General features: G+C 45.3%; 81 protein-coding genes, 8 tRNA genes and 2 pseudogenes (2 of these 91 running past the window's edge). 50 read left to right on the top strand and 41 right to left on the bottom strand.

The genetic code is table 11. From position 1 onward, the window contains the following. A pseudogene (locus MADE_RS06785) lies at window positions 1–960 on the bottom strand (calcium/sodium antiporter) (it extends 8 nt beyond the left edge of the window). Between the two features lie 251 nt (window positions 961–1211). Between MADE_RS06785 and MADE_RS06790 the strand changes: the two are divergent. Together MADE_RS06790 and MADE_RS06795 are read left to right on the top strand one after the other, a co-directional pair. Beyond that, window positions 1212–2699, top strand: coding sequence for a RimK family protein (locus MADE_RS06790; RefSeq protein WP_012517930.1), 1488 nt, complete (start codon window positions 1212–1214; stop codon window positions 2697–2699). Beyond that, window positions 2696–3985, top strand: a complete 1290-nt coding sequence (locus tag MADE_RS06795) for a GNAT family N-acetyltransferase/peptidase C39 family protein (RefSeq protein ID WP_012517931.1) — start codon at window positions 2696–2698, stop codon at window positions 3983–3985. The genes MADE_RS06790 and MADE_RS06795 overlap by 4 nt, the downstream gene beginning before the upstream one ends. Before the next feature lie 43 nt (window positions 3986–4028). On the opposite strand, the gene MADE_RS06800 is transcribed toward MADE_RS06795, so the two are convergent. The 3 genes from MADE_RS06800 to bioA form a co-directional block, all read right to left on the bottom strand. Further along, entirely contained in the window at window positions 4029–4310 is a 282-nt protein-coding gene (locus tag MADE_RS06800) for a hypothetical protein (RefSeq protein ID WP_012517932.1), read from the bottom strand. A gap of 370 nt (window positions 4311–4680) precedes the next feature. Continuing rightward, window positions 4681–5202, bottom strand: a complete 522-nt coding sequence (locus MADE_RS06805; protein WP_012517933.1) for a DUF2937 family protein — start codon at window positions 5200–5202, stop codon at window positions 4681–4683. A 118-nt stretch (window positions 5203–5320) separates the two neighbouring features. Beyond that, window positions 5321–6586: an adenosylmethionine--8-amino-7-oxononanoate transaminase gene (gene bioA, locus MADE_RS06810; protein ID WP_041912854.1), complete on the bottom strand. Its 1266-nt coding sequence runs from the start codon at window positions 6584–6586 to the stop codon at window positions 5321–5323. Between the two features lie 98 nt (window positions 6587–6684). Between bioA and bioB the strand changes: the two genes are divergently transcribed. Genes bioB through bioD form a run of 4 tightly spaced genes read left to right on the top strand, consistent with a single transcriptional unit; the run spans window position 6685 to window position 10884 of the window. Further along, the gene (gene bioB / locus MADE_RS06815) at window positions 6685–7809 is read left to right on the top strand and encodes a biotin synthase BioB (RefSeq protein WP_012517935.1); all 1125 of its coding nucleotides are present in this window, start codon (window positions 6685–6687) and stop codon (window positions 7807–7809) included. Next, the gene (locus tag MADE_RS06820; RefSeq protein ID WP_012517936.1) at window positions 7809–9209 is read left to right on the top strand and encodes an aminotransferase class I/II-fold pyridoxal phosphate-dependent enzyme; all 1401 of its coding nucleotides are present in this window, start codon (window positions 7809–7811) and stop codon (window positions 9207–9209) included. Before bioB ends, MADE_RS06820 begins: the two co-directional genes overlap by 1 nt. After that, window positions 9209–10186 carry a methyltransferase gene (locus MADE_RS06825; protein ID WP_012517937.1) on the top strand — a complete coding sequence of 326 codons (978 nt, stop codon included), beginning with the start codon at window positions 9209–9211 and terminating at the stop codon, window positions 10184–10186. Before MADE_RS06820 ends, MADE_RS06825 begins: the two co-directional genes overlap by 1 nt. After that, entirely contained in the window at window positions 10183–10884 is a 702-nt protein-coding gene (gene bioD, locus MADE_RS06830) for a dethiobiotin synthase (RefSeq protein ID WP_012517938.1), read from the top strand. Before MADE_RS06825 ends, bioD begins: the two co-directional genes overlap by 4 nt. Here the strand turns inward: bioD and pepE are convergent. Then, on the bottom strand, window positions 10855–11577 hold the full coding sequence (pepE, locus tag MADE_RS06835) for a dipeptidase PepE (protein WP_012517939.1): 723 nt from the start codon (window positions 11575–11577) through the stop codon (window positions 10855–10857). The two genes, bioD and pepE, sit on opposite strands and share 30 nt — an antisense overlap. Before the next feature lie 93 nt (window positions 11578–11670). Here pepE and MADE_RS06840 point away from each other — a divergent pair, with 93 nt between their 5' ends. The 4 genes from MADE_RS06840 to MADE_RS06855 all read left to right on the top strand — a co-directional run bounded on the left by MADE_RS06840 (window position 11671) and on the right by MADE_RS06855 (window position 15586). Further along, window positions 11671–12144: a low molecular weight protein-tyrosine-phosphatase gene (locus tag MADE_RS06840; protein ID WP_012517940.1), complete on the top strand. Its 474-nt coding sequence runs from the start codon at window positions 11671–11673 to the stop codon at window positions 12142–12144. Between the two features lie 15 nt (window positions 12145–12159). Then, window positions 12160–13131, top strand: coding sequence for a FecCD family ABC transporter permease (locus tag MADE_RS06845; protein ID WP_012517941.1), 972 nt, complete (start codon window positions 12160–12162; stop codon window positions 13129–13131). A 4-nt stretch (window positions 13132–13135) separates the two neighbouring features. Next, window positions 13136–14071: an ABC transporter ATP-binding protein gene (locus MADE_RS06850; RefSeq protein WP_012517942.1), complete on the top strand. Its 936-nt coding sequence runs from the start codon at window positions 13136–13138 to the stop codon at window positions 14069–14071. A gap of 171 nt (window positions 14072–14242) precedes the next feature. Beyond that, complete coding sequence (locus tag MADE_RS06855; protein ID WP_012517943.1) at window positions 14243–15586, top strand: class II 3-deoxy-7-phosphoheptulonate synthase; 1344 nt, start codon at window positions 14243–14245, stop codon at window positions 15584–15586. A 123-nt stretch (window positions 15587–15709) separates the two neighbouring features. On the opposite strand, the gene MADE_RS06860 is transcribed toward MADE_RS06855, so the two are convergent. The 3 genes from MADE_RS06860 to MADE_RS06870 all read right to left on the bottom strand — a co-directional run bounded on the left by MADE_RS06860 (window position 15710) and on the right by MADE_RS06870 (window position 18141). Next, window positions 15710–16033, bottom strand: coding sequence for an O-fucosyltransferase family protein (locus tag MADE_RS06860; RefSeq protein ID WP_012517944.1), 324 nt, complete (start codon window positions 16031–16033; stop codon window positions 15710–15712). A gap of 67 nt (window positions 16034–16100) precedes the next feature. Continuing rightward, window positions 16101–16316 (bottom strand): DUF3820 family protein, encoded by a 216-nt coding sequence (locus tag MADE_RS06865; protein WP_012517945.1) that lies wholly within the window; start codon window positions 16314–16316, stop codon window positions 16101–16103. Between the two features lie 16 nt (window positions 16317–16332). After that, window positions 16333–18141 carry an ABCB family ABC transporter ATP-binding protein/permease gene (locus MADE_RS06870; protein WP_012517946.1) on the bottom strand — a complete coding sequence of 603 codons (1809 nt, stop codon included), beginning with the start codon at window positions 18139–18141 and terminating at the stop codon, window positions 16333–16335. A gap of 381 nt (window positions 18142–18522) precedes the next feature. Here MADE_RS06870 and moaA point away from each other — a divergent pair, with 381 nt between their 5' ends. Continuing rightward, window positions 18523–19491: a GTP 3',8-cyclase MoaA gene (gene moaA / locus MADE_RS06875; RefSeq protein WP_012517947.1), complete on the top strand. Its 969-nt coding sequence runs from the start codon at window positions 18523–18525 to the stop codon at window positions 19489–19491. A 130-nt stretch (window positions 19492–19621) separates the two neighbouring features. Further along, entirely contained in the window at window positions 19622–20149 is a 528-nt protein-coding gene (locus tag MADE_RS06880) for a GNAT family N-acetyltransferase (RefSeq protein ID WP_020744717.1), read from the top strand. Between the two features lie 45 nt (window positions 20150–20194). Here the strand turns inward: MADE_RS06880 and MADE_RS06885 are convergent, their stop codons facing one another. From MADE_RS06885 to MADE_RS06900, 4 genes are all read right to left on the bottom strand, one after another. Next, window positions 20195–21817 carry a response regulator gene (locus MADE_RS06885; protein WP_012517949.1) on the bottom strand — a complete coding sequence of 541 codons (1623 nt, stop codon included), beginning with the start codon at window positions 21815–21817 and terminating at the stop codon, window positions 20195–20197. A gap of 259 nt (window positions 21818–22076) precedes the next feature. Further along, a tRNA-Val gene (locus MADE_RS06890) sits at window positions 22077–22152 on the bottom strand. 36 nt (window positions 22153–22188) lie between these two features. Further along, a tRNA-Val gene (locus tag MADE_RS06895) sits at window positions 22189–22264 on the bottom strand. 36 nt (window positions 22265–22300) lie between these two features. Further along, window positions 22301–22376, bottom strand: a tRNA-Val gene (locus MADE_RS06900). A gap of 736 nt (window positions 22377–23112) precedes the next feature. Between MADE_RS06900 and gltX the strand changes: the two are divergent. The 10 genes and pseudogenes from gltX to dusC all read left to right on the top strand — a co-directional run bounded on the left by gltX (window position 23113) and on the right by dusC (window position 28359). Continuing rightward, window positions 23113–24521 (top strand): annotated as a pseudogene (gene gltX / locus MADE_RS06905) (glutamate--tRNA ligase). Between the two features lie 85 nt (window positions 24522–24606). Next, window positions 24607–24682, top strand: a tRNA-Ala gene (locus tag MADE_RS06910). A 146-nt stretch (window positions 24683–24828) separates the two neighbouring features. Continuing rightward, window positions 24829–24904, top strand: a tRNA-Glu gene (locus tag MADE_RS06915). A gap of 141 nt (window positions 24905–25045) precedes the next feature. Continuing rightward, window positions 25046–25121, top strand: a tRNA-Glu gene (locus tag MADE_RS06920). A gap of 141 nt (window positions 25122–25262) precedes the next feature. Further along, window positions 25263–25338: transfer RNA gene (locus MADE_RS06925), tRNA-Glu, on the top strand. A 146-nt stretch (window positions 25339–25484) separates the two neighbouring features. Then, window positions 25485–25560, top strand: a tRNA-Glu gene (locus MADE_RS06930). Between the two features lie 210 nt (window positions 25561–25770). Then, complete coding sequence (locus MADE_RS06935) at window positions 25771–26679, top strand: M14 family metallopeptidase (RefSeq protein ID WP_023559607.1); 909 nt, start codon at window positions 25771–25773, stop codon at window positions 26677–26679. A 59-nt stretch (window positions 26680–26738) separates the two neighbouring features. Further along, window positions 26739–26960, top strand: coding sequence for a hypothetical protein (locus MADE_RS06940; RefSeq protein ID WP_015066752.1), 222 nt, complete (start codon window positions 26739–26741; stop codon window positions 26958–26960). Further along, the gene (locus MADE_RS20180; protein WP_015066753.1) at window positions 26957–27145 is read left to right on the top strand and encodes a DUF1289 domain-containing protein; all 189 of its coding nucleotides are present in this window, start codon (window positions 26957–26959) and stop codon (window positions 27143–27145) included. The genes MADE_RS06940 and MADE_RS20180 overlap by 4 nt, the downstream gene beginning before the upstream one ends. Before the next feature lie 275 nt (window positions 27146–27420). Further along, the gene (gene dusC / locus MADE_RS06945) at window positions 27421–28359 is read left to right on the top strand and encodes a tRNA dihydrouridine(16) synthase DusC (RefSeq protein WP_015066754.1); all 939 of its coding nucleotides are present in this window, start codon (window positions 27421–27423) and stop codon (window positions 28357–28359) included. A gap of 17 nt (window positions 28360–28376) precedes the next feature. On the opposite strand, the gene MADE_RS06950 is transcribed toward dusC, so the two are convergent. The 3 genes from MADE_RS06950 to MADE_RS06960 form a co-directional block, all read right to left on the bottom strand. Next, complete coding sequence (locus MADE_RS06950; RefSeq protein WP_023559608.1) at window positions 28377–29351, bottom strand: transposase; 975 nt, start codon at window positions 29349–29351, stop codon at window positions 28377–28379. A 242-nt stretch (window positions 29352–29593) separates the two neighbouring features. After that, window positions 29594–29776, bottom strand: coding sequence for a hypothetical protein (locus MADE_RS06955; RefSeq protein WP_012517847.1), 183 nt, complete (start codon window positions 29774–29776; stop codon window positions 29594–29596). Between the two features lie 46 nt (window positions 29777–29822). After that, window positions 29823–30479 (bottom strand): arylesterase, encoded by a 657-nt coding sequence (locus MADE_RS06960; RefSeq protein WP_012517848.1) that lies wholly within the window; start codon window positions 30477–30479, stop codon window positions 29823–29825. Window positions 30480–30495: 16 nt separating this feature from the next. Between MADE_RS06960 and MADE_RS06965 the strand changes: the two genes are divergently transcribed. Together MADE_RS06965 and MADE_RS06970 are read left to right on the top strand one after the other, a co-directional pair. Beyond that, window positions 30496–31194, top strand: coding sequence for an ABC transporter ATP-binding protein (locus MADE_RS06965; RefSeq protein WP_012517849.1), 699 nt, complete (start codon window positions 30496–30498; stop codon window positions 31192–31194). Next, a complete protein-coding gene (locus MADE_RS06970) occupies window positions 31195–33717 on the top strand; it encodes an ABC transporter permease (RefSeq protein ID WP_012517850.1) in 2523 nt (840 codons plus the stop codon). A 330-nt stretch (window positions 33718–34047) separates the two neighbouring features. On the opposite strand, the gene MADE_RS06975 is transcribed toward MADE_RS06970, so the two are convergent. After that, window positions 34048–34944 carry a TIGR01777 family oxidoreductase gene (locus MADE_RS06975; protein WP_023559609.1) on the bottom strand — a complete coding sequence of 299 codons (897 nt, stop codon included), beginning with the start codon at window positions 34942–34944 and terminating at the stop codon, window positions 34048–34050. Window positions 34945–34967: 23 nt separating this feature from the next. Continuing rightward, a complete protein-coding gene (gene folX / locus MADE_RS06980) occupies window positions 34968–35336 on the bottom strand; it encodes a dihydroneopterin triphosphate 2'-epimerase (RefSeq protein WP_012517852.1) in 369 nt (122 codons plus the stop codon). Window positions 35337–35409: 73 nt separating this feature from the next. Here folX and MADE_RS06985 point away from each other — a divergent pair, with 73 nt between their 5' ends. Next, on the top strand, window positions 35410–36453 hold the full coding sequence (locus MADE_RS06985; RefSeq protein ID WP_012517853.1) for an AI-2E family transporter: 1044 nt from the start codon (window positions 35410–35412) through the stop codon (window positions 36451–36453). A gap of 350 nt (window positions 36454–36803) precedes the next feature. On the opposite strand, the gene MADE_RS06990 is transcribed toward MADE_RS06985, so the two are convergent. The 3 genes from MADE_RS06990 to MADE_RS07000 are packed head-to-tail and all read right to left on the bottom strand — an operon-like array spanning window position 36804 to window position 39077. Next, window positions 36804–38135, bottom strand: coding sequence for an ATP-binding protein (locus tag MADE_RS06990; RefSeq protein WP_012517854.1), 1332 nt, complete (start codon window positions 38133–38135; stop codon window positions 36804–36806). Further along, on the bottom strand, window positions 38132–38806 hold the full coding sequence (locus MADE_RS06995; RefSeq protein WP_012517855.1) for a response regulator transcription factor: 675 nt from the start codon (window positions 38804–38806) through the stop codon (window positions 38132–38134). Before MADE_RS06995 ends, MADE_RS06990 begins: the two co-directional genes overlap by 4 nt. 1 nt (window position 38807) lies before the next feature. Continuing rightward, the gene (locus tag MADE_RS07000; RefSeq protein ID WP_012517856.1) at window positions 38808–39077 is read right to left on the bottom strand and encodes a PepSY domain-containing protein; all 270 of its coding nucleotides are present in this window, start codon (window positions 39075–39077) and stop codon (window positions 38808–38810) included. Between the two features lie 844 nt (window positions 39078–39921). On the opposite strand from MADE_RS07000, the gene MADE_RS07005 reads away from it, so the two are divergent. Next, the gene (locus tag MADE_RS07005; protein ID WP_012517857.1) at window positions 39922–40386 is read left to right on the top strand and encodes a pyridoxamine 5'-phosphate oxidase family protein; all 465 of its coding nucleotides are present in this window, start codon (window positions 39922–39924) and stop codon (window positions 40384–40386) included. Between the two features lie 276 nt (window positions 40387–40662). On the opposite strand, the gene MADE_RS07010 is transcribed toward MADE_RS07005, so the two are convergent. From MADE_RS07010 to MADE_RS07040, 7 genes are read right to left on the bottom strand one after another with little or no spacing between them, the layout of a single operon-like run. Beyond that, window positions 40663–40962, bottom strand: coding sequence for a YciI family protein (locus tag MADE_RS07010; protein ID WP_012517858.1), 300 nt, complete (start codon window positions 40960–40962; stop codon window positions 40663–40665). Between the two features lie 5 nt (window positions 40963–40967). Beyond that, window positions 40968–41777 carry a tryptophan synthase subunit alpha gene (gene trpA / locus MADE_RS07015; RefSeq protein ID WP_012517859.1) on the bottom strand — a complete coding sequence of 270 codons (810 nt, stop codon included), beginning with the start codon at window positions 41775–41777 and terminating at the stop codon, window positions 40968–40970. Next, complete coding sequence (trpB, locus tag MADE_RS07020; RefSeq protein WP_012517860.1) at window positions 41777–42958, bottom strand: tryptophan synthase subunit beta; 1182 nt, start codon at window positions 42956–42958, stop codon at window positions 41777–41779. Before trpB ends, trpA begins: the two co-directional genes overlap by 1 nt. A 21-nt stretch (window positions 42959–42979) precedes the next feature. Further along, window positions 42980–44389: a bifunctional indole-3-glycerol-phosphate synthase TrpC/phosphoribosylanthranilate isomerase TrpF gene (gene trpCF / locus MADE_RS07025; protein ID WP_012517861.1), complete on the bottom strand. Its 1410-nt coding sequence runs from the start codon at window positions 44387–44389 to the stop codon at window positions 42980–42982. Further along, window positions 44382–45413, bottom strand: coding sequence for an anthranilate phosphoribosyltransferase (gene trpD, locus MADE_RS07030; protein WP_012517862.1), 1032 nt, complete (start codon window positions 45411–45413; stop codon window positions 44382–44384). Before trpD ends, trpCF begins: the two co-directional genes overlap by 8 nt. Further along, window positions 45406–46038 (bottom strand): aminodeoxychorismate/anthranilate synthase component II, encoded by a 633-nt coding sequence (locus MADE_RS07035; protein WP_012517863.1) that lies wholly within the window; start codon window positions 46036–46038, stop codon window positions 45406–45408. Before MADE_RS07035 ends, trpD begins: the two co-directional genes overlap by 8 nt. After that, entirely contained in the window at window positions 46035–47723 is a 1689-nt protein-coding gene (locus MADE_RS07040; protein ID WP_012517864.1) for an anthranilate synthase component 1, read from the bottom strand. The genes MADE_RS07035 and MADE_RS07040 overlap by 4 nt, the downstream gene beginning before the upstream one ends. Before the next feature lie 279 nt (window positions 47724–48002). Between MADE_RS07040 and MADE_RS07045 the strand changes: the two genes are divergently transcribed. The 6 genes from MADE_RS07045 (at window position 48003) to dkgB (ending at window position 53193) form a co-directional block, all read left to right on the top strand. Beyond that, window positions 48003–48896 (top strand): PHP domain-containing protein, encoded by an 894-nt coding sequence (locus tag MADE_RS07045; protein ID WP_051343491.1) that lies wholly within the window; start codon window positions 48003–48005, stop codon window positions 48894–48896. A gap of 151 nt (window positions 48897–49047) precedes the next feature. Beyond that, window positions 49048–49668, top strand: a complete 621-nt coding sequence (locus MADE_RS07050) for an L-threonylcarbamoyladenylate synthase (protein WP_012517866.1) — start codon at window positions 49048–49050, stop codon at window positions 49666–49668. Between the two features lie 109 nt (window positions 49669–49777). Beyond that, the gene (locus tag MADE_RS07055) at window positions 49778–50641 is read left to right on the top strand and encodes a segregation and condensation protein A (protein ID WP_012517867.1); all 864 of its coding nucleotides are present in this window, start codon (window positions 49778–49780) and stop codon (window positions 50639–50641) included. Further along, on the top strand, window positions 50628–51221 hold the full coding sequence (scpB, locus tag MADE_RS07060; protein WP_012517868.1) for an SMC-Scp complex subunit ScpB: 594 nt from the start codon (window positions 50628–50630) through the stop codon (window positions 51219–51221). The genes MADE_RS07055 and scpB overlap by 14 nt, the downstream gene beginning before the upstream one ends. Before the next feature lie 40 nt (window positions 51222–51261). Then, window positions 51262–52158, top strand: coding sequence for a 23S rRNA pseudouridine(2605) synthase RluB (rluB, locus tag MADE_RS07065; RefSeq protein WP_012517869.1), 897 nt, complete (start codon window positions 51262–51264; stop codon window positions 52156–52158). Window positions 52159–52389: 231 nt separating this feature from the next. Continuing rightward, the gene (dkgB, locus tag MADE_RS07070; protein ID WP_012517870.1) at window positions 52390–53193 is read left to right on the top strand and encodes a 2,5-didehydrogluconate reductase DkgB; all 804 of its coding nucleotides are present in this window, start codon (window positions 52390–52392) and stop codon (window positions 53191–53193) included. A gap of 186 nt (window positions 53194–53379) precedes the next feature. Here the strand turns inward: dkgB and MADE_RS07075 are convergent, their stop codons facing one another. Both MADE_RS07075 and MADE_RS07080 read right to left on the bottom strand, forming a co-directional pair. Beyond that, a complete protein-coding gene (locus tag MADE_RS07075) occupies window positions 53380–53952 on the bottom strand; it encodes a sugar O-acetyltransferase (RefSeq protein WP_012517871.1) in 573 nt (190 codons plus the stop codon). A gap of 36 nt (window positions 53953–53988) precedes the next feature. After that, window positions 53989–54660, bottom strand: a complete 672-nt coding sequence (locus MADE_RS07080) for a DUF4097 family beta strand repeat-containing protein (RefSeq protein WP_012517872.1) — start codon at window positions 54658–54660, stop codon at window positions 53989–53991. Window positions 54661–55354: 694 nt separating this feature from the next. Here MADE_RS07080 and MADE_RS07085 point away from each other — a divergent pair. From MADE_RS07085 to MADE_RS07105, 5 genes are all read left to right on the top strand, one after another. After that, window positions 55355–56641: a DUF445 domain-containing protein gene (locus MADE_RS07085; RefSeq protein ID WP_012517873.1), complete on the top strand. Its 1287-nt coding sequence runs from the start codon at window positions 55355–55357 to the stop codon at window positions 56639–56641. Between the two features lie 506 nt (window positions 56642–57147). Further along, window positions 57148–76866, top strand: a complete 19719-nt coding sequence (locus MADE_RS07090; protein ID WP_023559610.1) for a beta strand repeat-containing protein — start codon at window positions 57148–57150, stop codon at window positions 76864–76866. A gap of 215 nt (window positions 76867–77081) precedes the next feature. Next, window positions 77082–77783 (top strand): hypothetical protein, encoded by a 702-nt coding sequence (locus tag MADE_RS07095; RefSeq protein WP_012517875.1) that lies wholly within the window; start codon window positions 77082–77084, stop codon window positions 77781–77783. Window positions 77784–77826: 43 nt separating this feature from the next. After that, window positions 77827–79509 (top strand): type I secretion system permease/ATPase, encoded by a 1683-nt coding sequence (locus tag MADE_RS07100; RefSeq protein ID WP_232363107.1) that lies wholly within the window; start codon window positions 77827–77829, stop codon window positions 79507–79509. 2 nt (window positions 79510–79511) lie between these two features. Further along, entirely contained in the window at window positions 79512–80822 is a 1311-nt protein-coding gene (locus MADE_RS07105; RefSeq protein ID WP_012517877.1) for an HlyD family type I secretion periplasmic adaptor subunit, read from the top strand. Window positions 80823–80987: 165 nt separating this feature from the next. Here the strand turns inward: MADE_RS07105 and tmpT are convergent, their stop codons facing one another. The 5 genes from tmpT to nadK all read right to left on the bottom strand — a co-directional run bounded on the left by tmpT (window position 80988) and on the right by nadK (window position 85866). Then, window positions 80988–81641 carry a thiopurine S-methyltransferase gene (gene tmpT, locus MADE_RS07110; RefSeq protein WP_012517878.1) on the bottom strand — a complete coding sequence of 218 codons (654 nt, stop codon included), beginning with the start codon at window positions 81639–81641 and terminating at the stop codon, window positions 80988–80990. Between the two features lie 109 nt (window positions 81642–81750). Further along, a complete protein-coding gene (locus MADE_RS07115; RefSeq protein WP_012517879.1) occupies window positions 81751–82107 on the bottom strand; it encodes an outer membrane protein assembly factor BamE in 357 nt (118 codons plus the stop codon). A 124-nt stretch (window positions 82108–82231) separates the two neighbouring features. Next, window positions 82232–83917: a DNA repair protein RecN gene (gene recN, locus MADE_RS07120; protein WP_012517880.1), complete on the bottom strand. Its 1686-nt coding sequence runs from the start codon at window positions 83915–83917 to the stop codon at window positions 82232–82234. 308 nt (window positions 83918–84225) lie between these two features. Beyond that, window positions 84226–84735: a DNA starvation/stationary phase protection protein Dps gene (gene dps, locus MADE_RS07125; protein ID WP_012517881.1), complete on the bottom strand. Its 510-nt coding sequence runs from the start codon at window positions 84733–84735 to the stop codon at window positions 84226–84228. Between the two features lie 255 nt (window positions 84736–84990). Further along, a complete protein-coding gene (gene nadK, locus MADE_RS07130) occupies window positions 84991–85866 on the bottom strand; it encodes an NAD(+) kinase (RefSeq protein ID WP_012517882.1) in 876 nt (291 codons plus the stop codon). Window positions 85867–86202: 336 nt separating this feature from the next. On the opposite strand from nadK, the gene MADE_RS07135 reads away from it, so the two are divergent. Continuing rightward, window positions 86203–87363, top strand: coding sequence for an iron-containing alcohol dehydrogenase (locus MADE_RS07135; protein ID WP_012517883.1), 1161 nt, complete (start codon window positions 86203–86205; stop codon window positions 87361–87363). Window positions 87364–87483: 120 nt separating this feature from the next. Here the strand turns inward: MADE_RS07135 and MADE_RS07140 are convergent, their stop codons facing one another. From MADE_RS07140 to MADE_RS07155, 4 genes are all read right to left on the bottom strand, one after another. Next, window positions 87484–88251 carry a 3-hydroxybutyrate dehydrogenase gene (locus tag MADE_RS07140; RefSeq protein ID WP_012517884.1) on the bottom strand — a complete coding sequence of 256 codons (768 nt, stop codon included), beginning with the start codon at window positions 88249–88251 and terminating at the stop codon, window positions 87484–87486. Beyond that, window positions 88244–89305, bottom strand: coding sequence for an extracellular catalytic domain type 2 short-chain-length polyhydroxyalkanoate depolymerase (locus MADE_RS07145; RefSeq protein ID WP_012517885.1), 1062 nt, complete (start codon window positions 89303–89305; stop codon window positions 88244–88246). The genes MADE_RS07140 and MADE_RS07145 overlap by 8 nt, the downstream gene beginning before the upstream one ends. Continuing rightward, the gene (locus MADE_RS07150; RefSeq protein ID WP_012517886.1) at window positions 89302–90735 is read right to left on the bottom strand and encodes an E22 family MetX-like putative esterase; all 1434 of its coding nucleotides are present in this window, start codon (window positions 90733–90735) and stop codon (window positions 89302–89304) included. Before MADE_RS07150 ends, MADE_RS07145 begins: the two co-directional genes overlap by 4 nt. Before the next feature lie 64 nt (window positions 90736–90799). Next, window positions 90800–92095, bottom strand: coding sequence for a GntP family permease (locus MADE_RS07155; RefSeq protein ID WP_012517887.1), 1296 nt, complete (start codon window positions 92093–92095; stop codon window positions 90800–90802). Between the two features lie 314 nt (window positions 92096–92409). Between MADE_RS07155 and MADE_RS07160 the strand changes: the two genes are divergently transcribed. Both MADE_RS07160 and MADE_RS07165 read left to right on the top strand, forming a co-directional pair. Then, window positions 92410–94788, top strand: coding sequence for a TonB-dependent receptor (locus tag MADE_RS07160; protein ID WP_012517888.1), 2379 nt, complete (start codon window positions 92410–92412; stop codon window positions 94786–94788). Between the two features lie 200 nt (window positions 94789–94988). After that, on the top strand, window positions 94989–95657 hold the full coding sequence (locus tag MADE_RS07165) for a response regulator transcription factor (protein WP_012517889.1): 669 nt from the start codon (window positions 94989–94991) through the stop codon (window positions 95655–95657). A 40-nt stretch (window positions 95658–95697) separates the two neighbouring features. Here MADE_RS07165 and MADE_RS07170 read toward each other — a convergent pair whose 3' ends face one another. Beyond that, window positions 95698–96069, bottom strand: coding sequence for a response regulator (locus MADE_RS07170; protein WP_012517890.1), 372 nt, complete (start codon window positions 96067–96069; stop codon window positions 95698–95700). A gap of 84 nt (window positions 96070–96153) precedes the next feature. Between MADE_RS07170 and MADE_RS20185 the strand changes: the two genes are divergently transcribed. Beyond that, a protein-coding gene (locus MADE_RS20185) for an IS3 family transposase (RefSeq protein WP_414631214.1) occupies window positions 96154–97685 on the top strand; the annotation gives its coding sequence in 2 pieces (ribosomal slippage) (window positions 96154–96616 and window positions 96616–97685; 1533 coding nt in all). On the opposite strand, the gene MADE_RS07185 is transcribed toward MADE_RS20185, so the two are convergent. After that, window positions 97682–100702: a sodium:solute symporter family transporter gene (locus MADE_RS07185; protein WP_012517893.1), complete on the bottom strand. Its 3021-nt coding sequence runs from the start codon at window positions 100700–100702 to the stop codon at window positions 97682–97684. The two genes, MADE_RS20185 and MADE_RS07185, sit on opposite strands and share 4 nt — an antisense overlap. 260 nt (window positions 100703–100962) lie before the next feature. Here MADE_RS07185 and grpE point away from each other — a divergent pair, with 260 nt between their 5' ends. The 6 genes from grpE to MADE_RS07215 all read left to right on the top strand — a co-directional run bounded on the left by grpE (window position 100963) and on the right by MADE_RS07215 (window position 111014). After that, window positions 100963–101586 (top strand): nucleotide exchange factor GrpE, encoded by a 624-nt coding sequence (gene grpE, locus MADE_RS07190; protein WP_012517894.1) that lies wholly within the window; start codon window positions 100963–100965, stop codon window positions 101584–101586. Between the two features lie 117 nt (window positions 101587–101703). Next, window positions 101704–103632, top strand: coding sequence for a molecular chaperone DnaK (gene dnaK, locus MADE_RS07195; protein ID WP_012517895.1), 1929 nt, complete (start codon window positions 101704–101706; stop codon window positions 103630–103632). A 230-nt stretch (window positions 103633–103862) separates the two neighbouring features. Then, window positions 103863–104996 carry a molecular chaperone DnaJ gene (dnaJ, locus tag MADE_RS07200; protein ID WP_015066791.1) on the top strand — a complete coding sequence of 378 codons (1134 nt, stop codon included), beginning with the start codon at window positions 103863–103865 and terminating at the stop codon, window positions 104994–104996. A 458-nt stretch (window positions 104997–105454) separates the two neighbouring features. Next, on the top strand, window positions 105455–105937 hold the full coding sequence (locus MADE_RS07205) for a c-type cytochrome (RefSeq protein WP_012517897.1): 483 nt from the start codon (window positions 105455–105457) through the stop codon (window positions 105935–105937). A gap of 447 nt (window positions 105938–106384) precedes the next feature. Next, complete coding sequence (locus MADE_RS07210; RefSeq protein ID WP_012517898.1) at window positions 106385–108961, top strand: bifunctional diguanylate cyclase/phosphodiesterase; 2577 nt, start codon at window positions 106385–106387, stop codon at window positions 108959–108961. A 148-nt stretch (window positions 108962–109109) separates the two neighbouring features. Further along, entirely contained in the window at window positions 109110–111014 is a 1905-nt protein-coding gene (locus MADE_RS07215) for a propionyl-CoA synthetase (RefSeq protein ID WP_012517899.1), read from the top strand. 248 nt (window positions 111015–111262) lie between these two features. Here the strand turns inward: MADE_RS07215 and MADE_RS07220 are convergent, their stop codons facing one another. Then, complete coding sequence (locus tag MADE_RS07220; RefSeq protein ID WP_012517900.1) at window positions 111263–111946, bottom strand: cytochrome b/b6 domain-containing protein; 684 nt, start codon at window positions 111944–111946, stop codon at window positions 111263–111265. 421 nt (window positions 111947–112367) lie between these two features. Between MADE_RS07220 and dapB the strand changes: the two genes are divergently transcribed. The 3 genes from dapB to carB form a co-directional block, all read left to right on the top strand. Continuing rightward, a complete protein-coding gene (gene dapB / locus MADE_RS07225) occupies window positions 112368–113171 on the top strand; it encodes a 4-hydroxy-tetrahydrodipicolinate reductase (protein ID WP_012517901.1) in 804 nt (267 codons plus the stop codon). A gap of 352 nt (window positions 113172–113523) precedes the next feature. Continuing rightward, a complete protein-coding gene (gene carA, locus MADE_RS07230; protein ID WP_012517902.1) occupies window positions 113524–114654 on the top strand; it encodes a glutamine-hydrolyzing carbamoyl-phosphate synthase small subunit in 1131 nt (376 codons plus the stop codon). 13 nt (window positions 114655–114667) lie between these two features. Beyond that, on the top strand, window positions 114668–115343 hold the start of the coding sequence (gene carB / locus MADE_RS07235; protein WP_012517903.1) for a carbamoyl-phosphate synthase large subunit. It continues 2546 nt past the right edge of the window; the window shows 676 of its 3222 coding nt (coding positions 1–676); the start codon lies at window positions 114668–114670; its stop codon lies off the right edge, out of view.

A 115343-nucleotide genomic window follows, 5' to 3' on the forward strand; every position in this document is an offset into this window, starting at 1 on the left:
ACGCGGCCTGCACTAGCCAGTAGGTATAGGCAACATAAGCGAGCACAAATGCGCCCCCTTCAAAGCGATTCAAGCGGCCTTGACGTTTAATTCCGATACAGAAAATAAACAGCGCCACCGTTGATGCAAACATCACCATAGCGTCGCGATAAAGAAATTCCGCGCCCACTGTCATAGGCTGAATAGTACCTGCAATACCTACAACGGTAAGAGTATTAAACATATTAGAGCCAATAACATTACCGATGGCTAAATCGTGTTCGCCTTTTTTAACTGCCATGAGGGAAGACGCTAGTTCTGGTAGCGAGGTACCGATAGCAATAACGGTAAGCCCGATAATGGTGTCACTTACGCCGAAAAAGGTGGCGACTTCAACTGCACCCCATACCAGCATACGAGAACTGGCCACAAGCAAAAGTAAGCCTGCTATTAACCACATTACGTGTGTCTTGACCGTACCTTCATTGCTGTTAATTTCTTCATCGTACTCGTCGGCGAGCGCATCTTTACCACCCTTCATGCCGTGGTAAATGCTCCACGACAGCAACAAAACGAACAGGCCTAAAAGAGAAAATGCATCATCTTTAGAAACCTGTAAATCCCACACTTGCCATACGGCGAAAAACGTAATGCCTAACAATACGGGCAGTTCTTTTTTAATAATCTCTGATTTCACCGCAATAGGACTTATAACGGCAGTTAAGCCGAGTATTAGGAGAATATTGGCAATATTCGAACCATAGGCATTACTAAGGCAATACGTGAATTACCTTGAATGGCAGCAAAAATTGAAACAATGATTTCAGGGGCAGACGTACCAAAACCAATAATGAGCATACCGATTAAAAGGGGAGAAACGCCGAAATGGTTAGCAACAGATGCGGCACCACCTACAAATTTTCCTGCACTCCAAAGTAGAACCGGTAATCCGATCAAAATAGCCAGGCTGGCTAATAACATACGTACTCCTCAAACCATTTGTGTCTTCTTGCCTACCTTTATGTATAGGCAAAATTAATAAACAAAAGCCTTATCAATAGATTTAATTGTACATCAATTTTTGTTGTCTTAACGACGAAAAAAAGCCGTGCTGAATATGCTATGCAAAACAGAAGTTAAGCGTAAACTCAGCGCCACGTAAACGGTGTATGTTAATTGAACAAACACACATCTAATTGTAACTAACCCCACTCTATTTAGAAGCGATATAAATGCACAATACATTGATTGTTACCGATGATGTTACGTCTTTTGGTAACACCGCTTTAACCGTGCTGACTTTCCAAGATTACCTTGCTGAGTTTCCAAAGCTAAACGAACCGAAAATCCGTGTCATCAATATTTGCGACACCACTCGCTATCTAAGCGAGGGCTACTACTGCTCACTTTTAGCACAGGCACGTAATCACTCTGTGCTGCCGTCGGTAAATACCATTAACGATTTGCGCATGGCCGAAGAGAACAGCATTGATAGGATCGTTTTTTCACTGTCGGTGCAGCAAGATGCGGCTGAAATTAGCCACGACCCCTTATTTGTACTATTTGGTGAAGTGGAGGATCAGCGTTTTAAACGTTTATCTCGTCAAGCGTTTGAAAAGTATCCGTACCCAGCTTTGGTTTTAACTCCGACGGTTACTGATATCAAAGTATCGCCTAAAGCGACGGGTAAAGTGCAAATTGAAGGTTTTGCAAGCGTCCAAGCTAAAGCGTTTAAAGACTTAAGCATAACGCAACAGACCCGCTTCATTACACAATTAAAAGCGCACACCCAAATTCAGTGGAGAACGGGTAAAACAAGTAAACGAACCCGTTGGGACATGGCCATTCTTGTCAACCCTGAAGAAACCACACCTCCTAGTGATGAACGTGCCATAAAAAACTTCGTAAAAGCCGCTGAAAAAGCAGGGTTTCGCGCTGATGTGGTAAGTCGGTTATCGCAAGAAGAGTTAGGCCACTACGATGCACTTTTTATCCGCGAAACGACAGCGATTGATCATCACACATATCGTCTAGCGCGGGCCGCTGAACGCGAAGGCATTGTAGTAATGGATGACACGCAATCTATTTTGCGCTGCTGTAACAAAGTATATTTACAAGATGCCTTTGCGTACCAAAAGGTACCGGCACCAAAAGCAACCTTTGTAGCAAGCGCCAACGATGACGTATGTGACGAGCTCATTGCTGACTTTGGTTTGCCTTTGGTATTAAAGCTACCGGAAAGCTCGTTTTCACGAGGCGTTCATAAGGCAGAAACTAAAGACGCGTTAAAAACACGGCTTAAGCAAATGTTGGCTGGGTCTGCATTGGTTTTGGTTCAGGAATACATTTTTACAGAGTTTGATTGGCGAATAGGCGTGTTGGGTGGAAAGCCTATTTATGCCTGCCAGTATTTTATGGTACGCAATCATTGGCAAATTTATAACCACCACGGGGATAGATTTTCTTCTGGCGGTTTTACCACTATGCCTACTTTCGAAGTGCCTAAACCTGTATTGCAAGCCGCGATAAAAGCAGCGAAAGCAGTAGGTGACGGCTTGTATGGCGTAGACATAAAACAGGTAGGTAATGCCGTTTACGTTATTGAAGTGAATGATAACCCCAGCATTGACGCAGGCGTTGAAGATAAATATTTAGGCAAAGCGCTGTATGAACTTATTATGCAGGAATTTGCAAAAAGGTTGGAGCAAAGAGGGCGATGAGTACACCGGCTGAGCGGGTGAATGAGACGAAAAAGGACAATGCGTTTAGTCGTGAGGGTGGGATGTTGGTAACACAATCAGTTCATGAGCTTATAGCGGGGCACGAAAATACAAACTTGCTTGATTTGCAGGCCGACATAACGCTGCGAATAGCCACGGTACAGGATATCGACTGCTTACAATATATTGAGAAAACGTGCTTCACGACCGATAGGTTAAGCAAAAGTCGCTTTAAATTTTATATTAATGCACCGCATGCTGAGCTTATCGTGGCGCAGCGGTCAACTGAAGAAAAGGCCAATAATAAGCGAAACGAAGGTGAACGGGGAAGCAGTTTGCCTATTTCCAGCATCTTAGGGTACGGGTTATTGCTGCTACGCAGAGGAACACAGCTTACGCGTTTGTACTCTATAGCAGTGCTTCCACAAGCAAGAGGATTGGGCATTGCTGAAAAGTTAATAAATGGCTTGGGGGAGCGGGCGCTACAGCGGGGAAAGCGATTTATGCGTCTGGAAGTGGCAGTGAGTAATACTGGCGCTATTGCTCTTTATAACAAATTAGGGTTTAGCCAGTTCGGCATGTATACCGATTACTACCAAGATCACAGCGATGCGATACGTATGCAAAAACTATTGGCGTCGAGTAAATCAACACAAACGGATATTTACCCTTGGTATCAGCAAACCACTGATTTTACTTGCGGCCCGTCGGCGCTAATGATGGCAATGTGTGCGTTAGATAATCGCTTCAACATGACGCAGGAGAAAGAACTGTCGCTGTGGCGCACTGCGACTACCATTTTTATGATGGCAGGTCATGGCGGTTGCCACCCCATTGGTTTGGCGTTAGCCGCTGTTAGCGAGGGGTTCACTGCTCAAGTAATCATTAATCAAAATATACCGTTATTCGTTGACGGTGTTCGCGATACAAATAAAAAAGCCATTGTCGAAAAAGTGGAGTCTCAATTCCTAACGCAAGCGCAGGAAAAGGGTATCCCTGTTGAGATATCAGACTGGCATACAAATATTGTTGACCAAGCACTGCAAGCTGGCGGCGCAGTGTTGTGTTTAATCAGTACCTATGCATTTGATAAAAAGAAGGTCCCTCACTGGGTCGCGATCACGAGTTGTGATGGGCACTGCTATTATCTGCACGACCCTGATACAAGTGAGGGCCAGCCAATTGAGTATCAGCACATTCCGGTTGCTCGCGAAGATTTTCTAAGGCTTTCCAGCTATGGCACGCGTAAAGTAAGAACATTAGTACTCCTTAATAATAAAAAATAATTTGTTTCCAGTAAGGCTGCTAGGTGGTTGTCACTAGCTAGCCTTAGTGTTGAATTTGTGTGACATTGACTTTTTTGTTAAGCGTCTTTAGCTTAGTGACCAGCTGCGACAATTCTTTTACAGAGCCTGAATAATCAATGCGCTTATTCATTTCCTTTCCTTTAATTGCGCTTTGATACAGTGCCTCGCTTTCAAAACAGGCTGTCTGTGCGTTTAGTTCATTCCATTCAGCTTTAAGATCACTCGGTATACAGTGGCGTTTTGCGGTAATTTTGTCTTTTATTTGCAACACTTTCCCGATTAATAATTGAGCATCTGTTGGCATGATAACTTCTCCTAAATAACAGTTTTTCTGTAAGTGTCTGTTATAGTTTAAGTAATTAGCAATTCGCTATATAAGAAATTAAACTTAACCACTTACATATCTTTCTCTTGTGTTTAGTATTGCAGCAACAGTGCCAACTCTTAGGTATTTCGCTTATTCGTAGGGTATAAGAAGTTAGCTGTGACGTTGAAATTGGACGTTAAAAAAGAGGGAAGGCCGCAAGCGCAGAGTTGTAGCAACGCTCACTCATTGGCTTATATAAAGTAAAGGTGCGATATCAAGCCAGTAGGTAAAAAAGTGATACTAGAACGCAGGTTTTTAAGCGCTTGGGGGGAGATAGTTAAACGTATCTAGAGTAAGTGTTATAGGCTTATTTATAGGCGTAACGTTTTGGCTTGTTTTTAACTTTCTTAACTTGGCAATAGCAAAAGTGCGGTGTCCAAATCAATAAATTTAAGAAAATAGCAGTGACCAAGCTAAACACAATAGATGAAGGGGTTAACGGTACCGAGGGTCTAAAGTTATCTAAAACGCGGTTAAGAGTGCCATACTGAGAAGGCGAGGCCATAAACACAAGCTGTTCAAAGTAGTGACCGTGCTCTAACTTTCTCATGCCCTGTTCAAGGGTGGTGATTTGCGCAAAGCGCGAGGCTTTCATTGAGGCGTTTTCACGCACTACGGGTTCGCTGTTTTTCTGAAGGCTATCAAGCATTGCTTCTACTGAAGAGAAGCCATGCTGCTTTGCAAGCTCAGAAGAGCTTGCAACTTCGTCTCTCAATGCGTCGTAATAACCGTTTAAGTACTGGCGGTAGTGGTCTGCTAATATGGGCACTTGCAGCGTAATAATAAATAAAACTGCAAAAACTACCTTATCAAGAACACGTACTACCATTAAAAACTCGCTATGTTATTTAAATTAACCCACTCGTTTCGCCTAATATAAAAACAAGTGCTACTAGAGCCGCCTCTTAGCCACGATAAGCACGTGCCTAGCCTAGCAAACTGTTTCACTATTTCAAGGCAGTGTAGATAGCATGCGTTAACTTGCTTAACTGCTCCGCGGATATAACGTAGGGAGGCATAATGTATACCAATTTACCAAACGGCCTTATCCAAACACCCTGCTTCACGAAGTGACGTTGAATTTCGGCAACGTTAACGGGATTTACCGTTTCAACAACGCCAATGGCACCCAATACTCTTACATCAGCAACTCGCGGCAAGTCTGCACATTTTTCCAACTCGCTTTGTAATTGTTTCTCAATAGCGGGAATTTGTTGCTGCCAATGGTTTTCATTAATAAGTGAAAGACTAGCATTGGCTACTGCACAGGCTAGTGGGTTACCCATATACGTAGGGCCGTGCATAAATACGCCGGGCTCGCCTTGGCAAACGCCTAACGCAACATCTTCTGTGCACAATGTCGCGGCTAACGTCATATACCCGCCGGTAATCGCTTTACCTAAACACAAAATATCCGGCGAGATACCGGCATGCTCACAAGCGAATAGCTTGCCGGTACGGCCGAAGCCGGTAGCAATTTCATCACAAATTAACAGTACATCATACGTATCGCAAAGCTGCCTACAGCGCTTTAAATACTCAGGGTGGTAAATACGCATGCCGCCTGCACCTTGCACAACAGGTTCTAGTATCAAGGCTGCCATGGTGTGATGATGCTTTTCAAAAATATCCTCTAAAGGCAAAATGTCATCTTCGCTAAAGGTTTGCTCGAAACGCGTTTGTGGGGCAGGCGCAAATATTTGTTTATTCAGCACGCCTTCAAACAAGCTGTGCATGCCATTCACGGGGTCGCAAACGCTCATGGCGGCAAAGGTATCGCCGTGATAGCCATTGCGCGGCGATACAATGCGCGATTTTTCAGGTCGCCCTTGGCATGCCCAATACTGAATAGCCATTTTAATGGCAACTTCTACCGACACTGAGCCCGAGTCGGCTAAGAACACGCGCTCTAGGCCAGCTGGCACCATGTTGAGTAAGGTTTTACAGAGATCTACCGCCGGCTGGTGGGTAATGCCGCCGAACATAACGTGAGAAAACGCCTCTATTTGTTTATGCGCCGCGTCGTTTAATACGGGGTGATTGTAACCGTGAATAGCCGCCCACCAGCTAGACATGCCGTCAATCAGTACTTCAGAGCTCGCTAAAGTAAGTTCAACGCCTTCTGCACCAACTACTTCATAGCAGGGAAGGGGGTTAACTGCACTGGTGTAAGGGTGCCAAATGTGTTGTTTATCAAATTCTATATTGTTCACAAAATAACCATTGGTAAAGGTTTGCAATTGGTCAGAGTTGACAACTCGATATTGGGGCATAGACTAAGCCAGCAATAATCATTAGTAAAGGACAGTCAATGACACTGGCTTATGCGCCTACAGCGCAAACGATAACTATTCGAAACGATTGGACCAAAGCCGAAGTAGAGGCTTTGTTTGCTATGCCATTTAATGACTTGCTGTTTAATGCCCAAGTAGTACATAGACAACATTTTAACCCGAATGAAGTTCAGGTAAGTACGCTTTTATCGATTAAGACAGGCGCATGCCCAGAAGACTGTAAATATTGCCCGCAAAGTGCGCGTTACGATACGGGCCTTGAAAAAGAGCGCTTGCTGGAAATTGAAAAAGTTATTCAGCGCGCAAAAGAAGCAAAGCAAGTTGGCTCAACCCGCTTTTGCATGGGCGCGGCGTGGCGAAACCCTCGCGATAGAGACATGCCTTATATTTTAAAAATGGTGGAAGAGGTGAAAAGCTTAGGCCTAGAAACCTGTATGACGCTAGGTATGTTAACCCGAGATCAAGCCGTGGCACTAAAGCAGGCAGGGCTTGATTATTATAATCATAACCTTGATACCTCGCCTGAATACTATGGCGACATTATCACAACCCGCACCTATGAAGACCGCTTAAATACCTTAGAAAACGTGCGCGCCGCTGGCATGAATGTATGTTCAGGGGGCATTGTGGGTATGGGGGAAACGGTCAGTGATCGCGCCAGTATGTTAGTACAGCTAGCAAACCTTCCCGAGCAGCCACAAAGCGTACCCATTAATATGCTGGTGAAGGTAAAAGGGACACCGTTAGACAGCGTTGAAGATCTCGATTATTTTGAGTTTATTCGCACGATTGCGGTTGCCCGCATAATGATGCCTAAGTCCCATGTTCGATTATCAGCAGGGCGCGAGGCGATGAATGAGCAAATGCAGGCAATGTGTTTTATGGCGGGGGCAAACTCGATTTTCTATGGTTGTAAGCTGTTAACCACCTCTAACCCCGACACTCATGAAGATGTAATGCTGTTTAAAAAACTTGGTATCAACACAGAGCGCACCCGCGATTATTCTGATGAAGCGCACCAGCAAGTGCTTGAGGAAGAAATTGCTCAACAGCAAGAGCAGGCCGAAGGCAGTAACGACTTGTTTATTGATGCAACCAAGCCTAAGGTAGCGGCAAAGCAACAACACGCTACGGAGGCTTAATGGCCTTTAATTGGTTAGAAGATTCACTGAGCGCGCGGGCCCAACAAGGCTTGCTGCGCCAGCGCCATTGCCAGCAATACGAAAAAGACAGCATCATTTGTATTAACAATGAGCACTACCTGAATTTTTCCAGCAACGACTACTTGGGCATGCGCCAGCACGAAGGCGTATTGCAAAGTTGGGTTGAGGGTTTGGCGCAGTTTGGCGGCGGAAGCGGTGCCTCGCCTCTAGTTACGGGGCATACGCAGGCCCATTTAGCGCTCGAAGCTTATATTGCCGATGGTTTGAAGCGGGAAGCGGCGTTGTTGTTCAACTCTGGATTTGCAGCAAACCAAGCTTTGTGTATGGCACTTTTTCCACACCTCTCACCTTCACCTAAGGCCGCAACAAATGGGCATATCGTTGCTGATAAGCTAATGCATGCGTCGTTTTTAGAAGGGGCGCAGTGTATATCTGAAAGGGCTAAGCTTCGCCGTTTTAAGCATAATGATCTTAGTCATTTAGAGAGTGTGCTATCGACAGTTTGCCATAAACCAGGCCCCATTGAGAGTAAGAACGAAGGGGCTGATTCTGCTGCGGGTGCCAATATCTCATCAACTCAGCAAGATATTCTTATCGCTAGCGAAGGTGTGTTTAGCATGGACGGTGACGTTGCGCCTTGCAAAGACATGGCTGAAATCGCCGCTAAATATAACGCGTGGTTTATGCTAGATGATGCACACGGTATGGGTGTATTGGGCGATAACGGATTTGGTACTGTGGAAGCACTTAACTTAAGCCAACAACAGGTTCCTGTCGTTATGGGAACATTCGGTAAAGCGGTGGGTACGGCTGGTGCATTTATTGCGGGAAGCCAAACCTTGATTGATTATCTGGTAAACTTTTCCAAGCACTATGTGTATTCCACTGCAATGCCGCCAGCACAAGCTGTGGCAACCTTATATTCACTCACTCATATTGCCAGCGATACCGCTCGTCGACAAACGCTAAATAATAATATTGCCTACTTCAGAGAATCGTTCCACAAACGTTTTGGACAGACACTTAAAGTAGGCGCGAAAAACGCCTCATCAAGTGAAATTGCTTTGGGCTCGTCGCAAAGCGCAATTCAGCCAATCATGGTAGGCAGCTCACAACGCGCAGTTGCGCTAAGTGAAGGGTTAAAACAACGGGGTATTTGGGCGACGGCTATCAGGCAGCCTACCGTACCGAAAAACCAAGACAGACTGCGGATTACCTTAACGGCCAATCACACGACCCAAGATATTAATGTATTGCTTGATGCCTTTGAACTTTCAGTGAATAGTCTGGCGTTAAGTGGGCTAGCTGCAAAGAGAACAGAGGAAAGCGCAGTGAGTGCCGTAAGCGACCCAGATTCCGTCAACAAGAGCGAGATGTAATGATGCCAGCAATTCCCGCTGAAAAATCGCCTGTGTTGGCAGAGCCATTCAAAGCACCTGAAAGTAAAGCATTAAGTACTACAGCAGGAGTACATTTAAATAATGAAGGCGCTTTTGTAGCTGACAGGACTTCCGACGCTGGCGTTGCAGTTCAAGCTGAGGGTTCTGTTAACGCTAAAGGCACTTTCAAAGCCGAAGAGGCTAGTACTACTCCCGCAATTAATGAGCAGAACGTTGCACATCGCTTCTCAAAAGCAGCAGTCAAGTACAACAGCATTGCATCTATTCAGCGTGTTATTGCCGAGCAAGCGTTAGCAAACTTGCCAAAGGCCTTGCAGGGCGAGGCCCTCGATATAGGCTGTGGGACGGGCATTCATACACAAGCGTTGGTGAAAAAAGGTGCAACGGCAACCGGTGTAGACATCGCCAAAGGCATGTTAGCGCAGGCTCGAAAAATGTACTCTGACCCCATTTTTGTTCAGGGGAGTGCCGTTGATTTACCGTTTGTTGATAGTGCGTTTTCAACGGTGTTTTCGTCTATGGCGCTTCAGTGGGTGAGCGATACACATCTTGTAGCCAACGAGATCGCGCGAGTGCTTAAAAGAGGCGGTGTTGCTGAGCTTGCCATTATGGTGGCTGGCTCGTTTAATGAACTGAGAACCGCGCGTAAAGTGGCGCAACTCTCGCAAGCAGACACCTTTATGCCAACAACATCCCATTGGTTAAACGGGTTCAAGCAGTCAGGCCTTGATTTGCAGCGGGTAATTACCAAGGATTATATCGATAGTCATAGCGACATAATGGCTTTACTGCATTCGGTAAAAGGCGTAGGCGCGGGTGAAACCGGGCAAAAGCAGCCCCCGTTAACTCGCCGAGACATTAAGAAGCTGGCCATGGCCTATAGCAATATTACTGGGGTAGGCAGTAAGTTACCGCTTACCTACCGTGTTAGTCATTTCAGATTGGAAAAACGATGAAGCAATATTTCGTTACCGGGACAGACACTGAAGTGGGAAAAACCTACGTTACCTGTCAATTACTACGCGCTGCAAATAACGCGTCGCTTACCGCCATAGGGTACAAGCCCATTGCCGCAGGCTGCGAGTTGGTGAATGGCGAGTGGGTAAATGAAGACGCGCTCAATATTCAACAGGCGAGTGCATGCGCTAATGGACAGACACTTCCAATTAATGAAATAAACCCTATTGCATTAACACCGCCTATTGCACCGCATATCGCAGCTAATGAAGAAGGGGTTGCTTTAACCCATGAAAAGATAGCTGAAGGGCTTAATGCATTGGCAGCATACCGGCCTGACATTCTTCTGATGGAAGGCGCAGGAGGCTGGCGATTGCCACTTACAATAGGAAGCGATAACACGCCAACGCATTACCTTTCTGATGTAGTAAAAGCGCTAAAAATGGACGTGATACTGGTAGTAGGTATGCGTTTAGGGTGTTTGAACCACGCGCTTTTGACTGCCGAGGCCATTCGTGCCGACGGCTTAATCATTAAAGGCTGGGTAGCAAACGATATCACAGGCAACATGACACGATACCAAGAAAACTTGCGTTCACTTAAAGCCATGTTACCTGAACCGCTATTGGCGGAAATTCCCTATCAAACTGGCATTGAAGCCGGTACGTTACTCAGCGCTATTGAGCAGCTTAGTTAAGTCATCGCCCGCGTGAATAGGCTTTTTCTCCTTGCCAACAAAGACAAAGCCGTCTTTTTCGCCAACTAAGGTAAGTTGGTTGTCGGTAAGACGTAACGCTGTCCCTTCGCGAATGGCAACAACCGGGGTCGTTGGGTTTAGCGTGGTAAATTCAGCTAAGCGCTGATCGCGAGTTTCACCGTTGTGGCCCGGAGGTTGATAATCAGTGTAGTGAGGGTTTAATTGAAACGGCACAATATCCAGTGCATCAAAACTCGGTGGTTCGATAATCGGCATATCGTTGGTGGTTCTAATTGATTGGCCACAAATATTAGAGCCTGCGCTCCAACCAATATAAGGCGTGCAGTCTGCTATGGCGTGCTTTAACGGCACTATCAGAGCGTTGGCATAAAGCGTCGACAACAGATGAAAGGTATTGCCCCCACCCACCACAATGGCCTGGCCGTTTTTCTTCGCATTATTAACAGCCGTGGCAGGGTCTTCTAATGTGTGCAACCCAGTAACATTGCATTCTGGCAGCGCTTTAGACACAGCATCTAAATATTCATCGTAAGATTGTGTTACAGCGGCATAAGGAACAAATAGAAGGTCGCGTACATCGCCTAAGTGTGCAAAAATAAGCGCTCTAGCGTGTTCTAGATAGGCCTCGTCACCTTGACGAGAACTACTTAACATAAGTACATGTGCGGTCATACTAACTCCACAATTTTTCTGACGGCGTATCATACGTGAAACTAACCATAAAGTTTAGTCGCGCCCCGTCACTGCGTTAAAATAGGACATTGAATGAAACAAACTACATCGGTGTTATTCGTATGCTTAGGGAATATATGCCGTTCACCCTCAGCTGAAGCGGTGTTTAGAAAAAAAGCTGCCGAGTCGGGTTTAAATATTTACATCGACTCAGCGGGGACCCACGGATATCATATCGGTAAGCCAGCAGATAAACGCTCTCAAGCTGCGGGTGTTGAGCGGGGCTACAGCTTTAAAGGTTTAAAATGCCGCCGCGTGGACGAAAGCGATTTCGAACGGTTCGACTATATTTTAGCGATGGACAACAGCAATCTTTCCAATTTACACGGTATGTCGCCAAGCCAGTATCACCATAAAATAAAACTCTTTCTAGACTTTGCCGATGTAGAAGAGCAAGAAGTGCCTGACCCTTATTACGGCGGGAAAAGGGGCTTTGAATTGGTGCTAGATCTTATTGAAGAAGCGTCGGATGGGTTAATTGCCCATTTAAAACAAACGCAATCTTAACGGGCGGGAAATACGTTGAATAGACGCACCGCCGTCACATTAGTACTTAGCACGGTACTTATTGCCCTCGTGATTAGTGTAGCGGGTATTATTGGCGTGCCGGGCTTGTCTGATACTACTGTTGAACTTAAACGTCATATCATCATACAGCTGCAAATACCGCTTATCTTAACTGCGGGCTTAGTTGGGGCGGCGCTTTCAGTAAGTGGCGCCACGCTACAAGTCGTGCTTCGAAACCCTCTTGCCGATCCAGGCATCATTGGTATCACAAGCGGCGCCAGTTTAGTCGCGGCACTTTTGCTGTTGTTAACACCCGCGTGGGCAGCATCCTACCTACACTACCTTTTACCTTTGGGGTGTTTTGTTGGTGCGCTGTTCACTACCTTTATCATCTATCGGTTAGCCAGAAAACTACTAGGGTCTTCCACAGCAGTTATTCTGGCTGGTATCGCTATATCTACCTTAAGCGGCGCTATTATTGCCTGGCTCTACATGTTTAGCGATGCGAATGCGCTGCGCAATTTGACCTTTTGGCTGATGGGCAGTTTGTATCAAACCAATTGGCTAATACTCTGCGTAGGCGGCCCGTTAATTGTTGTTTCCGTTGGGCTACAGCTTTATTTCGCGGGCGACCTTAATAAACTCTACGCAGGTGAGCTTGCGGCGAAAAGCAGTGGCGTAGATGTAGCAAAGCTTACCGAGCGCGCCCTAATAGCGTGCGCTATTGCAGTGGGCAGTGCTGTTTCAATGGCAGGTTCGATAGCGTTTGTTGGCTTACTAATACCTCATATTCTGCGCTTAGTTATAGGGCACAATAATCGTTACCTCCTTCCACTTAGTGCACTAAGTGGCGCAAGTCTTCTTATGCTGGTTGCATTTAGCTCTGAAGTGACACGGGCGATTACATTGCCAGTGTCGATGGTAACCGCGTCACTAGGAGGCCCTTTACTCATTTGGGCGTTGGCAAAAGGTCAAATTAAAGGGTGAGAGGATGACAACACGAAATACGCCATCAAAAAAACTGCTGCCCAAAGGCCAACATGATCGAAAAAGCGCGCAAGTCAGCGCTTACGACGATAACGCTAGTGAAGCTAGTGGCCCTAATGCTAGTGGTTTTAGTTACCTTTCAGAAAATGGGTTGAAAAATAGCACCGAAGAACGATGTGAACACGTGTTAAGTGTTACCAATGTAAATGTGGCTGCACGTCTTTTCGTCAAGAAGCTTGAAGCCCGTAAAGGCGAATGCATTCATATTATAGGTCCTAACGGGGCGGGTAAGTCTACGCTTCTACTTACACTGGCAGGTTTAATCAACCCCGATGCTGGTGAGGTTTCCCTTTACAACAAGCCAATGAGCCATTGGACGCTAGCGAGCCTTTCTAGTGTGCGCACGGTATTGGCACAGCACAGTGAAAGCAGCTTTCATTTAACGGTAAAAGAGTATTTGAGCTTTTATACTGTTATTCAGCAACGCCCATTCGTTCCTGCGCTTTTAGAGAAAGCGCTAGAGGTATCAGGGTTTCTCGATAAGATACTCACCCGGCTATCTGGGGGCGAGCGTCAGCGCGTAGAGATTTGTCGTGCATTACTACAAATTTGGCCGCAGCTAGAGCGCGGTGAGGGAATAGTACTGCTAGATGAGCCCTTACAAGGGCTTGATATTCGACACCAGTACGCACTTGCTAGCCTTGTAAAAGCACTGTGCGTTAAAGGAAACACAATATTAATGACATCCCATGATATCGCATTGAGTGCTAATTATAGCGATAGCTTATGGATTATGCGCAAAGGTGAGGTGTTCGCTGCAGGTGAGCCCCGAGCGGTAGCCACACAAAACATTCTGGAAAAAGTCTTTGAATGTCATTTTGCTATAAGCAAGCACGATAACTTTCTAGAAATTCAAGTTTGCGCACCTATTTCCCTTTAGTAAATGTGATAAAGTGCTGTCAGCATTTATTTAGCTCCATTTTTTCATTAGGCTGAAGAATAAAGCGCGCTGTAGAACTTTTAGTTCAGTGCGTTACAGTCTATTTTTATTATAGATAAACCTTTTTTAGTAAAACGTTTGCCCTACGTTATTTTAATCAGGAGAACACCGTTGAGTAATTGGCAAGTAGACAGTTGGAGAAATAAACCTATTCTTCAACAACCAGAGTACGAAGACAAAGTACGTTTAAAAGAAGTAGAGCAAACACTCAGTTCATATCCTCCGCTGGTATTCGCTGCCGAAGCCCGTGAGCTTAGACGTCAGCTTGGTGAAGTCAGCTTAGGTAAAGGGTTTCTTTTGCAAGGCGGTGATTGCGCCGAGTCGTTTGACGAGTTTAACGCACCAAAAATTCGCGATACCTTCAAAGTAATTCTGCAAATGGCGATTGTGCTTACGTTTGCAGGCCGCTGTCCGGTTACTAAAGTTGCGCGTATGGCGGGTCAATATGCCAAACCTCGCTCATCGGATTTTGAAACCCGTGGTGGTGTTAAGTTGCCAAGCTACCGGGGCGATATCATTAATAATTTTGAGTTCACCGAAGCGGCTCGCCGTCCAGACCCCGAGCGTTTGTTAGAAGCGTACCACCGCAGCGCATCTACCTTGAACTTGCTGCGTGCGTTTGCGCAGGGCGGTTTGGCAGACCTTCACGAAGTGAATCGCTGGAACATGGCGTTTGTAGAAAACAATCCGCTTAAAGATCGCTATTCAGATATGGCTAACCGCATTCAAGATACCCTTGAGTTTATGGATGTGATTGGCATTAATGCGCAGACAAGCTCGACGCTACATGAAACATCGCTATTTACATCGCATGAAGCTTTGCTGCTTAACTACGAGCAAGCGTTAACGCGTGTAGACACGCTAACGGGTAAGCCTTACGACTGCTCGGCTCACATGGTGTGGATTGGTGAACGTACCCGTCAACTAGACCATGCACACGTTGAATTTTTCCGTGGGATCCATAACCCTATTGGCGTGAAAGTGGGTCCTAGCATGCAAGAAGACGAACTGATTCGTTTGATTGATGCGCTAAACCCATTAAACGACCCAGGTCGCTTAACGCTTATCACGCGTATGGGGGCTGATAACTTGGCAGACAACCTGCCGCGCTTATTGCGCAAAGTGAAAGCGGAAAGACGCCATGTTGTATGGAGCTCTGATCCAATGCACGGTAATACCTTCTCGGCTTCTAGCGGCTATAAAACGCGTAACTTCGATTCGATTCTGCGCGAAATAAAACAGTTCTTCCAAGCTCATGAAGCGGAAGGCACGCATGCCGGTGGTATTCACCTTGAAATGACCGGTCAACACGTTACAGAATGTACCGGTGGCGCATATCAAATCAGTGACGACGATTTAGCGCAAGCGTACAAAACACAATGTGACCCGCGCTTAAATGCCGATCAGGTGCTTGAAATGGCATTCTTGGTTGCTGATCATTTGCGCAACGCATAGCACGAATATCAGTAAATAAGACATGGCAAAAAGCGGCATCAATGCGGTGCCGCTTAGTTAAAGAATAGCAAAGCTGTATGGCGTTTAAGCCTACATATAGCGGAGCACCAGTAATATACTGAACTATTTCTTCATTACGTGACTTCTTTCTTCTTCACTTAAAATACCGGTGAAGATAGTTTCCCTTCTTAAATTGGCGGTTCGTTCGTCGTCAGCCAATAATAGCGTTTTAAATACCGCAGGCTCATCGCGAGCTTCAAGAATCCCTTTCCACAATAGGTAGCTGCCGTAACGCATCATTTTACTTTGATAGCGCTGCTCTAAGGTTTGTTCAGCCAGGTCAAAAAGCTCAGGGTGTGACAACAGCTTGTCAGCAATGGCGCTGTGAATGTTCTTGATACGTTCGTTTACTTCACTTCGACGCTGTTTTCTTGGTCTTGCAAACATAACTCTTCTTATATTTAACGGTGTTTGTACATAGAGTGTTTAATGCTTTTCGTTTTCAGGATGGTTTTTAATCATCATCTAACAGTGGCGCTACAACCGACTCTAATCCGTTCAGCTTTATTTCGTACATTAAAGCGAGCTGCTCGCCAAGTTTATTGTTTGGAAAACCTTGTTTGTGAAACCACACCAAGTATGGCTCAGGTAAGTGAAATAAACGTCTGCCTGCATATTTTCCGAAAGGCATAACTTGGTTAACGGCTGCTTTTATAAGCGCTGGGTCCATCTACTGTTGGCCTCTACTACGTTGTTCTTTCATTGACTTTGTCTTCACTATCGCGCTGTTGAGTTTGCCATAGCGTCGCGTATTCACCTTGTCGTTCCAGTAAGGAAGTGTGTGTCCCTTCCTCTACTATTGTACCGTTTTTTAGTACTAATATTTTATCGGCATCCACAATGGTTGATAGTCTATGAGCTATGACTAAGCTTGTGTGGCCCTTCGCAGCGTCACACAGCGCAGAAAGGATGGCTTGTTCTGAGGTACTATCGAGTGAGCTTGTGGCTTCATCAAAAATCATAATAGGTGCGCCTTTAAGCAATGCGCGAGCAATCGCTACCCGCTGTTTTTCACCTCCCGATAATTTTAGCCCGCGCTCACCAACGGTTGTGTCTAACTTTTCAGGTAAACTTTCTACGAAGGCCTGCAGGTGGGCGAGTTTTAGCACACTGTTTATATCATCATCGGTAGCGTCTGGGTTCCCATAACGAATATTTTCAAGCAAGGTGGTGTTAAACAGCACCGTGTCTTGGGGCACTATACCTATGTGGCCGCGCAGGCTTTGTTGGGTTAGCGATGTGATATCTTTGCCGTCGATAGTTATCTTACCTTTATTAGTCTCATAAAATCGGAACAGAAGTTTCATCAACGTTGATTTGCCTGCGCCGCTTTCTCCTACCACGGCTACTTTGGCACCTGGCGGCACATCAAAACTCAATCCTTTCAGTATTGGGCGGTTTTCGGTGTAAGCAAAATGTACATCGTTAAAACGCAGTGCGGGGTTGGCGCACTTTAACTCGATAGCATTTTCATCGTCGCTAATTGCAGGTGTTTGAGCGAGTAGGTCAAATAACTTATCGATATTAGCAAGGCTTCCGCGAATTTCTCGATACACAAACCCTAAGAAATTCAGCGGCATAAATATTTGCATAGTAAATGCGTTTATTAGCACGAAATCGCCTATCGTCATTTCGCCGTCCATTACGCCAAAGGCGGCGTTTGCCATCATAGACGTCATGGCTATTGCTATGATCGCCGCTTGGCCGCCATTAAGCGCAAACAACGATAAACGATTTTTTCTTCGCGCCTTTTCCCATTTAGCGAGGTCGGTGTCGTAGCGGTTAGCTTCAAAACGCTCGTTGTTAAAATACTTAACGGTTTCAAAGTTAAGCAGGCTGTCGACTGCCCGTGAGTTGGTGGTTGAGTCGGCTTCATTCATTTGAGTAACAAACCGAGTTCGCCAGTCGGTGGCTTTCATGGAAAAGCCAATGTAAGCAATGACACTGCATACGATAATGAGCGCAAATGACACACCGAATTGGAATAGAAGCAGCCCTACAACCAGTGCAATTTCTAGAAGGGTAGGCACGATATTGAACACCATAAACCGCATAAGGAAGCTAACCCCATTAGTTCCTCTTTCTATATCACGAGAAAGACCTCCAGTTCGCCGGTTTAAGTGAAAGCCCAAATCTAGGTTATGCAAGTGCTTGAATACTTTCAAGCCAAGCCGGCGCATGGCACGCTCCGTAACCCGGCCAAATAGGGTGTCGCGTACTTCGCCTAATAAAACGTTGAGTAACCGTAAGGTGCCGTAGGCAACGATAAGGCTAACGGGGACGGCAAGGGCCAATGTGGTAACGTCGCCATTTAAACTATCCACCGTGTATTTAAGTACATAGGGCAGGCCGATACTGGCTAGCTTAGCTGCAACCAAGCACAAGAGCGCTAGAAAAACCCGTTGTTTAAATTCAAGCAAATAGGGCCAAAGTTGTGAGAGGACGTGCCATTTAACAGGTTCGTCGAGATTAGTGGGAAAACGGTTTTTTCTCATTTTAAAGTGTGCTTTATTGTTAGATTCATAGTAATTCAATGAGTAGTCGTTACATAGATAGCGTATTGGATTAGAACGCTGTGTAGAATGTTTGACCCTACGGCAATAATTTAGGGTACTTAATTATCGAGCCCTTAAATATAGTGCAGTTAGTTATAGTAGCTTGATTTCTCGTCTTTAGTGTACGTTTAGAAATAGGCTAGAGATTAAAATGGTCTTATTTATAGCGATGAATGTGTTTAATTTTCGTTTTACGGCGCGTACACTAACAGGTAGTTTAATTTAGTTACCTTGTTAGAACCGCATAATTTATTGGCCTTCAAGCGATGGCAACGACGTGCACAAGGTAAAAGCTGCGCGCATAAAAGTTAAGGAGTTAGTTTGTTAGAAGATAGTTTCGGTAGACAGTTTCACTATTTGCGTTTGTCAGTGACCGAAGCGTGCAACTTTCGGTGCCAGTATTGTTTGCCTGATGGGTATGAAGGCCCATCAAGCGACCAGTTTATGTCGCTCAATGAAATAGATACTCTGCTTAAAGCTTTTGCCAAATTAGGCACGTCTAAAGTGCGTTTAACCGGCGGTGAGCCTACGCTGCGAAGAGACTTCCTCGATATTCTGCACTTAACAAGTAACACCCCTGGCATAAAACGTGTTGCTATGACCACTCATGGCGCACGAATGGAAAAGTTTGCTCATCAATGGAAAGACGCAGGACTCCACCAGGTGAATGTCAGTATTGATAGTTTAGATCCACGCCAGTTCGCTGCAATAACTGGGCAAGATAAACTTAAAGCTGTACTTCGCGGTTTAGATTCAGCCATTGATGCAGGTCTTGATGTAAAGGTGAATTCTGTATTGCTAAACGACTTTTCTGACAGTCGTCTACATCGGTTTCTCGCTTGGCTTAAAGATATGCCTGTAACCCTTCGCTTTATCGAGTTAATGGAAACCGGTGATTTAAATCAATTTTTCAATCAACAGCACCAAAGTGGGTCTCCACTAAAAAGTACCTTGCTAGAAATGGGGTGGCAGCCGTTGTTGCGTAGAAAAGATGCAGGCCCGGCGCAGGAGTTTTATCACCCTGACTACGCCGGTAAAATTGGTTTGATCATGCCTTACAGCAAGGATTTCTGTAAAACGTGTAATCGCCTTCGCGTTTCAGCGCCGGGCAAATTACACCTGTGCCTGTTTAGCGAAAACGGCATAGATATGCGACAGTTGCTGGCAAAGGGCAATGTAGATGACGTTGTTACTTTTCTGCAGAATGTACTGGGGCAAAAACACGAAACACATTACTTGCACGAAGGGAAAACCGGTGCCACTAAGCACCTTGCAATGCTAGGTGGTTAGGCCAAGTGCGCTGTTCGATAGTGGGCAATGAAGACGAACAAAAAAATGGGGAATTTGTTTGGTTTGTTGTAAAAATAAGCTATATTCAGCGGTGTTAGTATAATTAAAATAATAACTATAAAGGAAGTTTATGCATATCATGGACAGTGCGCGTCTTTCCTATCACTACGTCACCGAAAAAGACGCTGATTTCTTATGGGAGCTGGATCAAGACGAGCTCGTCATGAAATATATCAACGGTGGCAAAAAGTCTTCAAAAGAAGAAATACGAGATATTTTCGTTCCCCGTTTTCAAGCCTATTCTAATCCTGCCTTAGGGTGGGGACTATGGCGTGTTGAAACGTTAGCCGAAAAAGAAAGTATTGGGTGGATTCTAGTTCGTCCTTTTGGTTTTTTTACTCAACACCCCGAAAGTGACAACATGGAGTTAGGGTGGCGTTTTAAGCGTCATACATGGGGAAAAGGTTACGCCACTGAAGCGGCTAAAGCAGTAAAAGAAGCGCTTTACGATATTGGGATAGAGAAGTTTTCTGCCATTGCCAACCCCCAAAACAACGCGTCTATCAATATAATGAAAAAGCTCGGTATGACCTTTAGTCATGAACAAGAGTACAAAGATAAACTGTTCCACGAAACGGTAGTTGTGTATTCAAGCTAGTTTATACCTAACAAGAGGCGAAGTGGCGTAATCTTGATGAAGCCTTTACTCGCCTTTTAAAATACTTTTTACATTGTCATAGCGAGATTGTTTTTCGTCTGACAGGGTTGCACTTTCTAATGTTTCTCGACATTTCTTTATTTCAGATAGGGTGTCAGCGGGCATAGGTGTATTCGATTTCCTTGCTCTTACAATGGCTTGAAGGTAGTTAAGGGCAATCGATGGGTTTTTCGGCATTACCCGAAATGCTTGCGCAAAAGTGCTATAGGATTGCTCTAAATTGCCGCGTTTGTATTGTGCAACCGCAGTATTGTTCAATGTTTTTGGGCTTAGTGAGATGGCTTCTTTTTCTGCCTTTTCCTGCTTTAAATACGCGGCCATTAAATTCACTTCACCTGGGGATTCTTCTTCTCTCGACGAAATCGCATCTAAAATAGCAATAGACTCTTTTTTCATTCCCACTTCATGCAGGGCTTTTGCCCTATCTAGCAATGCTTCAGTTGAACGGAGCTGAGCGTGGTCGGTGTGAAACTCTGACAGTAACGTCTGGGCTCTTGCTGTGTCATCTTTTAAGTAGTGTAGTCTCGCATCGATGACGGCTAGCTCATCGTTTAACGCAGCTCTTGGATGCGCTTTTTTCATTTGGCGCAGATATTCATTGGTTTGTTTCACAATGTTATTTACGTGTTCTGGTTCAGATGTCATGGCAAAATCAACGCCGGCTCGGGCAGCGGTTAAGTAAATATCGGGCTTGTCATGAATTGATCCTTGGGCGTAACGTACCGCTTTCTTTGCGCTGTTAAACTGGGTCTCATAATCATGGGTTATTCTCGCCAAGCTTACCGCTTGTTGATAGCGAGGAATATTGCGCGGAGACATAGTGCAAGCCAGCGATGTGCATTCTAAAGCATCGTCAAAAGCAGCTTGTTTAATTTGGAGAGTAGCGAGAAGGTCGAAGGCCTCTAGTGCAGAATCAGGTCGGGTGGCAAGTTGAATAATTTCTCTTTCTGCGTCATCAAGTTCGTTGAGCGCAAGAAGGCTTTTTGCAATTCCCATTTTCGCCCAGTTGAAATCTTGTACGTTAATGATGGATTCAAAAAAAGCGACCGCTTCTTGGTATCTCTGCGTTAACAAAAATAAATCACCCTTTATTTTCATCGCTAGAGGAAAGTGTTCAGCATGTTCAGGCTGTAACAAAAAGAACTCAACTTCAGTCAGGGCTTTTTCGTAGTCCTTTTTGTCCATAAATGCATACACGTTTTTCAGTGCTTTCTTTCTGGATAAAACCCGCGAAAGCCTTCTATCTAACTCGTTGACTGAAAAAGGTTTGGCGATAAATTCGTCTGGCTGTAATTCAATAATGGCGTGTACGACTTCTGCCGACGTATCTGCGCTGGTGAAAATAAATGCGCTGGTAAGTGGTAACGAGTGGGCATCGTTTAATTGCTCTAATAAATAATATCCACCTTGCTCTGAGCGAAGGTTATACGAGCAAATGATGGCGTCGTAATCGTACTCTTTTAGAGCTGATAACGCTTGCGAAGGCCTGTCCACATAGTCCATGTTCTTAAAACCCAACTGCTCAAGCGCATAGTGCATATGACTTTTTGCCAGCACTTGGTCTTCAGCAATTAACAGCTTAGTATTTTTCGCTAAGTGTAGTTTCATTGAGTTATAGCCTTTAGAAGAGCAGTTTAATTACCTTATCACGGCGTGTGCTTTCTAAGTATAGTTCTTTATGAAGACTATCGCATAATTAGGTGGTTGGTGGATCTGGCCCAGTATTAAGTCGGTATATTGCGGGCTTCGCAGGGGCTACAACCGCGCGGTGAATACATCAGCTAAGCAGTTAGCATTCGGTAGCCAGAAGTAAAAGAATAACTGTTCGATTGATTATATAGCAGAGGTGTCGATATTTCTAAAGAGATGGTGGACGCTACTGGGCTTGAACCAGTGACCCTCGCCTTGTAAGGGCGATGCTCTCCCAACTGAGCTAAGCGTCCGCATTTTGATATCACTGTTTAACCACTGTGAGGAAGTGGTGGACGCTACTGGGCTTGAACCAGTGACCCTCGCCTTGTAAGGGCGATGCTCTCCCAACTGAGCTAAGCGTCCGTATTTCGGTTTCACTGTTTAACCACTGTGAAGAAGTGGTGGACGCTACTGGGCTTGAACCAGTGACCCTCGCCTTGTAAGGGCGATGCTCTCCCAACTGAGCTAAGCGTCCATATTTTTAAAACCTTGCCTAAGCAAGTGGGGCGGTATTATAGAGTCGGTTCCGTTAGTGTCAACAAGAAAATTAAAGAAAAATGACTGTGTGCCCGAATTTTAGTCACTCTGACGGTATCTTGACTAAATTGATGAAAAGAACAGCGTTTTACTAACCCCAAATTAAAAAAGCAAATTAAAAAAGAAATTAAAAAAGGACAGACACTTATAATCGAAAAGGGACAGACACATATTTAGTCAAAAGTAATCGAAAGGGACAGACACTCATTTCACCCCAAATTCAAAATGTAGTCAAAACGGATAGACACTTAATCGGCGCATAACAGTATGAGACTAAAAGTGAATGTCCGTTCAATATCAACGTGCGGCTAAGACATTACTGCAAACCTGCGGTTTAAATTGAATTTAAGAAAAAGAAGGGAAAAACCTTCTAGCGAGAATAGAAGTGACTGTCCGTTTCATGATTTCTGTTTCCCAGACCATTTAACTTGAGACAACTCGAGAGAAACATAAGGAATATGAGTGACTGTCCAATACAGACACTCATACTCTGCCCGCCTTCGACAAGAGTTTTTAGCGACAAACAAATAGCAGTGAGTGTCTGTCCATTTTTCATTCATTTTTCATTTCTATAAGTTTTCTTGTTCTACTTATTCTCAACTTACTTTTGAAGTCGCGCGGACACTGGTAGAATGCGCTCAACTTTAGAAACACATTAACTATAGAGAGTGACCATGTCGGTTGTTACACGATTTGCACCCAGCCCAACAGGCTATCTTCACGTTGGTGGCGCACGAACTGCGCTTTATTCTTGGCTTCTTGCAAAAAGTAAAGGCGGTGAATTTGTTCTTCGTATAGAAGACACAGATATTGAGCGTTCAACTGAAGAAGCAAAGCAAGCCATTCTGGACGGAATGCTGTGGTTAGGTTTAACGTGGGATATTGGTCCTATTTATCAAACTGAGCGCTTTGACAGATACAAAGAGTTAATTCAAAAGCTATTGGACGAAGGGAAGGCGTATAAGTGCTTTATGAGTTCGGAAGAGCTTGATGCAATACGCGAGGCTCAAAAAGAGCGTGGAGAAAAACCGCGTTACCCTGGGACATGGAGAGATAGAACAGATCACTCAGAAGGTCAGCCTTTCGTTATTCGCTTCAAAAACCCGTTAGAAGGCAAGGTGGTTATTAACGACCATGTACGCGGGAAAATTGAGATAAGTAATACCGAGCTTGATGATCTGATCATCAACGTACTGACGGCACGCCTACTTATAACTTCTGTGTTGTTGTTGACGATTGGGATATGGGCATAACCCATGTTGTTCGTGGTGAAGATCACATTAACAATACGCCACGTCAGATTAATATTCTTGAAGCATTAGGTGCGCCTATTCCCGACTATGCTCACGTATCTATGATTTTAGGCGATGATGGAAAAAAGTTGTCTAAACGCCATGGTGCGGTAAGCGTAATGCAATACCGAGACGACGGCTTCTTGCCACAAGCGGTATTGAATTACCTTGTTAGGTTGGGGTGGTCACATGGTGACCAGGAAGTTTTCTCAGTAGATGAGATGATTGAAAAGTTTAGCTTAGATGCAATTGGTCAATCTGCGTCGGCATTTAATACCGAAAAATTAATCTGGTTGAACCAACATTACATTAAAAGTTTACCAGCAAGCGAAGTGGCAACACATGCAAAATGGCATTTTGATGCATTAAATGTTGATTTAACTGCAGGCCCAGCGCTTGAGTCTGTAATTGCTATTCAAGCAGATCGTGTAAAGACTCTTAAAGAGCTGGCAGAGATTTCTACGTACTTTTATCAAGACTATGATGAGTTTGACGCGAACGCGGCGAAAAAACACCTTCGTCCGGTCGCTCGAGGCCCATTAGAGCTTGTTAAAGATAAACTTATGTCGATAGAAGAGTGGAGCCCTGAAAATATTCAGGCCGCTATTAATAGTACCGCTGAAGAATTAGAAGTAGGTATGGGCAAGGTAGGTATGCCGCTACGTGTAGCAGTTACCGGGGGCGGTAATTCACCGTCTTTGGATGTTACGCTGAACCTTCTTTCAAAAGAGAAAGTTGGCGAGAGAATCGACAAAGCGCTCACTTTTATAGCAAACAGAGAAAATTCATAAAAAAAGCGTTGACATGACAGGGGGGGATGCCTAGAATGCGCCCCGCTGTCACGGAACAGTCACACAAAATGACTGGTACCATGATGGGGCCATAGCTCAGCTGGGAGAGCGCCTGCATGGCATGCAGGAGGTCGGCGGTTCGATCCCGCCTGGCTCCACCAAGTCACATTAAGTTGTGATTTAAATAGGCTGAAGTTTAGTAAACTTTGGATAGAAATTTCAGTAAGAATAAGGCCGCTCGGTTCGCAGAGCTCACCTCTCACTTACAGAAATTTAGTGAAGCTTTGCTTCATTGAACAAAATTTCTGTCCCCTTCGTCTAGAGGCCTAGGACACCGCCCTTTCACGGCGGTAACAGGGGTTCGAATCCCCTAGGGGACGCCATTTTATCGCGTCACAGTCGATTGATACTGTGAAATAGGCTGGAGTTGAATAACTCAACTTCCGACTGAATGTTTAGTAAAAAAAGCCACGTGCTTGATTTGCTAAAATATCGAAAGCCTAGCTTTCGAAATAAAGTTTTCAGTCCCCTTCGTCTAGAGGCCTAGGACACCGCCCTTTCACGGCGGTAACAGGGGTTCGAATCCCCTAGGGGACGCCATTTTATCGCGTCACAGTCGATTAATACTGTGAAATAGGCTGGAGTTGATTAACTCAACTTCTGACTGAAAGTTTAGTAAAATAAGCAACGAGCTTGATTTGCTAAAATATCGAAAGCCAAGCTTTCGAAATAAAGTTTTCAGTCCCCTTCGTCTAGAGGCCTAGGACACCGCCCTTTCACGGCGGTAACAGGGGTTCGAATCCCCTAGGGGACGCCATTTTATCGCGTCACAGTCGGTTAATACTGTGAAATAGGCTGGAGTTGATTAATTCAACTTCTGACTGAAAGTTTAGTAAAATAAGCAACCTGCTTGCCTTTATTTACTAAAATATCGAGAGCTTAGCTTTCGAATTAAAGTTTTCAGTCCCCTTCGTCTAGAGGCCTAGGACACCGCCCTTTCACGGCGGTAACAGGGGTTCGAATCCCCTAGGGGACGCCATATCGAAAAAACCAGCCATTCGGCTGGTTTTTTTGTTTCTGTCCAAAGACAAAGTGGACAGACACTTTTCTGCAGCCGCATTTTGCCTTTCTCGACTCTGTGGTCGCAAGTGTAAAGTTCTAATGTCGCCAATACCTAGAAAGTTTTTACGGTTTTGACACGTCACACGATTGACCTGTTATGATCTTAGAAATACAAAAGAGGTATTATATGCAGCAAATTTATCCAATAGGCACTCTAGGCAAGCCATGGGGCAATGAAGAAAAAGCACAGTGGAAAGCACAGCAGTCGGTGAAGCGAAGTTATCAGGAAGAGGTGCTTGATAAACTTAGCAAAATTGTTCCTGAAGGTTTTCAGTTAAAGCAATATGGTGCATTACCTTATGACGAAGCGCGTTACCCATTGTATGCTGTTGTCCCAATAAATATTGACTCTAATAAGCCTTCTGCGCTTATCACAGGCGGTGTGCACGGCTATGAAACGAGCGGTGTACAAGGAGCCCTTCAGTTTATTGAAGCGAAGCTGGCTACTTTTAAAGACTTATTTAATATCGTGGTTGTTCCGTGCGTTAGCCCCTGGGGCTATGAAACAATAAACAGATGGAATCCGCTAGCGTTAGATCCTAACCGTTCCTTCTACCCGGGCTCTCCCGCTACAGAATCAGCTCAACTGATTAAACTAGTGAATGAATTGGCTCTACCTTTAGCGCTTCACATCGATTTGCACGAAACTACCGACACAGACAACAGTGAGTTTAGACCCGCACTAGCTGCTCGAGACGGAGTAACGCATGATAACTGGAACATCCCTGATGGTTTTTACACGGTAGCCAATACATCCAACCCTCAGCTAGAATTTCAAAAAGCGGTCATTGATGCGGTTAAGGACGTAACCCATATTGCGCCTGCCGATGAGAACGGCAAAATAATTGGTGCTGATGTAGTGAGTGAAGGTGTTATTTGCTATGACAAAAAGGCGCTATCGCTTTGTGGCGGGTTGACCGACGCAAAGTACGTCACTACTACTGAGGTGTATCCCGATAGCGATAATGCGACGCCTGAGAACTGCAATGAAGCACAAGTGTCAGCGATATGCGCCGCACTGAACTTTATTAAATAGCCGCTTGAACGTTTAGACGTCTAGATGTATATTTGAGCCTCTTATTAGGGAGGCTCATCGTGTATATATTTTCCGCAGTTATTTACGACGGTAAAAAGCAGCATTTAATAAAGCAAGAATGTAGGACAGACACTGAGTTTGCATCTTATTTAGAACGACAATTTGGTTGTCACGTATGTCTATGGTCTAGTAAAGAGCTGTCGGAAACGGCGCTATTGGCGATTGCCGCATCTCAGGAACGCAATCAGCAACAAGGTTTAAATAGAACAAAAGCAGTATGAATATCACCTCACCCTGTATCGCGCTGTGTAAACTGGATGATGATGACGTTTGCTCGGGTTGCAATCGCACTATCGATGAAATTACTCATTGGCGGACATACACAAACTCCCAAAAGAAAGCTGTAATTTCTCGCCTATTTGCGCTTAAAAACGCGCCACAAGGCAACGCTAGGACAGACACTTAACCCAAGTGAAATTCGTTAATTCTACTAACGAGCTTATCGCCTCATATATACGTGTGGACTTCGAACAGACACTTTTTTCCCGGCCTGAGAATGTTAATGTCGAACTTTGAGAGTGACATCCCTTTAATTGATATAGTGTGTGAATTGATAAAAAGCGCGGTATAAGCGGACAGACACTCAATCCCATATAACAACTATCAAATCCTGGCTGAGATCACGACTTTTTGCTAAACTCCCGCGCCAATTTTCATTTAAACAACCCGAGATATTTTTTAATGAAAGTAATGCTTGCCCCAATGGAGGGCGTTGTAGATCATTTGATGAGAGATATGCTTACTCGCGTGGGCGGCTTCGATCAATGTGTTACTGAATTTGTTAGGGTTGTGGACCAAAAACTCCCTAAAAAGACTTTCTATAGATTATGTCCGGAACTTCATAATGGTGGGAAAACGCCATCAGGAGTGCCTGTGCGTGTTCAATTACTAGGGCAGCACCCCAAGTGGCTTGCTGAAAATGCTCAAACTGCAGTGGAGTTAGGTTCTCCTGGCGTAGATCTCAATTTTGGTTGTCCTGCCAAGACGGTAAACAAGAGCAAAGGGGGAGCGGTTTTACTTAAAGAAACCCAGACTCTTTATGACATTGTAAAAGCTGTGAGAGATGCAGTTCCAGCTGAGATACCAGTTTCAGCTAAAATAAGATTAGGTTTTGAAGATAAGTCGTTAGCGGTGGAAAATGCTGTGGCAATAACTGAAGCCGGCGCGTCAGAATTAGTTGTCCATGCAAGGACTAAAACTGAAGGGTATAAGCCTCCAGCATACTGGGATTGGATAGCAAAAATTAAACAACATACTAATATACCGCTCGTTGCTAACGGAGAAATATGGAGTGCTGAAGATGCACAACGCTGTCAGGAACAGTCTGAATGCACCAATTTGATGGTTGGCCGCGGCGCGTTGGCAATGCCTAATTTGGCGTTATGTATCAAAGGTCGTCAAGCGCCTATGCCTTGGCCTGAACTTGCTGCGCTGCTTATTCAATATTCAGGTTACGAAATTTTTGGTGATAAAGGCAGGTATTACCCAAACCGAATCAAGCAATGGTGCGGCTACCTAAAAAGGCAGTACCCAGAAGCTGAACTTCTATTTAACGATATTAGACGGTTAACAAACTCGCAAGATATCGTGGAGGTACTGGCTCGCCAGGCTGATAGTTGAGGTCATTGCCACTTAGGTTAAGATAAATACTTTTGGGCATTTGCTAGGTTCGGGCGGCATGCCCTTTGGCAGCATTTAGCAAAATTATCCATCATTTCTGGGCATCCTACAGGCCCGGTAAAAAGTGTTTCAAAATTGTTGGTAACTAGGTGCCAGTTCTCCTTTGTCATACCTAGTTTGGTAAGTAATCGGCTAGGAAGCAAGGGCAGTTTTTGAACTGAGTCATTCTGTTCGGCGGTCAAAGTGTCATTAATTAGCTGAATATAATCAACGAAAGCGAAGGGCAAGGAGGCTTTATCTTTTACGCGTTTATCGCTAAACGGCATCAGAAACTTGGGTGTCTTATTAACACGTTGGGCGTTCAAGCGATATTGAATACTGGTGAAATGCGAGCCCTTGAGAGTACGTGCAATCTTTGCTCGTATAGGGTTTAAATCCACATAAGCCATTACACTTGCGAGTGCTTTTTCATCCAGGATGGCTTGAGATCTGAACCGCCTTTCCCAAAAATATCCCTTACATTCATCTTCCTTGTTAGCTCTTCTTGCAATGTATTCGTTAAGCAATCGCATAAACCAGCTGATGCTTTGAAGACGCTCTCTGTATATCACCGAAAGTGCTTGTAATTCGACAAGCTCTTTTGCAGTTACTGAATCAAAATCATCAAAATAGCGTTGGACAAGGGGTGGGCATTTGTAAAACATTCTCCACCTCAGCAACACTTCATCCATTGTCCACCCGTCAACTCTTCCTTTTGCTACATGAAGCACTATATGAATATGATTATGCATCACAGCATAAGCGCATAAATCAATGGCAAATGCCTGTGAAAGTTTATGTAGCCTATCCTGAATCCACTTTCTTCTATGTTCATAATTAATTCCAGTGCGAGCATCTCGACCACAGAGGTAAGATTGTCTTACGCAACGGGAAATACAGTGATAGTAGGGTGTCACATCGGTATTTATTTGTTTGTATCTAGGTAAAGGCATGTCCGTATCCCCAAGTTAATTACCTGCATTATGGGGCGTTCGGCGTAAAGTTTAAGTGGTCTTTAGGACAGTTTTAGTCGGAAAAGTATACTAAGAAATGGAGAGACACCCATTGTAATCAAAAAGTGGACAGACACATGTCGAATGAAAGTGTCTGTCCACTTTAAGCACATTTTTAGTAACGTGTCGCTGCGTCAACGAGAGACTTAATACAAGTGTCTGTCCCTTCGGTTCAACTATAGCTATACAAATACATCTACACGCGACCCAACGCGACTGTCTGTAGAACTGGACGTTTGCTGCGTATTTTGTGGCTGCGCTGTGCGGTTTTCTTGCTCACTACGAGGTTCAACTTGCTGCTGAGGGCGCTGGGGTGACTCTAAAACCGTCGAGACGGGCGTGGAATTAACAGGTGATACATCCATAGGTGAACCTCATACCAAGATCGTAGATTAGTCAAGAATAGCATATTTATTGAACATCAAGAATTAAACTTCTTAAGTGTCTGTCCATAAACTTAGCAATCAAAGGCTGTGCCTCAGCGTTGGGATGAATGCCATCGTTTTGCATTAATTCTTGATGAAGCGCTATTTCTTCAAGAAAAAAGGGAATCGTTGCTATATCTTGCTCGTCAGCCACTTTGCTGAAGTTTTGAGTAAACATTTGCGTGTAACGCCTACCGTAATTCGAAGGGATCTGCATTTCTTGAAGAAATACAACGGCATTGTTTTCTTTCGCCACATTAACTAATGAATTCAAGTTATTTTTTATTTTGTTTATGTTATGCCCTTGAAGCCCATCGTTACCGCCTAATTCAATTAGTACATGGGATGGCGTATGTTGATCTAATAACCGCGGAAAGCGCGCTAATCCGCCATCTGTTGTTTCACCACTTACCGCAGCATTTACAATATCAATCGGAATGTTGTCGTCTTTCCACATCTTTTGTAACAAACTGACCCAGCCTTGATGTTGCTGCAACCCGTAGGCCGCAGATAGACTGTCACCTAAAATAAGCAAAACCGCCTTTTCGCTTGTGTCACCTTGCTCACCTTGATCTGATAGCGCTTGAAAGGGTATTAAAATAATAAGTACAAAAGCGAATAAATAACGAAATTTAACAAACACGAATTGATGACCCCATATGATAAAAGCTAATTCTGTAACTAAAGTAGTGGATACGAGCGAAGGTTCTTTGCAGATCCTTAGTCCTATTTCTTTTGAAGTCAAGTCAGGTGAGTCAGTTGCCATTATCGGTGCGTCAGGCTCAGGCAAATCAACCCTCTTGGGCTTGTTGGCCGGGCTTGATCAAGTTACGGAAGGTGAAATCTTCCTAGACGGCGAAGGGCTCCACAGTATGGGAGAAGAAGAGCGAGCCGTGTTAAGGGGAAATAAAGTAGGTTTTATTTTTCAGAGCTTTATGCTTGTGCAGAGCTTAACTGCGCTTGAGAACGTGATGCTTCCCGCCGAAATTGCTGGTCTAGATAACCCCAAAGCCCTCGCCATGAATATTCTAGAGCAGGTTGGACTTAAGCACCGGGCTCACCATTTCCCTAACCAATTGTCTGGCGGCGAGCAGCAGAGAGCGGCCATTGCGCGTGCTTTTATAACTTCGCCTAAAATATTATTTGCCGATGAGCCGACGGGTAATCTTGATGCCAAAAACAGTGCAAAAATAGAATCGTTATTGTTTCAAATGAATAGGGAAAAAGGCACTACGCTTGTTTTAGTTACGCACGATAACGAATTGGCAGAGCACTGTGATAGGCAGTTGACTATGAATGCTGGAGAGCTTGTTGAGACGACTGATATAAATGTTGCCAGTAAAAAAGAGGCAGTATAAATGTCGACATCTTTCAATTTGGCGTGGCGACTTTTTAAACATGAAGCCAGACGTGGTGAGCTTACTATCATTTTACTTGCAATCGTTTTATCGGTTGCCGCGGTTTTATCACTCTCACTTTTTAGTGAGCGTTTACAAGGAGCGCTTAAGGCACGCTCCGCGGCATTTATTGCGGCTGACGCTCAACTGCGTTCTGATGACCCTATCAATGAGGAGTGGTTGATTAAGGCTCAAGAAGAGGGTCTATCAACGGCTCTGCAGGTTTCTACTCGTTCAATGGTCTTTAAAGGCGATGAGATGTCGCTTGTAGACTTACGTGCGGTGAATAATTCTTATCCTTTGAAAGGTATAGTTAATGTTGCCGAAAAGCCTTTTGGAGAAAAACAAGTTGCTACAGATTTGCCGCAAACCGGCGAAGTATGGGTACAGTCGCGACTTTTTCAAAGTTTGGGCCTATTAATAGGCGATGAAATCGAAATAGGGGATGGTACTTTCACCGTCACGCGTGTACTTGTCGATATACCAGATGCAGGTTTTAGCGTTTTTAACACCGACCCTATAGCGCTTATGAACCTTGATGATTTAGAAAAAACAGCGATAACGGGCCCAGGCAGTAGGGCGCGCTACGTAGGTTTTTTCGCTGGCGATACTGGTGATATTGAACGCTTTAACAGCTGGCTATTACCACAACTTAACGATGATCTTCATTCATGGAGGACGGTGGAAGATGATGAGTCGGCTATTGGACGCTCCGTAGCCAAGGCAGAGCGCTACTTTCTATTAGCGAGCCTACTCGCCATTGTATTGGCAGCGGTATCTATTGCCGTTGCTGCCCAGCGTTATGCTCAGCGGCATTTCGACCCAGTGGCAATTATGAAAACACTAGGCGCTACAAGCAAGGTCATCCGGAAAGTCTACTTGTTCCAAATACTGTTTATTACTGCTCTTGGGATTCTTATTGGTTTAATAATTGGGTTTATTGGGCAGCAGATTGTTGTTTCGCTTGTTGCTGATAGAGTAGACGTGTCGCTGAACGTATGGCACTGGCGGCCACTTTTGATAGCGATAGCCACGGGGGCTACTTGCGCGTTACTGTTTTCTTTATATCCACTAATGCAGCTATTTTCTGTGCCACCGTTGAGGGTATTACGAAAAGACATCTCGGCAAATCTGCGTTCTCGTAGTATCCAATTCGTGGCCTCAGGGGGTGCAATATTTCTATTGATGTGGATGTATAGCCAAGACCTCAAAATTAGCGCCATTTTGTTTGTATCCGGCGCAGCCTTAGTGCTTGGGCTACTAGGCGCTACGTTCGTATTGATTGCGCTTGGACGTAAACTTGGCAGCGGTAGAATGGGGCCTTGGCAGTTAGCATGGGCGCGTATCAAACGTCGCGCTATGGATAACAGTGTTCAGCTTATTAGCTTCTCGGTCACCATTATGCTGCTATTGGTAGTACTTGTAATGCGAAATGACATGGTCTCGCAGTGGCGTTCGCAGTTACCAGAAGGTACACCAAATTATTTCTTAATAAATATTACTCCAGACATCCAACCGCAGTTGGACAGACACTTCGCTGAAAATGGCGTGGATATACAGGAGTTTTATCCTGTCATTCGAGGCCGTTTCGTGTCGGTCAATGGCGAGGGGGTAAATACCGACGTTTCTAAAGAAGATGAGCCGAATCGTGAAGGCCGCCGAGGGTTAGGGCGAGAAGCAAATCTCACCTGGAGTAACACGTTACAAAAAGAAAATGAGGTTATTGAAGGAAATTGGCATGGTGGCGTAGATGCGAACTATGACGAAGGGTGGTTTCCCGTATCCGTTGAAGAAGGTGTGGCTGAAAGGTTAAACATTCGGATGGGCGATAGGCTTACCTTTAACGTAGGTAGCGAAATTGTAGAGACTAAAGTAACGAGTTTGCGTAAAGTGAATTGGCAAACCATGCAGCCAAACTTTTTCTTCGTCATCCATCCGGAAGCGATGGCCGCATTTAGTCCCACTTATATCACGAGCTTTTACCTACCATCTGAAAGGAAAGCTGAGTTGACTAATCTGTTGAAGCCCTTTGCATCGATTACAATGTTCGATGTGGATGCGAGAATCAATCAACTGCGAGAGATAGTAGATCAAGTTTCCGTTGCCGTAGAGTTTATACTCGTACTCGTTTTACTTGCAGGAAGCTTAGTATTAATTGCACAAGTCCAAGCGAGTATGGATGAGCGAAGGCAGGAAATAGCCATCCTTCGCACATTAGGAGCTAAGGGCGCTCTTATTCGAAAAAGCGTTATTTTTGAGTTTGTTATCATTGGAGTTGTAGCCGGATTTATGGCGGCAATGGCGAATGAATTAAGCCTTTACCTGCTTCAAACCTCGGTTTTCCAGATGCAAGCAAGCCTTCATCCTGAATATTGGGCTATAGCCCCAAGTGTTGGGGCAGTGGTTGTAGGCCTTCTAGGCGCGTTCGGGTGCTGGCGACTATTGACGCTTAATACCAGTCAAATGTTGCGCAATATGGTGTAGCGGCGAGCTCAGAGCCATTTCGTTATTAAATGAGAGCCTATTGTGGACAGACACTTTAATTGTATGAGTGTCTGTCCGCTTCACATCTACATTTCATGAATTACCAGCATAATAGCGGTTCAACTCGCACTTCTAATTCGCCACAGTTATGGCAATACAAGTATCTCTATACAATAGCTATCTGGAATCGAGTAGGGCAATTAAGTTGGAATGTATCAAAGTAGTGGAAATCAAAACTTCGATTTAATAAAAAGGACAGTCACTTTCTTTACTCCGAGTGTCTGTCCGCTAATGCTCCACTAATGCTCATTGACTGCGGCTGACGTACCGTTAAGCACTATAAATTTCAGAAAGCGCCTCATCGACGGTAGGGTAATCAAACTTGAACCCGGCGGTTGTTAGCTTCTTCGGAATCACACACTGACCTTCTAAAATCATGGTTGACGACTCTCCCATTGCCATTTTCATAACAAAACTCGGTACGTTGAAAAGGCAGGGGCGACCTAATGCCGACGCTAGTGACTTAGAAAAAGCTTTATTGGTTACTGGCTCTGGTGCCGTTAGATTAAAAGGCCCTTTGCAAGCATCATGCTCCAATAGGAATGCAATGGCGCGGACCATATCTTGTAAATGGATCCACGCCAAATACTGAGCTCCGCTGCCTAATGTGCCTCCCACGCCAAGCTTAAACGGCAGAGCCATTTTATCTAGCGCTCCGCCCTTATCAGATAGCACAACTCCTGTTCGTAAAGTCGCAACGCGGATTCTATTCATGTTGACGCCATTTGCGATAGTCTCCCATTTAGCACATAGGTCATGCGTAAACTCGTCATGTGGATGAGTTTCTTCGGTAACGAGCCTGTCGCCCTGATTGCCGTAAAACCCAATAGCTGAGCCAGATATGAGTGTTTTTGGAGGCTTATCGCTGGCATTTATCTTAGCCACTAACTCAGCGGTCGTGTTCCAGCGGCTATCGCAAATTTTCTTTTTTTGAGTGTCTGTCCACCGCTTGTCAGCAATTGGTTCGCCCGCTAGATTTATTACAGCGTCAAACGCTTCAATGTTTGTGATGGACGCAATACTTTCTAGTGTTTGAATGCTATCGCCTAACACTTGTCGAGCTTTGTTTGCGTTACGAGAGACCACGGTAAACGAATGCTCGCTCGCGTATTTTCTAATAAATTCGCTACCAATTAGCCCGGTACCACCGGTCATAAGTATGTTCACCGTATTCTCCTTAAACCTTTAATTTATCCAGTCTTATTGCAAGAAAGCGTTAACGAAACCGAGTCGGAGAATCGCAAAGCGTGTGGTTTATCAACTTCTACTTCAGCATATCGAACAGATGAGTGCTCTGCCGCTATGCTTAAAACGTCTGCTGTGAGCTTTTCTAGCAAAGAAAATCGGTTATCTTCTACTAACTTAATTATTGCCTTAGTAATCGTTTTATAATTTAACGCGTCAGACATATCGTCTGTATTCGTTGCTTTCTCTGCGTCGTAATCAATTTTTACATTAACAACAACGTCTTGCTTGTTTTTGATTTCATCTTCGTTAATGCCAATGTAAGTGCGTAGTCTCAAGTTTTTAATTTTTATAGTTGCAAGATTAAAGTTCATTGGAGTCTCTTGTTTGTAGTTGTTTATAAGTCGTTGTAAAGTATTGTCGTTTCAATCAGGAATGTAGCACAAAATGTCAATGGAACTACGCTCGCCAACAGCAAAAATTCTTATCGTTTTAGCATGCTTAGTGGTAGTAATGGCCGGCGTAAAAGCAGCCAGTGCGATCATGGTGCCATTTTTTCTCTCTGTTTTTATCGCTATAGCGTGTAGCCCAATTATACGCTGGACCTCGAAATTCGGCGTGCCTAAGTGGCTTTCTATTACGTTTGTTATACTGCTTATTGTCGTATTTGGTTTTCTTTTAGCTGGCTTAGTAGGCCAGTCTATGACGGAGTTTCGAGAGAATCTTCCAGAGTACAGAAACAAGTTGAATACTGAGTTTGCATGGGTAGTAGCAAAGCTTGCTGAATTTAACATTCACATCAATCGTGAACTCATTGCTTCGCACCTAGACCCTTCTACTGCGATGTCTGTTGCAACTAATTTCATAAGTGGGATGGGGGGCGTGCTATCTAACTTATTTTTAATCCTTTTAACAGTTATCTTCATGCTGTTTGAAGCTGACAGTATTCCACGTCGCTTACATATTGCACTTGCCGACCCTGATATGAAGCTTAAGCATATTGATAAGTTTATACGGTCAGTGAATAGCTACCTCGCTATAAAAACGGTGGTTAGTTTAGGCACAGGGGTAATTATTGGCGTTTGGCTTTATGTGATGGGTGTGGACCACTTTATGCTGTGGGCCGTTTTGGCATTTATGTTGAATTTTATTCCAAACATAGGCTCAATCATTGCGGCCTTACCTGCTGTATTAATTGCATTTGTGCAGCTAGGCCCTGCCGCAGCAGGCTTTGCAGCACTAGGCTTTCTGCTCGTCAATACGATTATGGGCAACATGGTAGAGCCTAGATTAATGGGAAAAGGAATGGGACTATCAACGCTTGTAGTATTTCTCTCATTAATTTTTTGGGGATGGCTATTAGGGACGGTAGGGATGCTTCTTTCAGTACCTCTTACTATGGTTGTAAAAATTGCGCTTGAGTCACGAGAAGAGAGCAAGTGGTTAGCCGTATTGCTTTCAAGTGAGGGTGAAAAAGCTACTGCAAAGTAACTTTTGATGAATTCTCAGTGGACAGACACTTTTTATTCAGCTCAATAAGCTTTTTATTAGAAGTTAATGACTGAAGGAGTGACTGTCCACTTTTGCTTAATGACTGAAGGAGTGACTGTCCACTTTCGCTTCACCTATGCATGCCATTGATAGGTACTTTGCGATTTCTCAGCAAGTTGGTGTGTCTGTCCCATTTTAGATTTGGCGATAAAGTGTCTGTCCACCGTCATTTCCACGATCATTTCGAATATTATTTCTTTGGCAGCTTAAGCTGCACTTTAAGAAATATGGCGAATCAATCAGTAAAAAAAGGAAGCCCCTTTCCTTATTACTAATTTTTTGCTTGTTAATTACACGTGATTCGGAAACTGAAGTACTATATTTGCTCCACCTAGATCACTATCCTCAATCTGCATTCTTCCTTCGTAAATTGACACTAAGTCAGCTACTAGCGCCATACCTATGCCATGGCCTTCTTCGTAGGTGTCTAAACGCGTTCCGCGTTCTAAAAGCAGTGTTTTTTTATCGTACGGTATGCCTGGGCCATCATCTTCGACATGTATAACAAGCCAACCGGACTTGATTTTTGCGGATACGAGAACCCTATTTTTCGCCGCTTTACACGCGTTGTCGAGAAGGTTTCCGCTAAGTTCCATGAAGTCAGTTTCATCACCTTTAAACTGAATGTTATCATCTACTTCGAACTCAATAGTTAGGGCTTTTTCTTGATAAACTTTGTCCATTGCATCAGCGAGTTTATTGAGAACAGGTTGCACGGCAATGCCTTGTTGCCACCCCGTTTTACCGGCACTAGCTCTTTTTAGCTGACGTTTTATGATGTTATCAATTTGTCTTAGCGCTTCGCCTACTTCACTTGGTAGTGTCTTATGCCCTGAGGCGACGGCAAGAGGTGTTTTCAAGCTATGCGCCAAATCACCTAAGCTGTTTTTGTACCTTGTTCTTTGAGCCGCCTCAGTATGAAGAAGCCCATTTATAGACTGCTTTAAAGAATCAAATTCAACGGGGTACCGCGACGATAGTTGACGCTTTTCACCACGAGAAGCCTGTGATATCTCGTCAATTAATTTTCTCACAGGTAAAAGTACAAGGCTTATGCCAATTACGATAAATATAAGCAGCGCTAAACACAGCGTAAAAATCCATTGCCATGTAGTGCTTAAAAAGGTGCTTCGTTCATCTTCGAAAAGCGCTCTATTATTAAAAATATAAAACCGTACAGGCTCAAAGTCTCGGCTAGAAGCAAACTCAGCGGTGAAAGCATAAACGAAAAAGTTAGCATTTTTATCGAAGGCTGGTGTATACGACTCCGTAAAAAGCTCATTGCCAACGGCTACATCTATATTAGGCGGGGTAAATGTATACTCTAATGCAGACGCAGATTGCCAAATAACTTCATCTCGAAACACGATCACGCCAAGGTAGCCTGAGCCTGGAAGGTTCAGCTGCTCCTCATATAAAATTTCTGGCATATAGGGCAGATCGCCATCTAGCTCAAACGCTGATAATAAGCCTAGGTTCATCAACCTAAGCTCGCTCATTTTAGCTTCGGTCAGGCTGTCGGTATAAGCTTCATCTAAAATAACAACGGTAAAAGGAGCGAAGAACGCTAAAAGGACTATTGCGAGAAAAATGCTCCTTAGGCGAAGAGACAACTGTCTCATAGATTTCTATTTATCCTGTAGCCTCTACCTCTAAGGGTTTCTATGGGCTTTAAGTCCCCAGCAGGGTCGAGCTTTTTACGTAACCTTCCCACGAACACTTCAATAACATTGCTGTCTAAGTCAAAGTCTTGGTCGTAAATGTGTTCAGTGAGTTCAGTTTTTGAAATAACCTTCTGGGGGTTGAGCATCAGGTATTCCATCACTTTATATTCATAGGCGGTTAAGTCTAACGCTTTGCCATTTATTGATAGCTCTTCGCTTACCGTATCTAAAGAGATTGGCCCAAATTGGATAGTTGGGTTGGCTTGTCCTGAGGCACGTCTAATTAGCGCTTTTGTTCGCGCAAGCAATTCCTCGTTATGAAATGGCTTGGTAAGGTAGTCGTCGGCACCAGCATCTAACCCTTCCACTTTTTCTTGCCATCGATCTCTTGCGGTTAAAATAAGAATGGGGCATGAGATATCTGCTTGGCGAGCTTTCCGAATAACCTCGAAGCCATCTAGTTTGGGCATACCAATATCAACAATCGCGAGATCATAGTCATACTCTTTAATCAGAAAAAGCGCATGCTCTCCGTTGTCAGCCAAATCAACGCTATAACCGTTTTGCTGCAGCAATGCATCAAGTTGGGTTAATAATCGGCTATCGTCTTCTGCTACAAGGATACGCATGTTAATCCTTACCTTTACTTGTTTTCACCTTGCCTGAGCGCTTATCGACTTCAACCGATACTACACGTCCTGACTTTTTCAGCACTTTTACCCGGTAATTTTTTGAGGTTTGCTCAATCTTAAGAACACGACCATTGACGGCAACACGAGCGCGCTCGGCAGCTTCACCTTTTGAAATTCCGCCACCGTTACTTTGTAACGCAATAGCGGGCGTGGTGCTAGTGAACGCTATTACCATGCAAAGCACTGCAACTCGAAGCGATAATGCCATACAACCTCACAAAAAATTATCCCACCCGGGCCAAATTATAGATAAGTATATAGGTGCAAACTGAACCCATTCTGAATTTAGTTCAGTCTACCGTGCCAAGAGAAAGCTGTACATAAGCCTTAAGTAATCACAGCAATGGGACAAAAAATAATATGGGACAGACACTCGATGTAAATCGCGCTCCAAAAAAGCGCAAAAAAGCGGACAGACACTCACGTAGCAAAAAAGCGGACAGACACTCACGTAGCAAAAAAGCGGACAGACACTCACGTAGTATTTAGAGGAGCGCATAAAAGCGGACAGACACTCACGTGTTATTTAGAGGAGTGCAAAGGTAAAGTGGACAGTCACTTTGTAGTTTTAATAACACTTATAGAGAAATGAGAGATTATGAATAAAAGGCTTAGCTCAACCTTGGTAACTGCCTTGTCTAGAGTTTTGTAAATGTAGACTCTTCGCTGTTACAGCTTTTTTTCGGCGGTATCTCGTTAGGTAATTCTTACGCATACATTGAAAAAGTGTCTGTCCAAAATACAAAAGTAGGTAATTGAACAGCTGAGAAAGGCTTAAAACTCACAGGCGATTTCAAAAAATATGAAAAATTCAAATGTGTTTCTGATTGTTTTTTTGTTACTTGGCAGCGACCAAACTGGCCACAGAGCGTGTCTGTCCATTTAAAGCAATTCACTTAATGTAACTTAAGTAACCTTAGGCAGAGAAAGTCATTCTGCAGCTATTGGCATAGCTTGTGCGTATCTAGGTTGTCTTAAAATGAAAGAAGGGTAAGCGTGGTAAGTCCGAAAATGATGTATTCGGACAGTCACTCTTTCTACAAGGAGGAATTATGTCTAGTGATATCAAGAAAACGATGTGGAAAGCTATGTCAGATAGCCCCAAAGTGATGGTAAGCCTTGTTGGAGAGGATGTGCATGCAGAGCCAATGTATGCGCAGCTCGATAAAGAAGCAGGTGGGGAGTTCTGGTTCTACACAAGCCGGGACAATCGCATTGCCAAGGGGGGTAAAGCGATGGTGCATTTTGCATCTAAAGGTCACGATGTATTTGCATGTATTCGCGGAATGCTTACCGTTGAGTCAAGAAAGGAAATTATTGATAAGTATTGGTCTAACCCAGTGGAAGCTTGGTTCGAGAAAGGTAAAGAAGACCCGTCGCTTCTAATGCTACGATTTGAGCTTGAAGATGCAGAAGTATGGGACGCAGACCCGTCACTTAAAGGTATGTTCAAAATGCTTACAGGTAAAACCGTTAAGCCAAATGAAATGGGTGAACACGAAAAGGTAGACTTATAAAACGTCGGATAACGGATGTTTACCTGATACACAAAGTGTCTGTCCATTAAGTATAGGTAACGCTTTTAAGTGTGTGTCCACAGCTGCGTATCCGAATTTGAGGGTCTGTCCACAATCAATGTGCGAAGTTAGGGCGCGCAAGTGAATTCATTGCGGCTTTAACTTAGCAACAAAAAAGCCCTCGATAGTTAAATTCATCAACCATTGAGGGCTTTCTGTATAGCTAAATATTTTTAAACGGTCCCTTTCGGGCCGTTTTAGTTAAATAAGCCTAAGTTAAGGTAAAACCCTTTTGTACGGCTTAACGATCACGCTTTCGTAAACGCCGGCTTCGATATATGGGTCGGCATCGGCCCACGCTTGAGCATCTTCTAAAGAGTCAAACTCGGCAACAACCAGCGAGCCGGTGAACCCTGCTGGTCCCGGATCTGGGCTATCAACCGCAGGGAAGGGGCCAGCCATCACTAAACGTCCCGCGTCTTTTAGCACGTTTAGACGAGCTAAGTGGGCTGGGCGTGCATTCAAACGCTTTTCAAGGCTGTCAGCGACATCGGTAGCACAAATCATGTATAGCATGCTTATTACCCCTTAGTTGTCGCCGCTTTCATGTTTTCAACAAATGTACCTAGCTCGCTAAGCATTTTGTGACTGTCCGATAAGTTAGCGGCAATAATATTTACTGTCGCTGAACCTGAAATGGCACCTGCAGCGCCGGCATCAATAGCAGATTTGACTTGTTCCGGCGTTGAGATACCAAAACCTAGTAGCGCCGGCGCAGCCTTGTGTTTGTTCAAACGCTCGATAAGCTCAGAAGCTGGAACATTCGCAGCAGTTTCGGCCCCCGTAACCCCTGCGCGACCCAATAGGTAAGTGTAACCTTCTGAGTACTCGCCAATCTTTTCCATGGTTTCTTCAGTCGCATTCGGTGGTGCAATCAAAATTTGCGAAATACCGGTGTTTTCAGCCGCTTTTTGGAAAGGCACAGCTTCTCGAATCGGAACGTCTGCCACCAGTATTGAGTCTACGCCAGCGTCACGCGCTTTACTGTAGAAGTTTTCGATACCCTGCGCCATTACCAGGTTGCTATACAGCAATAAGCCAATTGGCACCTCAGGGTACTTTGCTCGAACGCGGGCGATTACACTCAAACAATCCGCTACAGTCACCTCGCTTTCTAGTGCGCGAATGGCAGAAGCCTGGATGGTTGGGCCGTCAGCAATCGGGTCTGAATAAGGAATGCCTAGCTCTAGCGCATCTGCTCCGCTTTCTATAAGCTGGCAGATAATAGCTTCTGACTGTGCTAAATCTGGGTCGCCCACCATGACGAAGGGCACGAATGCGCCTTGGTTTTTCTTATCAAGGCCCGTAAACATCTGTGCATATCTGTCCATTATAAATCGTCCCCTAGAATGTTGATAACGTGCGCTAAGTCTTTGTCGCCACGACCCGATAAGTTAACCACAATAATGGTTTCTTCTTCTGCCTCATCAGCCATGTTAAGCGCGTGAGCAAGAGCGTGCGATGATTCAAGCGCAGGAATAATCCCTTCTTTTCTTGCTAGCAACTGAAACGCGTTTAGCGCTTCTTCATCGGTTGCCGCTACGTATTCTGCGCGACCAATGTCGTGTAGATAAGCGTGCTGAGGGCCAACCGCAGGGTAATCAAGGCCAGCCGACACCGAGTAACTTTCTTCAATTTGACCTTCTTTGTCTTGCATGATGAAGGTGTATGCGCCGTGAAGAATACCTTTTGTTCCTGTGACTATGGTTGCGCCATGCTCTTTTGTGTGAACCCCTTTACCGGCGGGCTCAACGCCTACTAGGCGAACGGAAGGCTCATCAATAAAGTCGGCAAACATGCCAATAGCATTTGAGCCTCCACCTACACACGCCACTACCGCGTCTGGCAAACGGCCTTCTTTTTCCATTATTTGCGCACGCGTTTCTTCGCCAATCATTCGGTGATACTCACGAACAATAGTAGGGAAGGGGTGAGGGCCTGCAGCAGTACCTAAAAGATAATGCGCGGTATCGTAATTAGCTGACCAGTCGCGCATGGCTTCGTTTACTGCATCTTTTAACGTACCAGACCCTGCGTTTACAGGGATTACCTCGGCGCCCATTAGCTTCATACGGAACACGTTAGGTGCCTGACGTTCAACGTCTTTCGCACCCATGTAAATACGCGCTTTCAAGCCAAGTAGCGCACATGCCAACGCCGTTGCCACACCGTGTTGACCAGCACCGGTTTCTGCAATCACTTCTTTTTTACCCATGCGCTTAGTTAACAAAGCCTGACCAAGCACTTGGTTGGTTTTGTGCGCGCCACCGTGAAGTAAGTCTTCCCGCTTAAGATAAAGTTTTACCTTGGGGTTGCTCACAAGATTTCGAGTTAACGTCATTGCCGTAGGTCGACCGGCATAATCTTTAAGCAGTGATAGAAATTCTTCGTTAAAGCTAGGATCCTCTTTGGCATCTAAGAAGGCTTTTTCCAACTGATCCAAGGCTGGAATAAGTAATTCGGGCACGTACATGCCACCAAATTCGCCAAATTTTGTATCTAACTGGTTCATTACGTTGTCCTGTTTTTTAATTTAGTAACGGCGGCAAGCAGCAAACAGCGACTTAAGCTTATCTGCACTTTTCTTACCTGGGGCAGTCTCTACGCCTGAATTTACATCGATAACTCCGCACCCTGTAGCGATAGCGTCGGCTGCGTTGTCGGCATCAATACCGCCAGCAAGCACTAACTTATGCTTTGCCTCAATGCCACTAAGCAACTGCCAATCAAATGATTCACCGGTGCCACCTTTCGCATCACCCACTTGGCAATCGAAAAGTACGCGGTTAACTCGTTTATTGTTTAAGTGTCTGTCCACTGTTTCAGGTAGTGCGCCAGTAGAGGAGGCGTTAATCCCTTCAACTACCCAGATTTCGCACTCTTTAGGTAGCTTTTCAGCAAGCGCAGCGATATAAGCTTCATCTTCGCTACCATGAAGCTGCACTGCGAAAAGGTTTAATGACGTAGCAAGCGATGCTACCTCGTCAATATCGTGATTTACAAATACCCCTACAAACGCGCCGTTGACGCTTTGCGTTATAGAATGGGCTTGCGCTTTAGTAATACAGCGCGGTGACTTTTCAGCGAAGATTAGCCCGCCAAAACTCGCACCTTCGTCAAACGCCATTTGCGCCTGTTCGATGCTTGTTAATCCGCATACTTTAACGCCACCATTTACCAACGTTTTTACGGCGCGCGGTAAGTCGTCTTCCGCCATCAACGCACTGCCCACTAAGAAACCTTGGGATATGGGCGCTAAACGCAGCACGTCTTGGTGGGTGTAGATGCCAGACTCTGAAATCACCACGTAGTCGTGCGAGGCTTTTTCTAGCATCGGCACTAAGCGTTCTGTGGTGGCAAGATCCGTGGAAAGGTCACGCAAATTACGGTTGTTGATACCAATAATATTTGCCTTAAGCGCTATTGCACGTTCCATTTCTACTTCGTTGCTCACCTCGGTAAGAATATCGAGTGAAAGCGAGTGAGCCACGTCAGCCAGCGCGCGATATTCTTCATCGCTAAGCACGCTTAGCATAAGTAGTACTGCGTCGGCATTGTAATGACGCGCTAAATACACTTGGTATATATCAACAAAAAAGTCTTTGTTAAGCACGGGTTGTGCAACGCGCTCTGTTACATAAGCTAAGTATTCAAACTTTCCTTGAAAGTATTTCTCGTCTGTTAGCACCGAAATGCCGGCAGCGTAGGGAGTGTAAGCCGCTAAAATTTCATCTAAATCGAACTTTTCTCGAATAAGCCCTTTCGATGGTGATGCTTTCTTACATTCAAAGATAAAACCGGCGTTGGGCTCGCTAAGCGCAGCAAATAGGCTTTTTTCTGAAGGAACTAAATCCGCTTTAAAACTTTCTAGCCTTAGCGCATCTTTGCGTTCGGCCACTTCCTCTCGTTTGTCTGCAACAATTTTCTCAAGCACATTAGCCATTCGTACTTACCTCCTGAGTAATTTGGGCCACTTTTGATAGTAGCTGCATGGGGAGCCCTTCTGACATGGCATTCATTGCCATCTCTGCGCCTTCTTTAAACGTTGTGACTTTACCGGTTACTTTCAACAGCGCGCCACAGTTCATAGCAATAGCGGCGCGGTGCGCTTCTTTACCTTCACCGTTAAGGGCCGATTCAACAAATTGTCTGTTTTCTTCAGGCTCGCCACCTTCAATGGCCGACAGTGAATAGTGGGGTAAACCGAAGTCCTGTGCCGTTACCGTAAGCTTTCGAATGTCGCCATGTTCAAGGTCATAAATCATTGATTCACCGTGAAGCGCCAGCTCGTCCAGACCGTCCCCGTGTACAATCATGGCGCGGTGTTGGCCAAGCAGCATAAGGGTTTTGGCGTAAGGTTCAAGCAGTTCGGGGGAGTATACGCCGAAAACACCGTGAGTTGGACCCGCCGGGTTGGCCAGTGGCCCTAAGATATTGAACAAGGTTCTTGTCTTCATAGCAGCGCGGACGGGGGCTGCGTGGCGCATGCCGGCATGATAAACCGGCGCAAAAAGAAATGTGAAATTTGCTTCATCTAAGCACTTTCGCGATATTTCGGGGGTTACGTCTAAATTTAAACCAAACTGACGAAACAAATCAGCCGAGCCAGACTTGCTCGACACGCTTCTGTTACCGTGTTTGGCTACTTTCACCCCACACGCTGCAGCAACAACACCAGCTGCACTGGAGATGTTAATAGTGTTGTGGCCGTCACCCCCAGTGCCAACGATATCTGCAAATTCGTAAGAGGGTGTGGGAAAGGGAAGCGCGTTAGCCACCATGGCACTGGCTGCACCAGCAATTTCCCCTGGCGACTCTTTTTTCATTTTTAGTGCGGTAAGCACTGCTGCAATCATTACTTCACTTTGCTCGCCGTGCATAATGCTATTGAACAGGCTGTAAGCTTCAGTTTGTGATAGCGACTCGCGAAGCATAAGTTGTTCAAGTAGAGGGCCTGCGTTAAGCATGGTTCGCTCCCTGTAACGTTAAATAGTCAATACTTTGCTTTAACAGCATACTGCCGTGAGCTGTTAAAATGGATTCTGGATGAAACTGAAAGCCAAGCATACGATCTTCGCTATGATAAACGGCCATCACAGCTTCGCTACCGTCATCGTTAACGGTCGATGCGCAAACCGTGAGATTTTCAGGCAGTTGGTGCGCCACAAGCGAATGATAGCGGGCCACATGTAACGGTTGCTGAAGGCCCTCAAACATTGCTTCTCGTGAATGGGTGATGGCAGACGACTTGCCGTGCATGACATGATTCGCGCGACCTACGCTACCGCCATAGTGCTCTACTATAGCTTGGTGGCCAAGGCAGATACCAATGACGGGGAATACGCCGTGTACTTTCTTAAGGAGTGCTGGCATGCACCCCGCTTCACTTGGTGCACCCGGCCCAGGAGATAACATAAGTAAAACCGGGCCTTTCGTCGCCTGCTCCTGCATTCTTTCAAATAGCATATCAGCAGACACCGTGTTTCTGTAAACTTTGATGTCTAAATCAAGAGTGCGCAGTTCATCAACAAGGTTATAAGTAAACGAGTCTACATTGTCGAGCAAAAATAAAGTGGTGACTTGTTGGTTCATGCGTTATCTCCTTCATTTACCGCTGGCTCACCGCTTTTCATTTCTGCCTGAAGCGCGGCTTTAACCGCACCTATAACTGCTTGCGCCTTTGCGCGCGTTTCATCGGCCTCTGCTTGGGGTACGGAGTCATACACTACGCCCGCACCCGCCTGAATATAAGCGGTGCCGTTTTTCACAAAGGCTGAACGAATCACAATGCAGGTATCCATATCACCTTGGCCGTTCAAGTAGCCTACCGCGCCGCCGTAACTTCCACGGCGTTTTTGTTCTACTTCACGAATGAGTGTTGCGGCACTGACTTTGGGGGCGCCTACTAACGTACCCATGTTCATACACGCTTGATATGCGTGTAGGGCGTCTAAATCATCACGAAGCTGGCCTACCACTCGTGATACTAAATGCATGACATGAGAGTAACGGTCAACTTTAAGCAAATCCTTTACGTAGCGCGTGCCAGGACGACTGACTTTAGCAACGTCATTACGCGCTAAGTCTACTAGCATGATATGCTCGGATTTTTCTTTGGTGTCTTCACGAAGGTTAAGTTCAATGCGACTGTCTAAGTCTCTGTCGATAGTTCCGTCGGGGCGCTTTCCGCGAGGACGCGTGCCTGCGATAGGGTAGATTTCTACCTGGTTGCTTTCGCTTTCGTATTTAAGAGCGGACTCTGGCGACGCGCCAAAAATACTGAAAGCAGCGTCTTGCATGTAAAACATGTAAGGGCTTGGATTTGACTCTTTAAGTTTAGCATAAGCGAGCAAAGGCGATGGGCAGGGGAGAGAGAATGTGCGTGATGGCACAACCTGAAATATATCGCCAGCAAGAATATGCTGCTTTAAATCGAGTACATGGGTGCAAAACTGCTCGTCACTTATATCTACACTTGCATCTAGTGAAGAAAGTGTCTGTCCATTTTGTGCGGACGGCGTTGCACTGAGTGTCTGTCCACTTTGTGAAGCCGCATTTTTGTTTACTAAAACAGGCTTGGCGGGCATATCGTGCAGCTGTTGATGAATAGCCTCTAGTCGTTGTGCGATCGCAAAATATTGTTGCGCTACTTCATCACCACTAAATACGCTACCAATCAAATGGGTTTCGCGGGTTTGGTGATCTACCGTTATCAAGGTTTCTGCAAGGTAAAACACAAAATCCGGACAGTCATTTTCACCTTCTGCTACATCGGGCAGTTTTTCAAAACCTGCTAACATATCGTACGCAAATACACCGCCTAAAAACACGGCATGCGGGTGCTGGCGAATAGGCGTTACTTTGTTAATAACAATCCTAAGTGCGTCCATCACGCTGGCCGCTTTTAAGCGACTGTCTTCGTCAAGCTCACTATCAGCGTCGTCACACAATAACGTAACCGAAGTGTCTGTCCTTTCTGTGACGTGTAAGCCCTCTGGCGCGTGGCAGGCGAACAAAGGCAGTACTGATGCACCATTACCGGTTAATGCTTTTACTTCTACACGGTTACCTCTGCATTCCATGCGAAGCGCGGCATCTACCATTAATAAGCTTTGTAAGTCATCTTTCGAATCAATCTCTGCTGATTCTAGCAGCAGCGCGTTACTTTTGTTTCCACATAGATGGGCGAACGCGGCGAGTGGGTTATCGATGTAGTGCCCAACCTGCTCAATTGTCTCTACCTTGCCTGGGGAGGTTCCCAGTTCCGCTAAACTCATTTTTGCTACTCTCCAACTGCAAAAAGATAAAAAAAAGGCCCGTATAAACGGGCCTTTATGTGTTTTCATTCACGCACTACAGTGCACACCGCCCGTTAAGTTAGGGAGTGCCACCACCAAGCTGCAACTGTTAATACTTTTGAGATGTTGTAAGGATGCATGAATTACTCGTTGTTTTTTCCAAACTTCAATAGGATTTGAAGCTGTTAGTACGTATACTTTGTGTATATAGAAGAAAACAAATTGCCTTTTGTGTCAACCTAAAATTTGCATAATACATTGAAAATAGATCTACATAGCCACACAAAATACTCAGACGGCCACTTAACGCCTGAAGAATTAATTCTACGCGCCCATACTATGCAGGTGGATGCCTTAGCGGTTACCGACCACGATACCGTTGCTGGGCTAGAAGAAGCGCATGCCACACAGGCTAAGCAAAAACGGCCACTAACCATTATTGATGGCGTTGAAATATCAACCTCTTGGCATGGTTTTGACATTCATGTTGTAGGCTTAAATGTGGACAGACACTGCCCACTATTTCTAGCGCGATTAAAAGGGCAGTCTGAAACCCGTGAAACTCGGGCTCAAAAAATTGCAGAAAAGCTTGAAAAGTGTGGATTTGAAGGTGTATTGCCTCGCGCCAAAGCATTAGCGGGGGTAGGGCAAGTTACCCGTGCGCACTTCGCGCGAGTGCTGGTAAATAATTATGGTGTGCCCACTATGCAGGCCGCTTTTAAAAAATATTTGGGCAAAGGCAAACGAGCTGCAGTAAAAGCCGAATGGCCAAGTATTGAAACCGCAATAACTTGGATTCAGGAGGCCGGCGGTCAAGCTGTGCTTGCGCACCCCGCTCACTATGACATGACGGCAAAGTGGCTAAGACGCCTAGTGGCCTTATTTGATCAACTCGGTGGTGATGCTATTGAAACAGCCTTCCCGGGGATCAATAAAACGAAGCAAGAGCTCATTAATGAGCTTGCTGAAAATCATGAACTACTCGCATCCGCCGGCTCCGATTTTCACTTTCCGTCGCGATGGACTGAGCTAGGTAAAAACTTAGGTATCAGCAGTAAACTTACTCCTATCTGGCATAATTGGCAGCAGTTAGCAATGCCAAAAGTGGTAGGTGAAAGTGCAAGTGAAAACGCACGCTCACCTTCAAACTAGGCGTGAGGGCTGCTTGTTTTGACACCCGGCAGTTACATGTTGGCTGGGTTTACGCCATAGCGGTACACGGATAAGCACGACACAAGTAGACAAACAGAAAAAGCCTTGGCAGAGTAAATTCATCTGTACGGTTTTTGACAATGAGGTAACGATGAGCCAATTTTTCTATGTACACCCTGATAACCCGCAAAAACGCTTAATCAGCCAAGCATGTGAGTTAATTCGGGACGGCGCCGTTGTGGTTTACCCTACCGATTCGGGCTATGCCATAGGCTGCCAAATGGAAGATAAGAAAGCTTTAGAGCAGCTTTGCCGTATACGCCAAATTGATAAAGATCATAACTTCACTCTGATGTGCCGTGATATGTCGGAGTTATCGATTTACGCAAAAGTTGATAATACTGCGTTTAGGCAGATTAAAAACAACACGCCTGGGCACTACACGTTTGTGCTTAAAGCAACGCGTGAAGTGCCAAAGCGTTTGCAAAATCCAAAACGTAAAACCATTGGTATTCGCGTGCCGGACAACGCTATTGCGCTGGCACTGCTTGAAGAGTTGGGCGAGCCATTAATGTCGACATCGCTGATTTTGCCGGGCAATACAATGGCAGAGTCAGACCCAGACGTTATTCGCGATAATTTAGAGAAGCAGGTGGGGCTTATTATTCACGGTGGCTATATCGGCGAACACCCTACTACTGTTATCGACTTGTCGGATGACACGCCTGTGATTATGCGTCATGGAACGGGCGACCCATCGCCATTTGAATAGCACTTCAATAAGTCCGCTAAATCAACGGCTAATCGTAAAGAGAACCGAGAAGCCTCAAATAAGAACAGATAATAATAAAAGCGTTAGCGCATAAAATGGTTGTGAAAGAGTGGCAAACCTTGTTGAAAATACAGTGAATAGTACAGAGCCTGCCAATAACGACGGGCTCTCAACGCCTGTTCAGCAACCGTTACCCTTAGCTTTTATCAATGGCGAAGCGCTTATTGAAAAGCCTGAAGATCTGTTTATCCCACCCGATGCACTAGAAGTCATTCTAGAAACTTTCGAGGGGCCCCTTGATTTACTGTTATATCTCATCAGAAAACAGAAATTTGATATCACTACATTACCTATTGCAGATGTTACAAAGCAATACATGGAATATGTGGATGCCATGATGGCGCTTAAACTAGAGTTAGCGGCAGAATATTTATTAATGGCAGCAATTTTAGCCGAGATTAAATCGCGTCTATTACTGCCAAAGCGCAGTGATGATAATGACGAAGAGGAAGATCCTCGCGCTGAACTTATTCGCCGTTTAAAAGAGTACGAGCTAGTAAAACAGGCGGCTGAAGACCTAGACACGCAGCCTCGATTGGAGCGCGATGTATTTAAAGCGCAGGTGGACACCAGTGAAAATGTCGCGCCCATTCGCGTTGAGCCAGACATATCGCTGGCCGAAATTGTACTTGCGTTTAGCGCGGCGATGAAGCGGGCACAAGCGTTTGAACATCACACGATTGAGAAGGAAGCGCTAAGTACCCGAGAGCGAATGTCGCTGATACTGTCGGTACTGACTAACGTTGAATATACACCGCTTGAGCGATTGTTTACTCTAGAGGAAGGTAAGGCCGGTGTGGTGGTTTGTTTCTTAGCTATTTTAGAATTAGTAAAAGAACAGCTAATTTTATGCATTCAGGCAGGTCCTTATGCGAAAATTCATGTAAAATTAGGTGCACATGAAGAAAGTTAACACGGCGCAGCTGAAGCAATTGGTGGAAGCGGCAATATTTGTTGCTGATAAACCAATATCCAGACAGCAGCTCAAAGAAACGGTACTCAACGAGTTTTCCGTTGCTGATAGAACCTTAAGTAAGGTGCTCAACGAGCTTAAATTAGATTATCAGCCACGAGGTATTCAACTGGTGGAAGTAGCAAGTGGCTTTCGCTTCCAGTCGTTAGATGCTTTGAGCCCGTGGTTAAGTAAATTGTGGCAAGAAAACGCGCCAAAGTACTCTAGAGCAATGCTCGAGACGCTGGCGTTAATTGCTTACCGCCAACCAATTACTCGCGGTGAAATAGAGCAAGTGCGAGGTGTTGCGGTAAGCAGCAATATTATTAAAACACTCACAGAACGAGACTGGATAAAAGTGGTAGGCCACAAAGAAGTGCCCGGGCGACCGGCGCTTTATGCTACGACTAAAGGTTTTTTAGACTATTTTTCAATGTCTTCATTGAGCGATTTGCCCAATGCTGACGCGTTTGAAAACATGGCTGAGAGCATAGCATCTGACTCGCCGCTTAAGGTGTTAAATGAGGCACCGTCTGAATAGACCGTGCGACCGTAAACAAGCAATTAAAGAGTGAAAACCCATGACTGAAAAGTTGCAAAAAGTACTGGCTAACCAAGGGCTAGGCTCGCGACGAGAAATGGAACGTTGGATTGAGGAAGGCCGAGTATCGGTTAACGGTTCCGTAGCGACATTAGGTGATAGAGTTGACCACACTGCGCAAATTCGCGTTGATGGCCATCTTTTATCACGTCAAACCGAGCAGCCAATTTGTCGAGTGTTGATGTACAACAAGCCAGAAGGTGAACTGTGTAGCCGTCACGACCCAGAAGGTCGAGATACGGTGTTTGACCGTCTGCCGGCTATTCGTCTAGGGCGCTGGATTACCGTTGGCCGTTTAGACATGAACACCAGTGGTTTGCTTCTGTTTACCAACGATGGTGAGCTTGCAAACCGCTTAATGCATCCTAAGTGCGAAGTAGAACGTGAATACGCCGTACGTGTGTTTGGTGAAGTTTCGACCAAGACACTAAACACACTTCAAAAAGGGGTAGAGCTAGACGACGGTGAAGCCAAATTTCTAACAATATCGGGTACGCCCACGCCACAGCATGCTGAAGAAGAAAGCATGAACCGTTGGTTCAACGTGACCTTGAAAGAAGGGCGTAACCGTGAAGTTCGCCGTCTTTGGGAATCACAAGGCGTACAAGTTAGCCGCCTTATCCGTGTTAAGTACGGCCCAATCGAGCTTCAAAAACGTCTGCCGCAAGGTGCGTGGGTTGAGCTAGGGCTAGAAGACGTAAACGCGCTTCGCAATCATGTACAGCTGCCTGATGAAACGCAGACTATGGTGAACGTTCGACAAGGTAAACTCGACCACGCTCGTTTAAGTCGTATGCGCCGCTCAGTGAAAAAGCATAAAGTTCGCAAGCAACAGGGCCTTAATAAAAGAGCGGGTCGCCCAGCAAAGCGCAAATAACCCAGTACTGAATTCGTCTTTCTAAAAAAGCCGCTCGCTTTTAAAAGCCAGCGCCTTTTTAGTGCCTCTATTTAACATCGCGGTAATAAGTTAGGGCTCAACGACTTTACCTAAAAACCAATTTACGACCCCCAAAAGGGGAAATGCGATCTTCTTTTTTAACGTTGGCGTAGCAATGGGTGAACGCGCTACGTCCAGTAGCTATGTACCAACCCGGAAAAGGAGACGGTAATGAAAGATATGCCTCAAATGGGAATGGGAACCTTCCGCTTAGAAGGTGAGGAAGCCCGAGTGTCAGCGAGTAAAGCATTAGACGTGGGATTTAGACACATAGATACCGCCCAGTTTTATGATAACGAAGCGCAGGTTGGTGACGCGATTAAAACCAGCGGCCTTAATAGAAACGAGCTTTTTGTTACCACCAAAGTGTGGCATGAGTCGCTAGGTGAAGATCATTTTATTCCAAGTGTTCATGAAAGCTTGGAGAAGCTAAAGATAGAGTATGTCGATTTGTTACTTATTCACTGGCCATACCCTGGCAACGACATCTCGCTAGAAAGCTATTTGGGCAGCTTAGCAAAAGCGAAAGAGCTTGGGCTCACCCGCCATATTGGTGTTTCCAACTTTACCATTGATTTATTAGACAAGGCGGAAGAAATTCTAGGTAAGGGGGAAATTTACACAAACCAAATCGAGATCCACCCGTTTATGCAAAATAGAAAGGTGGTGGATGCCTGCAAAGCGAAAAATATTCGAGCGACGGCTTACATGCCATTTGCAGTAGGCAAAGTCATGAAAGATGAAACGTTACAGCAAATAGCCCAGAATCATAATGCAAGCCCAGCGCAAGTAGTGCTGGCGTGGATGGAAAAACGACACATTTATGCCATTCCATCTTCAACCAGTAAAACGCACTTGCAGGAAAATTTAGCTTACGGTGGTGTGCAGCTTTCGGATGATGAACTTGCACTTGTAGACGGGCTAGACAATGGTGAGCGTATTGTAAACCCAGATTTTGCGCCCGAGTGGGACTAGTTTAACGCCAATTAACTGCTACGTTGCGTGCACATTACTTCAAACGTAGCTAAGACGTGTTCTAATGTTTAAAGGCCGCCGTCTACACCGTTGTTAACAAATGTGGGTTAATGATAAGTAGTAGGCGGCTGAGTTTATTAAATTACGGTAGGCTATGTACAATAAGCTTATAGAAATGGTTATTGGCTAGTCTGGTTTTGGATTTAGGTCAACAGATTTAATGACCTTTGCTGGGTTGCCCCCTATAACCACATTAGAGCCGAAAGACTTAGTCACAACAGCGCCTGAGGCCACCACCACATTATCACCAAGCGTTACTCCTGGGTTTATCACTGCCATTCCGCCTATCCAACAGTTGTGGCCGATAGTGATGGGTTTAGCAAACTCGATACCGGTAGCGCGCTGCTTGGGGTCGATAGGGTGTGTTGCTGTATAAATGCCAACTTGAGGCGCTATCATACAGTTATCCCCAATTGTCACTTTAGCCGCGTCTAATATCACGCAATTGAAATTGGCGAAGAAGTTTTCGCCAACATAAATGTTTTCGCCGTAATCACATTTAAATGACGACTCGATATACAGCCTTTTGCCTGTACTGCCAAAAAGTTGTTTAAGCAGTCGAGTACGCGTTTTGTGTTCGCTCTGGCAAATACTATTTAGTTCATCAAGCTGTATACGACACTGTTTACGCATTGCCGTTAACGTCTTGTCAGACGGAAAGTACAATGCGCCAGTCAGCATTTTTTCTTGTTCAGTCATTTATTAACAGAAAGCGTAAAAATAAAAGCCGATACGTTACTGCGCGTCGCTATAGCTTACAACGACTTTTTGCATCAAAGCGTCATTTTCAATATCTAAATGTACAGAGCGCTTCAATATAATGTCCCCTTCGATGGTTACTGAAGCGCTAATAGTTAACGTGGGTTTGTCATCAGATTGTTTGCCCCACGAACTTTCACTCTCTTTGTAAATAAGATTTCCAGCAATATGGGTGGTACCAGATAAAGTAATGTCGCCATTTAGCGTTTTGATGTGCTTATCAATTGTTGTATCTATCGCATCGATGTCGCCGTTTACCGTTTCAACGCTGCCACCGATAGTGCTTTGTACCGGTAGCGTTACGTTCCCGTTCACGGTTTCTACATTTTTGAGCACGGTTAAATGAGGTGTAGCGCTCACATCTCCATTGACAATATCAATATTTCGGACAGTCACATCACTGCCCATTTCAAGGTTGCCATTAACAATGCTGACTTCGTCAGCACCTGCATTGTTACTTATCTCAACATTGCCGTTTACGGAAGAAATATCGCCGGCGTACTTTCCTTCTGCAATGTCAATATTACCTAGAATTGAGCTAAAGTCGCTGCCTTCTAGAGCATGAGCATTGCCAACGTGTATAACGCAACCACTAAGTAGTGAGGCAGAAACAAGCATAACGGTGCCAGCAATAATAGACTTTTTCATATTTTTATATCCTTGATTGAGATTTCATAGGCTGTGTACGCCTACTTTACCCCTTGCAGCATCACTAACTATGCCAAGTTGTAAAATTGATTTAAATCAGTGCTTTATGTGTATATCACGCAAGGCTTTAAACGAGTGTGTCGCATAATACACAAGTTTATAGCTTTATCTCCCAACGAGTAGTGAATTTGACCACTACTTCCGAGCCACACTAAAGTACTGAAAGGGACAGACACTTATATGCACACGCAGCAAGCGAATATAGAAGTACAGGTGTGGACAGACACTTATGCCAGTACGTGGTAAACGAGTATGAATGAAGTTTTTACTTTATTAAGTGTGTGTCCACTTTGTACACCATGTAAGTACTAGGAAAAGAAAGTGAGTGTCCGTTTTAAACGTTCTTTTTTAAACTCCGTCCGCCAGTATGAAAAATGTTGGCACCCTCGCATTGGATTAATAGGCCCATTGTTTGCATTGCGAGAGAAGTGCACGGGGAAATAAGTTTCTGAAATTACGTGACGAAGTCATTAAGGCTACAGAGAAAGGCGTGAAGTAAACCGATTGCTTGGTTTTTTCTCAGCGTGGCTATTCTAAGTATTTACCTTTGATACTAAAGAGCCAATTTGTAATAGAAAATGATACAAAGGTAACGGTCGGCGATAAAAACCGAGTAATGTAGATGGAGCAGTGAATGACGGATAAATACCTACAATTGAATAGAGCGAAAAGGCTTGCATTGGCTTGCTTAGTGTTTGCCGCAAGTGTATTTATTCTCACAATACTAATGCCCAAATTCTACCCAGGGTTGATAGGTGCTTGGTGGCTCGGTTTGATAAAGATGGCGAGTGAAGCCGCCTTGGTTGGGGGGCTTGCTGACTGGTTCGCAGTTACGGCCTTATTTAAACCTATACCCGCAAAATATCCTATTCCTCATACAAATATTGTAGCCAGTAATAAGTCGGTCATTGCTAACAATTTATCCCTTTTCGTTAAAGAGAAGTTCTTTCACCCTGAAGCCATTGAAACCCTTATTCGCAATAGTGACCCTGCTAAAGGTGCCGGGAGGTGGCTATCGGTAGATAAGAATGCCACACGGCTAAGTCGGTTTTTATGCGATGCCTTTGCTGGTGTTTTACGAGTGTTAGATGATAAACCGGTTAAAACATTTATTGCTAAAACGGCAGAAAAGGGTATTGACCAACTCGATCTCAGACAATTAATGGCCACATCATTAGGGGCAGTAACAAAAGAGCGTCAGCACCAAGTGGTGTTAGACAAGGTGCTAGGGAAATTAGCAAATTTATTGGCTGAACCTGATACGCAAGTCTATATCGCAGATACGTTAGTTGTATGGTTAAAAACAGAATACAGCAGAATCGAAAAGCTATTGCCATCCGGTTGGTTAAGTGAACAAGGGGCCTTGATAGCGGTTAAGGCGGTTTCGAGTATTTTAGAAGATATTTACCAAGACGAACATCACCCCATTCGCCACGCTTTCGATGAACAGGTTCATGAATTTTTGTACGAATTGCAGCATAGCCCTTTGATGGAACAAAAAGTAAATGGTTATAAAGATAAGATTGTTAACGATCCGGCCTTAAAAGATTATGTTTACCAGTCGTGGGCAAAATTTCATAATTGGCTTGTAACTTCTCTAGAGGAGCAAAACGGTAAAGCTGAGACGAAAGTGTCTGCCTTATTGAAAGATTTAGGTACAACGTTAACGCAAGATAGTGATCTTGCCAAAGCGTTTAATAAGCACATTGGTGAGGCCGCGAAGTATATGGCACCCGAATTGGCGGAGTTTTTAACACGTCATATTCGCGACACTATTAACAGTTGGGATGAGCGTGAAATGGCGAAGCAGGTGGAGCTCAATATCGGCAGAGACCTACAGAAAGTACGCATTAATGGCACGATTGTGGGCGGGTTGATTGGTGCAATATTGTTTGGTGTAGAGACGCTGCTGGGCCTCTGATACCTACGGATACCAAATGAATTGGATTTATTCTTAGAGGTGTCGAAATTATTTACAGTTCAAAAAGCAGACAACATTGTGAAAGTTATAGTTGTATGAAAAATATACGCTATTTAATGTGGGTATGGTTTATGCTACCAAAGCGAAACGCTAAATAATCAATATTGGTGCGTGGTGCAGTAGGTATTACGTTTAGTTGTCGCAAGCCCTTCTACGGCGAAAATTGATAGATGTTTTAGTTACATTCAAAGTAATTAAAAAAGGCTATCTTCAAGGATGAACATATTTTATAAGGAAGTAACGCAACGTTGTCCTCATGGCATTGTTGTATTCGAAATATTTCTCAGCTTACTCTTTCTTACTCTTTACTCCCTTCGTGCGCTCACTAATTGTGAGCTGAGCCGTTCAGAAAATCATTCAATCAAAACAATATTCAAACCTGCTCGTTGTTGGTGGTGGGTTACTAATCAAATTACACGTCATTTCAATATTTAAGGACAAAAGTTATGGCAACTCCTATCAGCAACGAACGTTTAGTCAACTCTATTATCAACAACAGTATAGGTGCCAATCATACCGCAGCGTTTGCTGACGGAAGCTATATTACCGTCTGGCATTCAACACGAGATGTCGGAAATTCATATGGCATTTATGCCCAGCGGTTTAACGCAAATGGCACACCAATCGGTCATGAGTTTCAAGTGAATGTACCGTTCGACTCATATAGTAATCAGCAAAATCCCAAGGTGACTACACTGGCTGATGGTAGTTTTGCGGTGACTTGGCATGGCGCTGGTGAGGGGGACGGAGCTGGAATTTTTGCTCGACATTTTAATGCATCCGGTGAGCCTACTACAGCTAACGTACTGATAAATGCAGATACATCTTCTACACAAGATTATCCAGATATCGCAACCTTAGACGATGGAAACATAGTAATCGGATGGCGTAGTAACAGCAGTAATAACCCTGAGCTAGTCTTTCGAGCATTCGATAGTTCTCTAACCCCCGTCTCAACAGAGCAGGCAATTACCGTACAGGGAGACACTACTACCTATTATTTAGATATAAGTGCTCATGCAGGAGGGTTCGCAGCTACTTGGTATCCAAGTAGCAATAACGGCGTGGTTCGATTCCAGCAATTCAATAATGAATTAAGTGCCGAAGGTCCGACAGTTCAGGTTGGAGTTCAAACTGGTGGGGACCAAGACACCCCCAAAATTGAATATTTCAGCAATGGTGATTTTGTCGTTGTCTGGGAAGAAAATTCTGGCTTTGATGGTTCAGGTGATGGAGTTTACGCACAACTTTTTAATGCTGATGGAACCGACGCATCGGGCGTTTTTCTAGTAAATACCACAACGAGTAGTTCGCAGAACAGGCCCGGTGTCGCTGTGCTCGATGACGATACTTTTGTAGTGACTTGGGACGGTCGAACTACCTTAGACGGCAGTTTTGTATCGGGTGTCGTATATCAACAATTTGCGCAAGATGGCACGCCTATTGGTATTGAAATGCTTGCAACCACAGCGTCGAATTCTAATGGAAGCCAATACACCCCCGATATCACCGCACTTTCAAACGGTGAATTTGTTATTACATGGGACTCAGACAGTTTTACCACTGATGATGGTGCACAAGCAGGTATTGTGCAGCGTGTTTTCTCTACAACGAATACTTCTGTTTTAAATATCCCACCAGAAATTGTTGGTATGGTTGATCAAATTGTTTTCGATGAGAACGTAGTGAATGCTGCCCCACAAATTATTGATATTGCGGTTGCAGTGGTAGACACAGACACCGCAAACTATGATGGAGGCGAACTTTCTATTGCCTATGTGGTGGGAGGTAGCAGCGAAGATTCACTTTCGATACGCAATCAGGGGACTGGCTCTTCGCAGATTGGTGTGTCTGGTAACCAGATCACCTATGAAGGAAATGTGATAGGTACCATCGTTGAGAATGGCGACAGCGGCAGCAACCTACTTGTCAATTTAACCAGTAATGCAAATGTAGAGTCGATAGAAGCACTGCTGGAAAACGTTCAATATGCCAACAGTTCACAAAGCCCTCAAGCAACGCGTACGCTCTCTATTCGACTCGACGATGGTACGGGCAACACAAGCAGCAATGTAACAACAGAAATTATCGTTGAACAAACCAATGATTCAATTGCGTCAGTTGGCACAACAGAAAGGGTAAACACTTATACAAACTCAGTACAGTCCGGTCCTTCTATCAGCGAGTTCGACGATGGCAGTTTCATCGTTGTTTGGGATAGCTATTCACAAAACGATACTAATAACTATGGAATACACGCTCAGCGCTTTAGTGCTAGTGGGGAGCCTGTAGGGTTAGAGCTACAAATAAACCAGTCCGACTTTTTGCCCAGTGACTCAACGCAGCAGCATCCTGATGTCACCACTTTTTCTGACGGTAGCTTTATGGTCACGTGGGATGGCGCTGGAGAGGTTGGGCAAGACGGTTCAGGCATTTACGGAAGAATCTTCAACGCTGATGGTACTCCGGCCACCGATGATTTCCAGGTAAACCAATATACGTCAAGCACGCAATCTGACAGTCAGATTACCCGCCTGTCAAACGGCAATGTCGCGGTAACATGGCAAAGTGCGGGTGCCGACGGTAGTGGGTGGTCCATCGTAACAAGAATTTTCGATTCCAATGGGGCTCCCGTTACAGATGAAATTGTCGTCAATAGCACTACTACTAGCACCCAATATGAACCTTCTGTCGATTCGTACGATGGTGGATATATTGTGGGCTGGTACTCAAGTACGCAGGCTGGCGGAAGTTCGAGTAATATCGTTGCTCGTGCGGTAAACAATGATGGCACCTTTGCCAGTGCAGAACTTGATATTACGTTGGGTCAGGCTGGAGATCAGCTCAGCGTCGAAGTGAATGCATCGGCCGATGGAAGCTATGTACTAACGTGGGTCGACCACTCAGGGAACGCTGACGGAAGTGGTTATGGTATTGTCGCTCAAAAATTTGATGCCTCTCATAGTGCACTTACGGCGCAAATTGTTATTAATGAAAATAGCTCAAGCACCCAATACCGCCCTGACATCGCTCAACTTGATAACGGCAATTACGTATTCACGTGGCACGACGCAAACTTGGGCAGTATTATGCGCCGCGAGTTTACTTCTGATTTAGTGCCTATAGACAGTGAGTTACGGGTTGAATCAAATATAAATACATCGGTAGACAATCCTGTTGTCATTGGTTCGGGCAACAACTACTTCATCGCATTTGAACAAAGCGGTACCGGATTCGATAGCACCGATATCAGCCTTAATCGCTTTGGTTCTTTTGCCGACGCAACTGGACCAGAGATAACCGGTTTCGCTTCTAGCTATAACTTTGATGAAGCACTGGTCAATGCGGGGCTTGTACCTCTGGAGCTTGGTGTATCAGTTGCTGATGTGTCAGGTGCAGGCTTTGATGGCGGCACACTCACCGTAGGTTACAATGTTGGGAGTTCTAGCGACGATCAATTGGGACTACTCAATCAGGGGAATGCTGCAGGACAAGTGGCCGTTTCAGGAAGCTCGGTGTTTTTTGAGGGAACTCAGATTGGTACGCTTTTTAGTGATGGGCAAAGCGGTAGTCAACTTGTTATTACCTTTAATGCCAATGCGACAACAGAAGCCGTTGAGGGAGTACTGGAAGCAACCAGTTACCGAAACACCTCTAATAGCCCCGAAGAGTCACGTAGCATTAGCCTTCGGCTAACCGATGCAAATGGTGCGTCTAGCGAAAATATTGACTTCTCAGTAAACGTTAGCGCTGAAATTGATTCAACAGTGCCAGCTTTTACCGCCTCTTTAGTCAATACATTTACTGATGGAGTTCAATATAAATCAGATATTGCCGCCTTTGACAACGGTAGTTATGTCGTAGTGTGGCAAAGTGAAGGGCAAGAAAACAATAATGGTGTTTATAGCATTCACGGTCAGCGCTTTGGTGCCGATGGCAATGCTATAGGGACAGAGTTCCTTGTTAGTCAAGAATCAGCCCTAACCGTAGGTCAATCAGATAATGACCCTAAAGTCACTACGTTTTCCGATGGCTCATATGTGGTCGTTTGGCAGGGCTTTGGCACAAACGATAGCGTCGACATTAAAGCCAGGCTATTCGACGCAAACGGTTCAGCATTAGGTGATGAGTTTCAAGTTAATGACGTTGTATCTAGCTCACAAGAATATCCTGACGTGGTACGACTGTCTGACGGTAACTTTGCGGTAACGTGGCCCTCGGCTGGTGGAGACGGCAGTTCATGGGGCGTTTCATATCGAATATTCCAAAATGACGGAACCGCCGTAACCAACGAATTAGTTGCAAATACTACGGTCACTGGCACTCAGTATTCCCCCAGTATTGATGCCACATCTGCTGGGTTTGCAATTACCTGGTATTCCGATAACCACAATGGCAGTACATCAAACGAAATTATTGTTCAACAATTTGCTAATGACGGTACACTTTTAGGCTCTGAAATTGAGGTAACCAGTTTGTCGGCGGGAAATCAGGCTACGCCAAAGATTTCTTACGCCGCAGACGGTAGTTTTGTTGTGGTATGGGAGGACACGACAAACCTGTCGGATGGCAGTGGTAGTGCAATATTAGCGCAACGTTATGACGCTTCGGGTAGTTCGCTGGGTCAAACATTCGTTGTAAATGAGAATCCAGCCTCCAGTCAATATAGCCCAAGCATTGATCATCTACCAAACGGCAATTTTGTCATCACTTGGTACTCTGCTAACAGTAATGACATATTTCGACGTGAATTTTCATCAGATGGTCAGCCCTTAGATGGAGACCAGTTAGTCAATATAGGGCAACAGTCCGGTACGCAAACCCGCCCCAGTGTGGCTTCGCTTGGCAACGGCGATTATGTCATCACTTACCACGATCAAAGTAGTGCCGATGGCAGTAGCTATGGGATTTTCCAGTCGTTTTTTGGAAGCCAATCAACGAACCAGAGTCCAACGCTAGCAGGTTTCACCAATGAAGTAACATTTGCTGAAAATGCAGTAAATAATGCACCTCAAATTTTGGATGCTGCGGTGTCGTTTCAAGACAGCGACTCAACAAATTTTGAAGGTGGGGTTGTTACCCTTGGATATATTCAATTTGGTGGTGTAGAAGACCAATTAGGTGTTAATAATCAAGGCAACGGGCTAAATCAAATTGGGGTGTCTGGCTCAACGATATCTTATAGCGGAACGGTAATTGGTAATATTGTTAACGATGGCCAAAATGGCGCTACGCTGCGCATAGAATTAAATATCAATGCGACACATGAGGCTATCGAAGCACTTGTTCAAAACTTAACGTATGCCAATACATCAGAAGCACCAAACGCACAGCGAACCCTTTCTCTTAATGTGGAAGATGGTGATGGAGGCAGTACAGGCAATCAAACAATTACCGTAAATGTTTCGCCCGACACCGATGGCTCTGAATCTGTATTCGGGCCAGACTTAGTCAATACATTTACAGCCGGGGGCCAATTCACTCCAGATGTTGCGAGTTTTGCCGACGGTAGTTACGTGGTTACCTGGGTTTCGTCTACCCAGGATGACAGTAGTTGGGGTGTCTACGCACAGCGTTTTGATGCTAACGGGCTAGCTGTAGGTAATGAATTCTTAGTCAATACAACCACAGCAAGCACTCAATCAGATCCGGCTGTGACCGTTCTAAGCGATAACTCTTTCGTAATAACTTGGGAAGGGAATGGTATCTCAGATGGCAATGGCGTTTTCGCGCAGCGTTATGCGTCTGATGGGGCACCTGTGGGCTCAGAGTTTTTGTTGCGAGATGGCTCAGACAACACAGAGACATTAGTGGACGTGGTCGCTTTGTCAGATGGAAAGTTTGCAACAACCTGGACCGACGGCGGCGCCGATGCTTCCGGTTGGGGGATTTCGGTGCGCATTTTCAATGCTGATGGTACCCCCGCAGGCGCATCATTTACGGCAAATACGACGACTTCCAGCACACAATACAACTCGTCTATTAGCAGCTTTAGCGGTGGCTTTGTTGTCTCTTGGTATTCCACTACGCAAGCAGGGGGAGACAGTAGCGACATAGTAATGCAGCGTTTTGATAACAATGGCAATGCGATTGGTAGCGAAATAGACTTGTTAATCGACGGTTCACAACAAAATAATCAGGTTGCGGCGTTCTCAGATGGCAGTTTTGTCGTTGTATTTCAAAGTACAGATGGCAGTAGCGATGGTGTTTTTGCCCAGCGTTACAATGCGGACGGAACCGCTAACGGCGATCTCATTCAGGTAAATGAAACGCTGACAGGAAATCAAACAGAGCCTAGCGTCGCGACTTTACCCAATGGTAACTTTGTCGTTGGCTGGACGGGTAATGGCGTAGGGGACAATAATGGTGCATTCATTCGAGAGTTTGACAGTAATGGTGTTCCCATTGATGGCGAGGTGCTAGCTAGCAGTACCTCAGTGTCCAGTGTTGATAATATTTCTCTCACTGGCCTGGGGTCGTCAAACAACTTCATTGCAGTTTGGGCTGACTCCTCTTTAGAACCAGATGATAGCAGCTGGGGCGTATTTCAAAACATTTTTGGAAACCCCAGCGATTTCAACCGTTCTACGCCACCTAGTCTGGATGACATAACCGATACACGGCAAATTGTAAATTCAGTAGCATCAACGCCTGTGAGAATTGATGCGGACGTGGATTTTACTCACATTAGCGATGATTTTGACGGCGGTATGTTAGAGGTGTTCTATCTTACCCAAAGTGATGCTGATGACCTGATTGCCATAGAGACAACCGGCACGGGACTTGGTCAAATCTCTATAAGTGGCAGTGATGTCAGTTTCGAGGGAACAGCGATCGGGCAAATTTCGAGTGGTGAAAATGGCGCAAACGGCAATGGGTTATCTGTCACTTTCAACGCTAGCGCCACAACAATAGCAATTGATGCACTGATAGAACATCTTACCTATGCCTCTCAAAACAATGTAGAAAATGATGAAACAATTTCAATTCGCGTGACCGACGGCAATGGTGTAGCTACCCAAGGAAATGCCATTTTTATTGATATACGCTCTTCGGTGTCAGCGCCAGACTTTTTAATGGAAGACTTTGACAGAGATGTAACTTTCAACGAGTCGGATGTTGTAGGTCAGCTGGCGTTGTTAGACAGCAACATTAACTTTGAATACAAGGGTTCAAATAGCCTAGACGGTGGGTATTTGACTTTACGTTATATTTCAAACAACGAGACATTCGAAGATACCTTAGGCGTGGCTAACATAGGAACGGGTAATGGCCAAATAAGTGTGAGCGGCTCTACTATTTCGTATGAAGGTACTGCGTTTGCCTCAATTTATTCTTCTGACAATGGAGAAGCGGGCAATGACCTGCGTATTGATTTTACGACTGGCGTTACCGATGAAGCAGTTGAAGCCTTAATTGAAGCATTGGGCTATAGCAGCGATTCAGGCGCACTTAACCCCAGAAGCGTAAGACTTTATGTATACGACAGTGCGAACAACTACTCCACGAATATAGATTACAGCCTTCAGTTTGAGCAGGCTGTAAATGATTTTGACCTCGTTGGTGAGCCGAGTCTAATTAACCAAGTGACTGCTGGTAACCAGACTATGCCGTCTGCCAGCGAGTTGTCGGGCGGTGGATATGTAGTTACATGGACTGGCGAAAACGGCCTTGACGGCAGTTCCAACGGTATATTCGCGCAAATCTTCGATGAAAATGGACAAGCAGTTGGTAACCAGTTCGTGGTTAACACGGAAAACTTCGGCAATCAAACTAACGCTGACGTTGCAGGGCTCAGTGATGGCTCTTTCGTCGTGGTTTGGCAGAGTGTCGTCAGCGAGTCCAACAGCGACATAAATGTTTATGCCCAGCGCTTTACTGCTTCTGGTCAAGCCCTTGGCGACCAATTTATTGTTAATGAAAATCTATCTAGTACGCAAGGGACCCCAGTCGTTACTGCGCTGGCTACCGGCGGCTTCGTCGTAGCGTTCGACACTTACGATAGTGCCACAGGCGATACGAGTGGTATTGGTATTGGTATGCGCTTTTTTGATAATGCTGGTGTTGCCACAACTGCTGAATTATTAGCGAACACGTCAATTTCGGGCTCTCAAAGCAATGCCGACTTAGCAGCCTCAGCAAGCGCTGTAGTAGCAACGTGGAAGAGCAACTCAGGTGACGATGTGTTTGCGCGTATTTTTAATCCTGCAGATGGAACAGAGCTAGTTTCTGAATTCAAAGTAAATACGTCAGAAGGTAATGTATTGAACCAACCTGCAGTGACTGCGCTTGATGACGGCACTTTTGTACTCGTTTGGGGGCACTATATTGATGAGTTTGCAAAAGATTTTTGGGGGTTCCGCGGTCAACGCATCGATGCAAACGGCAACTTTATCGGCGATGAGTTTATTGTTAACACCAGCGAAACAAGCTGGAATTCTAATGATGGCATTGATATAGCCTCATTGAATAATGGTAATTTCGCCGTTACTTGGGGGGCAAATGCGGGCGTGTACGTCCAAGAATTTGAAGCTACAGGTACTACCCCTACAAAAGTGGATGGGCCAGTTTTAGCTGGCTCGGGGCCGAGTACAGATCACCAATCTACAATTGTGAGCGTTGGAAATCAGAGCGCTGCAGTTATTTGGTCTGGATATAATCTTACATCACCTGCTAATAGCACCTATGAAATAGGTCAACAGTTGGTTGGCGTTGCCAGCGACTTTAGTGATAGCGATGGTCCACAAATTGAAAATATTCCAGCAGAAATCACGATTACGGAAAGTACCAACACAGAGTTTATTTTCAGTAATGTTGATATTCTTGATAGCGATTCGCCAGATTTTGATGGTGGCCTTTTAACAATCGACATCGTCAGCGGGTATCGAGATATTGTAAATACAAACCAAGAGTTTGCTGATGATAACTTTACTATCGAAAATCAAGGTGTCGGACAGGGGCAGATTAGTGTTTCTGGAAGCACAGTCAGCTATGCAGGCGCCGCAATAGGCACCATTGCACAAGATGGGCAAGCGGGAAATGGTTTACATATTGCTTTAAATACTAATGCTACCTTAGAAGCCGTAAACGCGTTGATACAGGCAATCGGTTATTCCAATCTCTCCACCTCACCGCAAGCTAGCAGAGAAGTAGCGTTACGTCTAACCGATGGTGATGGAGGCTCTAGCGCAAATCAGGTCGTTACGCTAAACATTACGGAAGTGGCTAACGGTTCCACACCACAGACTAGCGACATACAGGCAAACAGTTTTGAGTTGGGCAATCAAACTACGCCAGCATTAGCTGAAATGTCAAGTGGCGGATTTGTAATGGTCTGGACGTCTGATGCCAATCAAGACGGAAATGGCCAAGGTATCTTCGCTCAGAGATATAGTGATAATGGTGCGCCGGTTGGCAATGAAATCGCTATCAATACCAGCACGTTAAGTTCACAGTCATTGCCATCAGTAGCGGCTAACGGCAATGGGTTTGTGGTAGCGTGGTCGGACACTGGCGGTGTTGATGGCAGCGGTTACGGTATCGTTGCGCAGCGATTTGATGAATTTGGTGAACCAATTGGTGGTGAATTTGTAATTAACGAAACCACAAGTTCCACTCAAAACGACCCGCAAATTATTCAACTGAGCAGCGGTGGATTCGCAGCAGTTTGGGAAGGTAATGGTGTCGGCGACAGCAGCGGGGTATTTGGCCGCTTATTTAATGAAGATGGTACACCGTTAAGCGCAGAGTTCTTAATCAATGAATCTACGAGTGGGTCACAGTTTGATCCTTCGATCACAGAATTGGCTAGCGGGCAACTTGCTGTCACATACGAAAGTAGTAATCAAATAACCATTCGTTTAGTTAATGCAGACGGAACCACACTAGCGCCAGAAATTATTATTGACCGCCCCGTAACGACAGAGCGGGAGCCAGATATCACGGCTCTGTCTAATGGAAACTTTGTAGTTTCTTATACGATCAATAATGACGGCAATGGTTCAGGTGTATTTGCACAGCTATTTGATTCAAGTGGCAATGTAATTGGCGATGAAATTCGGGTAAATGAAGGGATAACGGGCAATCAATCCCAATCAAAAGTGGATGCGCTCGCCACAGGTGGGTTTATTGTAAGTTACTATTCAAGTGCTTCACCCGATGGCATTTTCACCCAAGAATTTGACGCTGACGGAAACGCTATTGACGGTAACAATCAGGTCAACCTTAATAACGTCAGTACCGATTGGGAGCCTGCTGTATTGGGCTTGTCTAGCGGTGGCTACATTACTGCTTGGAGCGGTTATAACGTTGAGTCTGAAGTAAATGGTTCCTATGGTGTCTTTTGGCGAGGGTTTGGCAGTGACGGTCAATTTTCTGATGGTGCAGGTCGAATTGAAATTGCTGGATTGCCTAGCGAAATCATCTTGATCGAGTCTGATACCCCGGAAGCGTTCATTCCTAGTGCTGATTTATTCGGCGCTGAGTCTAATGACTTTAATGGAGGTAGCCTAACCGTTACTGCGATTACGGGTTATGGTGCCCAAGGTCAATTTGTCAGTGCTAATGAACAGGATAATTTTTCTGTATTAAGTTCCGGGAATGGTTTAGGGGAGATCAGTGTATCTGGAAGTACTATTTCTTATGAAGGTACCGCTTTTGCCAGCATTACTAAAGATGGCGCTAATGGTAATGAACTTCATATCGATTTTAATGCCAGTGCAAATCAAGCAAGCATAAATGCTTTACTTCAAGCACTAAGCTACCTCAATTCTTCAGATGGCCCTACGCTTCAACGAACCATATCTTTGCGCTTAACAGATGGCGAAGGCAACAGCACATCAAATAATGCGATTAACTTTGTCGTTGAACCCGTTGCTGATGGCGCGTCGCCACAGGGAGATGAAATTCAGGTCAATACCTATCAAGAAAACGAACAGCGTTATTCCGAAGTCACAGAATTAGAAGATGGCTCGCTAGTGGTAGTTTGGCAGTCGCAGAATCAGGATGGTTGGGGTAGTGGTATTGTGGGGCAGCGCTTTGATGCCAATGGCTCACCAATAGGTAACGAGTTTATTGTTAATCAATACACCCCAGAAGGGCAAACATACCCGAGTGTAACAGCAGTGGCGGGTGGGTTTGTGGTTGCCTGGGAGGGTCGTGGGGATGACGATGGTTCAGGTATATTTGGTCGCCTATTCGACTTAAATGGCGTGCAGCAAAGCGACGACTTTATTATCAACGATACGCTGTCTAGCACCCAGTCACAGGTGCGCTTGACTTCAATGGCTAGCGGTGGGTTCGCTGCCATTTTCAGCGGCAACGGTGTAGGCGACAACAGCGGTACCTTTTTAACCACGTTTGACGCTAATGGAAACCGCGTTATAAACGAAACTCTTGCCAACGCAATAGCCTCCGGTACTCAGAGCGAACCGGATATTACTGAGTTAGCCAACGGAAAGCTGGTCGTTACCTATCGAACAGGCTCTGATATAGAAGCTCAAATTTTTAACAACGATGGTAGTGCATTCTCAGGTGCAATTACAGTGGCCGATACCAGTGATAGCGAGTATCAGCCGAAAGTGGCAGCGCTAGACAACGGTGGTTTTGTTGTGACTTATACTGACAACAACGATACCAGTAACGCTGGCGTTTTTGCTCAGCTATTTGATGCAAACGGTCAAGCTGTTGGAGAATTGCTGCGCGTAAACGAGCAGACGAGTGGCGCGCAGTACGAGCCTGATGTTACCGCATTAGTTGGAGGTGGTTTTGCCGTAAGCTACTTAGATTCTAACAACCCTGACAGTATTTTTGTTCAGCAGTTTGACAATGATGGCAGGATTGTTGATGGTCCAAAACGCGCAGAAACTAACAATATTAACGGAAACGATGAACCTAGCATTACTGCACTGAGTAATGGGGGCTTCGCAGTCACCTGGACGAGCTATAACACTGAACCGGACCAAGCAAACAGCTATGGCATTCTTATGCGCATGTTTGGCAGTGATGGCCAGTTTGAAACTAGTCAAGCGCCTGTCGTTGAAATTGCATCTAACTCCATTGAGTTTAGTGAATCCAGTCTTAACTTTGCTCCCCAGCTGTTGCTTATCGGTGCCGGTGTCGCAGATATCGATACGACCGATTTTACAAATGGACAGCTCGAAATTGCACGTATCTCTTCTTATGGGCAAGGCGACCAGCTTGGTCGTCAGCCCTTCTTCCCCCAAGACAACTTGGGGATTCAAAATCAAGGCTCTGGTTCAAACGAAATTGCTGTGTATGGTAGCGACGTTTTGTATGAAGGCACGGTGATTGGTACCTTAGACTCTAGCGGAACCAACGACACTGCATTAGTGGTTACGTTTAATGCAAACGCGAGTGCGCAGGCTATAGAATCCTTGCTCGAAGCCGTCACTTATAGGAATACCTCGGATGCACCAGAGTCGACTCGTACCTATAGCGTACGCTTAACTGATGGCGCAGGCGGTTCAAGTATAGCGCAGTCTATTGTGGTCAATATTTCTCAAAACTTGGATGGCAATTTACCGACGCTACAACCAGAGAGAGTCGTAAACACAGATGCCACGGGAGGACAATCAGAATCACAGACATCGGCACTTTATGACAGCAACGGAGCGCTAGATGGCTATGTCGTTTCTTGGCAGGGCAGCCAAAGCGGTGATGTACATTTCCAACTCTATGACAATGAAAATAATCCAGTTGGCTCTAATCAGGTAGCGAACACAACACTCACTAATTCGCAAAACGATATCACCGTGCAGTCACTAAACAACGGTACATTCGTAATGACTTGGACCTCTACTGATTCATCGCAGGATGGTTCAGGGTCCTCAATCATTGGGCGTATTTTTAACAACGACGGCTCGCCGTTTAACCAAGCTCCGCACAATGGCGCTGAGTTTGTCGTGAATACCGAAGTGTCTAGCACACAGAGTTCTTCACAGATTGCAGTTTTACCAAATGGTGAGTTTGCTGTTGTTTGGCAGACATTTGATTCGGACACAGGTGATAACAGTAGCTGGGGCGTTGCCATGCAGCGTTTTGATGGTACAGGTCAAGCATTAGGCGACGAATTGCTAGTGAACACTACGGTTTCAAGTAGCCAGAGCACTGCAGACATAAGTGCCTTAGCGAGCTCGACGGCATTACCTGATGGTGGCTACGCAGTGTCGTGGCAAAGCCCTGATGCTAACAGTAGCGGTATCTTTGCTCAGGTATTTGACGCCAACGGCAATACAGTCGGAAGCGAATTTCAAGTGAATACCACGGTAACCGGAAGTCAGACGCAAAGCGCAGTTGCTGGGCTGGCTAACGGAGACTTCGTAATTACCTGGACTGATAATACGGCCGATCTATCTAACTCAGGTGTCTATGCACAACGCTTTACATTTAATGCCGCAGGAGAATCCGTTGCAATAGGCGATGAATTCAGGGTAAATCAAGACTACCTATATTCTCAGTATGACCCAAGCATTGTCGCGCTCTCTGGCGGTGGTTTTGCCATTGCCTTTACCGGCAACGACGGTAATGGCGACGGCGTGTTTGTACAAGAGTTTGACCAAGCTGGGCGCCTTATAGATCTTCCGCAATTGATAAATCAAAATACTAGTAGCACACAGTTTGAACCAAGCTTAGCAGCATTAAGCGATGGCGGGTTTATCGCGTCATGGACATCATGGATGGGCGGCACCGAAGGCTATGATGTCTTTATGCAGCGTTTCGGTAATCAAGTACCTCAAACCACAGATTTTGTTATTCAAGGAAGCGAAGACGAAAATATTATTATTGACGCTAGCGAGTTTTTAAATGCATTTGTTGACCCTGAAGGGGAGTCACTTCAAGAAGTTGCGTTTATTACACTACCCATCAGCGGTGTAATTGCACTAAATGGTATAGCTATAACGCCAGGACAGATCTTAGATATTAATGCGCTTCAAACTGGTGTATTAACTTATCTGGGCGACCAAGATTTTAATGGGCTGGATAGCTTTACTTGGGCAGGAAGTGATGGAGCGAACTTCGCTGAGCCCGCTACAACAAATATTACTGTATTACCTGTTAATGACGCACCAGGAATGAGTGTAGGTGCCGACGATACGGGAACTGAGTCGTATGGAATTGGTTTTAGTCACACAATAAACTTTACCGATCCTGATGGTGATACACTTCTAGTAAACGTGGACTGGGGAGACGGTGAGTCCTCTCAATATACAACCAATTCAGGCACGCTTAATACCGGCCATCGTTATCTGGACGATGGAGTTTACACCGTTACGGTTATGGTAGACGATCAATCAGGTACAGCAGAGGCAATAGAGACACAAACGTATCAAGCAACTATCAGCAATGTTGCCCCATCAATAGGTCTGTTCGGAAACAATGACGTCGAACAAGACCAGGTATATACCCTAAGGTTAGGTAATCCGAGCGACCCTGGCGATGACACAGTGACAGACTTCATTGTCGATTGGGGAGACGGCACCGTTGAAACTTTTAACAGTCCTGGTGATGTTACCCATGTCTACGCCACTCCCGGCGATTACGAAATCTCTATAGACCTTGTCGACGAAGATGGCACATACGAAGGTGTTTCAACAAAAGATGTGCAAGTCAGTGTACCTGCAGAAGTGTTGGATGTTCAGGCGATCTCTGATACAACTGCGAATGAGGGCTCTACTTTCGTTCAGGCTATTTCTTTTACCGACCCTACAGATCAAAATAGTAATGGCTGGACCTACTCCATCGATTGGGGAGACGGGACTGTTCAGAATGACGTTTCCATATTCAGTCGAGACTTTAACATTGCTCATAATTTTTCCGATGACGGTGTTTATGATGTCACTGTTACTGTATCTGACGATGTGAACGGACAAACAGATATAGAAACTTTTACTGTGACTGTGGGCGATGTAGCACCTACCGTTAATCTTCATGGTGGAGGTTCGGTTAACGAAGGGGCTGTATATAGCCTTACCGCTAGTGTGTTTGAACCAGGTGATGATCCCATTCAGGAGTTCGTCATTGATTGGGGCGACGGTACAGTTGAAACTATCAGTGGTGATGAATTTGGCACGCAAACTCATGTCTACAGTGACGGCCCTTTCGGCTTTAATATTTCGGTCGATGTCGTCAATGATGACGGTACTTTTGAAAATGCGGGTACACAATTCGTTAATGTTCTTAACGTAGCGCCGTCTTCTATTATCACAGGCCCGACTTCCGTTGATGAGGGCAGCGAGGTGACCTACACCTTCGGTGATATCGTCGACCCAGGTGATGATACTATTGCCAATACCGTGATCGATTGGGGCGACGGCACAACCACCGCCTATACCGGTGCCGGAGAGTACGGTCATACATTTGCAGATGGAAATGCTGCACGCAGTATTAGACTCTTAGTCACAGACGAAGATGCTGATCCTCATGTCGCAGCCACTCTTATCGTAGATATTGAAGATGTAGCCCCATCCATCACTGTAAGTGGCGCCAGTGAGACAGACGAAGGCAGTGTTTACACCCTCACGTTAGCTGACTTGGTAGAGCCCGGTGATGACCCTGTCTCCGAATATCTCATTGACTGGGGTGATGGATCAGCGGTGCAGTCGGTTACTGAGCTAGGTGATGTTACTCATACCTTCGCAGATGGTAACAGCAGTGCCACTATCAGTGTGCAGATCGTGAATGACGAAGGCACGTTTGATGGTGGGACCGTCGATGTCACCATCAACAACGTGGCGCCAACGTTGGCATTAACAGGTGCGTTGACCAGTATTCAAAACACCGCGTATACCCTTACCCTAGGGGCAATAATCGACCCTGGCGATGACACTATTGTTGCGAATGGCATTACCGTGAACTGGGGGGATGGCACAACAGAAACCTACAGCAGTGTGGGCGATGTGTCGCATACCTATACCACAGTGGGTGACTTTACTATCAGCGTCAGCTTGGAAGATGAAGACGGTACGTTTAGCGATGTCGCTACGCAGGCAGTCAGCGTGAGTGCGCCAGCGGATACCGTGGATGTAGCTTCACAGGCAGATGCTGTAATTGATGAAGGTGATACCTTTACTCGCACTATTAACTTCACCGACGGTGAGGACAATGGAGCTGCAGGCTATACCGTTGACATCGACTGGGATAATGACGGTAACGTTGATGAGACCTTTGCTACAACGTCGTCCAGCTTTGATGTATCCAAGGTATTTGCCGATGGCGCATCCGTGCAAACCGTGTCAATTACGGTGACCGATGAGGCAGGCGAATCTGATACCGAGGCCTTCGATGTCACAGTAGATAATGTAGCACCTGTGAGTAGTATAAGCGGACCTATCGAGGTCAATGAAGGCACTGAAGCGATTTACACCTTTGGTGACATACTCGACCCTGGCGATGACACGGTTGCCAATGCGGTTATAGAGTGGGGCGATGGCACCACCACAGCCTACACTGGAGCGGGTGATTACAGCCATACCTATGCTGATGGTGATAGCTCGCCAGTTATTAGCTTAATAGTTACAGACGAAGACGGTACGTATACAGCAGCAAGCCTTGGCGTTGCAGTAAACGACGTCGCCCCATCCATCACCGTAAGTGGCGCCAGTGAGACAGACGAAGGAAGTGTTTACACCCTAACGTTAGCTGACTTGGTAGAGCCCGGTGATGACCCTGTCTCCGAATATCTCATTGACTGGGGTGATGGATCAGCGGTGCAGTCGGTTACTGAGCTAGGTGATGTTACCCACACATTCGCAGATGGTAACAGCAGTGCCACTATCAGTGTGCAGATCGTGAATGACGAAGGCACGTTTGACGCAGGCACTATTGATGTCACCATTAACAACGTAGCGCCAACGTTGGCATTAACAGGTGCGTTGACCAGTATTCAAAACACCGCGTATACCTTGAACCTAGGGGCAATAATCGACCCTGGCGACGACACCATTGTTGCGAATGGAATTACCGTGAACTGGGGGGATGGCACAACAGAAACCTACAGCAGTGTGGGCGATGTGTCGCACACCTATACCACAGTGGGTGACTTCACTATTAGCGTCAGCTTGGAAGATGAAGACGGTACGTTCAGCGATGTCGCTACGCAGGCAGTCAGCGTGAGTGCGCCAGCGGATACGATTGATGTAGCGGCACAGGGCAATGCTGCAATTGATGAGGGTGATACCTTTACTCGCACTATTAACTTCACTGACGGTGAGGACAATGGAGCAGCAGGCTATACCGTAGATATCGATTGGGATAATGACGGCAACGTCGATGAGTCCTTTGCTACAACGTCGAACAGTTTTGATGTATCCAAGGTGTTTGCCGATGGCGCATCAACGCAAACCGTGTCAATTACGGTGACCGATGAGGCAGGCGAATCTGATACCGAGGTATTTGATGTTACAGTAAACAATGTGGCACCTGTGAGCAGTATAAGCGGACCTATCGAGGTCAATGAAGGCACTGAAGCGATTTACACCTTTGGCGATATCCTTGACCCTGGCGATGATACGGTTGCCAATGCGGTTATAGAGTGGGGCGATGGCACCACCACAGCCTACACTGGAGCGGGTGATTACAGCCATACCTATGCTGATGGTGATAGCTCGCCAGTTATTAGCTTAATAGTAACCGATGAAGACGGCACCCACACAGCGGCAACCCTTGGCGTTGCAGTGAACGACGTCGCCCCATCCATCACTGTAAGTGGCGCCAGTGAGACAGACGAAGGAAGTGTTTACACCCTAACGTTAGCTGACTTGGTAGAGCCCGGTGATGACCCTGTCTCCGAATATCTCATTGACTGGGGTGATGGTTCAGCGGTTCAGTCGGTTACTGAGCTAGGTGATGTTACGCACACCTTCGCAGACGGTGACAGCAGCGCGACGATTAGTGTGCAGATTGTTAATGACGAAGGCACGTTTGATGGTGGGACCGTCGATGTCACCATCAACAACGTGGCGCCAACTACGTCAGTTTCATCGGCCGCGATCGTTGATGCTAATGCACCGTTTACTATCAACTTTGGGGAGGTGGTCGACCCAGGCGACGATACTATTTCAAACGCCGTTATCAATTGGGGAGATGGAACAACTTCTGTTTACACCGGAGCAGGGGATTACGTTCATAGTTATGACGGAACAATTACTAATCCGACTATAGCGCTTCTTATTACTGATGAAGATGGAGAGTTTGTTGCTGCGAGCACCACGATTACGGTAAACGAAGAAATCAGCGAACCTACAGCAACGGGTTCTATTCAGGAATTTACCCTTCGCGACCAAGAAGTGCAGCTGGATTTGCAAATATCTAGTGAAGAGCCTGTCCTAGAAGTGATAGTAGATTGGGGAGATGGCACGTCTGAAAGCTTTAACGATCCAAATGCTTTGTTACACGAGTACGGTGACCTTGGCCTATACGATGTTAGTGTTCAGCTTGTCACTGCGTCTGGCACGTATGATGTGGGAGTTATTGATGATGTTGACGTTGGCACGCGTCTTGGAGATGTCCCCGCCTTCTTTAATTACTTTGACCCAAATGCTTGGCAGAATGGTTGGACCGATGAAGGAATTACATTGGCGCACAAATCGAATACTGCCGACCTAAATGAAGCATGGTCAGCAATGTCGTTTGTCGGTTGGGATTCTTGGCGTATTGAAGGGCAAGATGTTGCTTTCGGGCATTTAGGCGTATCTGGTCGCACATCTCAAACGGGCTCTTTTTTCCAGCAACTAGACGGAACCGAGGGAATTCGATTCAATATCGATACGTCAGCGATGAGCGGCGAGATTATGTTTACTGATCTGTATGCTAATGAATCCGGCAATCTCGATGAACAAGCCAGAGTTCAGTTCTTTGATGAAAGCGGTATTCTGGTTGATGAATATTTGGTTACCGGTAGCGCTAGTGGTGAGGTATCAATGAGCTTTACGACTCAAAGTGCATTCGACTACTTTGTGGTTACTGCAGGTGCTTACGATGGCAATGGACAATTTGTCTATGGAAGCTATGCCGACGACAATGGCGTTGCAGCGTCAGGAGAGGTTAATACAGGCAGTGAATTACTCATTGATGCTATTCAAGTTGGTTTCCGCGGTAGCGATAATGTTGTAAATGTAGCTGACGAGCTTTTAGAAGTAACGCCAGACGCTATGATGTCTATTTTGCCTATACCAGAGTTCATTAGCGCTGCTAGTGAATTGGAGAATAGTTCAGGGGCCACGCCGTTGCCAAATGTGGTAACGATGCCAGAGCAAACTGAAAATGACGTTAAGTCGATATTGCCAACCCCAGTTCGGTTGGTTGGAGCATCTGCATCTGTAATAGCATTGGATGTTGATGCTGCAGCAGGCGATAACGACAACACGCAACAGGTGACATTGCCAGCTTATGATAAAGACGTGATGTCAACGTTACCTGTAGTATCAGACCCTGTTGAGTCAGATGAAAATGACAGCGAAAAAGTTTCACCTGATACCAACAAGCAGTTGGAGGATACAGGCGCTGTAGGTTCTGATTCAGCGAAGGCAATTGAGGGTAAGAAAGATATCGTTTCAACACTACCTGTGGTGGGAGAGCCCATCGAATCGGATGAAGAACATGATGAAAACGTATCTGTAGGTTCAGATGAAACGGCTTCGGGTGATGAAATGTCACTGCTTGATTCAACAGCGAAAATCATGCAAATGGATGACGATATTATGTTTACATTACCTGTGATATCAAATCCTGTCGAGTCTGACGAAGAGCATGACACCAGCGCATTAGCAGTATCGAGTGAGCCTTTAACGGCTGGTGAAGATACTCCGATTCAACCTGAAGAAGAATCGATAGAGGTTAAAGAAGGTATCGTTTCAACCTTACCAGTGGTGCCCGATTTAATAGATGCTCAAGAGGCACCTAGCGAGAGCAGTTTGTCGTTAGCTGGCGAAGTCGGGGAGAATTTTGAATTTGATTTCGCTGAACTATCAACGGACAGCGCTGGTATGAGCAAAGCGATGACGCTGAATTACGCTTTACAAAGAGGCGGGCAGTCGGCAGCGCTTACTGCTAGCAATGAAAAACAGGCAATAATTGCTGAGCTGGCGTTAGAATTCGATGACAGTGAAAATCAGTTTATGCAATATGACGATTACTTGATTCGATAAGGGTGTCTGATTTTTATACAGATGTTGGGTGGCGACACCCAACTTAATTTTTAGCTTATTGAATTTTAGATAAAAAATTTAGTGGCTTAATAATTGCTAAAACAAAAACTACAAGGTAGTAAGGTCACGCGGTTGCAAACAGGCAGTAACGTTTTGTATGTAGACTTATAGTTTGTTAGTTAGATAGCAAATAACACCGAGATTAAGGAAGATATATGAAACATTTGTTTTCAAAGTATGGATTAGCGTTGTCAATACTGCTATGTATGCTAAGTTTAGTTACTTCAAAAGCAAACGCTGCGTTGATTACTAACGCCCCCGATAATTCTACTACGGCTGCAGCTACCGCTTCTGTTGCGGATACATTGTTTGGTGCCCCGTCACTATTAGAAGAATTCTCTTTATCACAAACCTCCTCTATTACCAAGATTACATTTTGGTCTATCGAAAATGCGGTCGTAGGTTTTGCAAGTGACTCCATTTCACTTAGGCTTTTTAAAAATGAACCTGGCTTTGACCATAACTCGCCACTATTTAGTGCGACAGGAGATTCTGGTATTGGTGAGACTTTCACAAAAGAGGCTGTTTCTGGGGTTACCGGAATGTTTCTGCATGAAATTGAACTGGTTAATTTCGATTTAGGGCCAGGTGACTATTTCCTCAATATTGGAGCCGATTTAATAAATAATAACGGTTTGGCTTTTGGTTGGGCCAATGCCGCGACATTAAATGCCCGTGGTGTACCCGGGATGGCGCTGAATCCATCCTCCTCAAATGGAGCAGTAAATTTGAGTGGGTTGAATGTTGATTTGGCATTTCAAATAGAGTTTGAGCCAGTTGTCCAGGCTAGCGCACCCTCAGCGCTGTCAATTCTGTCATTAGGTTTGATATTGATGCTTGTTCGAAGAAGAGTGTAAGCCTCTAAATTTAAGCACGCCTTGAACATTACGGACAGTGACTATGAATAATGGCAATGGATTGATGCCTGTGAATAAAGCGTTGGCTAACATTAAGTCAGCGCTCCTCTATGTTTTTCTGTTTAGTTTAGCCATTAACCTGTTGATGCTGGTCTCCCCCCTGTACATGCTGCAGGTCTATGATCGAGTATTGGTTTCAGGCAGTCATGCCACTCTACTTTTCCTTACAATTTTTGCTTTGGTTGCACTGATTGTGTTGGCCACTTTAGATATTGTTCGCGGGATCTTACTCGCTCGTTTAGGTAACGCTTTCGATAAAACAGTGAGCGGTTACTTGTTTAAAAACATTATTGAACAGGGAGGGCATAGCCAGCCACTACGTGATGTAGACACCGTGCGCAGTTTTCTTTCATCACCGGCACTCACCGCAATAATGGACGCACCGTTTACACCGCTTTATCTAGCGTTAATCTATATACTCCACCCAATGCTAGGACATATCGCGCTGGCAGGCGCTATTGTACTTTTTAGCCTGGCGCTTTTAGGCGAGAAGATGACCCGCATCGCCCAAAAAGACAGTCAAAATGCATCTAGCCAAGCACATCGCTATACGGATGTTTGTGGGAAGAACCGAAATGCAGTTTATGCAATGGGGATGAGCAGCCATATTCTTGCTAAATGGGATATTCCACATTTAAAAAGCTTGAGTTTTGGAAGCCTTGCCAATTCCCGTAGTAGCGGCATTTCGGCAATATCGAAAGGCCTGAGATTTGCGCTTCAAGTAGGCATTTTAGGAATGGGGGCATTCCTTGTGATAGAGCAAGAATCTTCGCCTGGAGTGATGATTGCAGCCTCAATTGTAATGGGAAGAGGGCTAGCACCTATTGAAGCATCAATAAGTGGGTGGCGCTTAGTCATTGCTGCCCGTGATGCGAGGGAACGATTACTAGAATATCAAGGTAGTTTACCCCCCTTGACTGAACCGCTACCGTTGCCAGAGCCAAAAGGCAAGTTAACCGTTCAAAACGCTATCTTTCAGTTTCCGAACAGTGAAAAACCGCTGATAAGAGATGTAAGTTTAACCATAAATCCGGGTGAGGTCATTGGAATAACAGGGCCCAATGCAGCGGGTAAAAGTACCTTAGGTAAATTGCTTTTAGGGCTTTATGAGCCTACCCATGGTGATATTCGCCTTGATGGCGCGACATACGCCCAGTGGGACAGAAAATTACTAGGGCCTCATATTGGTTACTTACCGCAAAGTGTGGAGCTTTTTCCTGGAACAATCGCGGAGAACATCAGCCGTTTCACCGATGCAGATCCAAATGAAATCATGCAAGCAGCGCAGCTTGCTGGTGTACATGAAATGATCCTTGGCTTGGATAATGGCTATAACTTCGCTGCTGATAACTTTGATGACGCTTTGTCTGGTGGGCAAAGGCAGAGAATAGCGCTGGCGCGGGCAGTTTTTGGTTTGCCCGAGCTCATTCTACTTGATGAGCCGACGTCTTCTTTAGACGCAGAGGCAGAACGTACCGTCGCTGCTGCGATAAAAGCGCTGAAGGAACATGGCGCCACAGTGCTAGTGATAGGGCATCGCCCAGCTCTCATGAACTTAACGGATAAGTTATTAGTCATGCAAAACGGTTCGCTCGCTGCTTTTGGCCCCACCAATGAAATAATGGCTAAACTCGTCAGGCCTGCGGTTCAAAAAACAGGTACCTAAAAATGAATGTAGCTAACGACGATTTACCTAAAATAAAGACCTCACTTAAGGGGCCCATTGTATCCGGCTTGACTATCTTACTGATATTTATTGTAGGAGCTACGGTTTGGGCGTCTTCAGCGAAACTGGCCAGTGCTATTATCGCAGTAGGTCAACTGAAAGTAGACTCCAACCGTAAACAAATTCAACACCTTGACGGAGGCATTGTTAACGAAATAATAGTTTCTGACGGACAGAGAGTGAAAAAGGGCGATACATTGGTAATTTTAGATCCCGTTCAAGCCAAGTCTTCATTAGGAATTGTCGCGGGGGCACTGTTCACAGCAGAGTTGAAACGTAGTCGTTTACAAGCGGAGAGAGACAATACTGACCAGCCCGATTTCACGCGGTTTTTGCATAGAGAGCATGAAGATAAAAATAGCCTGATTGACGCTCAGCAATCCTTATTTTCGATTCGGCGTTCTGTGCAAGTATCCCAACAAGAAATTCTGCATCAACAAATTGAAAACCTCAAATCACAAATATTGGGGTTTGAAAGTCAACAAGCCTCTACTCAAACCCAAATAGAAATAAGTAAGGACGAACTGGTAAATCTTAGAAACCTAAAAGCTAGAGGGTTAGTAGGAAATGAGCGTCTGCTTGAGCTAGAAAGGAATTTGGCCCAACTAGAGGGTAGGGCAGGCGAACTTGTTTCGTCCATTGCCAGTGCGAAAGCGAGTATTGATGAAAAGCGCTTAGAGCTTATCCGAGTGAAGCGCAGTTTCCATGAGCAGGTGCTAGCTGAACTGCAAGACGTTGAATCTGAGATTATTGATTTGCAAGAGCGCGCAAACGCTGCAACGCACCACCTGCAACAAATGGTCGTTAAAGCCCCTGTCGACGGTTTAATTGTAGGGCTAAATGTCCATACATTAGGAGGCGTCGTTGTACCCGGGCAATTGCTTATGGAGATTGTGCCAGATAACGATGCGCTTATAGTAGAAGGCCAAGTATTGCCTACGGATGTTGACGACTTACGGTTTGGTCAGAACGCACGGGTGAAACTCTCTGGGTTACAGCAACGGATAACACCCGAACTAACAGGTAAACTGATGTATGTTTCAGCAGACAGTATTTTAGACGAACGCTCTGGTATGAACTTTTTTATCATTCGAGTAAGTATCGCCGCTGAAGAGCTAGCTAAACTGCCAACTGAACAGCTTATTCCAGGAATGCCTGCAGAGGTTTTTGTGCAAACAGGCGAGCGGACGGCATTAGAGTACTTACTGCAACCTCTGTCCGACACTATTGATCGAGCTTGGCGTGAAAAATAATCATCGCTTCGAAAATACCGCGCCTTTGCTTATGCTTAATAAAATACAAGGTATTCACAGATTCGAGGTGATGACAACTATATAAAGCAAAAGGTAGTGGCCAGAGCAGAAATCTAGCTAAAAAACATAATCAATAAACATGAACTAAGAACGCCTTTTATAGTGCTATTTAGCGACGAGTTCGAAGACAAGGTTTTCTGCGTCTACCTTGCCTTTTAAACCACCCTCTAAAACTGAGCGCTCTAAGCGATTGATTACGTAACTATCAGCGTAAAGCGACGCTACTGTGTGTTCATTTACACTAAATGGCGGCCCAGCGAGCTCATCCTGATTGTACTCAAAAGAAATAATAAGTTGAGGCGCTTTGTGCGTAATTTCCATTAAATGCGAAGCGTATTGCGCACGCAGCTGACTGGGCAGTGCGACTAATGCAGCTCGGTCGTAAACGCCTGAAATGTTGCCTACATCCTTTGCTGAAAGCTTGAAAATGTCACCAACAAACACAGTCAAGCCGTCTTTAGCGTAAACTTTTCCATGTTCGGTTTCAGCCACAGTAGGTGCAGCGCCTAGCTCTTCAAACAGCTGCGTGATTGCAACTTCGCTAAGTTCTGCACCGACGACTTCTACTCCTTGAGAGAGTAACCAAGCAATATCGCGAGTTTTACCGCATAAGGGAACAAATATGCGTATAGGGTGAGACGATTGCTCGCCACCGCTAAGCAGCACGTGAGCATGTTTTACCAAAAGCGCATTGCCTTCTGGTTCATGAAATCCAATCTCATTTTTTTGCCATTTACTGTGCCAAAAACTATGTTCCATGCAAAACTCGCTTATGTTAAACCGCTAACTACCCTATAAAATAAATGTCACTTTTAGAGTAAGTAAAAACAGAAAAGGTAGCGGGAGAGCGCTACCTTCTTCACGTTACTTAGTTATCAAGTGGGGTATTGAAATCTTCGGAGAGTTCAAAGTCACCTTCAACTGTGGTGACTTTATTATCTACGAAATTTATCACCATTTGTTTTTGAAAATCTTCGCCGCGCTTTTTCATGCCGCGCTTCATATCGTAAACGTAGTACCAAGTATCATCGTCGAATGAGTCTTGAACGACAGGATTACCTAATACATAAATGACTTGCTCTTTTGTCATGCCAACCCGAAGCTTTTCAACGTCTCTTTGGTCGAGAAAGTTGCCTTGAGGAACGTCGATTCTATAAATCCAGTTCGAGCAAGCGGTTGATGTTAGTGTGATGCCGAGAATTACTAATAGGTGTTGCAACTTCATTCGTTAATTTGTCCAGTATTGCCTTTGTTAGTGCCAGCGAACGTCGCTGTAGCGAAATTCGAGACTGTTTTATTGCAAGCGCGAAGGCATGCTACATTGACAACTATGACCAATCAACTGCATTTTAGTTCGATATAGCGCTTTTAAGCAGCTCTTTTGCATTAGCTAAGGCTGATTTAGTGATTTTATCACCTGCTAATAACCGCGCGAGTTCATCGATTCTATCTTGCTTTGTTAACGCCAGCATCTGCGTTTCTGTACTTTCGCCATCGGTCAATTTCGTTACAAACAGCTGATTGTGAGCTTGAGCTGCCACCTGAGGCAAATGGGTTACGCACATAACTTGTGACTGCTTACCCAGCTTGCGTAAAAGCCCACCAACAATAGAGGCGGTAGGGCCGCTAATTCCCGTATCGACTTCGTCAAAAATCATTGTGGGAGTAGCATTATGGTCGCTCGCGATAACTTGAATCGCTAACCCTATGCGCGAAAGCTCACCGCCAGAGACGACTTTTTCAAGTTTGTCGGCGTCCTGACCAGGGTTGGTCGAGACTTTAAATTCAACGGTATCTAAACCTGTGCTAACAGGTTTTTTGAATTCGTCGTATTGAATTTGAATATCTACTTTTGCATGAGGCATATTCATTTGACGAATTTGCGCTTCTATATCTTGGCCTAATTTAATGGCTGCTTGTTGTCTGCTTTCAGAAAGGCCTTTAGTTGTCTGTAAGTAATCTTCGCGGGCCGTGGCAACTTCACCTTCGAGAGTGCCTAGCAATGTGTCTTGTTCTGAAAGTGATGTAAACTCTGTGGTTAGCTCTTGATGGTGCTTGTAAAGGGCTTCTGGCATAACACTATGTTTACGTGCTAAATCCATCGCTTTTGCGTAACGCGCCTCTACTTGCTGCAGTCGCAATGGGTCAATTTCTAGGTGGTCGCAGTAACTGCGTAGCTCACCTGCCGCTTCCTCTATTTGAATTGAGGCGTCATTTAAAAGTGCAATAATGGGCGTTAGGCTAGCGTCGTGCGTTTCTAACTCACCTAAACGTTCAATGCTGCTTTGAATAACCGAAAGGGCATTACCTTCATCGTTTTCATACAAGTTATAAACACTGGTTTGCGCTTGCTCTAGTAAGCTTTGACCATTGCTCAATCGTTTGTGTTCTGTTTCTAGCTCTTCAAATTCGCCTTCTTCAATAGCAAACTCGTCTAGTTCACGTACTTGGTAGGTAAGAAGTTGAAGACGGTCTTCACGCTGTTGAGCTTGGTCTTGAAGTGTTTTTAGCGTACGTTGTTTATCTCGCCACTGTGAGTACGCGTCCTTCACATTATCTAAAATATCATCGTGTTGAGCGTAGCTGTCCACTAGCTCTCTTTGATGATCTTCTTTTAACAGCTGCAGGTGGGTATTTTGCCCATGAATGGCGAGCAAGAACTGCCCCAGCCCTTTCAATTGCTGCAACGATGCTGGAACACCATTAATGAATGCTTTCGAGCGACCTTCTTTAGAGATGACCCGCCGAATAAAACAGCTGTTTTCATCTTCGTCAGACGTTAATTCGTGCTCGTCAAGAAACGTTTTAGCTGCCACATTACCGTTAAGTGAAAAGTGAGCAATGATTTCAGCTTTGGTGCTGCCTTTACGCACCGCATTGGCGTCTGCTCGCTCGCCTAAGCATAAACTCAGGGCGTCAATAGCAATAGATTTACCTGCTCCGGTTTCACCGGTAATGGCGGTAAGGCCGTTTTCAAGATGAACCGATAACTGCTTAACAACTGCAAAATTTGAAATAGAAAGATGCGCTAACATAACCACACTCGAAAAAGTTGAACATGATGATATATACAGTAACTGATAATATATACAGTATTTGGTGCTGTAAAGGTAAGTCGCAGTAAATTTTATGAATTAGTAACTAAAAGTTTATTATTTTCAATAAAAACAATTGGATATAATTATTCGATAAAATTGGGGTTATGTGTAACGTGAAATGAGAAAAATAGAGGAAAGGTTTTTTATACAGTAAAAAGGAGAGCGTTAGCTCTCCTTTACTATGGCCACCATAAATGGTTGTCAGTCGTATAGCCCTTTAACAAAAGCTATTAACAAAGCGCGAATTACTGCTGTAATTCACCGCTACCTGATTCAATGTGAGCGCGAACAAACCATTGGAACTGCTCAAGATCGGCAAGCTGACCAGTAATCATATCTTCAGACACTGGATCAATCTCACCTAGGAGTTCCAATGCCTTTCTGTGGTCGCCATTTACACCGTCGTATACAGCATCCAGCGCTTTCAGGTGATCTAGTACTAGGCCTTTACCTAGTTCATAATCTTGCCAACTGCGTCCCTCTACAATTGCTTTAGGCGTGCCTTTAGGCACTCCGCCTAATGTTGCGATACGCTCGGCTATGGTGTCTGTCATTTCACGCACCGCGTCAACTTGGGGGTCGAGCATTTCATGTACACCGATAAAGTTTGGCCCTACCACGTTCCAGTGAATATGTTTAAGTGTGAGCTGTAAATCTAATAACGCGACCAATCGTTGATCCAATACCTTAATTGTTTTGGCAGCGGCATCGTTATCCATTCCTGGGGCTGTAAATTTGATATTGGTATTACTCATGATATCTCCTATTACTAAATATAAATATCGGCGACGGTTTTAAAACGCGGCAAGGCATTTTTGCTTAACGCCGACAGCTTGTAATTGGAGTTGCAACAGGTGTGCCGAATATCTTTGATAAGCTAAGCGACGGATTTAAAAGAAGATTTTGCGGAAGATTAAAAAATCTTTATTTTTCAAGCCTGTAGCGCTTGAGAAAATGCTACAGGCTAGTGTAAGAAATGCAGGAAATCGCTTCGTCAACAGCGTGTTTGTTTAATAAAGCTTACTTCCCCAGCCTAATTTTTTGCGCAGCACGTTGAAATAGCTATAACCTTTTGGATGAACAAGATGAAGCTTATCTGCGCTTTTATTAATGCGAATTTCATCACCCGGTAGTACGGGGAGTACTATATGGCTATCACAGCTCACTTGAAGAGAGTCGCTGTTCACTTTAGACACTTTCATTGATACTTGGCTGTCGGCATCAACAACGATAGGGCGGCTGCTCAATGTATGAGGGAACATGGGCACTAAAGTAAGTGCATCGAGCGTTGGCATTATTATCGGGCCGCCTGCCGAGAGTGAGTAAGCGGTAGAGCCCGTTGGCGTGGCGACGATTAGGCCGTCACTGCGCTGACTAAATACAAACTGCTCATCAATATAAATTTCAAACTCCATCATGTGAGCAACTTTCCCGTGGTGAAGCACCACTTCGTTCACTGCTGAGTTGTTACTTTTTAACTTTTCGTGACGGTAAACTTCAACTTCAAGTAAGAAGCGTTCTTCAACAACGCACTCACCATGGAATATGAGGTCTAACTGCTGCGTAATTTCATCAGGATGTATGTCAGTTAAAAAACCTAAATTACCGCGATTCACGCCCACCACATGAATATCAAAGCGGGCGAGAACGCGAGCGGCGCCAAGCATACTGCCATCGCCACCAACAACAACCGCAAGATCGGCCTCTTTGCCAATGGTGACTAGGTTACAACTTTTTAGATTTTCAGTTTCAAGCTCTTCAGCAATACTTTCTTCTACAAGCAGTTTGCACCCTTTGGCCAGCAAATAGTCGGCAAGACTATTCAAAGTGTCGTGGGTGGCAGCGTGTTGAGGTTTTCCAATTAAAGCAACGGTTTGATAGGGCATGGAATGCTAATGTCCTTTCATTTCCAATCGTTGGACATTAGCACAAGTGTTTTACAAAAGAAAAGTGTAAAGCGATAGCCAATGCGCTCTCGAACATTTTTATCGCATTTAGCCTGTGTAGTGTATTGCCGCTGTTGGTGTAGACGTTTGCTACCAGTTCAAGGTGGGTAACAATAATTTTACATTCCCATTGCTTTGAGCGCAGCGCTAGGTATGCTGGCTTAACGTTTTTGAGAGAAGGGCGTGAGCGCAGGCACGAGAGCCGCCGTATCCATTTGCCTTATTTATTTTTAAATAAGGCACAGCTTAAATAAAGACTATCAATGCGAGGGAACAATGTCTCATCAAATTATTCTGCCAAGGGTGATGCACATAGGGAAAGGGGCAAGTGAGCGTGTTGCTGATACTGTGAAAGGGCTTAATTGCCGAAATCCGTTACTGGTTACCGACAAGGTAATGGTCGAGTTAGGTTATAGCGCGGCCATCGTGAATATCTTGGAAACCGCTGGGATAACGGTTGATGTGTTTTCAGATACTGTCCCTGAGCCGACGGTAGCGTCAATTTCCAGAGGCGTTGATGCTTTCAATACTCAACCTTACGATTGTATTATCGCATTGGGAGGAGGCAGCCCAATCGATAGCGCGAAGGCTATTGCCATACTCGGGAAGCATGGCGGTCAAATGAAAGACTACAAGTTTCCGCGTGTCGTCGATGAAGCAGGGATACCTATTATTGCTATACCTACTACCGCCGGAACGGGCTCGGAAGTGACTCGTTTCACTATTATTACTGACGAAGACACTACCGAAAAAATGTTGTGCGTAGGTTTGGGCTTTATGCCTATTGCAGCATTGGTAGATTATACACTAACGCAGAGTTTACCGGCCCGGGTTACCGCTGATACCGGTATTGATGCGCTCACACACGCAATAGAAGCTTTTGTCAGCCGCAAAGCAAACCTCTACAGTGACGCACAGGCACTCTCTGCAATGGCACTAATTGCACCTAACTTGCGCACTGTGTTTGCCGACCCTTCAAATGACGCCGCTAAAGAGTCGATGATGCTCGGAGCAACGCTTGCCGGTATTGCGTTTTCAAATGCATCGGTGGCCTTAGTGCACGGTATGAGTCGCCCTATTGGCGCGGCGTTTCATGTGCCTCATGGGTTGTCTAATGCTATGTTGTTACCCGCGGTTACCGCATTTTCTATTCCCAGTGCACCAGTACGTTATGCTCAATGCGCTCGCGCGATGGGGATAGCTACGCAAGGTGATTCAGATGATATGGCAAATCAAAAACTGATCAACGAGCTAAAGATGCTTAACGCAGACTTACAGGTGCCTACGCCCGCTGACTTTGGCATCGATAAAGAAGCCTTTTTTGCCTTAGCCTCAACCATGGCTGAACAGGCGTTGGCGTCCGGCTCACCTAACAATAACCCGAGAGTTCCCACGATTGAGGAAATGGTTGCCATTTACGTATCGCTTTGGGAGTAGTGGACTGTTCAATACGCTATGAAAATAAAAGGCCTGAGCCCGTTACAGTATCGAAATCAGGCTTTGGTTGCCCCTTAGGGATTAGCTCAGCTTAATAGGGCCGCTCACTTTGCTGCCTTTTTATCTCGCGGTCCAACCTCCATCTAGCACCATAGTTTGCCCGGTTATATTACGCGCGCTAGGCGACATCAAAAAACTTGCGGTATCAGCAAGCTCTTCAACACTCACAAATTGCTTTTTAGGCATGGGCTCTAACATGATTTTTGTTATCACCTCTTCTTCGGTCAAATTATTCTCTTTAGCCTGTGCGGCAACTTGCTGCTCGACAAGCGGTGTTTTTACGTAGGCCGGGCAAAGGGTATTGATAGTGATATCACAGTCACCGGTTTCAAGGGCAATGGTTTTTGAAAAGCCCAACAGCCCGTGTTTGGCTGCCACGTAGGCAGACTTGTAAGGCGAGGCCACCAAAGAATGGATTGAGCCAACATTAATAATGCGGCCGTAGTTTTGCTCGCGCATTGCCGGTAAAAATGCTTGAGTCAGAAGGGCGGGGCCTACCAGCATAATATTAATCAGCTGCTGCCATTTATCCGCTGGAAAATCTTCAATGCGAGAAACGTGCTGAATTCCCGCGTTATTAATCAGTACATCTACAGTGTGTTTGCCCAGTACTTCTGGCAAAGCTGCGACTTGTTGTGCGTCACACACATCAACAGCCACCGCACTGGCCGAACCCTCTAAATGCGCAAGTTTAATTACTGCTTCTTTCGCGGCCTGTTCATTGATGTCAGCGATGATCACATGGTGACCCTGTTTCATCATCGCTTCCGCAATCCCCAAACCAATACCGCTTGCACCGCCTGTAATAAATACTGTGCGTCTATTCATTCGTACCTCCTGGAGTCTCAACAGTTGGCGTGTCGCTATTGAGTGAAAACAGCATTGCTTTTACTGCGCGAACTTGCGCGCCATCTCTATTCGCGTAATCGCTTGAAGCGTAGCCCCACCAGTCCCAACAGCCCTGTGGGTTTAGTGGCATAAACAAAGACTTTTTAGTTTGTGGGTAAAGCACCACAATGTTGTTATCGTCTGCCCACGCGTTAAGGCCAGTTTGCATGGTGTAAGCATCGCCCACGGCATCTGCATATTGATTACAGCCGTGAAAGCTAATGTGAGCTCTACAGGTTTCGCCTTTAGCACAGCTTTCAGGCACGTAAACAAAGCCTTCACTCGCCAACGTCTTAGCATCGCTTTTGGCTATTTTCTGCTGATTTATCGAATGTAGCGCCCCTGATAGTGTTTCATCTGGCGCAGAGACACCTTCAACGAGATGAGAAAGCATAGCACCCGCTGCATCATAGTCACAATTTCCAATAAACGGGCTCTCAGACTTCATACAGTTCACGCCTTTGTCTTTTGTTGGAAAAAGGTGCGCCATGGGCTTGTCATTGATGTAGGTAATATTTTGAGTGTCTGTCCACTGTTTGTATTGTTCAAACAGTAAGTCGCTGACTTGTGCAATGACTCTGGTGTCTTGCGTACCGTGAAAAAGCCAGACTTTTGCGTCTTTCATATTATTAAGCGAGGCGATTTTACCTTCTGCTTCGTATTGCTTTGCTTTTTTATTCAGCGCGTTAAGGCTGATTTCGCCCTCTACTTTATTTACGCACTGTGCAAGGGCAGTGGTAATGTCGCCTTGCGCACAGTAATAAGGGCCGCCAGCAATAACGCCCACACCTTTTACCCAGTCGCTGTGCGCCAACTGAAATTGGGTTGCCATATAGCCACCTGAAGAAAGCCCCGAGACGGTCACATGTTTTAGGTCGAGAGAGAGGTTGGGCAGGTTGTCTTGCGCCCCGGCAAGGGTACTTAACGTTAGTGAGCCTGCAGACAGCAAAGATACAGACAGAGCTCGACGTAAAGAATAATTGAGTTTTTTCATTGCATTGCTGCCTTATCATTTTCTAAAAATTGTTGAATTGCGAGGGCCTGGGCTGAAATATTGGCCACCCCTTCTAAGTGTCCTAATTTACCGTCTAAGGTTGTTAAGCTGCTGTTGTTACCCAAAGAGGTTAAGCCATGGTGTGCACTTTGCGATAAATAAGGCATAAGAAGCAAATCAGTTTGGGCGGGTATAAACAGGGTTTTAGCCTTTATAGCTGAAAGCCCTTGCTTCATGTTGTCTTGATGGCCTGCAACAAAAAGCTGGCAAGCGCGCACCAAATATAGAAGGTGGTTGGCGTCCATGGTTTTCGCTCTTGATTGTGCCCGCTCGCGCAGCCAATTCACAATACTATGAGATTGGTGGATATTGCTAAGCGGCCCAGACTCAACATTTTTAAATCCTAGCATGCTGCCGTGTTCGTTGAAAAAAGCAGGGGTAAGGGCATTTTGGGTAATTAACATTAGGGATCCCACCAAGCCGTCAAGCGGTGCATGCTCTTGTGTGTAATTGCCTTTACTCCAATTTCTGTCCAATTTAATAGGCGTAGCCCAGTGTTCAAGAGCTGCGGTAGTCCACGCATCACTTTGACCTGCGCCGATAACAGAAATCATGCGTTCCACCCAGTCAGGGTAGGCACTAGCCCACTCGATAGCCTGCATCGACCCCATCGAAGGCCCAACAACCGCGTAGAGTTTGCGAATGCCTAAGCTTTCAAGCAGGGCTTTTTGTACATTTACGAAGTCTCGTATTGTCACTACAGGGAAATCTAATCCATAGGGTTTTCCAGTGTCATGGTTAATTGACGCCGGGCCGGTAGTGATTACATGAGGGTCGTAAGCATTTAAATTAGCCAGCGTATCTACACTAATGACGTAAAAGCGCTCGGTGTCAATGGCCTTTCCTGGCCCTATTACGCTATCCCAATAGCCGGGAGAAGCATCGTTGATGTGATATTTCCCTGCCGCATGAGAGGAGCCTGAAAAGTAATGGGTAATAAGAATAACGTTGGTCTTTGCAGCGTTTAACTTTCCGTATGCCTCCCAGCCTACTTTTACGCTTTTAATGTTTCTACCACCGAACGTCGTATATTGAGGCATCTCAAATACCTGCTTTTCCACAATCATGGGCGGGGCGTTTGACGTACCTGAAACAACAGAGTCTGATGACCCGTTGCTCGAAGTGTTTTCAGTAAGGGAAGCGGAACTTGTCTTTGTTTCAGCGAATACTTGGCTATTAAATACGAGTAAAAGGGAGGCGATTAGGCCTATCACTTTATTAGAACGAATGTTAATACGCGCGTTCCGCTTTTTAGTTGGTAACATACGGTAATTCGCGTTAAACAAGGGGCGCAAGCGCCCACCGGTTACTCTTCTGCTTACGTCTATTAAGCAATGAAATACAAATTCCTGCTTGGGTTTTCTGTTCATATTAAATATGCCTTTTTAACTGGCGTCGTGAACACGGTAAATTCTGCGTTATGTGAAAAACCACTTATATTAGGCTAAATAGGCCAATGGCCATGGCAAGACCAATGACCGGCACCACTACGGTTAGCGCACCCACTGCCCAGTACGCCGCCTGATGGGTTTCGTTACAAATAGCGCGAATGGTTGTTACCACATAACCGTTGTGGGGTAGAGAGTCCAATGCACCTGATGATATTGACACGATTCTGTGCAGCTGGTCGGGCTCTACGCCTTGGTCTAAATAGTGGGGCGCTACTAAGGGAAGGGCGATGGCTTGTCCGCCGGAGGCGCTGCCGGTTAACCCCGCAATAACGCTTATGGCAATGGCGGCACCAATCAGTTCGTTACCGGGAATTTGGGTCATAAGCGCAACGGTCGTTTGAAACGCTTCGGTGTTTTTAGCAATCGAACCAAAACCCACAACGGCAGCGGTGTTACCTATGGCAATTAATGCCCCTGTCGTACCCGCATTGATAGCAACAGGCAAGCTATGAAAGTACTTGAAGTTTATTGCCAACAAACACAGCACGCCGCCGCCTAACGCAAGGATAAGTGCCAGTTGAGCAAGCTCTTCATGGAATAAAAATGAAATGACTAGCACCACCACTAACGGCACAATACCGGTGAGCGGGTGGGGTAATTCCCGTTCACGTACTTGTGGGTCGCTGGCTCTTGATTCAAAAACCTCACCATTGTTCACGGCTTTTCTAATCATTTTAGCCAGCCACCAGTAGCCAAAACACGCCATAAATATCGCAACGATCAGGCTGACCTCCCAAGCCGCGAAAGGCGATGTACCTAAATACTTAATGGGGATCCAGTTTTGGATTTCAGGTGAACCTGCAGAGGTCATGGTAAAGGTTACTGAACCAAAGGCCATAGCGGCAGGGATAAACCTTCGCGGTAAATTAGCATCTTTAAACAAGCTTACCGCCATAGGGTAAACCGAAAACGCCACGACAAATACGCTAACACCGCCATAGGTTAAAATGGCGCAAGCCAGCACTACCGCTAGCACAGCACGTTTGTAGCCAATTTTTGTAATGATCCAACGAGAGACGGCGTCAGCAGCTCCGGTGTCTTCCATGAATTTACCGAATAACGCGCCAAGTAAAAACATAAAAAACCAAGAAGCGATAAAGCCTGAAAAGCCGCCCATATAGGTTTCAACAAAGTTCACATCGCCTGTGAACACGCCAATGTTATTGGTAAGAGCTACCACTAGCGCACACAGTGGTGCAGCAATAAAGAGGTTCATTCCGCGTATTGTTAACACAATAAGCAACAACAGCCCCCCTACCAAGCCAATCATACTTAACATAGTTATTATTCCTTAAAAATCTGTGACCGCAGATGATCCGAAACAGTTAAGTCGATTAAAGATTTGCGCACACCCAAAACTACAAAATGTATGCAAATCAGATAAAAAGCATGCATAACAGACATAAAGTTTGACGTTACTTTTCCCAAAATCCCATAGTACGATGGTACTACATACTATTAACAATTAATTAACTAAAGTGATTTTGACCGTAGGCAATACATCCGACAGTGACGTGAGCTTATTGATCTTTGAAGTTTTGAAGTACAGCAAAGACCATTAGGCTCTAAAACTTAGAACAACAAGGACTCACTATGTCTAAATCAGCACACACAAATAGCTTGGTATCACCCTACCAACCATATTCAGCCACTGTTACAACAGAAGAACAAAAAAGACCTTCAGTAAAACACCCCATGCGCAGTTTATGCGCCCTCGCGGTGGCAAGTGTACTAAGCTCAGCGCCGGTATTTGCTCAGGATAGCCAAACTAATACCGACGCCGAAGAGCAAAAAGGAAAGCTAGAACGCATTGAAGTTACCGCACGAAAAACTGTAGAGTCGCTGCAGGAGACGCCGGTAGCCATTACGTCTATTGGTGCGGTTGAACTTGGCGAAAAAGGCATTAGCGTGCTGACTGAAGTGCAGCAGTTCTCCCCCAACACTACGCTACAAACGAGCCGTGGTACTAACTCAACGCTTACGGCATTTATTCGTGGGTTAGGTCAGCAAGACCCGCTGTGGGGCTACGAGCCAGGCGTAGGTATTTATGTTGATGATGTCTACATTGCGCGCCCCCAAGGTGCGGTACTTGATCTTTTGGATGTGCAACGCATTGAGGTTTTGCGCGGCCCACAGGGCACGCTGTACGGCAAAAATACCATCGGTGGAGCGGTAAAATATGTAACTAAAGAAATGACCGGCGATACGCAAATGAACGTTGAAGCTACGGTAGGTAGCTACAGTCAGCGGGATATTAAAGTGACCGGACAAATACCATTGATTGAAGACACGGTGTATCTAGGCGTGGGTTATGCCAACCTAAACCGCGACGGCTTTGGCGAATATCTGGTAAGCGCGTTGCCCAATCAAGACAAAGAAAACTATAACAAAGACCTTTGGGCAGCCCGTGTAACGCTTGAGGTGCACCCAAGTGAAGATTTATTCTTCCGCATTGGCTGGGATAAAACCGAAGATACGTCAAATGCGAAAGGGGGCTATCGCTTAATTCCAAGTATTTTAACGGATGCGCCTGTGCCTGATTCAGTCTTCGATTCTTACACCAGCTTACCTACGTGGAATAAAGTCGAGCTAGAAGGCTATAACTGGCTGGCGCGATACCAAGTGAATGATAATTTAGAGCTTAAATATATTGGTTCGCACAGAGAGAGTTATTCACCAACCAATATTGACTTTGACAATACGCCGTTGCCCATATTTGACGTTCCTGCAGAATACGACGACAGTAATGATACCCATGAGCTTCAAGCAAACTATATGGGTGATACTTTTAGCGTTGTTTCGGGATTGTACTTTTACGACGGTGAAAGCTGCGGAAACTTCGATGCGATTTTAGGTGTGCTAGGGCAAGTGTTAGGAGCCACCGGCTTGACCCGTGAAGTTACCGGCTGCAATAACTCAGAAAGCTGGGCTGCGTATGCGCAAATGAACTATGACATTAGCGATAAAGTATCTTTGTCGTTAGGTGCACGCTATACCGATGAAGAAAAGTCGGCGTTTGTGAACAACGATTTGGTGTATGCGAATGTTTACCCGTCAACTGACTGGATTGATGGCTATGTAAGGCCCGATGGGCAACTTGTTCCCCAAGTGCTCGGGACAGACACCGATGGTGACGATATTCTAGATGCGCCAGCAGTAGAGAGTTGGTCTCGCTTTACCCCGCGAGTGGGTGTGGAATATCAAATGAACCGCGATACCATGTTCTTCGCTAGCTATTCACAAGGCTTCAAATCAGGCACCTTTAACCCTCGAGCTCAAACCAATGAGCCTGGTGTAGAACCTGAAGTTGTAGATAGCTTCGAAGTGGGTGTAAAAAGCGATTTAAGCGACGCGCTTCGCATGAATCTAACGCTATTTTCTTACGACCATAAAGACCGTCAATATATCGGTATAGAAGGTGATTTATCTGACCCAACGGCCCTTGACCAGCGCTTGCGCAACGCAGCAGAAACCGCAGCGAAAGGCGCTGAGCTTGAGATGACGTGGGTAGCAACCGATAACCTGCAGTTTGATGTGGCCTACGGCTATATCGACTTCGAGATTAAGAAAAATAATGCTATCCCACCACTCATTGGCTTAGCAAGTACGCCAGAAAACACGTTCAACTTAAACGCCAATTACCTGCTGGAAACCACTTTTGGCGACATTACGTTTAACGCCAACTATTACTATCGCGATGATTACCTTATCTTTGAAACCAGCGATCTTATTCAACAAGATGCTTACGGTATGGTGAATTTAAGCGCGCGCTGGGAAAGCGTTGAAGGCGACTGGTATGCTGGACTACACGTCAAAAACCTGACCGATGAAGAGTATCTGGTTGGTGGTTATGACTTTGTCACGCAAGACGATGATGGTAACTTTGGTCCGGGCCTTGGTGGCGATACTACACTTATCGGTTATTACGGTGACCCACGTACAGTTCACCTTACGGTAGGTTATCGATTCTAAACTATATAGCTTAAATAAACTTAGCGACGTTCATGACGCCTAAGCTTTTCTGCTTAGGCGTGTTCACTTTTACGCGATTGGTACCTGCGAGAATGTTGGGCGTTGAAGGTGTTGTGTAACTAGTTACGCTAAAGCATTAACCTTTTGAGACCGGCGTGATAGTATGTTGATTAACAAGGTAGTTACAAGTTGATAGCATTATGTCCGTAAAAATTTTGATTGCTGACGATCATCCTTTGTTCAGGGCTGCTATGTGTCATGCACTAACCAGCGTGGAGCACCTCGAGCTTGTAGAAACATCCACATTCCCCGATACCCTTTCTTATCTTGAAGACTTTCAAGACATAGACCTGCTTTTCTTAGATCTTACCATGCCAGGCAATGAAGGGTTAAATGGCCTTGCACAAGTACATGCGCTATACCCTGATGTGCTTGTAATCGTCATTACCGCACAAGAAGAGGCAGACGTCATGGCAAAGTCTTTTGCATTAGGTGCAAGTGGTTTTATACCTAAATCGGCCTCGGTTGAGTGTATTATTGATGCAGTAAATACCGTATTGGATGGGGAAACTTGGATACCCCCAACAGTTCAGGTGCCTTCGGATTCGCAACAAAACTCTGCTGCCTCTAATGCGAGTAGTGTATCCGACCAAGGTGATTTCACCGCTAGGTTGAAACAACTCACACCTCATCAACTTAAAGTGTTAAGAATGGTGTCAGATGGCTTGCTCAACAAGCAGATTGCTTACGAACTGGCTATTTCCGAATCTACCGTTAAACAACATGTGTCAGCCGTATTAAGAAAACTTGGTGTTATCAACAGAACCAAGGCGGGTATTGCGTTCAAAAATGCAATGCACTTAAATTAGGTTTGGCTTATTTATCCTGCGAATTCGGACTGCCGAAGTGTCAATGGTGATGAGGTAATGTTTGTTTAAGCAGGCGCTTTAGCGCCGCTGGCTTTAAAGGCTTAGGTAGGTAGCTAAATTGCGATGCTGCTGCTTTCTCTCTTATTTCGTTGCTTCTATTAGCGGTGACCAATATCTTCAATGCGAAACTCACGTTTTCTTCAGATAATATCGCCGCTACATCAAAGCCGTTTTCTCCATAGTTTAAGTGGTAGTCAGCAATAAGTACGTCAAAGTGCTGGTGGGAAACATTATGGGCCTCGGTGCCACTGGTGATTAGGGTTGTATTTGCTCCCCAATCGGCAAGGAGAGCACACATTGCATTCGCGACTTGCTCATCGTTTTCTACCAATAGGAAACGTTTGTTTTCCAAAAACAGTTCTTTGTCCCCCTGTGTCAGGATAGTTGTCGCCTCAGTTTTTCATAGTATTAGACAGGGTGCGGAAGTTAGGCATGAGTGAGACATTATCCAGAAGAACATAAAAAGGCAGTGGTTAGTAAGTTGATTGAAAGCGGTTTATCATTACGCCAGTTTGCGCAAAGAGAAGGTATTAGCCTGTCTACGTTGTATGGTTGGCGGGACAAGTATACAGAGGCCGATTTCAGTTTGACTAAAAGTAATACGCCAGAGAATTGGACCGCAGAGCAGAAGTTTTCTGCGGTGATAGAGACTGCTGCCATGTCGGAAGTTGAGGTAAGTGAATACTGCCGGAAAAAGGGCCTTTTCCCGGAGCAAATCCAGCAATGGAAACATAGCTGTATCTCCGGTAATCAATCCGAGGCGGATAAGCGTAAACAGCAGGCCCAGGAACGTAAAGCGGATAAGAAACGCATTAAAGAGCTGGAAAGAGAGTTAAAACGCAAAGACGCAGCGTTAGCCGAAACTGCTGCGCTTCTGGTGCTTAGAAAAAAGTTAAATGCCTACTGGGGGGAAGACGAGGACAACTAACCACGTTCTCAGATAGGCAATACTATATTTCACTGATTGATGAAGCCGTTAGTGCGGGGGCCAGAAAGCACAAAGCCTGTGGCATCATCGGCTTATCCCTGCGCACGTTACAACGATGGCGGGACGCGGATGGAATTTGTGCAGATAAGCGCCCGGAGGCGAGCAGGCCGACGCCTGCAAATAAGCTAACTGAGATAGAACAACAAGCCATTTTGGATATCTGCAATGAAGAGCGGTTTGCCAGTCTGCCGCCCAGTCAGATTGTGCCCATGTTGGCCGATGAGGGAGTTTATCTGGGTTCGGAATCCAGCTTTTACCGTATATTGAAAGCCAATAATCAGCTTAGCCACAGAGGCAAAGCAAAACCCAAAGGTACACAGGCAAAACCTGATGGATTTACGGCTACGGGACCCTGTGAAGTGTGGACCTGGGATATATCGTACTGCCCCTCTACGGTCATTGGTCGGTTCTTTTATCTGTACATGATAATGGATATTTTTAGCCGTAAAGTTGTGGGATGGGAAGTGTATGATTGCGAGTCTGGTGATCATGCCGCTAACCTCTTGGAACGCACGCTATGGTCTGAGAAATGCGTGAATGACGAGATAATCTTACATTCTGATAATGGCAGTCCGATGAAGAGCCTGACCATGCAAGCTAAGATGATTGAAATGGGCGTTATCGGCTCACGTAGCCGTCCCGGTGTCAGTAATGACAACCCTTACTCAGAATCTCTGTTCCGCACAGTCAAATACTGCCATAGATGGCCGAGTGAAGGCTTTAAGTCGCTGGAGGAAGCGCGAGCCTGGGTGCGAGATTTTGTCCGCTGGTATAACACCGAACATCGCCATAGCCGCATAAGATTCGTTACCCCAGAGCAGCGACACAAAGGTGAAGACCAACAGATACTGGCAAAGCGCACTGAGTTATATGCCGAGGCAAAAGTGAGAAATCCAAGTCGTTGGTCTGGTGAAACCAGAAACTGGGATAAGATCGGAAGCGTAGAGCTAAATCCGGAGAATAAAAAAGAAGCAGCTTAACAGCTCAGGCGACAACTACCTTGAAAAACGCCGTTGTTATAGCTTTCCGTTTTCAGCACTTGTTTTGAATTACCACTCGTATGCATTATGCGTGTTGCTGTAACACTAAAACAGCTACCTTTTCCCGGTAATGAGGTTAGCCCTACTTGATGGCCGAGTAATCGACAAATTTTCTCTACAATAGTTAAGCCTAATCCAATCCCTTCACCTTTGTTGTTATCCAGCTGGTGGAACTCACTAAAAATTTCATGCTGTTGGTGTGCAGCAATACCTAAACCGGTATCGTAAACACAAAGCTTTATTTTTTTCTCGGTATTTGCAGTTTGTATGCGCCTAACGCCCACTAAAATGCTGCCTTTAGGGGTATAGCGAACCGCGTTGGACAATAAGTTTTGCAGCACACGTCGCAGCAAGTTTTTGTCTGAATACACCAAGACATTCGTTTGTACATACCTCAGCGTAACCCCTTTTTGCTTTGCAATAACACTGAACTCTTGTACCAACGAAGATAGCATCTCATCGATGGCAAATTCAGTCTTTTGCGGTATGAGAACGCCAGCATCTAATTTTGTCATATCCAGCAACATAGAAAGTAAGCTCTGAGCGTTATCTAGCGAATTCACCACGCCTTCAGACAGCGTAGCCAGTTCGCTACCTTGCGTTTTTTTGCTCAGCATGCTGGCAAATAATGTGGCGGCGTTAAAAGGCTGCATGAGATCGTGGCCAGCTGCCGCCAAAAACTTGGTTTTGCTTTCGTTGGCTTTATCAGCCTGAAGCTTAGCTTCCTCTAGTTCTGCAGTGCGTTGAGCAACTCTTTCCTCCAGATCTTCTTTTGCACTTTCTAATTCTTTTTGAATTGCCATGTATTCAGTGATATCGCTATAGGTAGTCACGTAGCCGCCACCAGGAAGGGGCGCACCGTTTAGCTCTATCACTTTTCCATCAGGCTGCTTGCGGATATGCTTGTGGCGGGTACCCTCACGCATATAGCTCACCCGTTTATCAATGGAGGAGGGGTTGAACAAGCCCCGCTTAGCGTTGTAACTCAGTATATCGGTAATCGGCATACCTGCTTTTAAAAAGCCTTTAGGGTAAGCAAAAAGCTCTACGTATCTATCATTCCATGCCAGTAATTGGAGCTTGTCATCAACTACACTGATTCCCTGTTCAATATTTTGTACCGATGATTGAAGTACCTCGTGATTGAATTGAAAAGACTGTGTTGCTTCTTCTACCCAGTCAACTAACTCCGGCAAGGCAGCTCTACCAGTATCCGCGATAGCGCCTAGTAATATTCGAGCACTGGGCGCTCCCACTTGGGCGGCAAGCAATTTATTCACCCTATCGATAAGGGCCTGACTGGCATAGCCGCTGCTTGATGCACGCTCAACATCAATCGTAAGTTGCTTTACAAGCTGGGAATGGGTGGCGCTTTCGAGTACCCGTTCCGTTAACGCCATTAAGTCACGCACTTTAACGAGTAAATTGGGGGGCGAATTGCTTTGCAGTGTCGTGTCGGTTTCGTTTGTCCCGTGTCGCGAAGAAATGAACGCCACAACAACAAATGTAATGCAATTAGCCAGTAACGAGAAGGCAAATCCTAGCCCAAGCGCTTGGTCGGTTGGAGCAGGGTTAAAATAGTAGCTAGAAAGCAGGCTGGGGTAGAGTAGAAATATCGCCCAGCACGTAGAACCCACTAATAAAGCGGATACAGCAGCGGCTTTGCTGCTACGCCGCCAATAGATTCCGAACATTAACACGGGCATGCACTGTGCTAACAGCGCAATGGCAATTACACCACTTTTAACTAAGGGCGCGGCCTGACTTATATTAAGGTGATACCAGAGCGCAATGCTAAGAACGACTACTACGGTAATACGACGTATAGAAAGGATCTTACTTGGTTGCATTGACTGGTTTGGAGACGTTTTTAACCGGGCTTTCAGCCACAGCGGCGTAACAACATTGTTTGATATCATTATGCCCATGGCTAGAGTTGCAACAATCACCATGCTGGTGGTGGCAGAAAGACCGCCTATGAAAGCAAAGGACGACAGCGCGATATTTTCAGTATGTAAAGGCAGGGCAAGCACGTACGCATCAGAGCTTGTACCCACCGGCAGCAGCATTTTTCCTGCAAGTGCAATAGGAATAATAAAAAGGGTCATTCCAAATAAATAGAGGGGAAATAGCCACCTTGCTGTTCTAAGCTCTCCCTCACCGTTCTGCTCAACAAAGTTCATATGGAATTGGCGTGGCAGTACAAACATAGAGCAAACACCAAGGGCTACATGTGATAAATAGACCCATGGCGCGCTATCGGCATAAATGACGTCTCTAGCACTGTCATTGGATGCGGCGTTAGATATTAAATCTAATGCGCCATCGAATAAAAAGAAGCAAACAAAAATACCCACAGCCCACAGGGCGACAAGCTTAATAATTGACTCAAATGCTATAGTAAGCAGCAAACCGGGGTGCTTATCAGTTAAATTCAGCGTACGCGTGCCGAAGGTTATAGCAAATATGGCGAGCAAACCGGCCACATAAATGCTTAACCAAGGTGTGGTGGTTTGGGGCTCACCAGTGAGTAAATTAATAGACTTTGTAATAGCGTCTAGCTGAAGTGCTATATAGGGCACAACACCAAAAAAACACAGTAAAGTGATAAGAGCGGCAATTAAATGAGAGTGTTGGTACTTCAATGATATGAGGTCAGCCAGCGAGCTGATGTTGTGTTGCTGGCATAGTCTACTTATGTGAAGTATTACGGGAAAGGCAAATGCCATGGTCAACGTAATACCCAAATACGTAGGGATAACTGCCCAGCCGTATTGTGCCGCTTGCGATGTAGTGCCGAAAAACGCCCAAGAGGTACAGTGCACACCTAAACCAAGGCTATAGAGAACAGGGTGCTGCCGGTTATCGCGTAAATGCCTGTCGCCCCAAAATGCCAAAGCAAAAAGCGCGAGAAGGTAAAAACCAACGATAGTGCCAACCGTCCATATACTTAGCATTGGTAGCCCGTGTGATAGCTCGTCCGTGTAGTTGCACGCATTTTCAAAACTCGCGACTGTACAGTTTATAAGAACTTACAATAACATGTTCTTTACATATGGCGCATCTCCCACGATTTTTTAAAAATCACCCACAAAAATATTGTGGATACCCTTGATCACCTTAAAACTAGCCCCATAACTAAGCGCAACGAAGTTATTCCCAGTAATTTGAGTGTTATTGGGCATCGCCTAATTAAGAAAAACGTGTGGAGGTAGGCATGAGCGATAATCGCGACGTGCAGGCAGAACAAGAAAATGCAGTTGATGAAACTGTACTAGGCGCAGAAGAGGCGCAGGTTGAAACGTCAGAAGCAGAAGGCGTAGAACTAGATGAAAATGCACAGCGCATTTATGAACTAGAAACCGCACTTTCTGAGGCGCAAGCAACCATCAAAGAACAGCAAGATGGCGTGCTTCGTGCGCGTGCAGACGCTGACAACGCACGTCGTCGTGCTGAAGGTGAAGTAGAAAAGGCACGCAAATTTGCTCTTGAACGTTTTGCGGGCGAATTGCTTCCGGTTATCGATAACCTAGAGCGCGCTATCGAAATGACTGATGGCGACAATGAGGCCGTTAAACCGCTTTTAGAAGGTGTGGAAATGACCCACAAAACTTTCTTAGGCACTATTGAGAAATTCGGATTAAGCCTTATTGATCCGCAGGGCGAAACCTTTAACCCTGATTTGCATCAGGCAATGTCGATGCAAGAAAGTGCAGACCACGAGCCAAATACAGTGATGGCGGTTATGCAGAAAGGTTATCAAATTAACGGCCGCTTGTTACGCCCTGCCATGGTTATGGTATCGCGTGCGCCAAGCGACGGTGTGGATACGCAAGCTTAATACGCTTTTTTGCGACAAACACACGAAAATGTCAGTTTTTTTACTGGCATCTATTGAAAAGCCGGGGAATAACCCCACTAAAAGTACAGTATTAAGAAACTTATTCGGAGACACGAAATGGGTAGAATCATAGGTATCGACTTAGGTACAACGAATTCATGTGTCGCAGTTCTAGACGGCGACAAACCTCGCGTAATTGAGAACGCGGAAGGCGATCGTACAACCCCTTCAATCATCGCTTATACAAACGATGGTGAAACACTTGTAGGTCAATCTGCAAAGCGTCAGGCGGTAACAAACCCTGAAAACACATTATTCGCAATTAAGCGTCTAATTGGTCGTCGCTTCCAAGATAAAGAAGTACAGCGCGATATCGACATCATGCCTTTCAAAATTGTAGGTGCTGATAACGGTGACGCATGGGTAGAAGCTAAAGGCGAAAAAATGGCGCCTCCTCAGGTTTCTGCTGAAGTACTTAAGAAAATGAAGAAGACCGCTGAAGACTATCTTGGCGAAGAAGTAACGGGTGCAGTAATTACTGTTCCTGCTTACTTTAACGATTCTCAGCGTCAAGCAACCAAAGATGCAGGTCGTATCGCAGGTCTTGAAGTTAAGCGTATCATCAACGAACCAACTGCTGCTGCTCTTGCCTACGGTATGGACAAGAAGCAAGGCGATAACGTTGTTGCAGTATACGACTTAGGTGGTGGTACTTTTGATATCTCTATCATCGAAATCGATGAAGTAGACGGCGAGCACACGTTTGAAGTACTAGCGACTAACGGTGACACACACCTTGGTGGTGAAGATTTCGATAACCGTGTTATCAACTACCTAGTTGAAGAATTCAAGAAAGATCAAGGTATCGACCTTCGTAAAGATCCGCTAGCTATGCAGCGTCTTAAAGAAGCGGGTGAAAAAGCGAAAATCGAACTTTCTTCATCACAACAGACAGAAGTTAACCTGCCTTACATCACAGCTGATGCAACAGGTCCTAAGCACTTAGCCATAAAGCTAACTCGTGCAAAACTTGAGTCTTTGGTTGAAGACCTTGTGAAAAACTCGCTTAACCCACTTAAGCAAGCACTAGCTGATTCAGACCTATCTGTAGGCGATATCAATGACATCATCCTTGTTGGTGGTCAAACACGTATGCCGCTGGTACAGAAGTATGTAACTGAATTCTTCGGCAAAGAGCCACGTAAAGACGTTAACCCTGATGAAGCAGTAGCGGTAGGTGCGGCAATTCAAGGTGGTGTACTTTCTGGTGACGTTAAAGACGTACTACTGCTAGACGTTACGCCTCTGTCTCTAGGTATCGAGACTATGGGCGGCGTAATGACTGCGCTTATCGAGAAGAACACGACTATTCCAACGAAGAAGTCACAAACCTTCTCAACAGCGGAAGACAACCAGTCTGCGGTTACCGTACACGTACTACAGGGTGAGCGTAAGCAGTCAAGCGGCAACAAGTCTCTTGGTCAGTTTAACCTTGAAGGTATTCGTCCAGCAGCGCGCGGTGTACCGCAAATCGAAGTAACCTTCGACCTAGATGCTGACGGTATCCTACACGTGTCTGCGAAAGATAAAGACACAGGTAAAGAGCAGAAGATCACTATCAAAGCTTCTTCAGGCCTAAGCGATGAAGAAGTAGAAAAAATGGTAGCTGACGCGGAAGCGAACAAAGAAGCTGATAAGAAGTTTGAAGAACTGATTCAAGCGCGTAACCAAGCTGATGGTATGGTTCACGCCACACGTAAACAGCTTGAAGAAGTTGGCGATGCACTAAGTGCAGAGGACAAAGCGCCAATCGAAGAAGCACTTTCAGCACTTGAAACTGCAGTTAAAGGCGAAGACAAAGCAGAAATTGAAGCGAAAACGCAAGAACTTATTCAAGCGTCTAGCAAGTTGATGGAAGCGGCGCAAGCTCAACAAGCAGCAGCTGGTGGCGCAGAAGGCGCTGAGCAGCAAGCTTCTTCTGGTCAAGCAAACGATGACGTTGTTGACGCAGAATTTGAAGAAGTTAAAGACGACGACAAGAAGTAAACTGTTGTGTCAGGCCCGTTAATTCAAAGTAGCGGGCCGTTTAAGCAGTTCAGGCGCAGCAGGAATTTCTTGTTGCGCCTTTGTTGTGTAAATAACTTGGTTTAAATAGCTTGTTTGTAAACCACCTTGGGCGTTATTGAAAACCTAATCAGGTTATTTTCACAACAGTCAGATGTAGATTCGATAAGCATTACATGCTTGTCGACAAAAAAGTAGGATATGTAAACGATATGTCGAAACGAGACTACTACGAAGTACTCGGGGTAGATAAAAGCGCGGGCGAACGTGAAATTAAAAAAGCGTATAAAAAGCTTGCGATGAAGTATCACCCTGACCGTACGCAAGGCGATAAAGGCCTGGAAGATAAGTTTAAAGAAATCCAGGAAGCCTACGAAATTCTGTCAGATTCGCAGAAGCGTGCAGCATACGACCAATACGGCCACGCAGGTGTAGATCCAAACCGCGGTGGCGGCGGCTTCGGTGGTGGTGCCGACTTCGGCGATATCTTTGGCGATGTTTTTGGTGATATCTTTGGCGGCGGTGGTCGCGGTGGACGCCAATCGCGTGCTCGTCAAGGTTCAGACCTACGTTACAACCTAGAGCTTAGTCTAGAAGAAGCGGTTCGCGGTAAGAGCGTTGATATTCGCGTACCTACGCTGGTTGAATGTGATGTGTGCGATGGATCAGGTGCGAAAAAAGGTTCTTCACCTAAAACCTGTCCAACCTGCCACGGCAACGGCCAGGTTCAAATGCGCCAAGGCTTCTTTGCGGTACAGCAAACCTGTCCAACCTGTTCGGGTAAGGGCAAGATCATTGAAGACCCATGTAACAGCTGTCATGGGCATGGCCGTAAAGAAAAAACTAAAACGCTTAATGTTAAGATCCCAGCTGGCGTGGACACAGGCGATCGCATCCGTTTATCTGGTGAAGGTGAAGCGGGCGAGAACGGTGCGCCAGCAGGTGACTTATACGTGCAAGTACACGTTCGCGAACACGACATCTTCCAACGCGACGGTAACAACCTGTATTGCGAAGTACCGCTAAGCTTTACTACAGCAGCCCTTGGTGGCGAACTTGAAGTTCCTACTTTGGACGGTAAAGTTAAGCTGAAAATTAGCGCTGAAACGCAAACTGGCCGCATGTTCCGTCTACGCGGTAAAGGCGTTAAGTCGGTTCGAAGCGGCGCTATGGGCGACTTGATGTGTAAAGTTGTGGTGGAAACACCAGTTAACCTATCATCACGTCAAAAAGAGCTACTGCAAGAGCTAGAAGAGTCTATGGGCAAGGCTTCAAGCAAGCACAGCCCGAAAGCGCAAGGTTTCTTCGATGGCGTGAAAAAGTTCTTTGACGATTTAACTAACTAATTAGTTAAAATAGAGACCAATGCGAAAGCCCTCTTATTGAGGGCTTTTTCGTATCTAGGGGTTTATCAATGGTAAATGCCAGTGTTAAATCACATCGCGATGTCGAGATAAAGCAAGTGACTGTCCGAACCTGTACCTTAGGTAATATAAGTGACTGTCCAAAGCTATACTTTGTGTAAGGTAAGGGACTGTCCGAAGCTGCACTTTGAGAAGGTAAGTGACTGTCCGAAGCTGTACTTTGAGTAAGATGAGTGACTGTCCAAAATGTTCCTTTGCAGTAAAATAGCGGAGGGTTTTCGTGTGCGATAATTGGGCACTAATCCCTTGAAAGGGCGGTTTCACCGTTATTTTTATTGCGCTGACACTAACTATTCGTCACGATAGACTTATAAGCAAAATATTAGACATCTGCTTTACCGCAATTGCAGATGTCCTCAACGCAAATAAAGGGAACAGGCATGAAAATTTTAAATAAAGCAATGATCGTCGCGGCAACCGCAGGTGCCGTAATGTCAACTTCAGTTGCAGCTGATGTAACAGAAGCATCTTCAGAAAAACACGCAAAAGCAGCAACACAGTATCGCCAAGCGGTATTTCAGCTAGTGCGCAGTAATATGGGCCCGCTCGGTGGCATGGCAAAAGGCGCATTACCTTATGATGAAAGCGTTATGCAAACGAATGCCGTGCGCCTTGAGCAACTCGCCGAGATGATGGGCGACTATTTATCTGTAGATACGCGTAAGTTTGATGTTGAAACAGGGGCAAAGGATGAACTTTGGGAAAATTTCTCAGAGGTAGAGAAAAAGGTAATGGCGCTTAAAACCGCTGCTCAAGGCCTACAAGCCGCGGTTAAAGCGGGTGATGAAAGTGCGTATCGTGGCGCTATTGGCAAAATAGGCGCTAGCTGTAAATCTTGTCACGATGATTTTAAGAAAGACTAATACTCTTTGTATAAGTCCCTAAATGAGCTCGTTTTCTCTTTAACTGCTTTGCCATTGTGTTTCAATTTATCCGGTGATAGTGGCTTATGAGAAAACGCGCTCTGTTTCAATACCCGCTAACTCAATAGCTACCTTTATTTCAAATTCCAGATTGAAGGACAAAGTGAATAAAAAGCTGCTGGAAATTTGTACGGTAGTTGTCTATATTGTTTGAATTGAAGCGGCAATCTCTCCCCCGGTTTGAACGGTCAATTTAACTATTAAGCCTGTGATGATCGTAGCTCACACGTCGACAGTTAAATGAAACGCGTCTTAAAATAACATGCCGTAAAATAAAGTAGCAAGGTTCAAAGTACTCTAAGGAATATGGCACATTCTTTGTTTGATTAAATGTGTTGTGACTTTTGCTTTTGCTGTAATTGATGGATTATCAAAAGGTTCGCTTAGATGGATTTACGCAGTGAACGCATGCTTTCAACCGTGCGTGCAACTCAGAGAAGTATTGCTGATTTACTTAATGAAAATAGGGCAAAAACCGAAGCTCTGAGTATAGCGCTTGCCTCAATAAACCCAAATAGCGGCCGAGCTACGGTGGTTGCAACTGATAAAAACCATACTCTTGTAGATGCCGAAAGTATTGTTTTTCCCTCTCACGTTTTACTCATGCTTCCTCTCACACCTTTAAGCGCACCTATTCCCGCTAGTGAATTTGTACTGCCTCAATCATTTACGCAGTTTGCTGATAATCATATTGTTGTTGCAATGATCAGAGACATGCAAAATGAAGTGATGGGCGTTGTACTTATATTTGTTTCAAATAGCGTATTAACCGCTCAGCAGCATGACTATATCGATATCATGAGGCAGAAAATTGAAGTCTGCTATCAGTATGACCTCATTCGGCATCCGTATTCAGACAAACTTTCAGAACAGTTATCACTGTTAGAAGAAGTCAGCGCTATTTCTAAAGTAGGCGCGTGGGAATTAGACCGAGCCACGGGAGTTTTTGCCGCAACGGAAGTAACGCGAAACCTACTGGGAATAAGGCGCGTGAAAAGTGTGAATCTTAACGAGATTCTCGACACTATGGTGCCGAGCGAAAGAGCCGCGTTAAAGTATAAAGTATTTAAAGCGATGAAAGGCGAGCGGCAGTTCGTAAGGCATATCGATATTAAGGACAAGCAAGGGCGCACTAAAAATGTCAAATTGACGGTTTTTCTGCAAATTCAGCGAATGGAGTCTGGAGCATTAAGGCTGACACGGCTTTTTGGCGTAATACAGGATGAAACGGACGTTCAGCGTTTATCAGATTCTCAACACGATTATACCGACTATGTCGTTAGTTTGCTCAATAGCGTCGATAGTATTGTTTTAAGCATCGACGAGAATGGCACCATATTGTCAGCTAACGAATGTGTAACTAAAGTTTTGGGTTTCGAGCCAGACGATTTGATAGGGCAAGACGTTAAGCTAATTGCCACTAAGGTACAAAATAGCGATATACCTTCTTACTTTTTGAATTTAGATGCGGGATTGAAAATATGCGCGGACGGCGGCGCTGTAAGAGAGTGCTTGCGGCACAAAAATGGCAAGCGTATTTCCTGCGAGGTTAGTTTTACGACGTGTATTGTTCACGAGCAGAAGTTAGTGGTTGCTACAATTCGGGATGTTACCACGCAACGTTATGAAATTGAGCATTTTAAACAGCTAGCGTTAACCGACGCAGTAACAGGCCTTCCTAATTTAAACAAGTTCGAACACTATCTTGCCGAAAAAGCGCATGAAGATAAATCGGCTAAACCATTCTCGGTCTTTATGCGGGTAAGCGTACGTAATATTAAAGAATATGAGGATGCGTATGGCGAACCTACCATCGACTACCTTTTACGCATTTTAGCTAGCCGCTTTGTCCGCACATTTGAGACAAATAACTCAGGTAATGCCAGTGTGTTTAAATGCGATAGCGCTAACTTCTTTCTTCACTTGCATCAAGACTTTAATGAAGAAGGCCAATCTATCAATGCTGCCAAAGCCTATGCTCAGCTTATACAAGAACAGGTGTTGGCACCTATAACGCTTCATAATAGCCTTTTAACGATAGAAACACAGACGATTAGCTGTACCGTGCCTATTAAGTATTTTTCTTTTAAAAAAATACGCGAGCTGTTGTCACGCAAGCCCCTACGCGAAATAAACGATTCAAACAGCGCTTCGCTAACGCACGACTATTTTCATATCAATGCAAGCGATATTGAGCGTTACAACTATATTAAACACTCGCTAAGCAGAGCGATTTCAAATAACGAGTTATTTGTGCAACTACAACCTCAATACGATGGGCAAGGTAGTGTTATAAGCTCCGAAGTATTATTAAGGTGGCAACATCCACACTTAGGAATGGTAAAGCCCTCCGAATTTATTCCCATTGCCGAAGAAAACGAATTTATCGCAGAGTTTGGGTTATGGGTTTGCAATGAAGCGTGCAGATTACTTAGCGATTGCCAGTCTCAGCATATCGATACAAAACTTTCTGTAAATATTAGTGCCAAGCATTTAGCGAGAGCTGACTTTGTGAGCAAGTTTGTTGGCATAGTAAACAGGTGGCAGATCTCTCACTCAAAATTAACGTTAGAGTTGACAGAGGGCGCGCTGATACGAGGTGTGAGCATTATTCAATATCGCGTGAGGGAGCTTGCTGAGCAAGGGTTCAGTTTGTCTATTGATGACTTCGGCATAGGGGATTCAAACCTAAATTACTTGCAAGACTTGCCTATAAAAGAGTTGAAGGTCGACAGAGTATTTATAGAAGCAATGGAAGCATCGCAACAAAAAACGTTATTAGTTACCAGTATATGTAATATGGCCAAAGCGCTTCATTTAGGTACGGTTGCGGAAGGAATAGAAACCACCCAGCAACTCGATCAAGCAAAAGCCTGCGGTTGTAGCGCATTTCAAGGCTATTACCTCGATAAGCCGATGAATGTGGAAGACTGGTTTAAAAAAGTGGTAGGGCAGAAGGTGTAGTTCACCGCACCTAGTAACCAAATGCAAATGAAAATATAAGTTTAAATATTTGTAAATCAGGTTGTTATGGCGTCTACGCCTGAAGTCTTATAAGCACTCCGTAGTGAACTGAAGTAGGTTATTGGTAAACCCTACTCAGGACATGGTTATGACTTATAAAAACGAATACATTGCCTCGACCCAACATCCCGACGAGTTTTGGTTAGACCAAGCGCGTAATATTGCGTGGTTCCAGATGCCTGAGAAAGGCTGTCAAAAAACGGATAATGGTTATTATGAATGGTTTAGGGGAGGGCAACTCAATACCTGTTACCTAGCTTTAGATCATCATGTAAAAAACGGGCGGGGAGAAAAAACAGCGTTGATTTACGACTCGCCGGTTACGCAAACTACACAACACTTCACGTTTAGCGAACTGCTTACGCAAGTAGCACACTTCGCCGGCGCTTTATCAAGTTTAGGAGTAGCTAAAGGCGACCGCGTTATTATTTATATGCCTATGATCCCCCAGGCAGTTGTTGCCATGCTAGCGTGTGCACGACTTGGCGCCATACACTCTGTGGTATTTGGGGGCTTTGCCTCTAATGAACTTGCTGTGCGAATAGATGATGCAAAGCCAAAGGTTATTGTGACAGCCTCATGCGGTATTGAAGGCAGCAAAGTGCTGGCTTATAAGCCGCTGGTGGATGAAGCGGTAACACTTGCAAGTCACAAACCAAGCGCCTGTGTGCTTTTCCAGCGCCCCCAGTTGCTTGCCTCCCTAAACGAAGGTACCGACTACGACTGGCAAGAATTGGTTGCTGCAAGTCAGCCCGCCGAACCGGTCGCTGTCGATGCCACCGATCCGCTTTATGTACTCTATACCTCAGGAACAACGGGTAAACCTAAAGGGGTTGTTCGAGATAACGGCGGCCATGCTGTTGCGCTTCATTACTCCATGGGGGCAATTTATGGCATCAGTCAGGATGATGTGTTTTGGGCCGCGTCTGATGTAGGTTGGGTTGTAGGGCATTCGTACATTGTGTATGCGCCGCTCATTAAAGGGGCAACAACCGTACTGTATGAAGGAAAACCGGTAGGTACACCAGACGCTGGTGCATTTTGGCGAATGATAGAAACCCATAAAATTAATGTGCTGTTTGCTGCGCCCACGGCGTTTCGTGCGATTAGAAAAGCCGATCCAGACGCCGACTATTTATCTAAGTATGACATCTCTAGCTTACGAACATTATTTATGGCTGGCGAGCGCCTCGACCCACCCACGTATTACTGGGCTAGCGAAAAGGTCGGCGTGCCTGTTATCGATCACTGGTGGCAAACAGAAACCGGCTGGCCTATATGTTCCAACCCTATGGGTTTAGAGCCCATGGAAACAAAGCCTGGCTCCTCTAGCGTACCAACACCAGGTTTTAACGTTAAGGTGCTTAAAGGGGGCGATGTTGAGCAGATTAAAGGAGAAAAAGGCGCTATAGCAATACAGCTACCTTTACCCCCGGGCTGTTTGACTACCATATGGCAGGATCATCAACGGTTCATCGATGGTTACCTGCGAGAATTTGAAGGCTACTACAGCACTGGCGACAACGGTTATGTCGATGACGATGGTTATGTATTTATTATGGGGCGAACTGACGACGTCATAAACGTAGCCGGGCACCGTTTATCGACAGGCGAAATGGAAGAAGTATTAGCCGCACATCCAGCCGTAGCCGAATGCAGTGTTATAGGCGTACACGATGCGCTTAAGGGGCAATTACCAATAGGCATGTTACTACTTAAAGATGGTGTTGCCATTGACGAAGAAGCACTAGAGAAGGAATTAATTCAACGAGTGCGAGATACTATCGGGCCTGTGGCCTGTTTTAAGCGGGCAATTGTTGTGAACCGGTTACCTAAAACGCGATCAGGGAAAATTTTAAGAAAACTACTTCGACAAATTGCAGCCAATGAAACCGTTACAGTCCCTTCTACTATCGACGACCCTTCAAGCGTAAAAGAAATTGAAACACTTATGCGACAAAAAGGGCTGGTTGATGAATCTAGTATTGCTTAACGCTTCTGTTCAAAAGGGACAGTGCTCAAGCATTCAAGTATTAATCAAGGGGCATTAGCCCCTTTTTATTGATAAATGTGAGCATGCTCAACGGTGTTCGCCTAAGCCCTTTTTTAAGACGAAGCGTGAATAACGAACCGTTGCTTTTTGACAAACGCGTCGTGACTATCGCTTCGTCACGAATTACTTCGTGATAGTTGCTTCGCAATACAGCCCACGCACCTCGAAGCTAGCTCTACCTGCACTTGTTAGTAGTAATATTCATCTACCTGTGGCGCTGGCGGATACACTTCAATAGCAAGGTATACAGCAAGTGCGGCAATTACGGCGACGATAATAGCGCGGAGTAGTCGAGAGTGCGCAATCCCTACGGTTTTTGACACTTTGTTCCCATGGATCATTGCAGGAACGAGCTTTTGCCTTTTGTAGACGCTGTAAAACATGATGGCGCCAATATGAAGTGCGATAACATAAAGTAGTAGGTCAAATGCCAAGTGATGTAGCGTATTCATTAATTCCAGCGTTTCATCACCTGCCAACTGCCGATAAGGTCCATCAAGAAAGATATCGTCGGTCATAAACAAGCCTGATATCGCTTGTATTGCTACCAAAACCAGCATGACAATTACAAACCAGCCTCCTAGAGGATTGTGACCCACAGACGGGGCGGAGTCCCTGTCAAACAAGGTCTTCAGATAGTTTATGACCCGTCCTGGGCCAGTCACAAAGCTACTAAACTTCGCATACTGCGTACCGGCAACTCCCCACATAATTCTAAAAACGACCAAAAATAAAGTGAAGTACCCGATATAAAAGTGCCACTGAATGGCGTTATCTAGCCATTCAGCGGTGGCGTATTGGGCTAAAAGGCTTACTACTAGAAGCCAGTGAAACAGCCGTGTAGGAAGGTCCCAAATCAGAGTTTTTTGCATGATATTTCGCATAAAGTATCGATAGATATTGTGTTATTTAAGCGTAGGGCATTAGCGTCGCCTAAGTTGTGATAGAAAACAAGTTTAGCTATCGGCTTTAAACGCCTACCTATCCTAACGGTGATATCAACTGATAGAGCGCGGTAAAGCGCAATCGTTTACAAGGCGTACTTTGCGCGAGGTTCGCCTTGTTTTAAGCAAGCGAAGTGTTATAAGTCCGCTATTGCTGTAGACAGCAATGAACGACCTTAATTTACGATGTTTTAAGCTGACGCTTTGTTGTGTAACCCATCAATGCAAAAAGTCTAAGGCTATCTCCGTTCCTTGTTATACCTATTTAATATGAAACACGCATTGCAATAGTGCGGGCATTTGGCAAAATGCGTTCTAGTTGAAGGTTAATAAAAGTGTAAAACGAAGAATGAAAGTAGGTTTGTTTGGCGCCAATGGGCGCATGGGTCGTGTACTAATCGAAGCGCTTGACTTAAGCGACGATGCCGAGTTGAGTGTTGCTACCGTGCGCGATGATTCACCGTGGGTAGGCCTAAACGTAGGTGAACTCGCCGGCATAGGCAAAAAAGAGATTGATTGTTCTGCACTTTCTAGCTTAAGCGGTAGCGATGCAGACGTAATGATCGACTTCACCTTACCATCTGTTATTGAGAGTAACCTATCTTGGTGTGTTGAAAATACTATGCCTGTTGTTATTGGCACAACGGGTTTAAACGATGAGCAGTTAGCTGCACTCGATGAAGCTGCCAAGCATATTCCTATTGTTTTCGCCGCTAATTACAGTGTAGGGGTGAACTTAATGTTGTCCTTAGTACGCCAAGCTGCAAGTGTGCTAGGCGAAACAGCCGATATAGAAATTACCGAAGCTCACCACAGGTTTAAACAAGACGCACCATCAGGCACGGCGATGGCCATTGGTGAAGCCATTGCTGACGAACTAGGCCGGGATTTGAAAACCTGTGCCGTGTATGGACGTGAAGGTAAAGAGCCAGAGCGAGATCAAGGCACTATTGGTTTTGCAACGGTAAGAGCAGGAGATATTGTTGGTGAGCACACCGCGCTTTTTGCCGATATCGGGGAGCGTTTGGAAATAACGCACAAAGCATCAAGTCGCTTAACTTTTGCTAAAGGTGCAGTTCATGCGGCTAAATGGTTGTACGGAAAACAACCTGGTCTATACTCCATGGTTGATGTGCTCAATTTGAAGCTTTAATTTGCCTTAAAAGCTAATCCGTTTTTGGGGCGTTATGAAAGTGTTTAACCTTAAGTTGCACTTTTATTGAGCTATAAGCTGTACTTTCAGTGGTTCTGGGCAAAAATGGTGGTAAAGGCGTTATTTTAGTAAATTATCACAAATAAATTTGCCATTTTCAGTGAGTCATGTATACTCGCCGGAATTTGCCAGAATTTCGTATTCTGAGGCTGCCAAACCTGCTGAAGAGTACGGTTTTATTAGCTGCAAAGATCGTAAAACGGGATGTATTGTTATCAATAACTCCCGTTTTTTGTGGGGTTTGTGCAAAAAACTGCACAAACACATAGTTATCCTTAATCTGGAGGTTGACTTGGCTAATTCTGCCCTTTTGGTGTTAGAGGATGGTTCTGTTTTTAAAGGTACGGCGATAGGCGCTACAGGCTCCGCCGTCGGGGAAGTCGTTTTTAATACTTCCATGACCGGCTATCAAGAAATTCTCACCGACCCATCCTACGCTGAACAAATCATCACACTTACCTATCCACACATTGGCAACACCGGCACTAACGAAGAAGACGTCGAAGCAGATAAAATCTGGTCGAAAGGTCTAATCATCCGTGACCTACCTCTTGTTGCTAGTAACTTTCGTCAACAGCAAACATTGTCTGAATACCTAAAAGCGAAAGGCGTTGTGGGTATTGCTGACATAGATACCCGACGTTTAACGCGTATCTTACGAGACAAAGGTGCACAAAATGGCTGCATCATTTGCTCAGATGAATTAGACGAGTCTAGTGCACTGGCGCAAGCAAAAGATTTTCCTGGCCTTAAAGGCATGGATTTGGCGAAAGTAGTAAGTATTACTGAGCCGAAAACATGGACAGAAGGTAGCTGGGAGCTTGGCAAAGGTTATGTAACGCCAAGCGAAACAAAATATCACGTTGTGGCATACGACTACGGCGTAAAAAACAATATTCTTCGCATGTTAGCCGACCGCGGTTGTAAAATAACGTTGGTTCCAGCACAAACACCTGCTGAAGAGGTATTAGCCCTAAATCCAGATGGTGTATTCCTGTCGAACGGTCCTGGCGACCCTGAGCCATGTGACTATGCAATTACGGCTATCAAAACCATCGTTGAAACCGGTGTACCTGTGTTTGGTATCTGTCTTGGCCACCAACTTCTTGCTATTGCAAGCGGTGCTAAAACAGTGAAGATGAAGTTTGGTCACCATGGTGCAAACCATCCGGTTAAAGACCTAAAGCGCAATGTAGTTATGATCACTAGCCAAAACCACGGGTTTGCGGTTGATGAGTCTAGCTTGCCAGATAACCTAGAAGTAACTCACATTTCGTTGTTCGACAAGTCGTTGCAGGGTATTCACCGCACCGACAAGCCTGCGTTTAGTTTCCAGGGTCACCCTGAAGCGAGCCCAGGTCCTCATGAAGCGGCACCGTTATTCGACCACTTCATTGAACTTATTGAACAACACAAGCAGTAGGAATTAGCCCGCTATGCCAAAACGTACCGACATAAAAAGTATTCTTATCATTGGTGCTGGCCCTATTGTAATCGGCCAGGCTTGTGAATTCGACTATTCAGGCGCGCAAGCGTGTAAAGCCCTTCGCGAAGAAGGCTACCGTGTTATTTTGGTTAACTCTAACCCAGCAACCATCATGACCGACCCAGAAATGGCAGATGCGACTTACATCGAGCCTATTCACTGGGAAGTAGTACGCAAAATTATCGAAAAAGAACGTCCAGACGCCATTCTTCCTACTATGGGTGGGCAAACAGCCCTTAACTGTGCGCTAGAGCTTGATAAGCACGGTGTACTAGAAGAATTTGGCTGTGAGCTTATTGGCGCAACGGCTGACGCTATCGATAAGGCGGAAAACCGTGAACGCTTTGACCAAGCGATGAAAAACATTGGCCTTGAGTGTCCACGTGCGGAAATCGCCCACAGCATGGACGAAGCGCACGATGTGCTAAGTCGCATCGGCTTCCCATGTATCATTCGTCCTTCATTCACCATGGGCGGAACCGGCGGTGGTATTGCCTACAACATTGATGAGTTCAATGAAATTTGTACCCGCGGCCTCGACCTTTCCCCCACCAACGAACTTCTTATTGATGAGTCGTTACTTGGCTGGAAAGAATACGAGATGGAAGTAGTACGCGATAAGGCAG

The organism is Alteromonas mediterranea DE, from assembly GCF_000020585.3.
Taxonomy (GTDB): Bacteria; Pseudomonadota; Gammaproteobacteria; order Enterobacterales; family Alteromonadaceae; genus Alteromonas; species Alteromonas mediterranea.

Excerpts from the sequence above, each read along its gene's own strand:
- MADE_RS07165 (WP_012517889.1), top strand. The coding sequence starts at position 94,989 with ATGTCCGTAAAAATTTTGATTGCTGACGATCATCCTTTGTTCAGGGCT.
- dps (WP_012517881.1), bottom strand. The coding sequence starts at position 84,735 with ATGAGTAATACCAATATCAAATTTACAGCCCCAGGAATGGATAACGAT.
- MADE_RS07215 (WP_012517899.1), top strand. The coding sequence starts at position 109,110 with ATGACTTATAAAAACGAATACATTGCCTCGACCCAACATCCCGACGAG.
- bioB (WP_012517935.1), top strand. The coding sequence starts at position 6,685 with ATGACACTGGCTTATGCGCCTACAGCGCAAACGATAACTATTCGAAAC.
- trpD (WP_012517862.1), bottom strand. The coding sequence starts at position 45,413 with ATGCTTAACGCAGGCCCTCTACTTGAACAACTTATGCTTCGCGAGTCG.
- MADE_RS07140 (WP_012517884.1), bottom strand. The coding sequence starts at position 88,251 with ATGAATAGACGCACAGTATTTATTACAGGCGGTGCAAGCGGTATTGGT.
- MADE_RS06840 (WP_012517940.1), top strand. The coding sequence starts at position 11,671 with ATGAAACAAACTACATCGGTGTTATTCGTATGCTTAGGGAATATATGC.
- MADE_RS06870 (WP_012517946.1), bottom strand. The coding sequence starts at position 18,141 with ATGAGAAAAAACCGTTTTCCCACTAATCTCGACGAACCTGTTAAATGG.
- MADE_RS07155 (WP_012517887.1), bottom strand. The coding sequence starts at position 92,095 with ATGTTAAGTATGATTGGCTTGGTAGGGGGGCTGTTGTTGCTTATTGTG.
- MADE_RS07085 (WP_012517873.1), top strand. The coding sequence starts at position 55,355 with ATGACGGATAAATACCTACAATTGAATAGAGCGAAAAGGCTTGCATTG.
- MADE_RS06850 (WP_012517942.1), top strand. The coding sequence starts at position 13,136 with ATGACAACACGAAATACGCCATCAAAAAAACTGCTGCCCAAAGGCCAA.
- dnaJ (WP_015066791.1), top strand. The coding sequence starts at position 103,863 with ATGTCGAAACGAGACTACTACGAAGTACTCGGGGTAGATAAAAGCGCG.
- MADE_RS07010 (WP_012517858.1), bottom strand. The coding sequence starts at position 40,962 with ATGCTATACATGATTTGTGCTACCGATGTCGCTGACAGCCTTGAAAAG.
- MADE_RS07105 (WP_012517877.1), top strand. The coding sequence starts at position 79,512 with ATGAATGTAGCTAACGACGATTTACCTAAAATAAAGACCTCACTTAAG.
- MADE_RS07075 (WP_012517871.1), bottom strand. The coding sequence starts at position 53,952 with ATGACTGAACAAGAAAAAATGCTGACTGGCGCATTGTACTTTCCGTCT.
- MADE_RS07135 (WP_012517883.1), top strand. The coding sequence starts at position 86,203 with ATGTCTCATCAAATTATTCTGCCAAGGGTGATGCACATAGGGAAAGGG.
- MADE_RS07150 (WP_012517886.1), bottom strand. The coding sequence starts at position 90,735 with ATGAACAGAAAACCCAAGCAGGAATTTGTATTTCATTGCTTAATAGAC.
- MADE_RS07160 (WP_012517888.1), top strand. The coding sequence starts at position 92,410 with ATGTCTAAATCAGCACACACAAATAGCTTGGTATCACCCTACCAACCA.
- rluB (WP_012517869.1), top strand. The coding sequence starts at position 51,262 with ATGACTGAAAAGTTGCAAAAAGTACTGGCTAACCAAGGGCTAGGCTCG.
- scpB (WP_012517868.1), top strand. The coding sequence starts at position 50,628 with ATGAAGAAAGTTAACACGGCGCAGCTGAAGCAATTGGTGGAAGCGGCA.
- MADE_RS06800 (WP_012517932.1), bottom strand. The coding sequence starts at position 4,310 with ATGCCAACAGATGCTCAATTATTAATCGGGAAAGTGTTGCAAATAAAA.
- MADE_RS07205 (WP_012517897.1), top strand. The coding sequence starts at position 105,455 with ATGAAAATTTTAAATAAAGCAATGATCGTCGCGGCAACCGCAGGTGCC.
- folX (WP_012517852.1), bottom strand. The coding sequence starts at position 35,336 with ATGAACTTTAATCTTGCAACTATAAAAATTAAAAACTTGAGACTACGC.
- MADE_RS07115 (WP_012517879.1), bottom strand. The coding sequence starts at position 82,107 with ATGAAGTTGCAACACCTATTAGTAATTCTCGGCATCACACTAACATCA.
- dnaK (WP_012517895.1), top strand. The coding sequence starts at position 101,704 with ATGGGTAGAATCATAGGTATCGACTTAGGTACAACGAATTCATGTGTC.
- trpB (WP_012517860.1), bottom strand. The coding sequence starts at position 42,958 with ATGAACCAGTTAGATACAAAATTTGGCGAATTTGGTGGCATGTACGTG.
- MADE_RS06865 (WP_012517945.1), bottom strand. The coding sequence starts at position 16,316 with ATGGACCCAGCGCTTATAAAAGCAGCCGTTAACCAAGTTATGCCTTTC.
- MADE_RS06805 (WP_012517933.1), bottom strand. The coding sequence starts at position 5,202 with ATGGTAGTACGTGTTCTTGATAAGGTAGTTTTTGCAGTTTTATTTATT.
- MADE_RS06935 (WP_023559607.1), top strand. The coding sequence starts at position 25,771 with ATGCAGCAAATTTATCCAATAGGCACTCTAGGCAAGCCATGGGGCAAT.
- MADE_RS06790 (WP_012517930.1), top strand. The coding sequence starts at position 1,212 with ATGCACAATACATTGATTGTTACCGATGATGTTACGTCTTTTGGTAAC.
- MADE_RS20180 (WP_015066753.1), top strand. The coding sequence starts at position 26,957 with ATGAATATCACCTCACCCTGTATCGCGCTGTGTAAACTGGATGATGAT.
- recN (WP_012517880.1), bottom strand. The coding sequence starts at position 83,917 with ATGTTAGCGCATCTTTCTATTTCAAATTTTGCAGTTGTTAAGCAGTTA.
- MADE_RS06985 (WP_012517853.1), top strand. The coding sequence starts at position 35,410 with ATGTCAATGGAACTACGCTCGCCAACAGCAAAAATTCTTATCGTTTTA.
- MADE_RS07040 (WP_012517864.1), bottom strand. The coding sequence starts at position 47,723 with ATGAGTTTAGCGGAACTGGGAACCTCCCCAGGCAAGGTAGAGACAATT.
- dkgB (WP_012517870.1), top strand. The coding sequence starts at position 52,390 with ATGAAAGATATGCCTCAAATGGGAATGGGAACCTTCCGCTTAGAAGGT.
- MADE_RS06795 (WP_012517931.1), top strand. The coding sequence starts at position 2,696 with ATGAGTACACCGGCTGAGCGGGTGAATGAGACGAAAAAGGACAATGCG.
- nadK (WP_012517882.1), bottom strand. The coding sequence starts at position 85,866 with ATGCCCTATCAAACCGTTGCTTTAATTGGAAAACCTCAACACGCTGCC.
- MADE_RS06995 (WP_012517855.1), bottom strand. The coding sequence starts at position 38,806 with ATGCGTATCCTTGTAGCAGAAGACGATAGCCGATTATTAACCCAACTT.
- MADE_RS07000 (WP_012517856.1), bottom strand. The coding sequence starts at position 39,077 with ATGGCATTATCGCTTCGAGTTGCAGTGCTTTGCATGGTAATAGCGTTC.
- trpCF (WP_012517861.1), bottom strand. The coding sequence starts at position 44,389 with ATGGCTAATGTGCTTGAGAAAATTGTTGCAGACAAACGAGAGGAAGTG.
- MADE_RS07095 (WP_012517875.1), top strand. The coding sequence starts at position 77,082 with ATGAAACATTTGTTTTCAAAGTATGGATTAGCGTTGTCAATACTGCTA.
- trpA (WP_012517859.1), bottom strand. The coding sequence starts at position 41,777 with ATGGACAGATATGCACAGATGTTTACGGGCCTTGATAAGAAAAACCAA.
- dusC (WP_015066754.1), top strand. The coding sequence starts at position 27,421 with ATGAAAGTAATGCTTGCCCCAATGGAGGGCGTTGTAGATCATTTGATG.
- MADE_RS06885 (WP_012517949.1), bottom strand. The coding sequence starts at position 21,817 with ATGAAACTACACTTAGCGAAAAATACTAAGCTGTTAATTGCTGAAGAC.
- tmpT (WP_012517878.1), bottom strand. The coding sequence starts at position 81,641 with ATGGAACATAGTTTTTGGCACAGTAAATGGCAAAAAAATGAGATTGGA.
- MADE_RS07210 (WP_012517898.1), top strand. The coding sequence starts at position 106,385 with ATGGATTTACGCAGTGAACGCATGCTTTCAACCGTGCGTGCAACTCAG.
- MADE_RS06880 (WP_020744717.1), top strand. The coding sequence starts at position 19,622 with ATGCATATCATGGACAGTGCGCGTCTTTCCTATCACTACGTCACCGAA.
- MADE_RS07005 (WP_012517857.1), top strand. The coding sequence starts at position 39,922 with ATGTCTAGTGATATCAAGAAAACGATGTGGAAAGCTATGTCAGATAGC.
- MADE_RS07080 (WP_012517872.1), bottom strand. The coding sequence starts at position 54,660 with ATGAAAAAGTCTATTATTGCTGGCACCGTTATGCTTGTTTCTGCCTCA.
- MADE_RS06860 (WP_012517944.1), bottom strand. The coding sequence starts at position 16,033 with ATGTTTGCAAGACCAAGAAAACAGCGTCGAAGTGAAGTAAACGAACGT.
- MADE_RS07185 (WP_012517893.1), bottom strand. The coding sequence starts at position 100,702 with ATGCTAAGTATATGGACGGTTGGCACTATCGTTGGTTTTTACCTTCTC.
- MADE_RS06965 (WP_012517849.1), top strand. The coding sequence starts at position 30,496 with ATGATAAAAGCTAATTCTGTAACTAAAGTAGTGGATACGAGCGAAGGT.
- MADE_RS07100 (WP_232363107.1), top strand. The coding sequence starts at position 77,827 with ATGAATAATGGCAATGGATTGATGCCTGTGAATAAAGCGTTGGCTAAC.
- MADE_RS06970 (WP_012517850.1), top strand. The coding sequence starts at position 31,195 with ATGTCGACATCTTTCAATTTGGCGTGGCGACTTTTTAAACATGAAGCC.
- pepE (WP_012517939.1), bottom strand. The coding sequence starts at position 11,577 with ATGACCGCACATGTACTTATGTTAAGTAGTTCTCGTCAAGGTGACGAG.
- MADE_RS06955 (WP_012517847.1), bottom strand. The coding sequence starts at position 29,776 with ATGGATGTATCACCTGTTAATTCCACGCCCGTCTCGACGGTTTTAGAG.
- MADE_RS07050 (WP_012517866.1), top strand. The coding sequence starts at position 49,048 with ATGAGCCAATTTTTCTATGTACACCCTGATAACCCGCAAAAACGCTTA.
- MADE_RS06820 (WP_012517936.1), top strand. The coding sequence starts at position 7,809 with ATGGCCTTTAATTGGTTAGAAGATTCACTGAGCGCGCGGGCCCAACAA.
- dapB (WP_012517901.1), top strand. The coding sequence starts at position 112,368 with ATGAAAGTAGGTTTGTTTGGCGCCAATGGGCGCATGGGTCGTGTACTA.
- MADE_RS06825 (WP_012517937.1), top strand. The coding sequence starts at position 9,209 with ATGATGCCAGCAATTCCCGCTGAAAAATCGCCTGTGTTGGCAGAGCCA.
- MADE_RS07035 (WP_012517863.1), bottom strand. The coding sequence starts at position 46,038 with ATGAACCAACAAGTCACCACTTTATTTTTGCTCGACAATGTAGACTCG.
- MADE_RS07145 (WP_012517885.1), bottom strand. The coding sequence starts at position 89,305 with ATGAAAAAACTCAATTATTCTTTACGTCGAGCTCTGTCTGTATCTTTG.
- MADE_RS07220 (WP_012517900.1), bottom strand. The coding sequence starts at position 111,946 with ATGCAAAAAACTCTGATTTGGGACCTTCCTACACGGCTGTTTCACTGG.
- MADE_RS06990 (WP_012517854.1), bottom strand. The coding sequence starts at position 38,135 with ATGAGACAGTTGTCTCTTCGCCTAAGGAGCATTTTTCTCGCAATAGTC.
- MADE_RS06950 (WP_023559608.1), bottom strand. The coding sequence starts at position 29,351 with ATGCCTTTACCTAGATACAAACAAATAAATACCGATGTGACACCCTAC.
- grpE (WP_012517894.1), top strand. The coding sequence starts at position 100,963 with ATGAGCGATAATCGCGACGTGCAGGCAGAACAAGAAAATGCAGTTGAT.
- bioD (WP_012517938.1), top strand. The coding sequence starts at position 10,183 with ATGAAGCAATATTTCGTTACCGGGACAGACACTGAAGTGGGAAAAACC.
- MADE_RS07090 (WP_023559610.1), top strand. The coding sequence starts at position 57,148 with ATGGCAACTCCTATCAGCAACGAACGTTTAGTCAACTCTATTATCAAC.